Origin of the sequence: Streptomyces malaysiensis subsp. malaysiensis, from assembly GCF_040653035.1 — a bacterium.
GTDB classification, from domain to species: Bacteria; Actinomycetota; Actinomycetes; order Streptomycetales; family Streptomycetaceae; genus Streptomyces; species Streptomyces malaysiensis.
Map to the genome: position 1 here is coordinate 1 of NZ_JBEZNG010000024.1, position 115,343 is coordinate 115,343.

The window sequence follows — 115,343 nt, forward strand, 5'->3', positions numbered from 1 at the left end:
GAGCGCCCACCGTGGTGAGCGCCACATAGAAGACCGACTTCTCGACGCTGGAGCCGTGAAGATCCCCCCGACAGGACCCCGAGGTCCCTGCGAGCAGACACAGTAATGGCCCGGTCTCTCAGGCAGATCTACTGCCGTCGATCCGGGCCATGGCATCTTCCGCGCCGTATGCCTGGAGGTATGGCAGCCAGCGCGGGTCCCTATGGCCCGTGCCGATGATCCGCCACGCGAGCCCCGACGGCGGCGCGGGTTGATGCCGCAGTCGCCAGCCGATCTCGGCGACATGGCGGTCTGCCTTGACGTGATTGCAGCGACGGCACGCGGCGACCACGTTCTCCCAGGTGTGCTGCCCGCCACGGCTGCGCGGGATGACGTGATCGACGCTGGTTGCGACGCCACCGCAGTACGCGCATCTGCCGCCGTCACGGGCGAACAGCGCGCGGCGGGTGAGCGGAACGGGGCCGCGAAAGGGCACCCGCACAAAGCGCTTGAGCCGGACGACGCTGGGTGCGGGGATCACGCGGGTAGCGCTGTGCATCAGGGCGCCTGAGTCCTCGAGGCTGATGGCCTTGTCATTGAGGACGAGTACGAGCGCGCGGCGGAGCGGTACGACGCCGAGGGGCTCGTACGACGCGTTGAGGACCAGGACATGCGGCACGGGGGCCTCCTTGTACGCCGGCGGCGCGTGGCTCGCGCCGGGACGATCTCCCCCAGTTTCCCCTGAACCCTGGCCGGAACGCCACTATCACCGGGTTAACGGTTGAGAGGCATTTCCGGGTACCGCACGTATACCGCCCGTACGCGGTGGGGACACCGGCCGCTTGACCACTGCCCCCACGGCCTTCCGGCGCCCCCGCGCACGGCGGCGGGCAGCGACCGCGAAGTGGCAAGAATCACGGACCCTCCTCACCGGGGCCGCCGCACGGCCTCCGGCCGGGGCAGAAGGTGGAACTGACGCCTCCGGACCCGCTCGTACGCGCCCCCCGGGCGCGCTCGCGCGCTCTCGAACACAGGAACGGCGCACCCCATGCCCGGCTAATGTGTGAGAGGTTGCGCGCACGGGTGATCCGTGTGGGCATGTCGCATACGAAGGGTTTCTGCTGTGTTCTGGTCCGCTGCTCTGGCCGCTGACTCGACGCCTCGTCCCACGACTCTCGACGATGCGCAGAAGAGCGCCACGAACGCCGCGGGCTGGGTGGAGGAGAACTGGTCCACCTGGCTCGGCATCGGCCTGCGCATAGCCCTGATCCTGATCATCGCCTTCGTGCTCAGGTCCGTCGTCCGGCGAGCGATCACCAAGCTGATAGAGCGCATGAACCGCACGGCCCAGGCCGTCGACGGCACCGCGCTCGGAGGGCTGCTGGTCAATGTGGAGCGACGGCGGCAGCGTTCCGCGGCGATCGGCTCGGTGCTGCGCTCCGTCGCCTCGTTCCTGATCATGGGCACCGCGGCGCTGATGATCCTCTCCGCGCTGGAGATCAATCTGGCACCGCTGCTGGCCAGCGCCGGGGTCGCGGGTGTGGCGATCGGTTTCGGCGCCCGCAATCTGGTCACCGACTTCCTCTCCGGTGTCTTCATGATCCTGGAGGACCAGTACGGAGTCGGCGACACGGTCGACGCCGGGGTGGCCTCCGGCGAGGTGATCGAGGTCGGTCTGCGCGTCACCAAGCTGCGCGGGGACAGCGGCGAGATCTGGTACGTGCGCAACGGCGAGGTGAAGCGGATCGGCAACCTCAGCCAGGGTTGGGCGACGGCCGGGCTCAATGTCCAGGTACGGGCCGAGGAGGATCTTGACCAGGTCCGGTCCGTGATCACCCAGGTCGGTGTGGACATGGCCAAGGAGGAGCCGTGGAACGAGCGGCTCTGGGAGCCGATCGAGGTCCTGGGGCTCGACGCGGTCTATCTGGACTCGATGGTCGTCCGGGTCTCCGCGCGGACCATGCCCGGCAAGGCGCTCGGCGTCGAGCGGGAGCTGCGCTGGCGGATCAAGAAGGCGCTGAACGAGGCGGGCATCGAGCTCGTCGGCCGGCCCCTCGACCCGGAACTCCAGACCGACGCCGCGGATCCGGCGGCCACCACGGCCGCGCCGTCCGCGCTGGCCAACCCGGACTCGCCGCAGTCGATGGCGGCCAGCCCGATCGCTTCCGCCGGCGGTCCGCCCGCCGCCCCCTCCTCGACGGTGCCGCCGCCCATACAGAAGTGAGCGCAGCGGACATGCCGCGGCTCCCGCCCCGGAACGGAACGGGAGCCGCGTCGGACCCGGCAGCTCAGCGGCGGTGGTGCCCGCCGAACGAGGTGAGGTAGCCGGCCGCGGGGGTGCCCACGCCGGTCACATCGTCATAGCCCACGACCGCGTGGAGCGAGCTGTCCCGGCCGAGGCTGCGCAGCGAGGTCACCAGCCCGTCGGAGTCGTCCTGGCTGTTGACGTAGTCGACCCGGACCACGCCGAGCGAGACTCCGGCGCCCAGCGGGTGATCGGTCACATCGTGGTACGAGGCGGTGCCGTACCGGTCGTACAGCGACGGGTTGGCAAAGCCGATCGGCTGGCCGCCGCGCGCCTGCTGGGCGAGCGCCTGGACACCGGCGATCACGGGCGCGGCCAGCGAGGTGCCGCCGATGCGGTACTCGCCGTACTGGAGCGACCCATCCGGGAAGGTCTGCGTCTGGCCCACCAGGAAGCCGGTGTTGGGGTCGGCCACTGCCGCGATGTCCGGGGTCACCCGCTGCTTGGCCGTGCCGCCGTTGGCCAGGGCGAGCGCGTCCGGCACCACTCCGCGCTGGTAGAAGGGCTGGGCGACGGTCTTGCTGGTGCCGCCTCCGGCGCCCGAGGTGTACGCGCCGGGCAGCGCGTCCCAGCCGGTGCCGTCGGCCGAGAGGTTGGCCTTGGTGGTGCCCCAGCCGGTCTCCCACTGGTAGGTGTCGCCCTTGCCGACGGCCAGGGAGGTGCCGCCGACCGCCGTCACCCACGCCGAGTTGGCCGGGGTGTCGACCTGCTTGGTGCCGGTGGACGCCACGTTGTCGCCGCTGTCACCGGAGGAGAAGTAGAAGCCGATGCCCTCGACCGCGCCCTGCTGGAAGATCTGGTCGTAGGCGGCGGCCACGTCCGGCGTCTCATTGGCCTCCACATCGCCCCAGGAGTTGGAGACGATGTCGGCCAGCCGGTTGTCGACGACCTTGGCGAGCGAGTCGAGCAGATCGTCGTCGGTGCAGGAGGCCCCGCCGACGTAGACGATGTCGGCCGCGGGGGCCACGGCGTGCACCGCCTCGACGTCGAGGGTCTCCTCGCCGTACCAGCCGCTCGCGTCGCACTCCTCGGTGTACCGGTAGTCGTCCGGCAGCACCTGTGTCAGCTGGCCCTTGCGGTAGCCCGGGTCGCCGTTGCGCTTGGCGTACCGGGCGGCGTCCGCGGCGATGGTGGGCGAGGCGAAGGCGTCGGTGATGGCGACGGTGACGCCCTTACCGGTGTTACGGCTCTTGGCGCCGTAGGCGGCGCGCAGCTGCTTGCCGGTATACCCCTTGATCGCGTACGGCTGCTTGGCGCCGTAGGCCGAGGGGAGGCTCCGGTCGGTCCGGGAGCCGTAGTAGGCCGAGAACGGCCCGGCGTTCTTGAAGACCGGGCCGGGCGGCGGGAGGGTCTCGTCGTGCTTGGCCCGCTTGGGCGCGTTGTCCAGGCCGACGACGGTCAGCACGGCGCCGTGGAGCGAGGCGGGCACGGTGGCCGCGTTCGACGGCGCCCGGTAGACCTTGCCGCCCTTGGTGTAGTCGTGCAGCTGGGTGCCGAATGCCCGCTCGGCGGCGGCGACATCGCCGGTGACCGACAGATAGTGCTGGTTCACGCCGGTGACTTCGATCCCGGACCCCTTCAACCAGGCGGTGACGGCGTCCTTCTGTTGCCGTGTCGGTCCGAAACGTGCCTGGGTCTGCCGGGCGGACAGATATGCGCCGTAGTGCGGTGAGGAGGGGTCGGACACGGCCTTCGCGTAGTCGGCCAACCCCTTGGCGTCCCGTCCGGCGAGGTAGACGCGGGCGCTGACCTTGTTGCCGTCATCGGTCGCGCCGCGGTCCGAACCCGCCGTCGCCCAGGCGGGCTTGGTGCCGCTCAGGGTGTCACGGGCATGCGGTGCGGAGTCGGCCTGGGCCGTGGGTATGCCCAGCGCCAGCGCACCGGCCACCAGCGGCAGCGCCGTCGCCAACCCCAGGGCCGCGCGCTTGCGGGTGGCCGCGCGCTTGCGGACAAGGGTCGCGCGCGTTCTGAATGTCGTGCGCGCTCCGGAGGTTGTGCGCGCTTCCGAAGCTGTACGCGCTTCTGAAGTCGTACGCGCTCTGGAAGTTGTGCGCGCTCTGAAAGAGGAAGATCTCACCTGGCCCCCTGCGATACGAGTGGTCGCATTCCGGCGGGCGCCGACGATCACGGCCACCCCACCGCAGGCCACTCTTACGGTGACTTGTCCATGCCAGGTACATGCGAGATCAATCTCTTCGCCAAGAACCCGCCAAGGAAAGCCCGCCCATGACCCATTGACTCCGCCCCGGTCCGCCCCCTAGCTTGCTGTTCATCAATAGGAAACTTTCTTAACAGAGTGAGACGGGGGCACCACCATGGCCGCATCACCCGGCAGCAACACGCAGGGCGGCACACCCGGGACCCCCCGCGTCCTCCGCGCCATGAACGACCGCGCCGCACTGGAGCTGCTGGCCGCGCACGGGCCGCTCACCCGGACCCGGCTCGGGGAGCTCACCGGGCTGTCCAAGCCCACCGCCTCCCAGCTGCTGACCCGTCTGGAGTCCGTCGGCCTGGTCCGTACGACCGGGAACGTCACCGGCCGGCCGGGGCCCAACGCGCAGCTGTACGAGATCGATCCGGCCGCCGCCCATGTGGCCGCGCTCGCCGTGGACCAGGAGGGCATCACCGCCGCCATCGCCGACATCACCGGCCGGATCGCCGGTGAGTACCGGGTGACGGCCCCGGCGACCGACGAGAGCGTGACCAACCGGACCGGGGAGCTGGTCGCCGAGGCGGTGGACGGGGCGCTGGCCGCCGCCGGGCTCGGCCGGGACGATCTGCACTCCACCGTGATCGGCACCCCCGGCGCGCTCGACCCGCGCACCGGGACGCTGCGCTACGCCCCGCATCTGCCCGGCTGGCAGTCCCGCACCCTGCGCGACGAGCTGGCCGAGGTGCTGCACACACCGATCGTCATCGAGAACGACGTCAATCTCGCCGCCATCGCCGAACAGCACCACGGCACCGCCCAGGACTTCGACGACTTCGCGCTGGTCTGGGCCGACGAGGGGGTCGGCGCGGCCATCGTGCTCGGCGGCACCCTGCTGCGGGGGGCCACCGGCGGGGCCGGGGAGATCGGCTATATGCCGCTGCCGGGCGCCCCGCTGGCCCGGGGCGGACCCCACGCGGCCGCCCGGCCGGACGGGGGCGGGGGGTTCCAGAAGCTGGTCGGCTCACCGGCCGTCGTGGAGCTGGCCCGTGAGCACGGGATCGACGCGCCCACGGCCACCAAGGCGCTCACCGCCGCGCTGCGTACCCCCGGCGCGGGCGACGAGGTGCTGACCGAGCTGGCCCGCCGGCTGGCCACCGGGCTGGCCTCCGTCGTCGCCGTGGTCGACCCGGAGCTGGTCGTCCTCTCGGGCGAGGTCGCCCAGGCCGGTGGGGAGCGGCTGCGCCGGCTGGTCGAGACCGAGATGACCGGTCTCGCACTGCCCCGCCCGCAGCTGCGGATCAGTGAGATAGAGGGGGATCCGATTCTCATCGGCGCGCTGCGGACGGCGGTCGCCGATGCCCGTCAGACCGTTTTCGACACCGCCCGATTCGACGCCTGATCCGGCACCCGCCGCACCGGGCGCCACTCCACCGCCCCGTCCCCCTTTCACCTTCGTCCGTTGTCCGGCGCCCGCACCGCCGCTTCCCCTGCCGTCCCCCCGTACCGCAGCAAAGGAAGTCTCCCCATGGCACGAAAACTCGCCGCTCTCGCCTCGGTGCTGAGCGCCGGCGCGCTCATTCTGACGGGCTGCGCCAATCCCAGCACCGGCAGCGCCGAGGACGATCCGACCAAACCCGTCACGCTGAAGTTCTGGCACGGCTGGTCGGAGAAGAGCGAGGTCAAGGCGATCGATGCGAGCATCGCCCGGTTCGAGAAACTCCACCCCAATATCAAGGTGAAGGCGACCGGGAATGTCACCGACGCCACCGTGAACCAGGCGCTGCGGGCGGGCGGAGGCGACGCCCCCGATGTCGTCTCCTCCTTCACCACCAACAATGTGGGGCAGTACTGCTCGTCGGGGATGTGGGTGGATCTCGATCCGTTCATGAAGAAGACCGGGCTGGACAAGGCCAAGGTCTTCCCGAAAACGCTGCTGGACTATACGAGTTACCAGGGCGACCAGTGCGCCCTCCCGCTGCTCGCCGACGCGTACGGCATGTACTACAACAAGGACGCGTTCGAGGAGGCGGGCATCAAGCGGCCGCCGCGCACCATGTCGGAGCTTCAGCGCGACGCCGCCAAGCTGACCAAGCGCACCAGGAGCGGCGGCTATGAGCGGGTCGGCTTCATGCCCAATTTCCGGCTCTACCAGAACAGCCCGGACCGGCTCTTCGCCCAGTGGGGACCCACGTACTTCGGCAAGGACGGCAAGGCGCGGCTGGCGAAGGAGAAGGCGTCCAAGGAGTTCTACGCCACCACCCGGGAGCTGATGCGGCGCCAGGGCGGCTATGGCCCGCTGGAGACGTTCCGCACCTCTTTCGGCGATGAGATGTCGTCCCAGAACGCCTTTCTCACCGGAAAGCTCGCCATGCATATGGACGGCGAATGGCGCGGGCTCTTCATGAAGGGCGCGAAATTCGCATGGGACACCGCCCCGCTGCCGGTGCCCGACGACCGGCCCGAGACCTACGGCCGGGGCTATCTCACCGGCACGGTGGTCGGTATCGCACACAGCAGCACCCACCAGAACGCCGCCTGGGAACTGGTGAAGTTCCTGACCGCGAACACCGATCAGGTGGTCGCCTTCGCCAACGCCATTCACAATGTGCCGTCCACCAAGGCGGCGCTCACCTCTCCGAAACTGGACTCGGACCCCACCTTCCGGGCCTTCCTCGATATCGCGCAGAACCGCTACAGCACCGCCCTGCCGCCCTCGATCAACGGCGGTCAGTACGTCACCTCGCTCCAGGACTTCTCCTACGGCGTCGAGGCGGGCAAGGTGCACGACCTGGACGCGGGGCTACGAAAACTCGATGACGAAATAGACGCCGACAATCTCCAGGCACAGAACTGACGGAGTGCGATATGGCCACCCTGACGAACGCTCCCGCCCTGCGTCGCAAGGCACGCCGTGAGCGGCTGCGCACCCTCGGCTTTCTCTCCCCCTGGCTGGTCGGCTTCACCGTCTTCTTCGGCTATCCGCTGATCGCCACCGTCTACTTCTCCTTCATGCACTACAACCAGATCGAGGCCCCGACCTTCGTGGGGCTGCGCAACTGGCGTTATGTGCTGGAGCAGATGCCGCTGTTCGGACCGGCGCTGTGGAATACGCTCTGGCTGGTCGTGGTGATGGTGGCCCTGCGGGTGATCTTCGGCCTGGGCATCGGACTGCTGGTCACCCGGATCAAATCCGGGGTGGGATTCTTCCGCACCGCCTTCTATCTGCCGTATCTCGCCCCTCCGGTGGCGGCCACCGTCGCCTTCGTCTTTCTGCTCAACCCCGGTACCGGCCCGGTGAACGACATCCTGGGGAGCATCGGGATCCACGCCCCGAACTGGTTCAACGACCCGACCTGGGCCAAGCCGTCCCTGGTGCTGCTCTCGTTGTGGGGCATCGGCGATCTCATGGTCATCTTCATGGCCGCGCTGCTGGATGTGCCCAGGGAGCAGTACGAGGCGGCCGAGCTCGACGGCGCCGGGGCGTTCCACAAGTTCCGCTATGTCACCTGGCCGTCGATCACCCCGATCGTGATGTTCGCGGTCGTGACGGGCGTCGTCCAGACCATGCAGTACTACACCCAGGCGCTCGTCGCCGGAAAGCTCGCCTCCGGCGTCAGCATCGGGCCCGGATCGGTCATCCAGCCCGGCTACCCCGACCACTCCACGCTCACCGTGCCGCAGCTCGTCTACTCGCTCGGCTTCCAGAACTTCAACACCGGAGCCGCCTGCGTGCTCTCGCTCGTGCTGTTCGCGATCGCGATGGCCGTGACGACGCTGCTGATGCGCAAGCGTGCCGGACTGCTGTCGGCCGAGGACTGAGCCGAGGACTGAGAGGACCGATTCGCCATGACCGCCACCACCGCCCTCTCGGCGCCGTCCGCGCCCGCGCGCCGCGCCGCCGGACGTTCCCCCGCCCCCGCCGCCCGCCGCCGCGCCGCGCTGCACTGGATCGCCGTGCACACGGTCGCCATCGCCGCCGCGCTCTTCTTCGTCCTGCCCTTCGTCTTCGTCTTCCTGACCTCGGTGATGAGCGACGACCAGGCGCTCAGCGGCGATCTGTGGCCCACCGAATGGAACTGGTCGAACTACGCCGATGTCTTCAACACTCCGGGCTTTCTGGACTGGTGGCGCAATTCGCTGATCTACGCCGGGCTTGGCACCCTCTTCACCGTCTGTTCGTCCATTCCGGTGGCCTACGCCCTCGCCAAATTCCGCTTCCGCGGCCGCCGCACCGCCATGATCCTGGTCATCTCCACGATGATGCTGCCGCCGCAGGTGATCGTGATACCGATGTATCTGGTCTGGGCCCAGCAGCTTCATCTGTCGGGTTCGCTGTGGCCGCTGATCATTCCGATGGCGTTCGGCGACGCGTACTCCATCTTTCTGCTGCGCCAGTTCCTGCTGACGATTCCCCGGGAGTATCTGGAGTCGGCGAAGGTCGACGGCAGCGGAGAATTCGGCACACTGCTGCGTATCGTGGTCCCGATGGCCAAGCCGGGCATCGCGGCCGTCGCGCTCTTCCAGTTCTTCTACTGCTGGAACGACTATTTCGGCCCGCAGATCTACGCCGCGCAGAACCCGGGCGCCTGGACGCTCAGCTATGGCCTGGAGAGCTTCAAGAGCGCCCACAGCGTCAACTGGAATCTGACGATGGCCGCGACGCTGCTCGTCATGGCCCCCGTCATCATCGTCTTCTTCTTCGCTCAGAAAGCCTTCGTCGAAGGCGTCACACTGACAGGAGTCAAGGGTTGAAGCTCGCAGTCGTGGGGGGCGGGTCCACCTACACCCCCGAACTCATCGACGGATTCGCCCGGTTGCGGGACGCGCTCCCACTGGAGGAGCTCGTCCTGGTCGACCCGGCCGCCGACCGGCTGGAGCTGGTCGGCGGACTGGCGCGCAGGATCTTCGCCAAGCAGGGCCACCCGGGCACCATCTCCTGGACCGACGATCTGGACGCGGGCGTGGACGGCGCGGACGCTGTCCTGCTCCAGCTGCGCGTCGGCGGTCAGGCCGCCCGGAACCAGGACGAGACCTGGCCGCTGGAGTGCGGCTGTGTCGGCCAGGAGACCACCGGCGCGGGCGGGCTGGCCAAGGCGCTGCGCACCGTCCCGGTGGTGCTGGACATCGCCGAGCGGGTGCGCCGCCGCAACCCCGACGCCTGGATCGTGGACTTCACCAATCCGGTCGGGATCGTGACCCGAGCGCTGCTCACGGCCGGGCACCGGGCGGTCGGCCTGTGCAATGTCGCCATCGGCTTCCAGCGGAAGTTCGCCCGGCTGCTGGGGGTGGAACCCGGTGAGGTGACGCTTGAGCACATCGGCCTCAACCACCTCACCTGGGAACGCTCGGTGCGTATCGGCGGCACCGACGGCGAGGATGTGCTGCCCAAGCTGCTCGCGGAGCACGGCGGGGCGATCGCCGACGATCTGCGGATGCCGCGCACGCTGGTGGAGCGGCTCGGCGTCGTCCCCTCCTACTATCTGCGCTACTACTACCAGCACGACGCGGTGGTGCGGGAGCTGCGCAGCAAGCCGTCCCGGGCGGCGGAGGTCGCGGCGATCGAGCGGGAGCTGCTGGAGATGTACGGCGATCCGGCGCTGGACGAGAAGCCCGAGCTGCTCGGCAAGCGCGGCGGGGCGTTCTACTCGGAGGCGGCGGTCGATCTGACCTCGTCCCTGCTGCGCGACACCGGCGAGGTGCGGATCGTCAATACGCTCAACCGGGGCACTCTGCCCTTCCTGCCGGACGACGCGGTGATCGAGGTCCCGGCGTCCGTTGACGCACAGGGCGCGAAGCCACTGCCCGTACGCCCCCTTGAGCCCCTCTTCGCCGGATTGGTGGCGAATGTCACCGCGTACGAACATCTGGCGCTGGAGGCGGCGTTGAAGGGCGGCCGGGAGCGGGTCTTCCAGGCGCTGCTGTCCCATCCCCTCATCGGCCAGATCGAATACGCCGAGAAGCTGACCGACGACCTCATCGCGCACAACCGGGAGCATCTGGCGTGGGCCTGACCCAGTCCGTACCGACCCCCTCTTCTTCCCCTTCGTCCTCCTCTCCCGCGTCGGCCACCCCGCCGGACCGGTCGGTGCTGGCGATCGACGCGGGCAACAGCAAGACCGATATCGCGCTCGTCGGCGAGGACGGCTCCGTCCTCGGCCAGGCCCGCGGCGGCGGCTTCCGGCCGCCCGTCGTGGGCGCCGAGCGCGCCGTCGGCTCGCTCGCGCCCCTGGTGGAGGAGGTGGCGCGGCAGGCGGGCCGGTCCGGCCCACCGCCCGCGGGGCATATCTCGGCATGTCTGGCCAACGCCGATCTGCCCAGCGAGGAGGAGCAGCTGACGGGCGTGCTGGCCGCTCGCGGTTGGGGCGCCAGCGTCACGGTCGCCAACGACACCTTCGCCCTGCTGCGGGCCGGGGTGGCGGACGACGGCGAGCCGACCGGCGTCTCCGTCGTCTGTGGCGCGGGCATCAACTGCGCCGGGATCGGCCACGGCGGCCGGGTGGCCCGCTTCCCCGCCATCGGCCGGATCTCCGGCGACTGGGGCGGCGGGGGCTATCTGTCGGAGGAGGCGCTGTGGTGGGCGGCGCGTGCGGAGGACGGCCGCGGCGAGCCGACCGAACTGGCCCGCGCCCTGCCCGCGCACTTCGGCCTGACCACCATGTACGAGCTGATCGAGGCGCTGCATCTGGGGCGTCTGGAGGCGGGTCGGCGGCATGAGCTGACGCCGGTGCTCTTCGCGGTGGCCGACACCGGCGACGAGATCGCGCGGACGATCGTGGACCGCCAGGCGGAGGAGGTGGTGACCATGGCCACGGTCGCCCTCGGCCGCCTCGATCTGCTGGGCGAGGAGACACCGGTGGTACTGGGCGGCGGGGTGATCGCGGCCCGCCATCCGCTGCTGGACGACCGGATCCGCGAACTGCTCGCGGAGCGCGCCCCGAAGGCCGAACCGCGCGTGGTCACCGCGCCGCCGGTGCTCGGCGCCGCGCTGCTGGGCCTGGACCGCACCGGCGCGCCCGAATCGGCGTACGCCCGGCTGCGCGCGCACTACGCCCCGGCCGATGACACGGAAAGTGGAACCGAAAGTCCTTCCGAAGCGTAATGAAAAGGGGAGGGAAGATCGCGATCCGAACAAGATCCAGGCTCGACCGGTGACCTCTCCTGGCGCCGCGGTCCATACTGCTGCGACATCGACCGCGACACCAAACATGGAATCCAGGGGGAGGTCTTGTGTCCCACGCGCCGACCACGGGCAGAGCCGCGCCGCCGCCCGCGCCCGCGGCCCCGCCGCGGACCGCGTGGAGTGAGGGGCTCGACCGGGCGCGGGCGGCGGCGACGACCGAGCCCGGCCGCCTGCGCGTCATCGGGGCGGTGCTGGCCGCGCTGGTGGTCGCGTTCGGCGCGGTCACGGCCTGGCAGGTCTCCGACCGGCAGACCGCGGCGGATGCCGTGGCCGAGCGCAGCCAGCCGCTGAGCGCCGACGCCGCGCAGATCTACCGCTCGCTGGCCGACGCGGACACCACGGCGACCGGGGGCTTCCTGGCCGGCGGCCAGGAGCCCATCAAGGTCCGGCAGCGCTACGAGCGGGACATCGACACCGCGTCCAAGCTGCTGGTGCGGGCCGCGGCCAATACGGAGGGCTCGTCCTCCGCCCGCGACGAGATACAGAAGATCAATCAACTGCTGCCGGTCTACACCGGCCTGGTCGACTCCGCGCGCGCCAACAACCGTCAGGGGCTCCCGCTGGGCGGCGCCTATCTGCGCTATGCCAACGACACCATGCGCGACCGGCTGCTGCCAGCCGCCGGGAGGCTCTACAAGGCGGAGACCGCCCGCCTCGGGGAGGACTACGAGGACGCCGAGGCATGGCCATGGGTGGCGATCGCCACCGGGCTCGTCGCACTGGGCGCGCTGGGCTGGGCCCAGCGCCGTGAGTACCAGCGGACGAACCGGGTGCTCAACCACGGCCTGCTCGCCGCCACGGCCGCCGCCACGGTGGTGATGCTGTGGCTGGTGGTCGGCCATGCCGTCGCCAGCACCGACCTCAGCGACTCCAACGACCACGGTGCGAAGTCCCTCCAGGTGCTCAACGAGGCGCGGATCGACTCCCTGCGCGCCCGCGCCGACGAGAATCTGACCCTGGTGGCGCGCGGCGCGGTCGTCGTCGACGAGGACGGCGCCGACAAGGGCAAGGACGCCTACGACGTCAGCTACGGCTCGCGGATGTCCGCGCTCGTGGGGAAGGCGTCGGGCGACGAGCCCGCTGAGGACAGCCTGCTGGACAAGGCGCGCGCCCTCGCGGACGACGACGCGGGCCGCGAGCCGGTGAAGAAGGCCGGCGAGAGGATCCGGGAGTGGCAGGTGCGGCACAAGGCCGCCCGCGCCGCGGATGACGGGGGCGACTACAAGACCGCGCTGGCAAAGATCATCGGCGCCAAGGACAGCACCGGCGAGTCCTTCGACGCGGTGGACAGCCAACTGGCCAAGGCCCTCGACCATGAGCAGCGGGAGTTCCAGCAGGCCGCCGACGACGGACGCGGCGCGTTCACCGCCATGCCGCTGGGCGCTGGTGTGCTGGCCTTCCTGGGAGCCGCGGGCGCGGTGCTGGGCATAGGCCGCAGACTGTCGGAGTACCGATGAGGACGATGGGGAGCGGAAGCATGCGATCGCTGCGATCGGCCGCCGCGGTGACGGTATGCGCCCTGGGCGTGGCCACGGCCATCACGGTGCCGGCGATGATGGACGACGGCGACGGCGACGCCAAGGGCGGTGCGCCGCGCCCGCGTACGGTGCGGGCCGGAGCCGAGGCCGCCGCCGACAGCTGCCGCGATCCCGAGGCGAGCCTGCGCCCGTCGAGCGCCAGCGGCCCGGCCATCAAGCGGATCAAGAACCGTGAGGTCAACGGCCATAAGCTCAACAAGCTGATCGCGGGCGTCGACCAGAACAGCTACCGCTGGGGCTACCGCGACCCGGCCACCGGCGACCTCACCGGCTTCGACATCGACCTGGTGCACGCCATAGCCGAGGACATATTCGGCGATCCGGACGCGGTCATCTTCCGCACCATCCCCACCAGTCAGCGCATCAAGGCCCTTCAGGAGGGCAAGGTGGACGTGGTGGTGCGCACCATGACCATCAACTGCGAGCGGATCAAGGACGTCGCGTTCTCCACCGCGTACTTCCAGGCCGGGCAGCAGGTGCTGGTCCCCGACGACTCGTCCATCACCGGCTACAACAAGACCCTGCGCGGCAAGAAGGTCTGCACCGCACAGGGTTCCACCGCCGAGGCCGAGCTGGACAAGCCGGACACCGGGGCCGAGCAGCTGGGCGCGATCAAGGTGAAGCCCGTTCCCAACCAGCTGGACTGCCTGGTCAGGCTCCAACTCGGCGAGGTGGACGCGGTGATCACCGACAATGCGCTGGCGGCCGGCCAGGCGGCCCAGGACCCCTCCGTCAAGCTGGTCGGCTCGCGATTCACCGATGAGTTCTACGGCGTGGCGATGAACAAAGACGACGACGACCTGGTACGCCGGGTCAACAAGGTTCTGGAGAACTACCGTCAGGGCGGTGCCGGCAGCCCCTGGATGCAGGCTTACCAGAAGTGGCTCGCCAAGGACTTCAGCACGACACAGGAGAATCCGACACCACCCGTCCCCGAATACAAGGACTAGCGCGGACAAGGGCCGACAGGGACGAGGACCGCGCGCACGAGCAGGACGGACCCGGACACATCGGGCACGAGCAAGGATCACGGACCGGCAAGGATTAGCACCCGCCTCACACGCGTAGGGATGACGCAGCAGACGGATCACATAACGGTTACGGACATGGAGAGGTGATCGATGGGGGTCCCGGGACCCTTCCCCAGCTTCGCGGGGGCACCTGACGGCCCGGTCATGGGCCGCGAGGAGGTGGACCGCGCGCTGGCGAAGCTCGCCGCCGAACACGAGGCGATCGAGTCCTCGCTGCTCGCCCTCCAGGACCACGCGGGCAGAAGGCTGCTCGAGGGCGCCGAGCTCACGGGCGTCACCAAGGACCGGTGGTCCACCACCGAGCAGGCCATCTCTCTCCTGTGGAGCTACTTCGACGCGTACTCCGAGGCCCTCACCCGGGCCCGTGAGGTGCGCTCCCGTCACCGCTGGCCCGCGCAGAGCGAGTTGGCCGAGCTCACCGAGCTGCTGTGCGGTACGGCGATCACCCTCCCCAGCAGCGCCACGCTGGGCGGTTCGCCCCTGCTCAGCGAGGAGTTGAGCCTGGACCGGCTGGTCGACCGGATGAACCGCTGGTACGCCGAGGCCCTCAACGTGATCGTCAGCGCCGACGCCGTATGGTCCGCGCTGCCCGCCCGGATCGACATGCTCTCCGCCGAGCTGCACCGCACCCGTTCGCTCGCCCACTCCGTCGGGGTGCGCCCCGGTGAGCACCCCTCGGGGGACGATCTGGAGCAGATCACCGCCGAGTTGACCGCGCTGCGCACCGAAGTGGTCTCCGATCCGCTGGCCTTCTGGAAACCGGCCAGCGGCAGCTCCGCGCCCGGCGGCGGCAGCCCCGACACCGAGCGCTATGACCGCGCCGCCCGCGCCCTGGAGGATGTGCGGCGGGAGATCGAGGCGGTCCTGGATGTGCGGCAGGACGCGGAGCGGCGGCTGATGCGGCTGCGGGATGTGCTCTCCCGCGCGGACCGCACCCTGGCGGAGGCGCGCCAGGCGCGCGGTGAGGTGCTCGCGAAGATCGCGGCATCGGAGGTTCCGGCCGTCAGCGGCCCGCCGACCGCACTGCACGAGCAGCTGGTGGCCGCCGCCGACTATCGCAGGCGCTCCCAGTGGCACCGGCTCTCGCCGCTGCTGGAGAGCCTGGAGCAGCGCGCCGACGACGAGCTGCTGCGGGCCCGCGAGTCGCTGACCGCGGTCACCGCGCCGCTGGCGGTCCGCGCGGAGCTGCGCGGCCGCCTCGACGCGTACAAGGCGAAGCTCGCCCGCCATGGCATGGCGGAGGATCCGCTGCTGACAGAGCGGTATGACGTGGCCCGCCGGATGCTGTGGAGCGCCCCGTGCGATCTGCGGGCCGCCGAACAAGCCGTGCTGCGCTATCAGCAGGCGGCGGCCGAGACCCTGGTGCCACGCCAGTCGGGTCCGGCCGGCAAAGGGATCGAGGGAGGCACGGAATGAGTGCGGCGGTCGTCGTCTGCCAGCGGCGTGACTGCGGCGGGTCCTACGAGGACGTGGGCGGAGGTGAGCTGTACTGCGATGTCTGCGGTATGGCTCCGGTCGTCTCACCGCAGGGGATGGTGGCCTCACCACCCACCGGGATCACCGGGCAGGGCGGACCGGGCGGGAGTTCCTTCTCCCCCGGCGGGAGTTCCTCCTCCCACCTCGGGAGCCCCTCCTCCCACCTCGGGAGCTCCTCGTCCCACCTCGGGAGCTACTCGTCGCGCGGCGGAGACCACTCGTCGTCGTCCGGGCGGGACTCCTCGTCCGGGGCCTCGAGCCGGTCACGTTCGGCACGCTCCTCCTCGTCCCGACGCTCGGTATCCGGGCGGCTGTCCCGCGCCATGTCGGGGCGGGCCTCGTCGCGTTCGGTCTCGGTGCGCAGCTCCCGCTCGGCCACGGCGGCCTCCTCGGCGCGGAACGCACTGGGCGCCGGTCTGGTCAGCGTCCCGGATGTGCCGCGGCCCGATCCGCGGACGGCGGTGCTCGCGGACCCGGAGGTCCCCGAGCGGAAGCGGTTCTGTAGCCGTGGGGACTGCGGTGCCCCGGTGGGCCGCGCCCGTGGCGAACGGCCGGGCCGTACGGAGGGGTTCTGCACCAAGTGCGGCCATCCGTACTCGTTCGTACCGAAGCTGAACCCCGGTGACATCGTCCACGGCCAGTACGAGATCGCGGGCTGTCTGGCACACGGCGGGCTCGGCTGGATCTATCTGGCCATCGACCGTGCGGTGTCGGACCGCTGGGTGGTCCTCAAGGGCCTGCTGGACACGGGCGACGAGGAGGCCCTCGCGGCCGCCGTCTCCGAGCGCCGCTTCCTCGCCGAGATCGAGCACTCCAACATCGTCCGGATCTACAACTTCGTCGAACATCTCGACCAGCGCACCGGCAGCCTCGACGGCTATATCGTCATGGAGTACGTGGGCGGCAAGTCCCTGAAGGACATCGCCAACGCCCGCCGCACCGAGGAGGGCCGGCGCGATCCGCTGCCGGTGGAGCAGGCGTGTGCCTACGGCATCGAGGCGCTGGAGGCGCTCGGCCATCTGCACAGCCGCAATCTCCTCTACTGCGACTTCAAGGTCGACAACGCCATTCAGCAGCAGGACCAGCTCAAGCTGATCGACATGGGCGCGGTCCGGCGGATGGACGACCACGACAGCCCCATCTACGGCACGGTCGGCTACCAGGCCCCCGAGATCTCGGAGACCGGACCGTCGATCGCCTCCGATCTCTACACGGTGGCGCGCACCCTCGCCGTGCTCACCTTCGACTTCCAGGGCTATACGAACGTCTTCGTGGACTCCCTGCCGGACCCCGAGCACATCGAGGTCTTCCGGCGCTATGAATCCTTCTACCGGCTGCTGGTGCGGGCCACCGACCCGGACCCGGGCCGCCGTTTCGCCTCCGCGCGGGAGATGGCCGACCAGCTGACCGGGGTGCTGCGGGAGGTCGTGGCGCTCCAGACCGGGCGGCCCCGGCCGGCCCTGTCCACCCTCTTCGGGCCGGAACCACGCGTCGTGGATACCGAGTTGTTCGCCGACGACGGCAAGGATCCGTCCCTGCTGGGCTCCCGGCCCATCGGCGGGAGCGCCACCGCGCCGGTCCCCGCGCAGCGGCCGCCGGGCCCGCTGGCCCTGCCGCTGCCCGCCATCGCCACGCTGGACGGACCGGCCACCGCGCTGGCGCTCCCGGTGCCGCTGGTGGACTCCGACGACCCCAACGCCGGGTTCCTGGCCGGGCTGCTGGCCGCCGACCCCGCCGAGGTGACCGCCGCGCTGCGGACCGCGCCCGTGGACTCGGTCGAGCTGCGGCTGCGCCGGGTGCGCGCCCAGCTGGAGCTGGGCCAGCAGCATGACGCGGGCGTGGCGCTCACCGGCCTGGAGGCCGCGTACAGCGACGACTGGCGGATCGTCTGGTACCGGGGGCTGCACTCGCTGGCCACCGGCGACCGCGAGACGGCCGCGCTCTCCTTCGACGCCGTCTACGACGCGTTCCCCGGTGAGCCCGCGCCCAAGCTGGCGCTCGGCGTCTGCGCCGAGCTGCTGGGCCAGTTGGACAACGCCGCGGAGTACTACCGGCTGGTGTGGGCCACCGACCCCAGCTTTGTGAGCGCGCCCTTCGGCCTCGCCCGGGTCCTGCTGTGCTCCGGGGACCGGGCGGGCGCGGTGCACGCCCTGGAGTCGGTGCCGGAGTCCTCGATCCACTACACGGCGGCGCGGGTCGCCGCCGTACGGGCCAGGCTGCGCCAGCGCGCCCCGTACGACGCCCTGCTGGGCGATCTGGCGGCCTCGGCCGTCCAGGTCGAGCGGCTGGGCGAGTTCGGTCTTGACGCGGTGCGGCGCGAGCGGCTGCGTACGGAGGTCCTGGGCATCGCCCTGGATTGGGTACTGTCCGGCAGCAGCGGGGCACCCCCGGGGCACAACCGGCCGTCTCTGCTCGGCAGCAGCCTGGACGAGCGTGGGCTGCGCTTCGGATTGGAGCGCTCGTACCGTGTACTCGCCAGACTCGCGCAGCGTGGCGAGGAGAGGATCGAACTGGTGGAGCGGGCCAACCGCTTCCGCCCCAAGACGTGGGTGTGATCGATGTCGCAGATGCCGCAGCCGCCCCGGCTGTCAGCCTGCCCGACCTGTGCAGAACCGCCGCAGGCGGGGGACAGATACTGCGATCGGTGCGGTGCCGATCTGGAGGCGGCGGCCGCGCCGACGGCGCGGGTGCCCGCCGACCAGCCGGTGCCCCCGCAGATGAACGGGGCGGCGCGGTCCACCCACCAGGAGCCGGAGCCGGACGACTACGAGCTGGCCGCCCCGGCCCCCGACGGGTACGAGCGGATGGCCGATCCGCGGTCCGCGGCAGAGCCGGGCGCGGCCGAGGCGGCGTTCGGCACGGCCGAGGCGGCGCCACTCGCCGAGGCCGGCCTGCCTCTGGAGTCCAACGCGAGTACGCACACCAGCGCGGCGACCAGCACGGTCAGCGGAGCGGGCACCGGCACCGGGGCGGACCCGCGGCTGCCCGGCGGTGACCACCGCCCCCGGTGCGCCGCATGCCAGGAGGGCACCATCGACCAGGACGGATACTGCGAGCGCTGCGGACACGTCCAGGCACGCGAACGCGACCATATGGAAAGCGAGTTGGAGGGCATCGCTGCCGCCACCGACCGGGGGCTGCGCCACCACCGCAACGAGGACGCGTTCATGGTGTCCTCCGCCGAGCTGCCCGACGGCTCACCCGTCACGGTCGCGGTGGTGTGCGACGGGGTCTCCTCGGCCACCCGCCCCGACGACGCCTCGGCCGCCGCCGCCCATGCGGCGAGCACGGCGCTGCGGACCTCGCTGCCCCGCGGCGCCCACCCCCAGCAGGCCATGAACGAGGCGATCATCGCCGCCGCCGACGCGGTCAACTCCCTGGCGATGGAGACCGGCGCGGCCGCTCCGCACCACGAGGGGCAGCGCCATCAGAACGCACCGGCCTGCACCATCGTCGGCGCCGTCGTCACCAGCGACATCCTCACCATCGGCTGGGTCGGGGACAGCCGTGCCTACTGGGTCCCCGACGACCGTACGGCCCCGCCCGCCCGGCTCACCGAGGACGACTCCTGGGCGGCCCAGATGGTGGCCGCGGGGCTGATGACGGAGGCGGAGGCGTACGCGGACGAGCGCGCCCACGCCATCACCGGCTGGCTCGGGGCGGACGCCTATGAGCTGGAGCCCCACACGGCCTCCTACAAGCCGGACCGGCCGGGCGTCGTGGTGGTGTGCACCGACGGGCTGTGGAACTACGCCGAGTCGGCGGAGCAGATGGCCCGCGCGGTGCCGCCGGACGCCCGCGCCCGCCCGCTGAACAGCGCACAGGTCCTGGTCGGCTACGCCCTGGACGGCGGGGGCCACGACAACGTAACAGTGGCGGTCGTGCCGTTCCCCGCTGCCCCGGGCCGGGCAGGATCCGCCTGACGGTCGCCAAGGAGCGGAAGACATGGCCCACTTCTCCACCCCCGATGCGCCGCGGTTCTCGGTCGAGGTCTACCAGAACGAGTACCTCCCCACCGGAGGCCGCGAAGTGAACGCGATCATCACCGTCACCTCGGCGGGCGGCGGGGCCACGGCAAGGCGGCCCATCCCCGCCCCCGGCGTCCACGACAGCGCGTCCGGCCAGGGCGGCGCCCCCGCCCGCGCGGCCGTGGTGATCATGGTGGACTGCTCCGGCTCCATGAACTATCCGCCGACGAAGATGCACCACGCGCAGGAGGCGACCGCCGCCGCGATCGACACCGTGCGCGACGGGGTGGCCTTCTCCGTGGTGGCGGGCACCCACAAGGCGGTCGAGGTCTTCCCGGGCAACGGACGGCTGGCCATCGCCGATCCGCTCACCCGCGCCCAGGCCAAGGAGGCGCTGCGGGACCTGCGTCCGGGCGGTGGCACCGCGATCGGCACCTGGCTGCTGCTGGCCGACGAGTTGTTCGGCTCCGCCGACGCCACGATCCGGCACGGCATCGTGCTCACCGACGGCCGGAACGAACATGAGGAGCCGCACCGGCTGCGGGCCGTACTCAACGCCTGCGGGGGCCGCTTCACCTGCGATGCCCGCGGGGTCGGCACGGACTGGGAGGTGGAGGAGGTCACCGCGATCGCCGCCGCCCTGCTCGGAACGGCCGATATCGTAGCCGATCCCGCCGGACTCGCCGCGGACTTCACGCGGATGATGGAGACGGCGATGGGCAAGGAGATCGCCGACGTCAGCCTCCGGCTGTGGACCCCGAAGGGCGCCGAAGTGGCGTATGTGAAACAGGTCGCACCGACGGTCGAGGATCTGACCGCCCGGCGCACCGAGGCAGGTCCGCGCACGGGCGACTACCCCACCGGGTCATGGGGCGATGAGTCCCGCGACTATCACTTGTGTGTCAAGGTTCCGGCGGCGGAGGTCGGCCAGGAGATGCTCGCGGTCAGGATCTCCCTGGTTCAACAGCCGCCCGATGGAGTCGGCAGCCCGCCGAGCCCGCTGGCGCAGGGGCTGGTGCGAGCGGTGTGGACCGATGACCTGGTCGTCTCCACCGCGATGAATCCGCAGGTGGCGCACTATACGGGCCAAGCCGAACTGGCACACGCCATCCAACAGGGCATGAATGCCCGCAAGTCCGGCGATTCCGAACAAGCGACCGCGAAACTGGGGCGTGCCGTACAGCTGGCGACCGCGTCGGGGAACGAGGACACGGCGAAACTGCTTGCGAAGGTGGTGGACGTGCTCGATGCGGCGGCAGGTACTGTGCGACTGAAAGCGAAGGTCGCGGAGGCGGACGAGATGACACTCGAAACGCGCTCCACCAAGACAGTTCGCGTCAAGAAATAGCACATAGACAGCACTCACGTAGCACTCCTTGGCAGAAACGCCAAGAACGCCACAAGAGGGGGATCCGACATGCCGACCTGTCCCAACGGCCACCAATCGGCGGCCGACGACTGGTGCGAGGTGTGCGGCCACCGGATGTCGGGGACACCCATGCCCTCCGGTGCCGTCCCACCACCATCGCCCATGCCAAACGGCCCTGGCGTGCCCGTGCCACCGGGTGGCTACGGCAGTCCGGGGCCCGGCGGTCCGCCACCACCCGGCGGCGCGGGCGGCTACGGCTATCCGGCGCAGCAGCAGGAGCTGTGCCCGCAGTGCCGTACACCGCGTGAGGCGCAGGCTCCGTTCTGTGAGGAGTGCCGCTTCAACTTCCAGACGCATGTGCCCTCTCCGTACGGGCCGCCCCAGGGCGGTTACGCGCCGCCGCAGCAGCCCGGCCCCGGGGGGCCGCACGCCCCGCACCCGACACAGGGCGGCGCCCATCAGGCCACCGGCCCGGGGTTCGGCGGCGACAGCGACTGGACGCTTCCGCCGCCGCAGCACGGCACGCCCCCCAACGGCGCGCCGCAGCAGGGCGCCCACGGCCAGGGCCCGCCCCAGGCCCCGCAGCAGTACGGCTACGGCTACCCGCAGGCTCCGGCGCCCCCCGCCCAGCCGTACGGGAACGAGGGTTACGCCCCGCCGCAGCAGCAGGGGCCGGGGCACCAGCCGCAGCAGCACCATGGCGCCCCGCAGCAGCACGCGGCGCCCGGCGGCGCCCAGTTCGGGCAGGCCGGGCCCCCGCCTGCGGCGCCCGGAAACTGGATAGCGGTCGTCGCCCCGGACCGTGAGTACTTCATGGCGATGATGAACCGCAGCGGCCCGGAGGCCGCCGGGCTGAACCTCCCGGCCTACTCCCCCGAGCAGCAACTGCCGCTCAACGGCCACCAGATCACCATCGGCCGGCGCCGCCACAGCACCGGTGAGGCCCCCGACATCGACCTCGGGCGCCCGCCCGAGGACCCGGGCGTCTCACATCAGCACGCGCTCCTCGTCCAGCAGCCCGACGGCGTCTGGGCGGTCGTCGACCAGGACTCGACGAACGGGACGACGATCAACGGGGGCGACGAGCCGATCCAGCCGTTCGTGCCGGTCCCGCTCCGGGACGGCGACCGCGTCCACGTAGGCGCCTGGACGACCATCACGGTGCGCCGGGGCTGAGGGCGGGACGGGCGGAGCGGAACCGGGGGAACCGGGGGAGCCGGGGGAAGCTAGCGGTACGGGAAGGGCTGAAGTCGGCCGGGAGGGCCCAGCGGCCAGCCGTAGGCGCCCTCCGGGTCATCCAGCCAGGCCCATTGCCGATCGCCCCGCACCGTCACTCCGTAGCGCTCCCGCCCCGGCCTGCCCTCGTGCTCCCACAGCGCGAGGGCCTCGACCGGCTCCATATGGCCCGCGGCCACGTTCAGCAGGAAGCGGAAGGAGTCGTCCAGCAGCGGCCGGGACGGCAGACCGTGCGTGGGCACCTGAGGCGGCGGACCGCTGCCGCGCAGCGGAACGAAGTACGCGGGGATGGCCAGAAAGCGCCCCTCGGCATGGCGGGCGTCGGCGACCCTCAGGGCGATCAGCCCGGTCGCGAGCGGCGTCAGGATCAGCGCGTCCGGGCGGCACTGGCCGAGCCATGCGGACGGGATGGACGCCACGGCGCAGGTGGCGATGATCCGGTCGTAGGGCGCGTGCAGCGGACAGCCGCGTGCCCCGTCGCCCGTGACGACCGCGGGGCGGAACCCGGCCGCGGCCAGATGGTTACGGGCGGCCTCGGTGATCTCCGGGTCGAGGTCGAGCGTGGTGACGTGGGCATCGCCGAGCCGATGGGCCAGCAGCGCGGCGTTGTAGCCGGTGCCCGCGCCGATCTCGAGCACCCGGTCCCCGTCCCGCACCTGGAGCGCGTGCAGCATCCGCGCCATCAGCGACGGCTGGCTGCTGGAGGTGATCAGCTCACCGTCGCGCACTCGTGTGGCGAGCGGGGCGTCCGCGTAGGCGCCGGCCAGCCAGCGGGCCCGCCGCAGCGGGTGGGGGTCGTCGCGCCACAGCCGGGTGTAGCCGACCGTCCCACGCACCGCACCGGCCTCTCCCGCTTCCCCGGCCCCTGCTGCCCCACCGCCAGGCACACCGGCCCCCGTACTCGCCGCCGCCGTGCCGGGTGCACCCGCTGCCGTGCTCGCCGCACCGGCCGCCGTGCCTGCTGCGGCGACCGCCGTGCCCGCCTCCCCCGGCGCGCCCGTTTCGTAGTAGTAGGGCACGAAGAGATGGCGTGGCACCTCCTCGAAGGCGGTTCGCCAGGCGGGGTCCGTGAGCCCGCCGCCCGCCACGATCTCCCGGACCAGCCCGGTCCGTAGCGCCGCGGCCTCCTGGGCATAACCATCGGCCTCCCGGCGCGTACGCTCCGGCCGCGCCACACGCCCCGCGGCGTCCGGCGCACTGCGTGTGCTCCCGCCCGTGCTGCCCATGACTCCACTCTCCTGCGCCCGCCCCCGGGCCGCGACCCACACCCCCTTTTCCGGACGGGGGCGTCTGAGAGCATGGAGGCGTGAAAGAGATTCCGCGAGGCACACTTCAGGAGCAGACCTTCTACGAGCAGGTCGGCGGCGAGCAGACCTTCCGGCGTCTGGTCCACCGCTTCTACCAGGGGGTCGCGGAGGACCCGCTGCTCCGGCCGATGTACCCCGAGGAGGACCTGGGACCGGCCGAGGAGCGGCTCACACTCTTCCTGATGCAGTACTGGGGCGGCCCCCGCACCTACAGCGACAACCGCGGCCATCCGCGGCTGCGTATGCGCCACGCACCCTTCACCGTGAACCGCGCCGCCCATGACGCCTGGCTGCGCCATATGCGCGACGCGGTCGACGAGCTGGAGCTGGCCCCGGAACTCGATCGTCAGCTGTGGCACTACCTCACCTACGCCGCCGCCTCCATGATCAACACAGAGGGCTGACCCCCCGGCGGGGCCCGGGGCCCCGGGCGGGACCCGGCAGGCTCGGGCGGGCGTCAGGCTGGCTCGGGCAGACACCGGCGTGGGCTCGGGCGGGACTCAGCGGGTTCCGGCGGGTTTCGGCGGGCTCAGGCGGGCCCCCAGCAGGCTCAGCAGACACCGGCGTGGGCTCGGGGGCGGGACCCCGCGGGCTCATTGCCCCGTCAGACACCGGCAGGACCCGGCAGACACCCGGCAGGCTCGGGCAGACGCCCGGCGGGCTCAAGCGGGCCCCGGCAGGCTCAAGCAGACACCGGCAGGACCCGGCAGACGCCCGGCAGGCACCCGGCGGGCTCAGGCGGGGGTGACGGGCAGGCCGGACAGGCCCGACGTACGTACCGCGATCGAGCCGTACGGGGTGCGCAGCCGCAGCCAGCCGCCCGCGGCGAGCAGCGCCAGCGGCTCGGCCATGGCGTCGGGCGCGGCGGTGGCCACACCCCCACCGGCGCCCTGGGCGGTGGCGGCCGGCGCCGCCGCCCGGACCGGGCGCAGGAAGCCCAGCGACTGAGCGGCATGGACGGCGCGCAGCGGAAGCCCGGTGTCGCCGAGCGTGCGGGTCCAGATCTCACGGCCGATGCGGTCGCGCTCGGCGCGCGTACGGCGCTCCTCGGGGAGCGCCGTGTCGCGGGCCCGGAACTCGGCGACGGCGGCGGCCACCGCCCCGCGGACCTCGTCCACGCCCGGCAGCCCGCTCACCCGGCGCCAGCCGCCCCGCGGCGGCAGCACCCCGGCCCATGGAGGGCCGGTGACGGCCTGCGGCACGGTGACCACCAGGCCCCGGTCATGGCTCTGGGACGGCCCGTCGACGGTCCGCCCGGCCCGCGCCGTGTCCAGCGCGTCCGCGAACTCACCGGCCGAGACCGTGGTGTCCAGCGCACCCGGCCCGCCCGCCGCCCCGGCCGACGTACCCGATGTATCCGACGTGCCCGACACGGTCGACGTGCCCGACGCGGACGAGGTGCCCGACGTGGCCTCCGTGCCGACGATCGCGTCGAGCCGCGCCGTACGGATCGCGAGGACCTCGAAGGACGGCGGCCGGCCGAAGACGGCGAGCACACCGCCGCCCGCCTGGAGCCGCACCGCCGCCGCACGGTCGTAGTGGATCAGCCGGGCCAGGAAGGCGGCGAGATCGGCCGCCTCCCCGGCGTCGGCGAAGTGGAGCTCCTGGCTGGAGGCCGTCATACCGAGACGGCCCCTTCCGGCCGCTCAGCACCATCCGCGGACCCATCGGACCCATCGGACCCGCTGGATCCGGCGGGCTTCGTGGACGCCTTACGGGCGCTTTTCTTCACCGGGTCCGGCTCCAGGTACTCGGTCAGGAACTTCTCCTCTTCCGGGGTCACCCGGCGCGGGCGGCCCTGGTCGAGGTCGTAGGGCACGATACGGGTGGCGGCACGCACATACAGGGCGTCCTCGTCCTTGATCTCATAGCGCAGCGTGAGATACGCGGCCTTGATCTCCGTCACCCAGGTCTCGACCGTGACCGGCCGGTGCCGGTGGACGAGGGGCTTCAGATAGTCGATCTCATGCCGGGCCACGACCACGCCGCCGGTGAACGCGTCACTCCCGTTCCCCGGCGCCAGCCGCCACATGAAGTCGACCCGCGCCTCCTCCAGATAGCGGAGGAAGGTCACGTTGTTGACGTGGCCGAACGCGTCCATGTCGGACCAGCGCAGGGGACAGGGGTAGATATGGCGTGCCATCCACTCAGCCCCGGGTCAGCTTCTTGTAGGTGGCGCGGTGCGGACGGGCCGCGTCCGGGCCGAGCCGCTCGACCTTGTTCTTCTCGTACGCCTCGAAGTTGCCCTCGAACCAGAACCACTTGGAGTCGCCCTCGTACGCCAGGATGTGCGTGGCGACGCGATCGAGGAACCAGCGGTCGTGGGAGACGACCACGGCACAGCCGGGGAAGTCCAGCAGCGCGTTCTCCAACGAGGAGAGGGTCTCCACGTCGAGGTCGTTGGTGGGCTCGTCGAGGAGCAGCAGATTGCCGCCCTGCTTGAGGGTGAGCGCGAGGTTGAGGCGGTTGCGCTCACCGCCGGAGAGCACCCCGGCCGGCTTCTGCTGGTCCGGGCCCTTGAAGCCGAACGCGGAGACATAGGCCCGGGACGGCATCTCGACCTGGCCGACGTTGATGTAGTCGAGCTCGTCGGAGACGACCGCCCACAGCGTCTTCTTGGGGTCGATGTTGGCGCGGCTCTGGTCGACGTAGGAGATCTTGACGGTCTCGCCGACCTTGATGGAGCCCGCGTCGGCGCTCTCCAGGCCCTGGATCATCTTGAACAGCGTGGTCTTACCGGCGCCGTTGGGGCCGATGACGCCGACGATGCCGTTGCGCGGGAGGGTGAAGGACAGGTCGTCGATCAGGACCTTCTCACCGAACGCCTTGGAGAGGTGCTCCACCTCGACCACGACACTGCCCAGGCGCGGGCCCGGCGGGATCTGGATCTCCTCGAAGTCCAGCTTCCGGGTCTTCTCGGCCTCGGCCGCCATCTCCTCGTAACGGGTCAGACGGGCCCTGGACTTGGCCTGGCGGCCCTTGGCGTTGGAGCGGACCCACTCCAGCTCTTCCTTGAGGCGCTTGGCGCGCTTGGCGTCCTTCTGGCCCTCGACCTTCAGCCGGGCCTGCTTCTTCTCGAGGTAGGTGGAGTAGTTGCCCTCGTAGCCGATGGCGCGGCCGCGGTCGAGCTCCAGGATCCACTCGGCCACGTTGTCCAGGAAGTACCGGTCGTGGGTGATGGCCACGACGGTGCCGTCGTACTTGGCGAGGTGCTGCTCCAGCCAGTTGACGGACTCGGCGTCCAGGTGGTTGGTGGGCTCGTCCAGCAGCAGCAGGTCGGGCGCCTCCAGCAGCAGCTTGCAGAGCGCGACCCGGCGCTTCTCCCCACCGGAGAGATTGACGACCGGCCAGTCACCGGGCGGGCAGCCGAGGGCGTCCATGGCCTGGTCGAGCTGGGCGTCCAGGTCCCACGCGTTGGCGTGGTCCAGCTCCTCCTGGAGCTTGCCCATCTCCTCCAGCAGCTGATCGCTGTAGTCGGTCGCCATCTGTTCGGCGATCTCGTTGAAGCGGTCCAGCTTCCCCTTGGTCGTCGCCACGCCGTCCTGGACGTTCTCCAGCACGGTCTTGGACTCGTCCAGCGGAGGCTCCTGGAGCAGGATGCCGACGCTGTAGCCGGGCGAGAGGAAGGCGTCACCATTGGACGGCTGCTCCAGGCCGGCCATGATCTTCAGCACCGTCGACTTACCGGCGCCGTTGGGGCCCACGACACCGATTTTCGCGCCGGGCAGAAAGCTCAGCGTGACATCGTCGAGGATCACCTTGTCGCCGTGCGCCTTGCGCGTCTTGCGCATGGTGTAGATGAACTCAGCCAAGAGAAACCGTCCGGCAATCTGGTAGGTATCGAGGTGCGGCTCCGTCGCGGCGTCCATATCCGTGGCAGCTCCACCGCGTGAGAGCAGATACACCCCATCTTGCCGTACGGCCAGCCCGAGGCGGAAACCCGTTTGGTCCGGCGTGCGGCACGGGTCCGGCGTCCGCGGCCCCCACGACGCGACATACGGCCTTCGCGACGCGGCCTACGGCCCTCGCGGCACGGCATCCGCGCCCCTCAGAGCGCGAGCCTCCACGACTCCGGTGAAGCGACATCCCCGGCCCTCACGACGCGAACATCCGAGGCCCAAGCGAGGCGAACGCGATCCCGGCGACGCGCATATCCGAGGCCCGAGCGAGCCGAAGGGCCGGAGCCTCCGTGAGGCTCCGGCCCTCCATCGCCGCGCTTTCGATGATCACCACATCCGGTGACCGTCGCTTCACTCAGCGATCACTGCTGCCCTGGCGTCGCCGCCGTGGCATTCACTGGCCCGCGGGCGCCTTCTTCTTGCGGACGAAGAAGACCGCGCCGCCACCGACCACGACCAGCGCCACGGCGATGCCCGCGATCATCGGGGTGTTGCTGCTGCTACCGGTCTCGGCCAGGTCGCCACCGGAGGTGTCGCCGCCGGTGCCGCTGCCGCCCGCCGACGCGGGGCTCGGCTGCGAGGAGGGGGTGTCGCTGCCGCCGCTGCTGGCGGTCTTGCAGTCGAGAACGCCGGAGAAGGTCTTCTCGAAGCCGTTCGGACCGGTGATGGTGAACTTGTAGCTCTGGTCCTCCTTCACCGGGGCGGTGATGGTCTTCGACTGACCCGCCTCGACGGTGTACTTCTGGTCCAGCAGCTCGAAGGTGAACGCCTCGTCGCCCTTGTTGCTGGCCGTGATGTCCACGCCGCCCTTGGCGCAGTCCTTCTCGGCGGAGACCGCCGGGACGGCACCCTTCTTCGCCCAGTTCGCGGTGGCGGTGGCGGAGACGGTGCTCTCGCTGGAGCCGGCCAGGATCTGCGTCTGGCTCTTGGTGGCACTGGCGAACGCGCGGCCCACCGGAACCTTGGTGGCGGCCTGGGCGGTCAGCGTGGCGGAGCCGTCCGCCGCGCCCTCCGGCACGTCGAAGTACACCTCGCCGCCGTCGGCGGCGCTGGTGAGGGTCTTGCCGGTCTTGTCGACCAGCTTGACGCCCGCACCCGCGGCCTCGGTGCCCGGGGTCAGGGTGACGCTGTCGGCGTTGGTGTGGACCTTGACCGGGCCGAGCCGCTCACCGGCCTTGCCGGAGACGGCCGGCGGGTCGAGGCTCAGCGACGCCTTGGGCTCCTGGAGGTTCTGAGCGCTCTTCTCCAGGTAGTCGGCCAGCTTCTCGGCCTGCGGGTCGGCCGCGTCGACCTTCGCGTTGTCGGAGAAGCGCCAGATGGCGACCTGAGTACCCGCGGCGGCGGTCTTCTCGGTAAGAGCCCCGGCACCGGCCGTCTTCGCCAGTGCGTCGAGGTCGTTCACCTGCGGGTAGGAGTTCTGGAGAATCCAGTTGATCTTGCCCGCGTTGGGGTTGTTGGCCAGCGACGTCTCGGCCCAGGACTTCTCTTCGTACTTCGCCTTGTTCTGCGTCGGGTTATGCAGATCAATGCAGTACGTCTGGATGGAACCGCCGTTGTCCACCGACATCTCGAAGAGACCGGCGCCGACCTGCTGGTCCTTGCCGTTGTCGTGGATGATGGCCTTGTCGAACGTCTTGAGACCGCCCAGCGTGGCGGCCGCGCCGCCCTGGCTCGGGGGCGCGTCATCGGCGGCGGCGGTACCGGCGGTGACCATCGCGCCCGCCGCGACCAGACCGGACGCCAGAACGGCGGCGGCAAGACGAGCAGTGCCGCGCCTTCTTACAGAAATCATGGTTTCCCCTCCGGGCGAGCGCCAGTCAGTTGGTGCGCCTCGCCAGCGAACTCAAAACTCAAGGAACCCCCGTTGGGTACGCAGGGATCCTAGGGAGAAAGGAACTGCCCGTTCCCCAGGAATACCTGGACCCAACCGATCCGAATCGGAATCGTTATCAATCCTCAGATCGCATATGACCTGGGATTATCGACAAATCTCCCGCATCCATGGCCGCTCACGGGGAAGTTGCCCCGGTCAGTGCGTTTAGAAGCGGTTTGGCCTGTGAAATTCGGCGAAAAGCGGATGTACCGCGCGTAAGATCATGTCCAACCGCCAGCGCGTCGATCTCGGCGGTGACCCAGCGCCTGGGCTGATTCGCCCCGCCACCGGAATCCACACCCGGGGCGGCGGCAGCCGCGCCTCCCCCATCTCCTTGAAGCGGCCGATCCCTCTCCCGATCCCGGTCCCGCTCCCGGTCTCGGTCCCGCTCCCATTCGCGCTCCCGCACCCGCAACGTCCCATGGACGACGAGGGGTTCACCGAGCGATACGGACCCGGCGACATTCGCGGCGAGCGACCGCCATGTCCAGACCGTATAGAAACTCGTGTACGCGTCCGCCCACGCGTCCCGCCCCCGGTCCCAGCGGCGCACCGTCACCGCCAGCCGGAACCGGGCCACCGCGACACCCGCCGCCGTCTCCCAGAAGTCCGGCCGCGTCGCGGCATTGCCCACCACGGTCACCCAGCTCTCGTTCACCGGCTACGCCTCCCCCATCACTTCGCGGCTCTTCCGCGCCGTTCGTGGACCATGCTGCACGGCATCGCGAGACCTCGCCGGGGCCTGTGTACGACCCCGCGGTTGTGGACAACTCGGCCACCCATCCGGGTGAGCGGCCGTCACGCACCGCCTGTGAGGCGCCGCCTGTCACGGCTCGGCCGGTCACGACGCCTCGCCCGTCCGGCGGCCCCCGTCATACCTCCCCCATCACGCCCCGCCCGCCGCGATGACGTACTGCGCCCGTACCTCCCCGTACCGCGCCAGCTCCGCCGCCACCGGCTCGAGCACCCGCCCTCGCCCGCATTCGGCCGCCGCCTCCCTCAGCCGCCCCTCCACCGACCGGCCGTGCCGCCGGGCGGGCCCCCGCGCCGCCACCCGCGAGCCCCACGCCAGCGCCGGGCCGACCGCCGCACCGCCCATCACCAGTAGCACCGGCATCCACCACGCCGCCCCGCCGAACACCCCGGCCACCGCGCCCAACAGCCACAGCACCCCGACCACTTGCAGCAGCAGCAAGGTCACCTGAGCCGCCGCCACCATCGACCACCACACGGGTCGGATCGGCCGCCGGTGTGCCGTCACGGCCGCCACCGCCTCGTCGACCGCCTCCGCCAGCCCTCGGCCGCCCCACTGCGCCGCCTCCCGTACGGCTTGGGCCCATGGACCTGGCAGCCCGGCCGTCGCCTCGTCTCCAAGGGTCCGTACGGCCTCCTCCACCGCCGGGCGCGCCGTGACCTCCTCCACCGCCACCGTGCGCGCCCGCGCGCCCGGGATCCCCGTCCGCTCCGCGGCCGCGGGCGTTCGCGAGGCCAGAGTGCCCGCCGACCCGGCGCGGCCCTTCCTCTCCCGCAGCCGCCCCCACGGCGTGCCGCACGCCCACTCCGCGTCCCTCAGCCAGGCGCGCTCAGCCGCCTTCCCGGCCGCGCCCGCGCCCGCGGCCTCGGCCAGCCGGTCCTCGAACTCCGCCCGCGCCCGCTCGGTGAGCCCGGCCGGCCCGCTGTCGGCCACATACTGCGGCCGCAGCCGCGTCATCGTGCCGTCCACGTCCGCCGACAGCCGGCGCTCGGCCGCCCCGGACTCGGCCGTGAGCCGCCCGAGCATCTCCCGCAGCTCCCCGACGCCCTCTCCGGTCAGCGCGGACAGCGCCAGCACGGCCGCCCCCGGCTCCCCGTGCTCCCCGAGCGCGAGCCCGTCCTCGTCCAGCAGCCGCCGCAGATCGTCCAGCACCTGGTCCGCGGCCTCGCCGGGGAGCCGGTCCACCTGGTTGAGCACGACGAAGGTCACCTCGGCATAACCGGCGAGCGGCCGCAGATAGCGCTCATGGAGGACCGCGTCCGCGTACTTCTCGGGGTCCACCACCCACACCACCGCGTCGACGAGCCCCAGCAGCCGGTCCACCCGCTCCCGGTGGCCCGGGACGGCCGAGTCGTGGTCGGGCAGATCGAGGAGGACGAGGCCGCGCAGCGCGGGGTCGTACGGATAGCCCGGGTTGCGCCGGTCCACCGCCGGGATGCCGAGCCGGTCCAGCAGACCGTCGGCGTGGTCGGTCCACGCACAGGCGAGGGGTGTGGCGGTGGTCGGACGCCGGATCCCGGCCTCGGACAGGGGTGCTCCGGCGAGGGCGTTGAAAAGTGTCGACTTACCGCTTCCGGTGGCCCCGGCGACGGCGACCACGGTGTGCCCGTAAGGATGCCGTCCCCGCGCGTCCGCCTCGTCGAGCACCCGCGCGGCCCCGGCGAGCGTGCGCCCCTCGAGCCGGGACCGGGACAGCCCGACCAGCTGACGCAGGGCCTCGAGACGCGGCCGGAGGGTGCCCGTGGTGAAGCTGCGGACACCGGCCTGGTACACGGCGTAAGGCGGGCCGCCGAAGGACCGTCGGCCGGGCTCCTCCCCCGACAGGCCCGACAAGCCCGACAAGCCCGGGAAGAAACCCGCGGCGCCGTGAGGGATGTCCGATACGGCCTCCTCCGCCCGCCCTTCGTCCACCGCACGGGCCGGGCGGCTCGCGGCACGCCCTCCGGCCCGCCAGTGCGCACGCCGGGCGATCAGCCCGTCGTCCCATGTGTGGCGGTCCCCGGCCGCCCGGTCTCCCCCGCCGTTCTCATTGCCGCCGTTGCCCTCCGTGGCCGTCACCTGCGGTCACCTCTCCTTCTGCAATACGGACAGCGCGGCGATCAGCTCGACCTGGTGTTCCGGGGTCATGTCCAGGGCGTCCAGAGGGGCGAGGCTGCGGTCGCGCTCCGCCCGCATGGCACGGGTGACACAGCCGTCGAGCAGCCGTCCACCGCGGTCGCCCAGGCGCAGCGCCGCATGCGCGCCCAGAGTCTCGGCGAGCTTCTCGCCCGCCTTACGGGCGCGGCGGCCGCCCAGGAGCGCCGCGGCGAGCAGGGCGGCGATCTCCTCGGGGGCGCAACTGCCCCCGTATTCGGCGATCCGGGCCCGGGCCTCCTCCTCGGCCAGTTCCTCGGCGCAGCGCCGCCAGTGCCGTACGGCCACACCAATCCGCTCGGCGGCGCCGTGCGTGTCGCACGGGGCGAGCCCGGCCCGTGCGGCCGGGTCCCGCTTCCCGGCCTCCGCGATCTGTTCGTCGGCGGTGGCGGCGGCGCCGCGCAGCAGGGTGGCCAGGGAGTCGGTGAGAGCCGTAAGGAGCTCATCGGGGGTGCTGTCACGCGGCAGGCCGTGCCAGTGGGTGAGCGCGCCGCCCGCGAGCGCCGCGCCCTGCGCGATCTCCCGCCGCACCCGCTCCACCGCCTCCCCGTAGGCGCCCTCGACCTGCTGGACCAGCCGCACCGCGGCCGCGTGCTGTGCCGCCGCGGCCCCTGCCAGCGCGGGCATCCGGGCGCGCAGCGAGGCGAGCGTCCCGGCGGCCGTACGGGCGGCTGCGACGGTACGGGCGTACGGATCCTGCGCGTGCTGGGTGAGCCAGGACCGCAGTGCGGCGACGGCGGTGGCGGGCAGCAGCCCACTGCCGCCGCCCGCGGATTCGGGGAGCTCGGGGATGGTGAAGCGCGGGACATCGCCGAGCCCGGCCGCCGTAAGGAGCGCGGCGTACTGCCGGGAGACCTCCGCGGCCACCTGATGCGGCACCCGGTCGAGGACGGTGACGAGGGTGACGTCGTACTCCTTCGCGGTCCTCAGCAGATGCCAGGGGACGGCGTCGCCATAGCGGGTGGCCGTGGTGACGAGCACCCAGATGTCGGCGGCGCAGATCAGTTCCGCGGCCAGATCGCGGTTCCGCGCGACCAGCGAGTCGATATCGGGCGCGTCGAGCAGTGCGAGGCCCCGCGCGAGCCCCGGGTCGGTCTCCACCCGCAGCGCCGCCGGGCCCTCCTGTGCCCGCCCCTCCTCGTCGTACGCGCTCTCCGCCCGCTCCCCCTGCGCCGGCACCCACACCCTGGTGAGCCTCGGCAGCACCCGCTGCCCGGTGAACCAGTGGTGATCGTCGGGGTGACACACCAGCACCGGAGTACGCGTTGTGGGCCGCAACACACCGGCCTCGGTGACCCGTCTGCCGACCAGCGAATTGACCAGCGTGGACTTGCCCGCCCCCGTCGATCCCCCGATTACCGCCAGGAGGGGCGCTTCGGGGGCGCGCAACCGGGGCACGAGGTAGTCGTCCAGTTGAGCGAGTAGCTCGGCACGGCTGCGGCGAGCGCGGTCGGCGCCGGGAAGGGGGAGCGGAAACCGAGCGGCGTCGACACGGTCGCGCAGTGAGGTCAGCGCGTCGAGCAGCCGGGGCCGTACGTCCAAGATCGCCACGTGGTGAAGAATGCACGCTTTTGGTGTCTTTTTGAAGCGTATGCTCACTCGTGCGCGTCAAAGAGACCCACCCGGATCACCCTAAAAGGAGCACGAGGCGGACGTGACGACAGCGGCTCGGGCATAACGAGTACACAACACCCGCTCCCTGAGGCGTGAAAAACGATGCGAGATTCGGACCTGCCTGCGATTATCAGACCGCTTCACCGAACCTCCACAACGTGCCACGGAGGTGAAGCAACCGGGGCGAGGCGCAAGGAGCCCTATCCTTGTCCCGGCAAGGTCACGGTCCGTCGAGCCCGGCCACCCGCACCACGGCCGCCCCGTCGGCCCCGCAGGTCCCGGGGGCTCAGCAGCTCCATGACCACCGGCCCCCGTAGCTCAGTGGATAGAGCAGGCGCCTTCTAAGCGCTTGGCCGCAGGTTCGAGTCCTGCCGGGGGCGCACCGGACCCTCTTCTCTACGCACGTAGCGAAGGGGGTCTTTCTCGCTGTTCAGGGCCGATTCCACCGATCGCGACACGCCGGAGCCGGCCCTCGGTGGCGCCGACGTCGCGGGCGGCGCCGGAACCCGCCGGGTCCTCGGCGACCCGCTGATCCTCGGCGACCGTTATGGACCGTCTTCGGTGTCGAGGGAAATATGCCGGTAGTCGGTCGGCGTCATGTGGTAGCGGCCATGGAAGGCACGGGTGAAAGAGGCATGGTGGGTGAAGCCCCAGCGGGCCGCGATATAGCCGATGGAGGCGGCGCGTTGGGCGGGGTCGGCCAGATCGCCTCGGGCGCCTTCCAGGCGCAGGCCGGTTTCCAGCCGTGTCATGTCCTGGGCTCGATAGGAGGCTTCACATGCACTCAACTGGGTGAGAAATCCGACCAGGAGCCTGCCGATTCCCTGATGTTCTGTCAGCGAACAGGTGACCAAGTCCGCTACGGGCAGTGGGATCAGGGCTTTGGGGATCTCCAGGCCGATCCCGGTGAACCGCCCGCCCATCCGGCATGCGAAGGGCCGGGAGCAGTCGATGAAGTACATGCCTCCCGGGCCATGGACGTTCGCCAGGCCGGACTGCTCGATCGCCACACTGCCGGTATGCAACAAGGTGAGGTGATACAGCTCCGGATCCGACTGGCGGATCAGCCTCGGAGTGCGGATAAACCGCATCCCGTTCGACGAGGCGCCGCCGCCTCTTGCGCCGACCGGTCAGGCGCCGTCGGCCCCATGCTCGGATCCGATCAGTGAGCGGGCCACCGCGAGCGCCGCTTTGTGGCGTTCCGACTGTCGGCCGCCCAGTTCGCGTCCGCGTGCCGCGGCCATGATCACAGCGGCCAGGGCCAGCCGTCCGCGCATCGCGCCCTCGGGCCCTTCGCCGCAGGCCAGTGCGCGGGTCAGGTCGTTGAGCCGCTGCTGGAGGGTGCGCGCGGCGGTCAGGCCCCGCAGGGCGTACTCGTTGAGCTGGGCGCACACCAGTGAGGCGCCGTGCTCGCCTCGGACCAGGGCGTCGAACCGCTCGACTGCTCGCATGCGGGTCGCGGCGGAAGGCGGGTGGGCGCGTGCGGACTCGATGACGGCGTCGAGTGCCGGGAGCAGTTCCTCGTAGGAGCTGGTGAGCAGTTCCTCCTTGTTCGCGAAGTGGTGCAGGACGGCCTGTCTGGTGACGCCCGCCTGCTTGGCGACCTGGGCCAACGAGGTCAGCTCGTAGCCCTGCTCGGTGAAGAGTTCCAGCGCGATGGCCCGCACGCGTTGACGCGTGTCGGTACGCCTTCTGTCGGCTTGCTCCGGCATCTAAACTGCCTTACTGGTAAGTCAGGTATTCTGATCGCATGAACGGCACTGAGAGCAACGTACCCGCCGGTGGGAGCGGGATCGCCGGGTCCCCGCCGATTCCCGACGAAGGGCTCGCGGGGCGGCGCGCGCTGGTCACGGGCGGGAGCCGCGGACTCGGCGCGGCGATCGTGCGGCGACTCGCCGCGGCGGGCGCGACCGTGTTCGCGGCAGCCAGATCGGCGCCGCCCGAGGGCTCGCTGCCGGCGCGGTTCTTCACCGCGGACCTCGCGGACCCCGACGGAGCACGACAGCTGGCGGAGCGGGTGCGCGACGCCGCCGGCGGGGTGGACATCCTCATCGACAACGCCGGGGCCGGCAGCGCCCCGGCGGACACGCTGACCCGGCCGCTGGAGACCTGGCGCTCGGACCTCGAGAGCAATGTGCTGTCCGCGATCCGGCTGGACCAGGAGCTGGTCCCGGGCATGGTGGAGCGCGGCTCGGGGGTCGTGGTGCATGTCTCGTCCATCGCGAGCCATCTGCCACAGCCGGGCCAGGCCGCCTACGCGGCGGCCAAGGCCGCGCTGAACAGCTATAGCCGCTCGCTCGCGGCCGAGGTCGGCCCGGCCGGGGTACGGGTGGTGTGCGTCCTGCCGGGCTTCATCGCCACTCCGGGGGCGATCGCGCACCATCAGAAGATCGCCGACAGCCAGGGAGTTTCGCTGGAGGAGGCGCAGCGCGACCTCGCGGCGCGGCTGAACGTGCCGATGAACCGCCCCGGAACCCCTGAGGACGCCGCCGAGTTGGTCGCGTTCCTGGTGTCGGAGCGGGCGCGCTGGCTCACCGGATCCCAGTTCCGCGTCGACGGAGGCATCCTCGCCCAGGTGTAGCCCGCTTCGGCGACCGAGTTCGTCTCGCATGTCCGTGAGATGCGCCAACTGGTCATCGGCGGCGGGTCGGGTCGGCTCGGTTCGGGTCGGGTCGGGTCGGGTCGGATCAGCTCGGCTCGGCGCTTTCGGCGGCGATGTCGTCGCGCTTGCGCCGAAGGGCTCGGCCTGAGGACACGCCCCCGGCTCCGCGCCCTCTGTGACGGGCCCGCGCGGCCCGCGTCGGGATCAGTCCTCGCGGTCCCGGCTGCCCTCGCCCGCCCCGGGGCCGAGGGCCGGCCGGCCTGCGGCGGCGGGCACCTCCTGGGGGACGATCTCAGGGTGGTGGAGGTCGAAGGCGGGGGATTCGGAGCGGATCTTCGGCAGGGTGAGGAAGTTATGCCGGGGCGGAGGGCAGGCGGTGGCCCACTCCAGGGAGCGGCCCCATCCCCACGGGTCGTCGACCCCGACCTGCTTCCCGTACTTCCCGGTTCTCCACACGTTGTAGAGGAACGGCAGGGTGGACAGGCCCAGAAGGAAGGAGCCGATGGTGGAGACCGTGTTCAGCGTGGTGAAGCCGTCGGCGGCCAGATAGTCGGCATAGCGGCGCGGCATACCGATGACGCCCAGCCAGTGGTGCACCAGAAAGGTCGTATGGAAGCCGACAAACAGGGTCCAGAAATGGATCTTGCCGAGGCGTTCATCGAGCATCCTGCCGGTGAACTTGGGCCACCAGTAATAGAACCCGGCGAACATCGCGAAGACCACCGTACCGAAGACCACATAGTGGAAGTGGGCGACGATGAAATAGCTGTCGTGGACCTCGAAATCCAGCGGGGGCGAGGCGAGGATCACCCCGGTCAGCCCGCCGAAGAGGAAGGTGACGAGAAAACCGATGGACCACAGCATCGGCGTCTCGAAGGAGAGCGAGCCACGCCACATGGTGCCAATCCAGTTGAAGAACTTCACCCCGGTCGGCACCGCGATGAGGAACGACATAAAGGAGAAGAATGGCAGGAGCACCGCTCCGGTGGCGAACATATGGTGGGCCCACACCGTGATGGAGAGGCCGGTGATACCGATGGTGGCTCCCACCAGTCCCACATAGCCGAAGACTACCTTGCGGGAGAACACCGGAATGATTTCGGTGATGATGCCGAAGAACGGCAGGGCGATGATGTAGACCTCGGGGTGGCCGAAGAACCAGAAGAGGTGCTGCCACAGCACCGCCCCGCCGTTGGCCGCTTCGAAGACGACCGCACCGAATTTGCGGTCTGCCTCCAGCACCAGCAGGGCGGCCGCCAGCACGGGGAAGGCCAGCAGCACGAGGATCGAGGTGAAGAGGATGTTCCAGGTGAAGATGGGAAGCCGGAACATCGTCATCCCCGGGGCGCGCATGCAGACGATGGTGGTGACGAAGTTGACCGCGCCCAGGATCGTCCCGAAGCCGGAAAAGGCGAGGCCCATCGCCCACATGTCGCCGCCCACGCCCGGTGTGCGCACTTTACTGCTGAGCGGCGTATAGGCGGTCCAGCCGAAGTCGGCCGCGCCGTCGGGGGTGAGCAGACTGCCGATCACGATCAGCCCCCCGAAGGCGAAGAGCCAGTACGCGAACATGTTCAGCCGGGGGAAGGCGACATCCGGGGCGCCGATTTGCAGCGGCATGATCTCGTTGGCGAATCCGGCGAAGACCGGTGTGGCGAAGAGCAGCAGCATCAGCGTGCCATGCAGGGTGAAAGCCTGGTTGTACTGCTCCGGGCTGACGATTTGCAGTCCGGGCCGGGCGAGTTCGGCCCGCATCACCATGGCCAGCAGGCCGGCGATCAGAAAGAAACCGAACGCGGTCACCAGGTACAGGTGTCCGATTTTCTTATGGTCGGTGGTGGTGAGCCAGTCGACGAGGATGCTGCCGAGTTTGGTGGTTTCGGCGGGAGCTTGATATTCGGGCTTGGTTGTCATCGCCATGTCCGTGTCCGCTCCTCGGCCGTATGCATGGGTGGGCGGCCGGCGGCACCGGCCGACGAATCCTTTGTGTCGATTTGCCCACCATTACCCGAAGCGGGACGGCGATTCGGGCCCGACTCGCCGTAGAGGTCCCGGGCCGGTCAACGGGCCCGGAGCGAGCGGACCCGGCCGACCGTCGGCCATGAGCCGGTCATGAGCCTTCGGCCGTGAGCCGCCAACCGCGAGCCGTCGGTCATGAGCCGCCGTGGCGACCCCGGGGCCGGACCTCGGTCCCCCGAGCCATCCGCGACGGTCTGCGCCGCCATCGCCGGATCCCCGCACTCACGACGACCGCCACGGCACCGAGCAGCGCCGATCTCATCCGTCGCACACGAGTCATCATGCTCCCTTCACATCGCCATAGCGGGCCTAGGGATTCACCCCGAGTTGCCCAGGGCCGGAGGCCCATGCAGCCGGCTCTCCGCGCGCGGGCGAGCCTCTGAGCTGGGCCATCGGGGGCGCCGACGGCGGAGGTCGCGTCACCCCGGCCGTCTTTGCCATTCCAGAAGGCGTACATGGGAATCCCTTTACCACTCCATTCGTTCCACGCATGCCCCCCACGGAACAGAGAACGAACACAGTGACAGCGAAGGAGTGAACGCCGCGATGGTGTTCAAACGAGTGCTCGGCTCGCTCGGGGTCGGTGGGCCCGTCGTGGACACGGTCCTCGACCGGGGGCCGGTGCGCCCCGGTGGCGTGGTGCGGGGGCAGGTGCGGCTGCGGGGCGGAGGCAGCGGCTGCGATATCGAGCACCTCGCACTGGAGCTGGTCGCCAGGGTCGAGACCGGGCCCGGCGGCGAGGAGCACGAGGGCGGTGTGATCGAGGAGCACGAGGGCGGTGTGGTCTTCGACCGCCTCCGGCTCAGCGGGGGGTTCCGGCTCGACGCGAGAGAGCACAGAGATGTCCCGTTCACCATTCACATACCGTGGGAAACCCCGCTCACCGAGCTGTCCGGCCAGCCGCTGGGCGCCGACCTGGGCGTCCGGGCCGAGCTCGCGGCGCGGGGCGCGAAGGACCACGGCGATCCGGAGCAGCTGATCGTGCGCCCGCTGCCGGTCCAGGAAGCCGTGCTGGGGGCGCTGGGGCGGCTCGGCTTCGGACTCATCGCCGCCGATCTGCGGCTCGGCCGTATCGCGGGCAGCGGGCAGAAGCTCCCCTTCCACCAGGAGTTCGAGCTCACCCCCGCCCCGCGGTACATCCACGATGTGAACGAGATCGCGCTGACCCTGCTGACCGGCCCCGACGGCATGGAGGTCGTTCTGGAGGCCGACAAGCGCGGCAGACTCTCCCCCGGGCCCTCCACCCCTCACAAGCACCTTCCCGGTGGGCCCGGCGCCCCGGGCCGCCACACGGTGAGCCATGAGGGCCTTGAACACCGCGACTGGACCGGTGAGGTCGACTCCTGGATCCGGGCGCTCATCCAGGCCCGCGGCGCCCGCACCGCCCCCACCGCCCGCACCGGGGCGGTGGCCGCGGGCGTCGCGGGCGCTACGGCGGCCGGGGCCGTGGGCGGCGTGGTCGCGGCTGGACTCGGCGACGCGTTAGGAAACTCAGGGAAGTTGGGGAAGTTAGGAAACTTAGGGAAGTTAGGGAACTTACAGCGCTTACAGCACTTAGAGGGCTTACGGGACGCGGAGGGCGCGGGCCCCGAGGAGGAGCACCAGGGGTGAGGCGCTGAGGGCCACGGGCCCTCCCCTCCCCGCGGCGAGACCCTCCCGCGGCCCCCGGCACGCGCCCCAGGGCGGCCCCCGGTGCGCACGCCAGGACGGCCCCCGGTGCGCACACCGGCGAAGCCTTCCCGGTGCGCACACCGGTGAGCGACGGCTAGGAGCGACGCCCCACCGCGTCGGAGTCGTCCACCGTCTCCCGCGCCACGCCATCGCCCTCGACCGCCCCCGTCGGCGCGGGCCGGCGGCGCGCCGCGAGCCGGTCCGTGACCTGCCGGGCGATGGGCTCGGTCCAGCGGGCGGTGAGCGGCCCGAGGACGACCAGGATCAGGACGTACGCCGTGGCCAGCGGGCCGAGCGACGGTTCGATACCGGCGGTGACGGCGAGTCCCGCGATGACGATCGAGAACTCGCCCCGGGCCACCAGCGTGCCACCGGCCCGCCAACGGCCCCGGGTGGAGATCCCGGCCCGCCGCGCCGCCCAGTACCCGGTGGTGATCTTCGTACCCGCGGTGATGACGGCCAGCACCATGGCGGGCAGCAGCACCGGGGGAATGCTGGCCGGATCCGTGTGCAGACCGAAGAAGACGAAGAAGACCGCGGCGAACAGATCCCGCAGTGGGCTGAGCAGAATGTGGGTGCCCTCGGCGACCTCCCCGGAGAGGGCGATGCCCACCAGGAACGCGCCGACGGCCGCCGACACCTGGAGCTGCTGGGCGATCCCCGCCACCAGCAGCGTCAGCCCCAACACCACCAGCAGCAGCTTCTCGGGGTCGTCGCTGGAGACGAAGCGGGAGATGAGCCGGCCGTAGCGGACGGCCAGGAACAGCACCAGACCGGCCACGCCGAGGGCGATGGCCAGGGTGACGGAGCCCGCCGCCAGGCCCGCACCGGCCAGCAGCGCGGTGACGATCGGCAGATAGACGGCCATCGCCAGGTCCTCGAGGACGAGGATGCTCAGGATCACCGGGGTTTCGCGGTTGCCGAGCCGGCCCAGATCGCCGAGGACCTTGGCGATGACACCGGATGAGGAGATCCAGGTCACACCGGCCAGCACCACGGCGGCCACCGGCCCCCACCCCAGCAACAGAGCCATGATGGCGCCGGGCAGTGCGTTGAGCACCGCGTCGACGAGCCCGGCCGGGTACTGGGTCTTGAGATTGCTGACCAGATCGCTGGCGCTGTACTCCAGGCCGAGCATGAGCAGCAGCAGGATGACGCCGATCTCGGCGCCGGTCGCGACGAACTCCTCGCTCGCCCCCAGCGGCAGCAGCCCGCCCTCGCCGAAGGCCAGTCCGGCCAGCAGATACAGCGGGATCGGAGAGAACTGGAACCGTCCGGCCAGCCGCCCCAGCAGCCCCAGGCCCAGGATGACGGCACCGAACTCGATCAGAAAGACGGCAGATGAATGCATGGGCTCACGCCCGTCCGAGTATCGCCGCGGCCGTCTCCACGCCCTCGCGGGTGCCGATCACGATCAGCTCGTCCCCACCGGCCAGCCGGAAGTCGGGGGTCGGGGAGGGGATCGCCTCCGCTCTGCGCAGCACGGCCACGATCGAGGCGCCGGTATCCGTCCGCATCCGCGTCTCGCCCAGCACCCGCCCGTTCCAGTACGACGTGGACGACAGCTCGATCCGCTCGGCCACCAGCCCGAGCTCGGTGGTGGACAGCAGGTTCGGGCTGTGATGGCTCGGCATCAGAACCCCGACGAGCGCCTCCGCTTCCCCTGCCGTCAGCGTGGTGGACAGGGCGCACTCATCGGGGTCCTCCTTCCGGTACGCGCTGAGCGTGCGGTCGCCGTCGCGATGCGCGATGACCGAGAGCCGCCTGTTCTCTCGTGTTGTCAGGTCGTACCGAACCCCGATGCCGGGCAATGGCGTACTGCTCATCCGCGGAGCGCCCACAATCATCCCTCTCGTCGCTTGATTCTCATGACACCCTAACGAATGGCAAAGAATTGGTAATGACGGCAGGTGTGCGAAGGTGCGGTGGGACGATGCCGACCGCATCGGGGTGGTCGACGAGGAGCATGTCATCGGTCGACGTGGAGGATGGTGCCCGGAGGAGGGTGGTGCCCATGATCGAGTGGAGGCGGCTCAGCACCGGTATCAGGCCGGTTCCCGATCCAGTCGCCACTCCCGTCATCTGGGGCGGGGCCGGCTTCGGTGCGCTGGTCCTGGTGGCGACCCTGAACTTCCTCGGCGGCCACGGCCGCCCCGTGTTCGCCCTGGTCGGGCTCTCGCTGCTGGCCGCCCTGCTGGGGCTGTGCGCGCGTTTCGTCGCCGCGCCCGGTACGGCGGGGCTGTGCTGGCTGTTCCTCAACGGCTTCGCCATTCCACCCGCGGGCCGGCTCTCCTGGGCGGTCGACCGCGACGCCTTCTGGCTCGCCTGCCTCCTGGCGGCGGCCGTCGCGGGCACCGCGCTCGCCCGCATCGTCAACGCCCGCGCGGGATACCGCCGCATCACCCCGTTCGGCCCACGGCCGGGCCCACCGGAGTCGTAGCGGCCAAGGCCGCCGGAGTCCTGGCGGTCAGGGCCGCCGGAGTCGTAGGTCCCAGGGCCGTGGGAAGGCCCTGCGAACGGCCGATGCCCCGGCCGCGGGCCCGTCTCTAGGCTTCGGGCGCGGCCCGGCGATCACGGCGCCGTCGCCGCGTTCCCCACGACGAAGGAGGCGCCCCCATGCCCGCCGACGGTCAGAGCCACATCCGTATCGCCCGCCCCTCGCGCGATCTCGCGGCGGCCGAGCGCTTCTGGTGTGCGGGGCTGGGGCTGAGCGTGGTGTACCGGGCCGAGGGCGGTGACCGGCCCGGGGAGCACGATCTGCTGATGGTGGGCTGGCCCGACGCCTCCTGGCACCTGGAGCTCGTCCACGAGGCGGCCCACCCCGTGGAGCCCCGGCCGACCGAGGAGGACCTCCTGGTGATCTACCTCGATGAGGCCGTCCCCGAGGAACTGGTGACCCGCCTCACCCAGCACGGCGGCACCCGCGTCGCCTCCCCCAATCCGTACTGGAACGAATGGGGCGTCACCATCGAGGACCCCGACGGCTACCGCCTGGTGCTGTGCCGCCGCGGCTGGTCGAATTCCTGAGGCGACGAGGCCACTTCTTCCTGCGGCGAAGGGCCCGCTTCGCCAGGTGATGCGCCCACTTCGCCCGGCGCCGGGCCCGCGTCGGCCGGATACCGGGCCCGCGTCGGCCGGATACCGGGGCCGTCGCGCTCAGCGGATCGGCGGAAGTGGGCCGCGGTTCGGAAGACGCTCGCCGCCGCGGACGACCGACGGCAGGTCAGGGCACTTCCCGCGGAGCGCTCAGCGCGGCAGCGTCAGGACCGCCACCCCGTTGACGCGGTCGGCGGCGAGGTCGTCCAGCGCGGCGTCCGCCCGGTCGAACGGGTACGGGGTGACCGTGACGCCGATGCGGTGCTCGGCGGCCGCGGTGAGGAATTCGCGCCCGTCCTCGCGGGTGTTGGCGGTGACGCTGCGGACGGTGCGTTCGCGGAAGAGGTGGCGCTCGTAGTCGAGGGACGGGATGGCGGAGAGGTAGATACCGGCGATGCTCAGCGTGCCGCCCGCGTCCAGCGCCTCCAGGGCGACCGGCACCAGATCGCCCACCGGGGCGAAGAGGATGGCGGCGTCGAGGGGCTCGGGCGGGCGGTCGTAGGCGTCGTTCGCGGAGGCGGCGCCCAGTTCCAGGGCGAGGGCCTGGGCGGCGGGCGAGCGGGTCAGGACATGGACGACGGCGCCCTGGGCGATGGCGACCTGCGCGGTGAGGTGCGCGGAGCCGCCGAAGCCGTAGATGCCGAGCCGGCCGCCCGGCGGAAGGTCGGCCCGGCGCAGGGCGCGGTAGCCGATGATTCCGGCGCACAGCAGCGGGGCGAGCTCCTCGTCGGAGTATCCGGTGGGCAGCTCATAGGCGTAGTCCGCCGGTACGGTGACGTACTCGGCGTAGCCGCCGTCCGCGTCCCAGCCGGTGTACTCCGAGAACGGGCACAGGTTCTCATGGCCCCGGACGCAGTAGCGGCAGCGGCCGCAGGTGTGCCGTAGCCAGGGGACGCCGATCCGGACTCCGGCGCCGGGGCGGCGCGCCCGCGAGCCCGCCGCGACGACCTCGCCGACCACCTCGTGACCGGGGACGACCGGGCTGCGGTGCGGAGGCAGATCGCCGTCCCGGACATGCAGATCGGTGCGGCACACCCCGCAGGCCCGGACCCTGACCAGCAGCTCGTCATCGGCCGGTCGCGGCACCGGCAGCTCCACCTGTTCGACCCGGCCCGGGGTGGGGACCACCCATGCCCGCATGGTCGCCGGAAGGCCGGCGTTCGCGTCCGTCACACCGCCAACGTAACGCCGTGGGGCCCGCGGCGACCGTAAGGCACGCGTTCGGGCCGGGACGCCGTCGCGCGGTCGGGCGGGGGCGCGTATCGCGGTCGGGCCAGGGGGCGTATAGGTCAGGCCGAGGGGGCGTATCGCGGTCAGGCCGGGGTGCCGTCCATCGCGGTGATCAGGCTCTTGGGCCGCATATCGGTCCAGTGCTCGTTGATGTGGTCCAGGCACGCCTGGCGGTCGTCCTCGCCGTGGGCGACCGTCCAGCCCGCGGGGACCTCGGCGAAGGCCGGCCACAGCGAGTGCTGCCCCTCCTCGTTGACGAGCACGAGATAACGGCCGTCGGGGTTCTCGAAGGGGTTGCTCATCGCTGTTCTCCTCGCTCACGGTCGGCGTCGACAGGCTTGACGGTACCGGCCGGGGGCGGGCGTTCACCGAGAGGCCGCAAGGGCCTGGGGAAGCCTGGATACGGAAAATGGCACCTTCCTGACAGAATCCGGGGTTCCGGTGGCTCTGTCCCCTACGGTCCGCGGCATGGTCGCGTCCGCCAGAACCGAGCCCAGGGGCTCCATGGCCATGGAGCTCACCATCGGCGATCCCACGCTCATGGCCCGGCTGGAGCGCGGCATGGACGCCTCGGAGGAGCGGCTGCGCGCGCTCGCCGCCGAGGCCCGGGACCCTTATGTCGCGGAGGTCGCCGGACATCTCTTCGGCCGGGGCGGGAAGCGGCTGCGCCCGCTCCTGGCGCTGGTCGGCGCGGAATTCGGCGAGCGCCGTCCAGCGGCCGCCGATCCATCGGCCGCCGGTGCCTCCGCCACGGGCACGGCCGCCACCGACCCGTCCGCCACCGGTCTGTCCGCCACCGACGCGCCCGCCGCCGTGGATGCCACCGTGGATGCCGCCGCCCTGGCCGAGCTGGTCCATGTGGCCTCGCTTTTCCACGACGACGTCATGGACCAGGGCCTCACCCGGCGCGGAGTGCCCAGTGTCAACGCCCGCTGGGGCAACACCACCGCCGTACTCGCGGGCAACTGGCTGCTCTCGAAGGCGGCCCAGCTCGCCGCGGAACTCGGCCCGGAGACCATCCGATTGCAGTCCAAGGTCACCAATCGGCTGATCATGGGCCAGATACGGGAGCTCGTCGGCCCCTCGGACGACGACGATCCGCTCTCCCACTACTTCACCGTGGTGGCCGGGAAGACGGCCGCGCTCATCGCCATGGCGCTTCAGCTGGGAGCGGTCCGTACGGGCGCCCCGGACCGCGTCGTCCAGGCGCTCGCCGAATACGGGGAGCACCTCGGAATCGCGTTCCAGATATCCGATGACATCCTCGATGTCACCTCCACCTCCGAGGTCTCCGGCAAGGAGCAGGGCAAGGATCTCGCGATCGGCGTCGCCAGCCTCCCGGTGCTGCTGGCGCTGGCCGACGAGCGGCCGGAGGCGGGTGAGTTGCGCACCCTGCTGACCGCTGCCACCGCCACCGCCGCCGAGGGCACCGGGCTGCCGAAGGCCGTCGCGCTGCTGCACCGCTGCGGGGCGCTGGCGGAGGCGCGGACGGTGCTGCACGCGCGGCTGCTGCGCGCCCGGACCGCGCTGAACGGACTGCCGGACGGCCCGGCCACCCAGGTGCTGCACGCGCTCTGCGACTTCGTGGCGCGCCGGGACCACTGACCGGCTCCCGTAGCTCTCCGATCTTCCCGGCCCGCCTCGCCCGGTCGGCCGGTGTCGGCGTCGCGTCGTAATCTGAGCCCATGGGCAGCTCACGGTCAGAAGTGGTGGAGGAGCCCATCGACCCCGATACCGACCCCGTCCCGCCCGCCCCGCACCACCCGTGGCGCGGGCAGGGGCCCGTGGTGGGCGTGGTGGCGGTGGGCGGCGCGCTCGGAGCGATGGCCCGCTATGGGGCGATGCTGCTCTGGTCGACCCCGTCCAGCGCCTTCCCCTGGACGATCCTGCTGGTGAACGCCGTCGGCTGCGCGATCATCGGCGTCTTCCTGGTGCTGATCACCGAGATGTGGACGGCCCACCGGCTGGTGCGGCCCTTCTTCGGCACCGGTGTGCTCGGCGGCTTCACCACCTTCTCGACCTATGCCGTGGACTTCGCCCGGCTGGTCCAGGAGGGCCGTATCGCGATCGCCTTCGCCTATCTGATGGGGACGCTCGTGGTGGCGATGGCGGCCGTATGGGCGGCCGTGGCGGCCACTCGGCGCGTCATCGGCGCATACGGCGACGGCCCCGGCGGGAGGGTGGCCAGATGAACCTCGAGCCCGCGCTGCGCCTGACCGTCTTCATCGGCGAGAACGACACCTGGCACCGCAAACCGCTGTCCGCCGAGATCGTGCACCGTGCCCATCGCGCGGGGCTCGCGGGCGCGAGCGTGTTCCGCGGCGTCGAGGGGTACGGCTCCACGTCCCTGATCCACACCTCGCGGCTGCTGTCGCTCGGCGAGGATCTGCCCATGGCCATCGTGATCATTGATACGGAGGAACGGGTGCGGTCCTTCCTGCCCCAGCTGGAGGAGATCGTGGGTGACGGCCTCGTGGTGGTCGACCCGGTCGAGATCGCGCACCCCGGGGGCCGGACCCGGTGAACTGGCTGCTGGTGATCGCGGGCGGAGTGGTCGGCGCCCCGCTGCGCTATGTGACCGACCGCGCGGTCCAGACCCGGCACGACTCGGTGTTCCCCTGGGGCACGTTCATGGTCAATGTGGTGGGCTGTGCGGTGCTGGGCCTGCTCACCGGCGCGGCGCAGGCGGGGGCGGCGTCCGAGCGGCTCCAACTGCTGCTGGGCACGGGGTTGTGCGGGGCGCTGACCACGTACTCGACGTTCTCGTACGAGACCCTGCGGCTGGCCGAGGAGGGCGCCCGGCTCTTCGCCGTGGCGAATGTGGTGCTGAGTCTGGTGGTCGGAGTGGGCGCCGCCTTCGCGGGTGTGGGGCTGGCCCACGCGATCTGGGGCTGACGGCTCCCCCTTCGCGGCAGTCCCGGCCTTACCGCGTCCGCCCCCTCACGGCGGCCTTACCAGCGTCCGTCCGCCTCGCGACGGCCTTACCAGCGTCCGTCCGCCTCGCGACGGCCTTACCGCGTCCGCCAGCTTCGCGGCAGCCTTACCGCGTCCGCGCCCCTCCAGGCGGCCTTACCAGCGTCCGTCCGCCTCGCGACGGCCTTACGCGTCCGCCGCCTCGCGGCAGCCTTACGGCTCGCACCGGCTTCGCCGCCCGCACCGCCCCACACCGCCCCGCACCGCTACGGCAGCAGTCGCGTCGTGGTCGGCGGCAGGCCGAACTCCCCCGCGGCCGCCGTCCGCAGATGCTCCAGCATCACCCGGCGCAGCTCACGCGCGGCCCGGGGCGGCGCGGCGTCCTTACGGTGGGCGACGGCGATGGTGCGCTGCATGTCGTGGCCCGCGAACGGCGTGATCCGCAGCCCGGACCTGGCCGCCACCATGCCCGGCAGTACGGCGATGCCGAGCCCGGCCCGTACGAAGCCGAGCACCGCGTCCATCTCGCCGCCCTCGACTGTGAAGGACGGCTCGAAACCGGCCGCCCGGCAGGCCGCGGTGGTGAATTCCCGCAGGTCGTAGCCGCGCCGGAACATCACCATGGGGCGGTCCCGGAGATCCTCGACCCGGATCTGCCGACGCCTGCTGGGCGGCGGGGACGCGGGCGATGAGGCCACCACCAGCTCCTCCCGCAGCAGCTCGGTGGCGGCGAGGGCGGGGGCCTGGCCGGGCAGCGGGGTGATGATCAGCGCGAGGTCCAGTTCGCCCGCGGAGAGCGTGCGGACCAGGTCCTGGGACCCGCCCTCGTCCACGATCAGCTCGATGCCCGGGAACTCGTCGTGGAAGCGGCGCAGAACGTCGGGGACGAAGCTGGCGCACAGGCTCGGCGTGGCCCCCAGCCGCACCCGGCCGCGCCGCAGCTGGGCGACCTCCTGGACCTCGCGGTGCGCGGTCTCGGTGTCGGCGATGATCTGGCGGGCCAGCGGCAGCAGTGCCTCTCCGGCGTCGGTGAGGGCGATATTGCCGCGCACCCGGTGGAAGAGATCGGCTCCCAGCTCCCGTTCGAGGGCGCGGATCTGCTGGGACAGCGAGGGCTGGGCGACATGCAGGAGCTCCGCGGCGCGGGTGAAGTGCCGGGTCTCCGCGACGGTGGCGAAATATCGCAGCTGTTGCAACTGCACACCACGATGATAGGCACCGGCTATGGACGTCCGGCCAGGGCGTGCCCTGGGCGTATCGGTCTCTCTCGGAGAACTCGCAGAACCCAGAAGCCCCGGAGAACCCGGAAGACCCGGAAGCCCCGGAGAACCCGGAGAACCCGGAGAACCCGGAGAACCCGGAGAACCCGGAGAACCCGGAGAACCCGGAGAACCCGGAAAGCCTGGCGAACCCCCAAAAGCAGGGCGCCACCCGGCGACCGGCCTCGGCCTGCGGCAGGCGGCCGTCGCCGGGTGATGATGTGCGCCCTACTGGATGACGTGCGCCCCTACTGGTGGACGGCCAGCGCCCGGGTGCCGGGGCTACAGGACTCCAGCAGCGAGGTGAGCTCCTCCGTGGGCAGCTTGCGCGCGGCGCCGGGCCGGCCACCGTCGAGATGGGCGACGGACGCGTCCAGCCAGCTGCGCCACGGTTCCACCCCGATGAACTCGGCGAGCCGGATCAGCTCCTTCTCCGGCTCCTCCAGCAGGTTCTCGTAGGACAGCGCGGTGCGCTGCTCCGCCGGGACCGCGTCCAGCTTCTCCAGGCCGTCGACGATCGTGTCGGACCACAGGGCGCCGAACGCGCTGATCGGGATGGGTCGGTCCCATACCAGCGCCGGGTCGTAACGGTCGCTCAGCAGCACGGCGAGGTCGGCCGGCAGCTGCGCCACATGCTCCGCGGTGAGGTGCTCCGGGGTCTCCAGACCGCAGTGGTCGGCCATCTCCCACAGCAACGGGATCATCCGGAAGCTGAAGTGGCGGCTCATGGAGACGGCGCAGTCGGGGCCCTCGCGGTAGAGGTGCACAAAGCGCGCCTCGGGGAAGGCGCGGTGCATCTCCGGCACGCGGCCGATGGACATACCGGTCCGCTCGACGACGGCGTCGGGGTTGCCGAACCGCGCGCCGAGGCTGGTGAACAGGGCCGTCCAGTGCTCTGCCGGACGGCGGGTGGGCCAGGAGGTGACCTCGGACTCCAGCTCGTCGAAGAGCGTGTCGGGGTCGTCGGTCAGATGGGGCAGCACCATGACGCTGATGGCCGGGATACCGGTGGTCTCCGCGTCGAACCGCCGCCCTGGCACCCGGTGGTAAAGGAACTCGGGTGCACTGGCACCATTTTTGATCATGCTATTGGTGATCGGATTGGGCCGGGACAGATATCCCCAGAACTCCGGACCGCTCAGCGCAGTCTCGTCCAGCATCTCCCGTTCGGGAACACTGGCGAACAATTCATTGATGCTGAGAACATCCGGATGAATATTGATGACCTGAGACAGAGCCGTCGAACCGCACCGACCGGTGCCGACGACAAATGTCAACTTCTGGTTGACCACGCGCACTTCCTCCCGTTTGCTCGGACAACTAGTTGTTTCCCTAGTGGCCGTTCCCATAGTGGCCCATGACACACCTCGGTCGATTCGGTGGCCGCGGCGATGCTAATGGATGCCCTGGGCGGCGATGGGTACTGACCATCGAACAGCGGAAACACACTCAACGGGACGCGAAGCAGCGAACTCACCGTGCAGTTGCTTCCGACACTTTTGCGCAACTTTCACATCCGACAGGGGTGTTACCCCTGGTAACCCACCAGCCACCAGCGAGAAGGCCCGATCTGAGAGTCGGTGAGCGGCTTCACAACTCGGCTACGGGGGCGAAACCGTAATCGAACAGTTTCTCCTGTGACGAGACGGTCATCTTTTCGTACCAACCGCACTGCTAGAGTGCCCATCCGTCCCGATACCCCCGATCCTGGGTTGGCATGCCCAACCTGGCCGGGAGGGGCGGGAGAAGACCGACATGACGCAGAGCAGCCATGCCGCCGCAGTGGGTTGACCAAGGGAAGGGAACGGGGACCCGGCAGCGGCACGGTATTTACGACATCGGGGGACGATGATGCATTACCAGGTGCGCCGTGCACGGTGATTCGCTTTCAAGACCCCTGCGCACAGGTGAAATCGGGGAAGGTGTTTCGTACGTGTTGGTGGAGCGCGATCAGGAGATAGCCCGGCTCAATCGGCTCCTCTTCGAGGGCGCCCGCGAGGGAAGCCGGCTCGCCGTCATCAGCGGCGCCGTGACATCGGGAAAGACCGCACTTCTGCACAACGTCACGGATACGGCCGGTGGACGCGGCGTCCGGGTGCTGCCCGCGGTCGCTTCCATATCGGAGCAGAAATTCCCCTACGCCGTACTCGAGCAGCTTTATCAGGGCATGCCGGCCCATCTTCAGCTCTCCCGGCCGCGGCCCGGCCTGGACGCCCTGCGAAACCCGCACGGCCCCGACGAGGCCGATCTCCCGCTGCTCCAGGACTTCCACCGCACCCTCGACGAACTGACCGGCGACTCCCCCCTGTTGATCGCCATCGACGACGTGCAGTTCGCCGATCTGCCGTCGCTGCGCTGCCTGGCCTACGGCATCCGCCGCTGCCGTTCGGAGGCGCTGTCCGTCGTGGTCAGCCGCGGATCGCTGACCGGACCCGCCGCCACCGCCCTGGACGAGCTGCTGCACGAGCCCAAGGTGTGCCACGTCCGGCTCGCCCCGCTCACCGTCGCGGGCGTCTCCACGCTGCTGACCCAGGAGTTGGGCACCGAGGAGGCCGGCCGCCACGCCGCCGCGTACCACGAGATGACCGGCGGCAATCTGCTGCTGCTGCGCGGTCTGCTGGACGACCGGTTCTCCCGCCTCACCCGCGGCCCCCTCGACCCCGCGCCGGGCACGGACGCGCCGATGGCCGGGGAGCTGTTCCGGCAGGCCGCGCTGTCCTGCGTCTACCGCGGCGGCCCGGCCCACCGCCGGGTCGCCCACGGGGTCGCGCTGCTGGGTGACGCCACGTCCGTTCCCCTGCTGAGCAAGCTGATCGAGGTCGAGGAGCGGCTGGTGCGGCAGTCCGTCGCGCTGCTCACCGAGGTGGGGATCCTGCACGGCGGGCGCTTCCGCAGCGACGCGGTGCGCACGGTGCTCCTGGACGACCTCGAACTGGACGAGCTCGGCCCGCTGCACCACCGGGCCGCCCGGCTGCTGTACGAGGAGGGCGCCGACCCCATCGACGTGGCCCGCCATCTGCTCAGCCATGAGGCGTCCGAGCCGGTCGAGGAGTGGATCACGCAGGCGCTGTGCGACGCGGCCGTGCACGCCATCGCCGCGGACCGCCGCGAGCTGGCGATGAACTGCCTCCAGATGGCCGACCGTTACAGCACCGACGAGCGGGAGGCGCTTCAGCTCCAGGCCACGATGGTGCAGGCCATGTGGCCGTTCAACCCGCTGTCCCAGATGCGGCGGCTCCAGTCGCTGGCCGCTCCGGCGGGCAGCGGGCTGCTGCCGGCGCCGCAGACCATCCCGGTCGTCATCGGACTGCTGGGGCTGGGCCGGATGGGCGAGGCGGCCGCCGCGCTCGAGCAGGTCAGCCGGGCCGCCGCCGAGGACCCGGGCACCGATCTGGAGACCGGGCTGCGGGCCATCCGGCTCGCGCTGTCCTCCACCTACCCCGACCATCCCGAACTGCGCCCCTTCCTGGACCAGGAGGAGCCCGACGCCCCGTGGGAGGGCGGGCCGCTCTCACCGGGCCAGAGCCCGGAGTCGCCTCAGCTGACCGCGTTCCGCGCACTGCGGACCGTACTGAGCCGCGGTGTCGACGAGCGCGCCGTACGGGCCGCGGAGCGGGTGCTGGAGACCGTCCCGCTCTCGGACCGCACGATGCTGACGGTGCACGCGGCGCTCCAGACGCTGGTGTACGCCGACCGCCACGCCACCGCCACCTCCTGGTGCGACCGGCTGATCGAGGAGACCTCGGAGCGCGGCGCCAAGGCGCTGCTGGCCTACTTCTGTGTACTGCGGGCCCAGATCGCCCTGCGCGTCGGACGGCTGCGGGACACGCTCCGGTACGCCGAGCGGGCGCTGGAGGAGCTTCCGGCCCGCGGCTGGGGGGTCACCGTCGGCATGCCGCTGGGGATGCTGATCAACGCGCACACCGCGATGGGCAACCATGACGCGGCGGCCGAACTGCTCGCCCGCCCGGTGCCGGAGGAGATGTACCGCAACCGCTTCGGGCTGCACTACCTCTACGCGCGTGCCCGGCACCAGCTGGCCACCGGCCGGCAGCACGCGGCCCTCACCGACTTCCGGGCCTGCGGCGAGAAGATGGCCGCCTGGGGTCTGGACTCGCCCGCCACCCTGACCTGGCGGCTCGGCGCCGCCGAGACCTGGCTGACCCTGGGCGGCCAGGAGCGGGCGGCGCGGCTGGCGGAGGAGCAGTTGGAGCTGGCCGGGGAGTCCTCCTCCCGCACCCGGGGCGCCGCGCTGCGGGTCCTGGCCGCCACCCGGCCGCTGAACGAGCGGACCGCGCTGCTCCAGCAGGCGGTGGGGGTGCTCCAGGCGAGCGGCGGCTGGTACGAGATGGCGCGGGCGCTGGCGGACCTCGCGGAGGCGCACAAGCAGCTCGGCGATCTGGACACCAGCCGGCTGATGACCCGTCGGGCCCTGCGGCTCGCGGACAGCTGCGGCGCCGAGGAGCTGTCCCGCTCCCTCCAGCGCACTCCGGCCCGTTCGGCCCTGTCGGAAGCGGCGCGTACCGGAGAGGATACCGCTGCCTTTTCCGAACTCTCCGATGCAGAAAGTCGAGTGGCAGCACTAGCAGCTTCCGGCTACACCAACCGGGAGATCGCGGCTAAGCTCTACATTACGATCTCGACGGTGGAACAACACTTGACGCGTGTCTACCGGAAGATCAACATCAGCCAGCGCCGAGAACTGCCCGCGAGCCTGGATTTCGATGTCGCTTACACCGCCTGATTTCCCCCGGCGATGCCACTCGGCCCCAAGAGGTTGATGCCATGACGTGCGCTACCGCGTCCGCCACGACGATGCTCGTGCCGGATTTCCCCTTTTCCTATGACAGATGGCTGTCCCACCCCGCCGGTCTGGGCAGCCTGCCACCGGCGATGCACGGCACCGAAGTCGCCGTCATCGGCGGTGGAATGTCCGGACTCACCGCGGCATACGAGCTGCTGCGCCTAGGGATTTCCCCAGTTCTTTATGAAGCGGAGCAACTGGGCGGCCGTATGCGCTCATTGCCCTTCCCCGGGAATCCGGAATACAAGGCGGAGATGGGCGCCATGCGCTTTCCCATCGCCGCCCGCTCGCTGTTCCATTACATCGATCTACTGGGCCTGCCCACTCGCCCTTTCCCCAATCCGCTGGCGCCGGGCACCCCGAGCACGCTGATCGACCTGAACGGCGACCGGGACCGGGCGCGGACCACCGAGGAGCTTCCGGGGGTCTACCAGGAGGTCGCCGACGCCTGGGACAAGGCGCTCCAGGAGCGCGCCGACCTGGCCACGCTGCGGGACGCCATCCAGCGGCGGGACGTCACCACGCTCAAGACCGTATGGAACTCGCTGGTCAAGGAGTTCGACGACCAGTCCTTCTACGGCTTCCTGGCCACCTCCCCCACCTTCCAGTCCTTCCGCCACCGGGAGATCTTCGGCCAGGTGGGCTTCGGCACCGGCGGCTGGGACACCGACTTCCCCAACTCGGTGCTGGAGATCCTGCGTGTCGTGGTCACCGAGGCCGACGACCACCAGGTGGGCATAGTCGGCGGCTCCTCGCAGGTGCCGAACGGGCTGTGGGAGCACCGGCCCGAGACGCTCGCGCACTGGCCGCGGGGCACCTCGCTGTCCTCGCTGCACGGCGGCCGCCCCCGGCCCGCGGTCACCCGGCTGCGTCGGACCGCCGACGGCGTACGGGTGACCGACGAGAGCGGCGAGGAGCGCGAGTTCCCCGCCGTGATCTTCACCCCGCATGTGTGGACGCTGCTGAACCGGATCGACTGCGATCCCGCGCTGCTGTCCACCCCGCTGTGGACGGCGGTGGAGCGCACCCACTACATGGGCGCGTCCAAGCTGTTCGTCCTGGCCGACCGGCCGTTCTGGCGGGACGCCGACCCGGCCACCGGCCAGGACATGATGAGCATGACGCTCACCGACCGGATGCCGCGCGGGGTCTATCTGTTCGACGACGGGCCCGACCGGCCCGGGGTGATGTGCCTGTCGTACACCTGGAACGACGACTCGCTGAAGTTCGCCACGCTCTCGGCCGAGGAGCGGCTGGAGACGCTGCTGACCAAGCTGGGCGCGATCTATCCGGATGTGGACATCCGTTCACATATCATCGGCGGCCCGCTGACCGTCACCTGGGAGACCGAGCCCCGTTTCATGGGGGCCTTCAAGAACAACCTGCCCGGCCACTACCGCTATCAGCGCAGGCTGTTCACCCAGTTCATGCAGGACGGGATGGATCCGGAGCAGCGCGGCTTCTTCCTGTGCGGGGACGACGTCTCCTGGACGGCCGGATTCGCCGAGGGCGCGGTGACCACGGCGCTGAACGCGGTGTGGGGGGTGCTCCGCCACCTCGGCGGCACCACACATCCGGACAATCCGGGCCCCGGCGATCTCTTCGACATCCATGCGCCGCTGGAGCTTCCGTACGACTGACGGCCACGGCCGCACGCACAGGGGGAGCCGCCGCGCGCCGTCGGCTCCCCCTGCCTCGTCTCAGCCCCGCGCGATCTGCTCGAGCCGGCGCTTGTCCGGCTTGCCGTTGCGGTTGAGCGGGAAGTTCTCCAGCACCTCGACCCGGTTGGGCTGCTCGTAGACCGGGAGCACCTGGCACAGCCGCTCCCGCCAGTGCTTGCCGTCCCGCAGCTCCTCGTCCTCCACGAAGAAGACCAGCTGTGTGTCACCGGCGCGGCGCTCGTCGGGGAGCGGCACGATCCGGGTGGAGATCTCGGCGAGTGCGGCCTTCCGCTCGATCAGCTCGGGGTGGAGCGTGTAGCCGGAGCGGTGCACCGCGAACTTCCGCCCCAGGACGAAGAGGTTGTCGTTCCCGTCGAGGTAGCCGAGGTCGCCGGTGGACTGCCAGCCGGTGGGCACGGCGTCGATGGTGCCGTCCGCGGCGAGATGCCCCTCGAGCGCGTCCGGGGTGTCGACCTCGATCTCGCCGGCCTCGCCGGGGGCGGCCGGATGGCCGTCCTCGTCGATGATCCGCAGCTTGATGCCGTCCATGGCCCGGCCGCAGGAGACCGGGTTCTCCAGGGTGGCGAAGGCGATGTTGCCCAGTTCGGTGCTGCCGTAGCTGTCCAGCAGCGGCAGTCCGAACTCGGCCACATAGCGCTCGGAGAGCGCGCCGTCGAGCGGCGCGGCACCCGAGCAGAACATCCGGACGCCCTCCAGCTGCGTACGCAGCGAAGGCTTCCGGCCGACCAGGTTGAGCATGGTGCGGTAGCTCGACGGGGTGGCGTCGATCACCGTGGCGCCGGTCCGCCCGGCCATCTGGACCGCCCGGTCCAGGCGCTTGTACGGGGCGATCACCAGCGAGCAGCGGGTGAGCCAGGCGATGAGCACCATGGACAGCCCGTACTGGTGGGCGAAGGGCAGCAGCGGCAGCAGCACATCGTCCGGCCGGTGCCCGACCTGGGCGGCGTTGCGCTCCAGGTTGGTGAGGAACTTGCGGCCGGACTTCACGGCGCCCTTGGGCTCGCCGGTGGAGCCGGAGGTCCACATGATCAGGCCGTCGCGGCGGTCGGCCCAGGCGTCGAAGGAGAGCTCCCGGGTGGTGAGCGGGCGGCCCGCGGCCGGGGCGATCAGCTCGTAGAGGTTCACCGCGCGGATATCGGTGTGGATCGGGGCGTCGTCGTCCACGAAGGCGATCGCGGCGCCGGTGCGCTCGGCGATCCGCCGGGTCTCGTCCGGGTGCTCCTGCTGGTCGATCAGCACGATGGAGGCGCCCACGTGCATGAGCGCGAACAACACGCTCACATAGGCGGCGGAGTTGCCCGCCTTGAAGATGACACGGTCGCCATGGGTCACCCCGTGCTCGCGGATCACATCGGCGACGCGCAGCGCGTCCAGCTCGAAGTCGGCCAAGGTCTGCACCGAGTCGAGCGCGTAGATCTTCGCGGTCATCGAACGTACTCTTTCCTTTTCGCTCAGGAGTACGGGCGCCCTGGGCGGGTCCCCCCTAGGCTCCCTGGTCTTCGACGCCGGCTTCCCACTCGGCATCGATGGGGACTTGGGAGAGCAGCTGGTCGTGCACCAGGTTGACGACCTCTCTCCGGCTCGAGTCGAGGTAGTAGCGGGCGCCGGGAAACACCTCGAGGTCGAATCGTCCGCTCGTCCGCCGCCGCCAGGCCCGTACGCCGCGCAGCGGGGTCTTCGGGTCGCCCTCACCGGCGAGGGCGACGATCCGGCAGCCGAGCACCGGGGGCCCCAGGGTCATGCCCCAGTGCGCGGTGCGGCCGGATACGAACAGGGTCAGCAGCGCCGCCCCGGTCTCCCGTTCCAGCCGCTCGGCCACGCGGTAGGCGAGGTCGGCGCCGGCCCGGTGGCCGAAGAAGGCGAGCGGACGATCCATCCACTCCCCCAGCGCACCGAAGATCCGGTCCGCGAGGTCGGCGGAGTCGGTCAGCCGGTCCTCGTCCTCGACACCGATGTAGAGGGGGTACTGGATCGCCAGCACCTCCACCGTGGGCAGCAGAAGTTCGGACAAAGAGAGGTAATACGCGGTGGAGTGGGCGGATTCCGGGAAACAGATCAGCCGGAAACTGCTCGGAGTTTCCGTTTGCGATATCCGAATAAGGCCCACATCATCGGGCTTGATCTGCTTCAAGGAGTACATCCCCGCGATTGCACTGAGGGGCCGGGCACGAGTGCGATGGTGGGGCGCGTCGACCACGCTCGTCCGAGATGCTGACTCCGTGAGGCTATGAGCCCTTCTCCTGGGCCACAACCCCTAGTAACCGCTATTCGAGGTACGCGCTATATGCGGGTACCGCGCCCATCCTGACGTGGCGCGGGACACAGCGGACGCCCCCTAAGGCCCCCTCACCCGTGTCACCACCCCCTAATCTGGGGGCAGTTAGGGGTCAGGAGTCAAGGTGCCGTGTTAAACAAGAGGAAAGTAATGTTCTCCTCAAGCCAATTAAATCGGTGCGACGACAGCGATGAACACAACACGCCCTATTGACTTCGCCGTCGTTGTCGACGGCTTGATCAAGAAGTATCCCGGCCGGCCCGTTCCGGCTGTCGACAATCTCAGCTTCACCGTCCGGCACGGTGAGGTCTTCGGCTTCCTCGGACCCAACGGAGCCGGCAAGACCACCACCATCGGCATCCTGACCACCCGTGTCGCCCCCTCCGGCGGGCGTGCCTTCGTACAGGGCGTCGACGTGGTGCGCAGGCCGGCGGTGGCCCGGCAGTCCTTCGCCATCGTGCCGCAGCGCAACAACCTGGACCGGTCACTGACGATCCGTCAGAACCTGACCTTCCACGCCGGCTACCACGGTCTCCCCCGCTCGGAGCGCAACCGCCTGGCGGACGAGAGCCTGGAGTGGGTCGGCCTCGGCGACCACGCCAAGGCTCGGGCGGACCAGGTCTCCGGTGGTCAGGCGCAGCGCGTGATGATCGCGCGGGCGCTGATGCACCGCCCCCGGGTGCTGTTCCTGGACGAGCCGGCCACCGGCCTCGACCCGCAGTCACAGATCTTCGTACGCGACCGGGTCGCCGAACTGAAGACCCGTGGCGTCACGGTGGTGATCACCACCCACGACATGGAGGAAGCCTCCAAGCTGTGTGACCGGATCGGCATCGTCGACCACGGCAAGCTGCTCGCCCTGGACACCCCCGAGGCACTGACCAGCCGGATGAGCAACACCGCGCTGACCGTCACGGTGCGCCCGCCGCACAGCGGGATGAACGGCGTGGTCCACATGGTGCAGGGCCTCGGGGTCGCCGAGCGGGTCGAGGTGCTCAGCGCCGAGGACGAGATGGCCGCAGCCATGGGCGGGGCCGGGGCGATCGACGACGGCACCTTCCGGATGAAGGTCTACAGCAACGCGTCGTCCTCCGTACTTCTGCCCACGGTCATCAAGGCCCTGACCGACACCGGCTGCGAAATCAAGGACCTGAATGTGAGCAAGGCGAGCCTGGAAGACGTCTTTGTCGACCTGACGGGGAAGGAGATGCGATGAGCTCCTCCTCTCGACCCACGTCATCGACGGACGGGACCACGGGTGGCAAGGCCGCGGAGGAGAAGCCCGCGACCGGCGCCGGGGCACCCGCGCACCAAGGCGGCGCCGCCAGGCCCGCCGACCCCAGGACCCCCGCCGCCAGGCCGGACGGGAACGGCTCCACCGACCCGCGGGCCACGGAGTCGAAGTCCCCCGAGGACGACGGCTTCGAGGACACCCGGACGGTGCTCGTCCGGTCCTCCAAGCCGTCCGCCGCGCGTCCGGGCTCCGAGGTCCAGAAGTCCGGCCCGAACCAGCCGGCCAAGCATGAGACCAGGCCGCACGACCCCCGGCACCATGAGGGCCGGCCGCACGAGAGCCGGCCGCATGAGCACCGGCACCACGACGCCAGGCCCATGGCCACCACCCCGCACGGCGGCGGTGACATCGGCGACACCCTGACCCTGGTCATCAAGCCCGTGCCGGCCCCGTCGGCGACCCAGGCCGCGCAGGACGCCAAGGCCGCGCTGAACGCCATCATCGCGGCGGCGGACGCCCGTTCGCCGCTGGTGGAGCCCGAGCCCGAACCGCAGCCCGAGTTCGAACTCGAAGTGCCCGACGCCAAGCGCCGCCCCGGACGCCACCGGCGCCGCGCCAACCGGTGGCGGACGTTCTTCTTCATCCTGTGGCGCGACATCTTCGTCACCGGCCGCGAGATGGGGCCCTTCCTGGGCCAGGTCATCGTGGAACCGTTCTTCATGCTGTTCGTCTTCGGCAAGGTGCTCGGTGAGATCGGCTTCACCCAGCCCGGCTTCCAGCAGGTGCTGCTGCCCGGTGTGGTGGCGCTCAACAGCTTCCTGGTCGCCCTCCAGAACACCGCGCTACCGCTGGCCATCGACTTCTCCTGGACCAAGGAGATCGAGGACCGATTGCTCGCGCCCATCCCGGTCGCCCTGGTCGCGGTGGAGAAGGCGGTCTTCGGCGCGATGCGCGGTCTGATCGGCTCCCTGGTCATGATCCCGATCGGTCTGGCGCTGCTGGACGACGTCTCCTGGCCGCTGGACAAGATGCCCGTGACCTTGGGCATCCTCAGTCTCGGCGGACTGGTCGGCGGCTGCGTCGGCCTCACCCTGGGCACCCTGGCGCCCGCGCGTCACATCTCCATCGTCTTCGCCATGACGCTGACCCCGATCATGTTCACCGGGGCCACGCAGTTCCCGTGGCGGAGCCTGGAGACCGTCCGCTGGTTCCAGGTGCTGTGCACCTTCAACCCGCTGACCTACGTCACCGAGGCGATGCGCGGACTGCTGCTGGAACCCGGGCCGAAGACACCGGAGTCGATCCCGCTGTGGATCTGCTTCTCCGCCATCGCGGCGGCCATCCTGGTCTTCGGGACGATCGGCATCCGGGGCTTCAACCGCCGGGCGCAGGACTGAGCCACGGCAGGACCGAGAGTAAGGCACCACACCATGACGGCATCCGAGCAGACGAAGTCAGCCATCGTTTTCCCGGGCATGGGACCCTCCGGCTTCTCCGAGGTCGGCAGGTTCCTGACGCTCGACCCGTTCGCCCGGAAGCGGCTCGCCGAGGCCGACGAGGCGCTGGGGTACTCGGTCTTCGACCGGCTCCGCGACTCCGAGGACGACTACTCCGAGGCCACCCAGATCGCCTTCCTGGTCAACTCGATGGCCTCGGCGGACCGGGCGGAGCAGGAGCACGGACTGGCCCCGGACCTGTGCGTGGGCCCCAGCTTCGGGCAGAAGGCGGCGGCCGCCTACGTCAGCTCGTTGCCGTTCCCCGACGTGGTGCGGCTCACCGCGGAACTGGCCCGCTGTGAGCACACGTACTTCACCGAGGAGTACCAGGACGCGGTGACCCACACCTTCGTCCGCACTCCGCAGGAGAAGCTTACGGAGATCCTCACCGAGCTCGGCGAGCGCGATGAGTGGTACGACTACTCCGGCTACCTCGACGACGGCTTCTTCATGGTCTCGCTGCGCGAGAAGGAGCTGGAGTGGTTCAAGAAGGCGATCAGCCAGGCCGGCGGCTACTCCATGTACACCATGGTCCCGGCGGTGCACGCACCCGCGTTCGCGGAGCTGCGGCGCCGGGCCGCCGAGGAGATCCTGCCGAAGTACGACATCCTCGACCCGAAGCTGCCCGTGGTCACCGACCAGGACGGCACCATCGTGACCACGGCCGACGCGCTGCGCACGATGCTGCTGGACACCTTCGACCTGCCGATCCACTGGCCGAAGGTGGTGGACACGCTGAAGGGCGCCGGGGTGTCGAAGATGTACATCACCGGACCGGACAACCTCTTCCACCGACTGGACCGCACCAAGTCCAACTTCGAGGTGGTGACGGTGGGCCCGGGCAAGCGCTCGCGCCCCGCGCGCAAGCGCTGATGACGGCATAACACGCAGCACGGAGGAGACTCCGCCCAACGCCCCGCGACTCAACCGAGTTGACGGGGCGTTGGCGTGAGCGGGATGCGAAGCGGGTGCCGGATACGCCGTGGTCACATGCCCGGCAGCGCCCGCCAGGGCCTGGAGCACGGCCGGCGGGCGCCGCCTGCTCCACAGGGCACCTTTTAAAAGCGGCCTCGTTGCGCGCGCAACGCCTGCGAGAGCGCGTCAACGGTCACGTCCACTATGGCCAGGAGCTGTGCCGGGCTCGCCCGGGCTCTGCTCATGACAGCGAGGGACTGGTTCACGGCCGCCGCGTATACGGCGAAGGTCTCGGCGTCCTGATCGGTCATTCGGCCGGCCTTCAGCGCGGCGCGCAGGCGCAGGCGCTGGAAGCCGAGCGCCTGCCTGGCGTGCGCCGCGACGGCCGGGCTCAGCACTGGAATCGCCATGGCCGACTGCGCGATCAGACATCCATCGGGCAGTTCGGGATCGGCGATGCGCTCGAGAGTGACGTCGAAGAACGCACGGACAGCCGCAAGGGGCCCGGAGGCCGCACACGACAGGGCGGCGTCGTACTTGTCGCCGTAGCGCGCGGCGTAGCGATCCAGGCAGCGCAGGAACAGCGTGTCCTTGTCGCCGAGCGAGGAGTAGATCGAGCTGCGGTTCAGGCCGGTTGCCCGGGACAAGTCGTCGACCGAGGTGTCGGCGTAGCCGGCGCGCCAGAACTGGATCATCGCGGCGTCGAGCGCCGTGTCCATGTCGAACTGCTTCTTGCCTGCCACGTGGCACTTCCTTGCCGGTGTGTCGGTGTTCCCTGCTGCCCATCACTCTATCTTGAACTGATCGGTCCAAGATGTGCTAGCGTTTATTCCGGGCCCGCCGCCCCGTCCTGCTGCTGGGCCTTATCGATCACGCCGCCGGGACCCGGATTCCGAGCACCACACCGGCCGCCCTCGTCATCCGCGTCCCCCTCGCGGGCCCGGCCCTCGCGCGAACCGCCGGACCGGCACACCCCAACACCGATGGAGGGTCCATGACCGTCTCCGAAAGCAACCCCGTCCGCGACCTGCCCCTGCACGACCTCGCCGGATTCACCCACCGCTGGGTCGACGCGGACGGCATCCGCCTTCATGCCGTCGAAGGCGGCCGGCCGGCCGGCCCGGCTGTCGTCCTGCTCGCCGGGTTCCCGCAAACCTGGTGGGCCTGGCGAAAGGTCATGCCCAGCCTCGCCGGCCGGTTCCGCGTCATCGCGATCGACCTGCCGGGCCAGGGCCACTCCGAGCGCCCGGAGCGCAGCTACGACACCCACACGGTCGCCGCCCACGTCCACGCCACCGTAAAGGCACTCGGAGTGCCGGCCTACTGGCTGGCCGCCCATGACATCGGCGCCTGGGTGGCCTTCTCCCTCGCCCTCAACCACGAAAGCCAACTGCGCGGGGTCGCCCTGCTCGACGCCGGAATCCCCGGCATCACCCTCCCGCAGACGATTCCCACCGACCCGGACCGGGCGTGGAAGACCTGGCATTTCGCGTTCCACCTCGTGCCCGACCTGCCCGAGACCCTGCTCGCCGGCCGCGAACGGGAGTACGTCGGCTGGTTCCTGAAGGTGAAGGCCCTCGCTCCCGGCACATTCGACGACGCCGACCTCGACCACTACGCGGCGGCCCTCGCCGCCGACGGCGGCCTCCGCGCCGCCCTCGCCTACTACCGAGACGCCGCCGAGTCGGCGCGCAAGAACCACCAGGCGCTCAACCGGCGGCACCTGACCGTGCCCATCCTCGGAATATCCAGCAGCCACGGCTCCATCCCGGACATGGCGGCCTCCACCAGTCCATGGGCCGACAACACCACCGGAGTCATCGTGCCGGGTGCCGGGCACTTCATCCCCGATGAGCAGCCCGAAGCCGTCGCCGCCGCGATAGCCGACTTCATCGCCGGTGGCGAGTGAGGCCGCTCAGGCATGCCCGGCGGGCAGCCGGTCCGGGCGCGGCCGTCGGCTCAGTCGCCGGAGTGGTCCGGCAGGAGCTGAGCCGCGAGCGATCGTGCGGTGGCGGTGAGTGTGGCCGCGTCCAGCCCGGTCCGGCTCATGAACACGAGCCCTTGTTGCGCGGCCAGGAGGGCCCGCGCCAGGGCGATCGGATCCGCTCCGGCCGGTAGGTCGCCCTCGCGCTGGGCGCGGGCGACGCAGTCACCGATCAGCGCGGTGGACGTCTCGTAGGTGCGGTGAGCGTGGTCGAGGACTTCCGGATCGGCGTTACCGAGTTCGCAGGTGCTGTTGGCCATCAGGCAGCCACGCCGCGCGTCGGCACCGGTCGAGTCGTCGATCGGTGCCTCGAGGAGCATGCGCAGTGCGTCCAGGGCCCGTGGAGCCTCGGCGAGGGCTTCCCGAAGATGGCCATGACTGTCGTCGGTGTAGCTGCGCAGCGCCCGGAGGAAGAGCTGACGCTTGTCGCCGAACGCCGCATACAGGCTGCCTTTGCCCAGCCCGCTGACCCGCATCAGGTCTTCCAGCGAGGTCGCGGCGTAACCGGCGTCCCAGAACTGATCACGGACGGCGTTCAGCACCTGCTTCTCGTCAAACGATCGCGGACGTGCCATACGAACAGGATACGGATTCTTGACCGCGCGGTCCACCATGTGGTTATGGTGGACCGCGCGGTCAAGAACTCCGCGCCACGTTGGCCTAGGGAAGTGGGAAGCACATGGGAAAGCTGGACAACAAGGTGGCGATCGTCACCGGCGGGTCGCGGGGGATCGGGGCGGCGTCGGCGCTGGCGCTGGCCGACGAAGGAGCCGACGTCGCGATCAGCTACTCGTCCTCGGCGGATCGAGCCGAGGCCGTGGTCGCGGAGCTGGAGGCGAAGGGAGTGCGTGCGGCGGCTTTCCAGGCCGACCAGGCGGACGCGACACAGGCGGCGGGGCTGATCCGGCGCGTGGTCGAGCAGCTCGGGAAGCTGGACATTCTGGTCAACAACGCGGCCGCGGGTGGTGGCGGCCTCGTCGACAGCGAGCTTGTCGACCAGGCCGCCATCGAGCGGCAGCTCGCCGTCAACTACACCAGCGTGGTGGCCGGGATCCAGGCGGCGGTGCCGTTGCTGCCCGATGGCGGGCGGATCGTCAGCATCAGCTCGGGTGTGGCTACTCGGGCGGGTTTCCAGGGGATGGCGTACTACACGGGCACGAAGTCGGCCCTCGAGGGCTTCAGCCGGGGCGCGGCCCGCGATCTGGCGCACCGGGGCATCACGGTCAACGTCATCCAGCCCGGGTTCATCGACACCGAAGGAAACCCCGCCGACAGCCCGGCCGCGTCCATGTTCCTTCCGACCACGGCGATGGGGCGGTACGGCAGGCCGGAGGAGATCGCCGCAGGCGTCGTCTTCCTCGCCAGCCCGCAGGCCTCCTACGTCACCGGCGCAGTGCTGAGGATCGACGGCGGATACGCCGCATAGCCCGACCGCGCGGCTGACAGCGGGCGGCCGCGGACGGCGGTGGCGGCCGCCACCGCCGAATGGCCGCGACCCCTCACCCGCACGTCTTCACCGCGGCCTAGATCCGCGAGTTACGCAGCGACTGCCACACGGCCCCGGCCAGCGCCCGCGTCGACCGGGGAACCGACAGCCGCTCGTGTTCCCGGTACAGCGCCCAGTTGTACTGGACGAGCGACAGCTTGTTCGAGGACAGCGATCCCGCGCGGTGAGCCCTGTACACCGCCAGCGGCTCGGGAAGACCGCGGGCGTCATGACCGTCACGCATGATCGACAGCCACAAGGCGTAGTCCTGTCGCTTACGCATCTCCGGCATCAGCCTCGTGCCGAGGACGGTGCGGTCGTACATGGCGGTCAGGGCCCCGATGTGGTCCTGGACCAGCATCGCGCGGTAGTCCACGTGTTCCCGCGCCCGAATCACCCGCCCGTTCGGGACGAAATCGGTGCTCTCGCCGTCGTGGTCGGCGTCCATCTTGTAGTAGGAGGTGAACGTCAAAGGCGCATCAGCCGTCGCCGCGAAGTCGGTTTGCCGCTCAAGTTTCTTCGGGAGCCACATATCGTCGCTGTCAAGAAAGGCGACGTAATCCCCCCTGGCCCGTTCGATCGCGAGGTTCCGCGCCCGGCCCGCACCACCCTGTTCGGGCGCCGATTCCGGCCGGACGCGCTCGTCCTGCCGGGCGAATTCCATGAGCAGGTCCATAGAGCCATCGGACGATTTGTCGTCGGTGACCAGAAGCTCCAGATCGCTGTGGGTCTGCGTGAGCACCGATCGAATCGCTGCGCCGAGAGTGGCTGCCGAGTTGTACACGGGCATCACCACGGAAACCAGGGGCACGGCGCTTCTCCTTGTAAGAGCCTCTACGACACGTGGCCAGGCCGACAGATGCACCCGGTGCCCCTGAACCACGCCAACATCCGCGCCATGGTGGGCTGGCCGTCCCCGGTCAGACTAGTTCCTGAGCAAGGATGCTGAGCCTTGGGGTATCGAAACGCGATCCGACCGGCAGGACCTGCGGAACATCATGCACGACCAGAAATCGGGAGCCGCGCCAACTGGCTCGTACGCGAAACGGATCCGCTAGCCCGCCCAATTGCAACGCTTCGCCAAGCTCGGGCTCACCATCCCGGCGACGCTGGTCACCAACGACGCCGAGCAGGCGCGGAAGTTCGCCGCTGAGCACGACCACAACTTGGCGGGCTGACCAGCGGTTCTCACCGATCTTGAGCAAGTTTGTACAGCTCAGCGAACAATCCGGACGCGTCGAGCAGAGACTCGAAGGTCCCCGACTCCACGATCCGGCCGCCGTCGAGAACGATGATGCGGTCCGCGATACGGGCGTTGTCCAGGTTGTGGGTCACGAAGAGTGCGGCCTTGCCCTCGGCGAGTTGCTTGAACCTGCCGATGACCAGGTGCTCGGCCCGCGGATCCATCGCGGACGTGGGCTCATCCAGCATCAGCACGGCGGTATCCCTGTAGAAAGCCCTGGCTACGGCGATGCGCTGCCATTGTCCGCCGGAGAGGTCGGTGCCGCCCCAGTTGGAGCTCGCGACGAGCGTGTCGAGTCCGTAGGGGGCCTTGTCGATGACGCTGTCCGCGCCGGCCGCGCGGGCGGCCTCAAACAGCGGGGCGTCGTCGGCGGCACGGGGCTGGCCGAGGTGGATGTTGGCACGCAGGTCCATGGGCCAGCGGGTGTAGTCCTGTGGCACCAGCCCGACCCGGTTCCACACGCCGGACGGGTCGGCCTCGGCCAGGCTGGTCCCGTCCCAGATGACCGATCCCGAGTTGGGCAGGTACAGGCCGGTGAGGAGGCGGGAGAGGGTGGTCTTGCCCGAGCCGTTCTCGCCCACCAGCGCGATCAGTTCGCCCTGGCGCAAGGTGAGGCTCACGCCGTCGACCGCGGGGACGTCGGCGCCCGGGTAGGCGTACGTGACGTCCTTCGTCTCGATCACGGTCGGGGCCCCGGCCGGGAGCGTCTTGGTGCCGCGCTCGGCGCGCAGGGCCTTCGCGTGGCGCAGGAAGCTCTGCCAGTCCTCCAGGTACAGCGAGGTGCGGAACATGCGGGCGGCGGCCATCACCAGCGAGGTCAGCGCCCCGGTCGAGGTGCGTACGGCCACCACGGCGGTCGCGGCGACGGCGAGGTCCATCCGCCCGGTCGCGGCGAGCCACCCGAGTGCGGCCCAGGTGAGGCCGAGCATCAGCCCGCTGACGGCGGAGCCGGCCAGGGTCACCCGCAGCACCTTCGGGGCTGCCGCACGGTGGGTGGCCTTGATCCGGTCGGTGATCTGCCGGTACCAGGTGTGCAGGAAGCCGGACATGGTGGCGACGCGGACCTCGGCGGCGGTGCGGCGGTCGGTCGAGTAGTACCGCAGCAGGTAACGCAGGTGGTTGTCCGAGACGTTCTGGAAGTCGGCGCGGTGCTGGATGCGGGCGGTGGTCACCGCGGCGGCGCCCTTGGGCACGACGGCCAGCAGGAGCAGGGGCAGCAGCAGGGGGTGCAGCACGGTGAGCACCGAGGCCGCGGCGGCGAGCTGGGCGAGGGCGGAGACCATGGCCTGCGCGTCGCCGACCAGGTCCTCGGTCGCCTCCGCTCCTTTGCCGGCGGCCTGGAGGCGGTCGGCGAAGCCGGGCCGGTCGTACGCCTCCAGCTCGACCTGGGGGGCGGCGGTGAGGATCTGCATGTCGGCTTCGGTGGCTACCTCGGGCGCGAGGCGGGTGGCGGCGTAGACGGCGAGTGCGTCCGCCCCGGCACGCACGGCGGTTGCCACGGCGGCGACGATGAGCGCGGGGGCCGCGGCCGTGATGCGCTCGGCGACGTCCCCGCCGTTGAAGAGGTGGTTCATCGCCCCGGGCAGGGCCGCGAGGGCGACGGCCGAACAGGCGGCCACGACGAGCTGGCACAAGCCCAGCCACAGCATCGCGGCCCGGTCAGCGGCCCAGCCCAGTTGTACGGCGGCGGCGAGGGTGCGCGGGAAGCGGGCGGCCATGCGCCACCAGGTGGCATTCGCGATGTCCTCGGCGTGCGGGTCGGGGCGGTAGCCGACCTGCTGCGGCGAGGCGGTGGGGGTTTCCGGGGCGGGTGAGGAGTCGGTCACCCGCCCCATCCTTGCGGGATCACCGGGGCGGGCGGGGCCGAATGCGCCGAAGGTAGCCTGCCAGGTGGAGGAGCCGTCTACAGCGCCCGCAGGGCCAGCTCGACCGCGCTGATCAGGAACAGTCCCGTACGGTACGGCGCTGCGTCCTGCGGCGAGATGGCGGCCCGGTCGACAGTCTCGGCGAGCTGGACGGGGGCGATGAATCCCTGCTCGATGAGGTGGAGTTCCTTGCCCCAGCCGCGCAGCAGCCCGGTGGCATTGGCGTGCACAGCGGTGTTCATCACGTGGCCGAAGTTTTCCCGCAACGACGGGTTGACCACCTGCTCGGGCAGGCTGCGGGCGGCGAGTCGGAGGCGCAGGAGGCGCTTGTCGGCCTTCCACTCCACCGGCAGGCGCTGGCCGAAGCGCACCAGCTCCGGATCGGTGAACGGGGCCAGAGCCCACAGGCCGCGCCGCGCGAGGAGCGGAGTGGCGACCTCCAGGGCAATCAGCGCGGTTTCCGGTGCCACGGTGGCCGGAGCGATCCCGGTGTTCACCTCGCCCAGCAGGTCGCGGACCCGCTCGCCGCACCAGGTCGGTGCGACCGGTCCTTCGGCGGGGCGGCGGATCCATGTACACCATGGTCCCGGCGGTGCACGCACCCGCGTTCGCGGAGCTGCGGCGCCGGGCCGCCGAGGAGATCCTGCCGAAGTACGACATCCTCGACCCGAAGCTGCCCGTGGTCACCGACCAGGACGGCACCATCGTGACCACGGCCGACGCGCTGCGCACGATGCTGCTGGACACCTTCGACCTGCCGATCCACTGGCCGAAGGTGGTGGACACGCTGAAGGGCGCCGGGGTGTCGAAGATGTACATCACCGGACCGGACAACCTCTTCCACCGACTGGACCGCACCAAGTCCAACTTCGAGGTGGTGACAGTGGGCCCGGGCAAGCGCTCGCGCCCCCCGCGCAAGCGCTGATGACGGCATAACACGCAGCGCGGCCCGGCCCTGATGGGGCCGGGCCGCGCTGCGTGCGTGGGGCCGGGGGTGCCGGACCGCTTGCCGTAGCACCAGGACGGTGCGGCCGGGCTCGTGGGTATCCATGACTGACGCGAAGCGGTGCGGCCTCGGCCAGGAACCTCCGTGGGCTTTCGGCTGTCAGGCGATGAGTTGATCGGCCTTGTGCCGCAGTTCCTCGGCTGCGGCCATGCCGTGGAATCGGTTCAGCCGAAGCCGCATGTCTTCGACGGCGTCGTGGACCTTCACGGAGCGGATGCCGTCGGCGCAGTCGATGAACTCGTTCCATGTGGACAGGGCACCATCCATGTCACCTTGCCGGAGTCGCACGCCGCCGAGGTCAGCGAGGACGATGGCGCGGGTGCGTCGCCGGTCCAGGCCGTGGATGTCAAGGGCGAGGTGCAGGTGTTCTTCAGCCGCGTCGAGGTCACCGAGGCGGGAGAGGATCATGCCCGATTCGTGGGCCCATCGGCCGGGCGAGTAGTGAGCGGCCCAGGATTCGCCGGATTCGGCGGGAGAGCGGCTGATGGCGGTCTCGGAGAACGCGAGGTGTCGGGTGGCGGTGCGTCCGTCGTTGTCCTGGGCTGCGGCGTTGGCAAGGGTGGCCTCGTAGTAGGCGACGGCCCGCGGGTTTTCCAGGTGCTGGCCGTAGTGGACGCATGCTTCACCGAGTTGTACGGCCTCGGCCCGGTACCCGAGGTCGATGGCCTGGACAGCGAGGCCGCGCAGGGCGGTAGCGGACAGTTCGGGATCCCCTGCTTCGGCCGCGAGCCGGTAGGCGTGCGCGTAGTACTGCTGGGCCCGTCCCTGGTGCTCTGCGCCTCTGCCCTCGTCCTGGGCCATCCATCCGGCCAAGTGGACAAGTTGAGATGTGGCCGCGAACAGTTCGCGGCCGGTGGACTCGGTGAACTTGCCGTTCAGCCAGGGGGCCACGTCCTGCGTCAGGTAGCGGACCGCGAGGTGGCGGGCATGGCCGCCACCGAGTTCGGCGGCGGAGTCACCGAGAGCTTTGACCATCTGCCGGACGGCGGCGACTTCACCCTTACCAACGCGGATGGCCCCGGCCGGAGCCATCCGGGTGCGGCGCACGATGCTTTCCAGATCGGGCAGAGCAAGAGCGCTGAGGGCGTAACCGCTGGATGCGGCCAGGAAGTTCCGGCGATCCACGTCATTCCTTCCAAGGACAAGGACTGACTCCACGGTATCTGCGGGCCTCGGGTCCTGTTCAGCGGTGTCCGGCACGGGCACAGCCCGCATGTCCAGGTCGAGGACCTGGACGATGTACGGCAGCCAGTATTCGGGCTTCCGCTTCCCGGTCTCCCACCGGTAGACCGCTTGTCGTTCCAACTGAGTCGGGCCTCGGCCTTCGGCGATGCCCAGCTCGCGGGCTAGCTTGGCCGGCCCCCAGCCCTTCGCTTCGCGCGCTTGCCGGATCACGTCCCCGATGCTCGTGTTCCCCGGCACCTGTGCCTCCCTGGACTACACGGGCCTACGCCTGGCCCACAGCCTGGCCCCTACTCCGATTCCTTGCCCGGCAGTTGACTGAACATCACCCCCCGTGTCCGACCAGAGAAAGGCGAACCAACCGATGATCATCCACGCGACACCGATCAAGCGCGATGTGGCCTATGACGACCGTGCCCAGCAGACATCCCTGCCGATCGCCCTGCACCGGCCCGATGGCGGAACCGAGGAGACGATCCTGATCCTCACCCCCGGCGAGGTGGAGCTCTATGCGATTCAGCTGGAGCAGGCCATCGCCCGGCGAGAGTCCGCCCGCGAGCGGAGACTCCGGTGCCCCGGCCCGTCATTGCCGACTCGCTGAGGGCTGCCCTGAGCTGAATGTGGGCTTGGGTACTCTCGCCGGGTTCGGCGACCTGACCGCCATCATCAGCCCAGGACCTCGACGAGGGCCCCACGCATCGAGCCGGCCCGATCCGCCCCGGACACCGAGCTTCCGCGGTCTGAGATCCCGCTCCTGTGGCATCACCAGGAAATTTTGTCGCGGGAGTGGGGCGGCCCCGCCGCCCCTTGGCCTGAAGCTGGGGGCGGCGAGCGGGTGTCGCACCCAAGGGACCGTGACGGCGTTACGGCGCCGGACACCCTGTGCCGACGGACCGTTTGCCGGGGGGAACTCAAGCACTACGAAAGCCAGGAGGATCGCCGTGTACGAGATGCGTCCGACTACCGCCGAGGATCAGGAAGCGATTGCCGCGATGGTGCGCGCACGCGTGGCTTGGATGCGGGAGCGCGGTGTCCCCGACTGGCCTCGGACCGATGACGACGTGAACATCATCTCCTCCCAGGCAGCCGACCCGAACTTCCCCGTCTGGGCTCTCCTCGACGGCGGCCAGGTCATCGGCTGCACCACCGTGTTCACCACGACGCCGAAATGGGGCTGGACCGCCGAGGAACTGGCCCAGAGCGCGTACTTCCTGGCGACGTCGTTCACCCACCCCGCCCACCGGCAGGACCAGCCCGGCCGCCTGATGGCGTGGTGGGCCCTGGACCGGGCTGCCCGCGAAGGCGTCGACTGGGTGCGCCGCGGGACCTTCGTGGAGCGGCTCATGACCTACTACCGCAACGCGCAGGGCTGGGAGTTGGTCCACACCCCCCGGCGCAAGAACCGTACCGCCTACCTCATGGCTCGCCGGGCAGAGGCCCTGCCCGAGCTGACGGCGGTGATCAAAGACTCCGGCACTCCGACGGGGTGACGGACACACCACACATCCTGTCCCGATGAGAAAGGTGATTGCCATGCAGCAGAGGACTCCGTTCGAGGGGTTGTTCGCCGACCGGGAGATCCGCGAGGTTCCGAGCCTGGACCTGCTCTACACCAAGAAGCAGGGCAGCTCGGACACGCAGACCGACGACATCTGATCAGTCCTTGGCGGCGGGCCTGGCACAAAGCGCCCGGCCCGCCGCCGGGCCAGGAGGCGCGCGATGATCAAGATGCAATTGACGGGAGCGACCGACACAGGCGGCTGGCATTGGGACGGGTGCCGGTGGATCTCCGGCCGGTCCTGGATCGAGCCCTTTACGCACCCCGCGATCGAACACGTCATGGTCACCACGCCCGAATCCGGCCAGTCGTGCCTGATCGTGCGCGAGGCCGCCAGCGGCCGACAGCCGGTGACGAAGATCAGGCGTGTGATGAGCGATCCGGGTTACCGGCGGGAGGTCGAAGAGGCCGACGCCTGGCCCCTGCAAGCGGTACGGGTGGAGATGGCCGCCGGGCATGGGGTACGGATCACATGCGGGGAACGGGGCGTCGCCCCCCTCTACCTCCACCCCACCGGCGGCCAGTTGAATGTTTCGTGGGATCTGCTCGATCTGGACCCCGAGACCGATGATCTGGACGCCCGCGAGGTCGCCGCGATGCTCGCCTACCGCAGCCGCTACAGCACAGCGACGGTCTTTCGCACCATCCGCCAGCTCACTGAACGCGCGACCGCCGCATGGGACCACACGACCGGCCTGAACATCGGCTACCCGCCCCCGGCCCTGCACTCCCGGCCTCGCATCCTGCACCCCGACGCCGATCCCGTGGCCGCATTCAGCGACTTGTTGCGACGTGAGGTCACAGCCCGTCCGCTGTCCACCGACGGCTGCGCGGTGGAGCTGTCCGGCGGCATGGACAGCTCCATGACCGCGCTCGCCCTCGCCGAGACCGTCGGACCAGTCCGCACAGCGGCCCTCATGCTCGGCGGGGACGTCGGTGATCAGCAGCACCGGCGGCGCTGCGAGATCTCCGCGCGCGCCCGCCTTGGCCCCGACCTGACGGTGCCCGTCGCAGAGTTCGGCCCCTTCCACCCCACCGGGCCCCGCGCAAACGGCCGCCCCACAAGCCCCACGGACGGCACCTACGCCGAAGCCGTGAACGAGTTATACAGCCGACTGAGCGCTGCCGGTGCTCGGTGGGTGTTCACGGGGGTCGGCGGCGACGAGCTGTGCTTCCAACGGCCGGAGGAACGAGTCCTCACCGGCGACCCGTGGAACCTGCACCCCGTGCCCGACCACCTCGGCCCCCGCGCCCGGGATGCCCTGCTTCACATCGAGGACGACCTGGCGCCCGCATCCGTACTCCACGCCTCCACCCTCCTGGCCCTCGCTGTCCACAGCGCGACCGCCATGCGTCATGGTCTGTGGCCCATCAGCCCTCTGGCCGCCCCGCTCGTGTTGCGATTCAGTGAATCCCTGCCGCTGGAATGGCGGCGGGGAAAGAGGCTGATGCGTCTCCGCCTGGAACAGGCCGGGTACTCCCGCGAGGTCGTCCACCCGCCGCTGCGGGAAAACTTCGCAGTCACCTGCGAAGCGGCCATGCTCCAGGACGGCCTGCCACTCCTGTGCCAGTGGCTGCCCGGATCGATCCTCACCCTTCAGGGCCTGCTGGATCCCGTCGAGCTGAGCACGGAATGCGCGACCGTAGCCACCACTGGGCAAGGGGCCGGCGAGCTGTACCGGCCTCTGGCATTGGAGGCCGCCCTACGCTCTCTGGCCATACTGGCAGCGACGCCGTGAAGATCGAGTGGGGCGTGCTACGTTCCGAGAGCCCGGTCGCACACCGCAGGACGAGGACCGTCATGACGTACACGCCGCCGCTTTGGCCCGTTTCCGTGAAGGGCGTCGCACTGGACGCTCAGGACCGCGTGGTGCTGCTGAAGAACGAGCGCGATGAGTGGGAGTTGCCCGGCGGTCGTCTGGAGATCGGCAGCCCTGATGGAGCGGTGCCACCGGATGCCAGCCCGGAAGCCGCGCTGGAACGGGAGATCCAGGAGGAGACCGGCTGGGAGGTCAAGGCCGGCCCCCTCATTGACGGCGGTGTATGGATCTACCAGCCCGTCCCCGGCCGGAGGGTGCTGATCGTCACTCACGGGTGCACCGTACTGACCCCCGACCGGCCTCCGGTCGTCAGCCATGAGCACAAGCAGCTCGGCATGTTCACCGCCGACGAGGTGCCCGAGCTGAACATGCCCGACGGCTACAGGCAGGCCATCGCTGCTTGGTACGGCCGCGGGGACGTGGGCTTGGAGGACTACGAGCGGATGTAGCGACCGTGGGCGGGGGCGAGATCACGCAGCAAGCGGAGAGGAACCGGTTCCCCAGTCCACGGCCCTCGGCTCGGCACACCCAGTGGCACTGGGCCACCCCCGGGTGGCCGGGGCCACGAGAAGAGCATCAGGTGGCGGGAATACGTCCGCCTGCTGCGGCAGTTTGTGCGCCTTGCGCACCGGCCACAACGGCCGGCGAGCCCCGCAAAGGTCCTTCGGTCGAACCGGCGCCAGGTAGGCGCAGGGCAGAGCGTCGTCGGACGCGGGCGGCGTGGCGGTGTGCCGGTACGACGACGGCCCCCGGTCCGGGGGCCGATCGCTTCGGTTGCTGGTTACTGTGATGGGTCAGGTGGTGGGGAACTCCCCGCGCCTGATGGCGGAGACGAACGACGACCAGGCGGTCGGCTCGAACATGAGCGCCGGGCCGTGCGGGTCCTTGCTGTCACGGACGGGGACCACGCCGCGCGAGGCGACGAGGTTGGCGGCGACCTCTATGCAGGCGCCACCGTTGTTGCTGTACGAGGACTTGAACCAACGCGGGGATTCGGTCGTCACGGGGTGCCCTTTCGCAACTGGCGGATCATGGCTACAGACTGAGCCTGAGAAGGCGCTTCGGCCTGTAGCTGATGGTAGGCCGTCAGTAGGGGCACCACTGAGGTGCTGTCCCGCTCGAAATGGCCCCGCTGGGCGGACTCCGCGTAGGACATGAGCGAGCGGTCCGACATCGTCAGGATGTAGAGCGGCAGGTCGAACGGGCGGCGCGTACCCATTTCGAACGGGGCGACCTGAAGCACGGTGTTCGGCCGCCCGGCGAACTCGATCAGTTGCTCCAACTGGGCGTTCATGATGGCGGGTTCACCGACGGGCCGACGGAGACAGCTTTCGTCCAGCACCACGAAGACCAGCGGCGGGGACGTCCGGACGAGCGCGGCTTGCCGCTCCGCGACGAACGCCACCCGCTCCTGCGCCTGCTCGGCGGTGATCGCCCCTCGCTTGACCGCGCCCTCCGCCAGGGCCGTCGCGTACTCCGGCGTCTGGAGCAGACCGGGGATGACGCCCACTTCGTACAGCCGGATCTCCGCTGCCCGGCCCTCGTGCCCCACGTACTCGGGGAAGCCCACCAGCAGGCTGCCGTGGCGGATCTCGCGCCACTCGCGCTCGAACGAGTCTGCCGTTCCCTCGGTCCCGAAGGCGCGGTCGATGCTACGCACCAACCGAAGAGTTGGAGGCTTCCGAGCAGTTTCGATAGCCGAAACGTGCACGCTGGAATATCCCGTCCGCTCCGCCAGGTCCTCCTGCGTCCAGCCACGGCCTTCACGCAAGCTGCGCAGGCGGGCCCCGAAGGCGGCCAGCGGACTGCTGTCCGGGTGTAACTCCTTGCGGTTCAAGGGGCGTTCACCATCCATCCGTTCCTATCTGATCAGTTGAATGATTCCCCGCTGAAGGTCACGCTGAACCTCCTTGGTAATCACATCACTACGGAGAGGAGTGGTCGGTGGCCGACGTTGCAAAACCCCCGCGACCGTCCGATCGGTCCGGGGGCGTGACCCTCAACTGCTTGCAGATGGTGATCCGGTGACCGCCGACGGACGGGCCGATCCTGTCCTCTCCCCCGGGTGCCCTCTGTGCGCCGCCCCCGGCGACTTCGGGCCCCACAACCCCACCGCGCCGCGTTCGGGCCTGTGCCCCGCGTGCGTCGCGGCCGGAAAGCCCACCCGTGGCGGTCTCGAACAGGCCGTCGTGATCGTCGCCGGACAGACCCTCACAGGAGCCGAAACCCTCGACCTGGCCGGCGCCACACCCGAAGAACTGACCTACCACCTCGGCATGGTGAAACGGAGCCTGCGCAGCCTGCTCCAACTCCTCGCCCCCGTAGCGGGAGAGGAGGACCGCTGATGGCCGCCAACCGGCGTGGCCGGGACGAACAGCCGAAGATGACGATGCGCGTCTACACCATGGCGCACAACGGGATCGTCACCGCCCGGCGGGCGATCGTGGCCGTCCTCGACGGGGAGAGGAGCGACGCCTACTCGCTGGGGCAAGCGTGGCCGCCATGCCAGTGCCCCCGCCATCGCGACCACAACAACCCCGACCGGTTCAAGCGGTCCTGAGAACAGCTGCGCAGGCGGGCCCGGCCCTTTGAGGGCTCGGGCCCGCGTCCGTCAGTCCGTCCATCCGTCCGTCAGGACAGCCAGTCCTCCACGGCCCGTGCCGTCGTCCCGGCGTGCTCCTCCATCATCGTGAAGTGGTTCCCCGCCACATCGAGCGCGGTGTGCGGCAGCTGCCAGTACGACCGCCAGTCGCCGTCGTCGCGGGACCAGTCGAAGAGCCGCTCCCCGGCCCGGACCAGCAGGGTCGGCGTCTTGATCTCGCTGGGCCGCCACTCCCCGAACAGCCGGAAGTACGCGCCCATGGCCAGCAGCCGGGTGTCGTCCACCGGCACCTGGCCCGCGCTCCGCTCGTCCATTCCGGCGCTCAGTCCGGGCTGGAGGCCCACGGCCGCGTCCCGGTCGTGCGAGTAGATGTCGAGCAGGACGACCGCGTCCGGGAAGACCCCGGTGCTCTCCAGCCGCGCCGCCACCTCATGGGCGAGCAGCCCGCCCGAGGAGTGGCCGAGCAGGACGAACGGCGCTCCGTCGGTCTCCCGCAGCACCGCCTCGGCCTGCGCCTCGACCACCGCCTCCGGGGTGGCCGGCAGCCGCTCCCCGGCGACGAAACCGGGGTTGCCCATTGCCCACACATCCCGGCGGCCGCGGAATCCGGCGGCGAACCGGGCGTACTGGTGCGGGCCGCCGATCGACAGGATCGAGGAGAAGCACACCAGCGCGGGCCCGGTCTCACCACGCGACAGCCGTACCAGCGCGGGCGCCTTGTCCAGTTCGGCGGCGCTTGCGAACGAGGGCCGGAACCGCGAGAGGTCCATCAGCAGCCGGGTGAACTCCTCCTGCCGGCCGAGCTGTCCGGCCTCCCGCAGCATCGCGCCGAGCGCGGCCGACGGCTCCGCGCCCGCCGCCTCCTCGCGCGCCGCGTCCGACACCGCGCCGCCCTCGGCGGCCACCGCACCGGCCAGCCGCGCGAGCAGCTGCCGGGCGGCCAGCTCGGGCGTCGGATGGTCGAACAGCAGCGTCGGGGGCAGCCGCAGCCCGCTCGCGGCGCCGAGCCGGTTGCGCAGCTCGACGGCGGTCAGCGAGTCGAAGCCCTGCTCCAGGAAGCCCCGTGCGGCCCCCACCGCCTCCGCGTCCGCGAAGCCGAGGACCGCGGCGGCCTGGCCGCGGACCAGGTCCAGCACGGCCTTCTCGCGCTCCGCCTCGGCCAGCCCGGCCAGCCGCCGCGCCAGCGAGGGGCCACCGGTGTCGGCCGCCCCGGCGGAGACGGCGCGCCGCCGGGCCGGGGCCCGGACCAGTCCGCGGAACACCGCGGGCAGCGCACCCTCGGCGGCCTGCTCGCGCAGCGGCGCGGTGTCCAGGTGCAGCGGTACGAGGACCGCCTCACCGCCCACCCCGCACGCCGTGTCGAACAGCTCCAGACCGTCCCGCGAGGACAGCGGTGCCATCCCGGAGCGCTCCATGCGGGCCACGTCCGCGTCCGCCATGCCGCCGGTCATCGCGCTGCGCTGCTCCCACAGGCCCCAGGCCAGCGAGAGCGCCGGGAGTCCGGCGGAGCGGCGGTGCGCGGCGAAGGCGTCCAGGAAGGTGTTGGCCGCCGCGTAGTTGGCCTGGCCCGGCGCGCCGAAGATTCCGGCGGCGGACGAGAACAGCACAAACGCCTTCAGGTCCAGGCCGAGGGTCAGCTCGTGCAGATTGACCGCCGCGTCCACCTTCGGCCGGACGACCGTGTCGATCCGCTCCGGGGTGAGCGCGGGCAGCAGCCCGTCGTCCAGCACTCCTGCGGTGTGCACGACGGCGGTGAGCGGATGCGCCGGGTCCACCTCGGCCAGCAGCATCGACAGCGCCTCGCGGTCGGCCACGTCGCACGCCGCGACGCTCACCTCGGCGCCCAGCGCGGTCAGTTCGCCGACCAGCTCGGGCATCCCCTGGGCGCGCTGACCACGGCGGCTGTTGAGCAGCAGATGCCGTACGCCGCGCTCGGCCACCAGATGGCGGGCGAGCTGTCCGCCGAGCACACCGGTGGCGCCGGTGATCAGGACCGTGCCGTCCGGGTCGAACTCCGGCAGCCCCTCCGGCGTCCGGTCCTCCTCCTGAGTGGCGACCCGGGCCAGCCGGGGCGCGTGGAGGGCGCCCGCGCGGACGGCGAGCTGCGGCTCACCACCGGCCACGGCCCCCACGAGCGCGTCGGCCGCGGTCTCCTCGTGGTCCAGGTCGAGCAGCAGGAAGCGGTCCGGGTTCTCGGTCTGGGCGGTGCGGATCAGCCCCCATACGGAGCTGTGCGTCAGGTCGGACACCTCGGCGTCCGGGGAGGTGGCGACCGCGCTCCGGGTGACGAACGCCAGCCGCGCCCCGGCGAAAGCCTCCTCCGCGAGCCACGACTGAGCGGTGTCCAGCGCGGCATGGGTGGCCAGCCGTACGCCCTCCGCCAGATGGCCGCCACCGCCACCGGCGGGGCCGGTGAGCGGGAGGAGGACGACGTCCGGCCGGGGCCCGCCCGAGGCCACCACGGCCGCGAGCTCGGTCAGATCGGAGAAGACCTCGCACTCCGCGCCGGTGGACTCCAGCGCGCCAACGAGCCCGAAGGCGTCCGTGCCGTCCGCGGCGGCCTGCTCGCCGACCAGGGCCCAGCGGACGGCTCCGGGGGCCGCCGAGGGCACCGGCACCGGAGTCCACTCCAGCCGGAACAGCGAGTCGTGGTAGGTCACCTGGGCCGCGCGCAGCTGCTCCGGGGCGATGCGCCGCAGCACCAGGGAGTCCACCGACGCGACCGCGCCGCCGTTCTCGTCCGCGACGGTCAGGGCCACCGTGTCGGGACCTGCCGGGGCGATCCGTACGCGCAGCGCCGTGGCGCCCGCCGCGTGGAGGGTGACCCCGGTCCAGGAGAACGGCAGCCGGATCCCGTCGGCCCCGGCACCCAGGAACTCGCCGAGCGCGACCCCGTGCAACGCGGCGTCCAGCAGCGCCGGATGCAGCCCGAACAGCGCGGCGTCGGCGTGCTGCCGCCGGTCCAGACGCAGCTCGGCGAAGACCTCCTCGCCGCGCCGCCAGGCGGCCGCAAGCCCCTGGAACGCCGGGCCGTAGCCGAAGCCGCCCGCCGCGAACCGCTCGTAGAGATCGTCCACATCGAGGGCGACGGCCTCCGCGGGCGGCCATACGGACAGGTCCTCACCGCTGTCGGCGGCGTCACCCGGGGCCAGGACACCGCCGGCGTGGCGGCTCCAGGGCACCTCCGAGGCATCGCCGCCCCGGTGCGCGTCCGGCTCCGGGCGGGAGTAGACCTCCAGTGTCCGGCGGCCGCTCGCGTCGGGCGCGCCGACGGTCAGCCGCAGCTGGATCCCGCCCCGGGCGGGCAGGATCAGCGGCGCCTCGAGGGTCAGCTCCTCCAGCAGAGCGCAGCCAACCTGGTCACCGGCGCGGATCGCCAGCTCCACGAAGGCCGTCCCGGGCAGCAGCACGGTGCCGGACACCGCGTGGTCGGCGAGCCAGGGGTGGGTCTGGAGGGAGAGCCGCCCGGTGAGCAGGAAGCCGTCGGAGTCGGGGAGTTCGACGGCGGCGCCCAGCAGCGGATGCCCGGCGGCGCCAAGCCCCGCGGAGGCGACATCGCCCACCGAGAGCGGGACCTCGATCCAGTAGCGCTCGTGCTGGAAGGCGTACGTGGGCAGCTCGACGCGGACCGCGCCGGTCCCCTCGTACACCGCCTCCCAATCCACGGTGACGCCACGCGTCCACGCCTCGCCCAGCGAGGTCCAGAAGCGGTCGAGACCGCCCTCATCGCGGCGCAGCGACCCGATCGCGGCAGCGTCGCGGCCCGCATCCTCGGCCGTCTCCTGCACACCCATGGTCAGCACGGGGTGGGCGCTGGACTCGATGAAGGCGCCGAAGCCCTCGTCCAGCAGCCGGCGAACCGCACCCTCCAACTCGACGGTGCGACGGAGGTTGGTGAACCAGTACTCGGCATCCAGCTCCGGACCCTCGACCCACTCCCCCGTGACGGTGGACAGGAACGGCACCTGGGCGTTCTTCGGCTGTACGGGGGCCAGAAGCTCCAGGAGTTCCTCGCGGAGCAGCTCGACCTGCGCGGAGTGCGAGGCGTAGTCCACCGGCACCCGCCGGGCCCGCACCTCATCCGCCTCACACGAGGCGACCAGCTCATCCAGCGCCTCGGGCTCACCCGAAACCACCACCGACGACGGCCCGTTGACCGCCGCCACCGAAATCCGCTCCTCACCCCACGACGCGATCCGCTCCCGCACCTCCACCACCGGAAGCGCCACCGACACCATGCCGCCCTTGCCCGCAAGCACCCGGCCGATCGCCTGGCTGCGCAACGTGACCACGCGGGCGGCGTCCTGGAGCGTCAGGATTCCGGCCACGCACGCGGCGGCGATCTCACCCTGGGAGTGGCCGACCACGGCGGACGGCCGGACGCCCAGCGAACGCCACAGCTCGGCGAGGGACACCATCACCGCGAACAGCACCGGCTGGACGACGTCCACGCGCTCCAGCGACGGCGCGTCGTCGGCCCCGCGCAACACATCCACCAGCGACCAGTCGGTGAACTCCGCCAGCGCGGCGGCGCATTCGTGGATACGGGACGCGAAGACGGGCGAGGCGTCCATCAGCCCCACCGCCATCCCGGCCCACTGCGAGCCCTGTCCCGGGAACACGAACGCCGTCTTTCCGGCCGTCCCGGTGCCCTGCACCAGCTGGGCCGCCGCCTCGCCGCGAGCGAGCGCCGTCAGGGCGCGGGTGAAGTCCTCGCGGTCCGTGCCGACCAGCACCGCGCGCCGGTCGTGGACGGCGCGGGTGGTGGCCAGGGAGTAGCCGACATCGGCTGGGCGCAGCCCGGGGTCGGCATCGAGGTGTTCCAGCAGCCGCTCGGCCTGGGCGCGCAGCGCCGCCTCGCTCCCGCCGGACAGGAGCCACGGCAGCGCACCGGGCTCGGGCGCGGCGGCGTCGGCGGCCGTGGGCCGCTCCGCCGGGGCCTGCTCGATGATGGTGTGCGCGTTGGTGCCGCTGATGCCGAACGAGGACACCGCGGCCCGGCGCGGACGGCCGGTCTCCGGCCACTCGGTCTGCTCGGTGAGCAGCGACACCGCGCCCGCCGACCAGTCCACGTGCGGGGACGGCTCGTCCACGTGCAGGGTCCTGGGCAGCACCCCGTGCTCGATGGCCTTGACCATCTTGATGATCCCGGCGACACCGGCCGCGGCCTGGGTGTGGCCGAAGTTGGACTTCACCGAGCCGAGCCAGAGCGGCTCGTCCTCGGGCCGCTCCTGGCCGTAGGTGGCGAGCAGCGCCTGCGCCTCGATCGGGTCACCCAGCGTCGTACCCGTGCCGTGTGCTTCCACGACATCCACATCGGCCGCGGACAGCCGGGCGTTGGCGAGCGCCTGCCGGATGACGCGCTGCTGGGACGGGCCGTTGGGCGCCGTCAGACCGTTGGAAGCACCGTCCTGGTTGATCGCGCTGCCACGCACGATTGCCAGCACCGGATGGCCGTTCTTGCGGGCGTCCGACAGCCGCTCGACCAGCAGCATGCCCACGCCCTCGCCCCAGGCCGTGCCATCGGCCGCGGCGGCGAAGGGCTTGCAGCGGCCGTCGGTCGCGAGGCCGCGCTGCTTGCTGAAGGCCACGAAGGTGCCGGGGGTCGCCATCACGGTGACACCGCCCGCGAGCGCCAGCGAGCACTCGCCGCCGCGCAGCGCCTGCACCGCCATGTGCAGGGTGACCAGCGACGACGAGCACGCCGTGTCGACGGTCACCGCCGGGCCCTCGAGCCCGAAGGTGTACGACACCCGGCCCGAGGCGACGCTGCCCGAGCTGGCGGTGCCCATGTAGCCCTCGAGGCCGTCGGGGGCACGGTGCAGCAGAGTGCCGTAGTCGTTGTACATCACGCCGGTGTAGACACCGGTCCGGCTGCCGCGAACCGCCGCCGGGTCGATCCCGGCCCGCTCGAACGCCTCCCACGTGGTCTCCAGCAGCAGCCGCTGCTGCGGGTCCATCGCGAGGGCCTCACGGGGTGAGATCCCGAAGAAGACGGGGTCGAAGTGGTGGGCGTCGTGCAGGAATCCGCCGTTGCGGGCGTAGCTGGTGCCCTGCTGGTCGGGGTCGTCGTCGTAGAGCGACTCGATGTCCCAGCCGCGGTCGGTGGGCATGTCGGTGATGGCGTCGGCGCCCTCGGCCACCAGCTTCCACAGGTCCTCGGGCGAGGTCACCCCGCCGGGGAAGCGGCAGCTCATCGCCACGATGGCGATGGGCTCATCGTCGCCGGTGGTGGCGGCGGCCACGGGTGCCGCCGCGTCCTCCTGACTGCCCTGGGCCTCGGCCCGCAGATACTCGGCGAGGGCGGCGGGGGTCGGGTAGTCGAAGATCAGCGTGGCGGGCAGCCGGACACCGCTGACCGCGGTCAGGCGGTTGCGCAGTTCGACGGCGGTGAGCGAGTCGAAGCCGACCTCGCTGAAGGCGCGCCGCGGGTCGACCGCTTCGGGTCCGGCGTAGCCGAGCACGGCCGCCACCTGCGCACGGACCAGGCCGAGCACGATGGCCTCCGCCTCGTCGGCGGACGCCCCGGCCAGCTGCTGGGCGAGCGCGCCGGAGCGCGCCGCGGCCGCGGCCTGGGCCGCGCGGCGCGGCGGGACGCGGACCAGACCGCGGAAGAGCGGCGGCAGCATTCCGGCGGCCGCCTGGGTGCGGAGGGCGGCCAGGTCGAGCGGCATCGGCACGAGCAGCGCGCTGTCCGTGGCGTTCGCCAGGTCGAAGAGTTCACGGCCCTGGTCGGCGGTGATGGCGGCGACGCCGCCGCGCCGGAGGCGGGCGAGTTCCGCCTCGTCCAGGTCTCCGGCCATGCCGCCGGACTCGGCCCACAGGCCCCAGGCGAGGGAGGTGGCGGGGAGGCCGTTCGCCCGGCGGTGCTGGGCCAGGGCGTCCAGGAAGGCGTTGGCCGCGGCGTAGTTGCCCTGTCCGGCGCCGCCGAAGACTCCGGCGGCCGAGCTGAACAGGATGAATGCGGACAGGTCCGCGTCCTGGGTCAGCTCGTGCAGGTTCCAGGCCGCGTCCGCCTTGGGGCGGAGGACGGTGGCCAGCCGGTCGGGGGTCAGGGACGCGATCACGCCATCGTCCAGCACGCCTGCCGTGTGGATCACGGCGGTGAGGGGGTGTTCTGCCGGGATGGCGGCGAGGGTTGCCGCGAGGGCGTCCCGGTCCGCCACGTCGCAGGCGGCCCAGTGGGCTTCGGCGCCCAACGCTTCCAGTTCGACGATGAGTTCGGCGGCGCCGGGGGCGGTTTCGCCTCGGCGGCTCACCAGCAGGAGGTGGCGTACGCCGCGGGCGGTTACGAGGTGGCGGGCGAAGAGGGTGCCCAGGGTGCCGGTCGCGCCGGTGAGCAGGACGGTGCCGTCGGGGTTCCACTCGGGGGTTTCGGTCTCCGGCTGCGTGGTGGCGCGGGCCAGGCGCGGGGCCTTGACTGTGCCTTCGCGTACCGCGAGTTCCTGCTCGCCGGACGCGAGGGCGGTGGGCAGGGCTTCGAGGGAGTCCGAGTGGGTGTCGAGGTCCACCAGGGTGATGCGGCCGGGGTTCTCCGACTGGGCGGAGCGGATGAGGCCGTGGGCGGCGGCGTGGGGGAGGTTGGTGGCGTTGGTGAGGATGACCAGGTGGGTGTCGGTGAAGTGGGCTTCGGCCAGCCAGGTTTGGAGCAGGGTCAGGGTCTGGGCCGTGGTCTGGTGCGCCGTGGTGGCGGGGTTTTCCCCAATCCCGCCCCTTCCCGAAACAAGGGGCTCCGCCCCTTGAACCCCACCGGGGCTCCGCCCCGGACCCCGGTCCTCAAGCGCCGGACGGGCTGGGGACGCCGCACCGTACGAGTACGGGTCCGGGCGCCCTCCGGGCGTGTCCTCAAGCGCCGGACGGGCTTGAATTGCCGCACCTGGGCCTTCAGGTGCGGCGCTGTCCCCTGTCAGGGAAACCACGACGCGCTCCGGCAGCGCCGTTCCGGCAGCGACCGCTTCGGCGAGCGCACCCAGATCCGCGTACGCCGCGATCTCACCGCCGAGCGTTCCGAGACCGGGAACCTCGGAGCCCACCACCGCCCAGCGGTCGGGGGACACCTGCTCGGACGTTGCCGGGATCGGGGTCCAGTCCACCGTGAACAGGGCGTCCGACGCGCCGCCCGGAGCCGTCAGCTGATCCGGGGAGACCGTGCGCAGGGCCAGGCGGTCGACCGAGGCCACCGGGGCGCCGGTGACGTCGGCGAGTTGGAGGGACACCGTGCCGTTTCCGGCCGGTGACAGGCGGACGCGTACCGTGTCGGCGCCCACCGAGTGGACGCGGACGCCGGTCCAGGAGAAGGGGAGTCCGCCCTGGCCCGGGTTCTCGGTGAGGTCGCTGAGGCCGATGGTGTGCAGGACCGCGTCCAACAGGGCCGGGTGGAGGCCGAAGAGGGCGGCGCCGGGGTCGGTGTCCTCGGGGAGCGCGACCTCGGCGTAGACCTCGCCGTCGCCGCGCCAGGCGGCGCGCAGGCCCTGGAAGACCGGGCCGTAGCCGAAGCCCGCGTCGGCCAGGCCCTCGTACAGTCCGTCGGTGTCGATGCGCTCCGCCCCGGCGGGCGGCCAGGCGGACAGGTCGAACGAACTCTCCGCCGCGCCCGCCGCCAAGGCGCCCGTGGCGTGGCGTACCCATGGCTCGTCGTCTCCGGCCTCGTCGGGGCGGGAGTGGAGGGCGAGGGTGCGGCGGCCGGTGTCGTCGGGGGCGCCCACGGCGATCTGGAGCCGGACCCCGCCCCGTTCGGGCAGGATCAGCGGGGCCTCCAGGGTGAGCTCCTCGACCAGATCGCATCCGGCTTGCTCACCCGCGCGCACCGCCAGTTCCACGAACGCGGTGCCGGGCAGCAGCACCGCGCCCATGACGGCGTGGTCGGCCAGCCAGGGGTGGGTGTCCAGCGCGAGCCGCCCGGTGAAGAGGAAACCCTCCGCGTCGGCCAGGGAGACGGCCGCGCCGAGCAGCGGATGGTCGGCGGAGCCGAGGCCGACCGAGGAGACGTCGCCGTAGGCGGTGCCCGCGTCCAGCCAGTAGTGCTCGCGCTGGAAGGCGTAGGTGGGCAGTTCGACGCGTTCGGCGCCGGTGCCCGCGTAGTACGCCGCCCAGTCGGGGGCGGTGCCCCGGGTGTGCAGGGTGGCCAAGGCGGTGGTCAGGGTCTCGGCCTCGGGGCGGCCGGACCGCAGGACGGGGACGAGCGCCACATGTTCGGACTCGCCCGCCAGGCACTCCTGGCCGAGCGCGGACAGCACACCGTCCGGGCCGAGTTCGAGATAGGTGGTGACGCCCTGCGCCTCCATCGCGCGCATACCGTCCAGGAAGCGCACGGCCTCGCGGACATGGCGGACCCAGAATCCGGCGGTGGCGATCTCGGCGGCGGGCGCGATGGTGCCGGTGAGGTTGGAGACCACCGGGATCTTCGGGGCCTCGTACGTCAGGCTCTCCACGACCTTGCGGAACGCCTCCAGCATCGGGTCCATCAGCGGCGAGTGGAAGGCGTGGCTGACGGTGAGCCGCTTGGTCTTACGGCCCTGGGCCTCGAACGACGCGGCGATCGAGACGGCCGCGTCCTCGTCGCCCGCGATGACCACCGACGTCGGCCCGTTGAGCGCGGCGATCGAGACGCCCTCGGTGAGCAGCGGCGTCACCTCGTCCTCGGACGCCTGGACGGCGATCATCGCGCCGCCGCCGGGCAGCCGCTGCATCAGCCGGCCACGGGCCGCCACCAGCAGGGCGGCGTGGTCGAGCGAGAGCACCCCGGCGACATGCGCGGCGGCGATCTCGCCGATGGAGTGTCCGGAGACCACGTCCGGCTTCAGGCCCCATGACTCGACGAGCCGGAAGAGGGCCACCTCGATGGCGAACAGCGCGGGCTGGGTGAACCCGGTCCGGTCCAGCGCGGCGGTGTCGTCGCCGAACAGCACATCCTTCAGGGGCCGTTCGAGACGCGGGTCGAGCGCGGCGCACACCGCGTCCAGGGCCTGCGCGAACGCCGGGTACGCGTCGTACAGCTCACGCCCCATGCCGAGGCGCTGGCTGCCCTGGCCGGTGAAGAGGAACGCCAGCTTGCCGCGGGTCTCCACGCCCTGGACCACCCCGGCGGCGGGCGCACCGGAGGCGAGCGCGGCGAGGCGGTCGAGGAAGGTCGCGCGGTCGGCGGCGATGACGGCCGCCCGGTTCTCCAGGGCGGCGCGGGTGGTGGCCAGGGAGTAGCCGAGGGACACCGGGTCCAGCTCGGGGCGTTCGGCCACATACGTGTGCAGCCGGGCGGCCTGGGCGCGCAGCGCGTCCTCGCCCTTGCCGGACACCAGCCACGGGAGCAGCGGAAGGGTGCGGGGCGCGGCCGTCTCTTCGGCCGGCGCCACCGCCTCCTCGGCGGGTGCCTCCGTCGCCGTCGTCCCTTCGGCGGGGGCCTCCGCGGCCTCCTCCTCGCCCTCGGGGTCCTCGGCCGGGGGCTGCTCGATGATCAGGTGGGCGTTGGTGCCGCTGATGCCGAACGAGGACACGGCGGCGCGGCGCGGACGGCCGGTCTCCGGCCACGGGCGGCCCTCGGTCAGCAGCGAGACCGCCCCGGCCGACCAGTCGATATGCGGCGACGGCTCGTCGATGTGCAGGGACTTCGGCACATAGCCGTGCTCGATGGCCTTGACCATCTTGATGATCCCGGCGACACCGGCCGCGGCCTGGGTGTGGCCGACATTGGACTTGATGGAGCCCAGCAGCAGCGGCCGCTCGGCGGGCTTCTCCTTGCCGTAGGTGGCCAGCAGCGCCTGCGCCTCGATCGGGTCGCCCAGCGTCGTACCCGTGCCATGGGCCTCGACCACGTCGATGTGGTCGGCCGTCAGCCGGGCGCTGGCGAGCGCCTGGCGGATGACGCGCTGCTGGGACGGGCCGTTGGGCGCCGTCAGGCCATTGCTCGCGCCGTCCTGGTTGATGGCCGAGCCACGGACGACGGCCAGCACCTTGTGGCTGTTGCGGCGGGCGTCCGACAGCCGCTCCACCAGCAGCATGCCCGCGCCCTCTGACCAGCCGGTGCCGTCCGCCGACGCCGCGAAGGACTTGCAGCGGCCGTCGAAGGACAGCCCGCGCTGGCGGCTGAACTCGGTGAAGGTGCCGGGTGTCGACATCACGGTGACACCGCCCGCCAGCGCCAGCGAGCACTCGCCGTTGCGCAGCGCCTGCATGGCCAGGTGCAGGGTCACCAGCGACGAGGAGCACGCGGTGTCGACGGTGAGCGCGGGGCCCTCCAGGCCGAAGGTGTACGCCACCCGGCCGGAGGCGATGCTGCTGGAGCCGCCGGTGCCGAGGTAGCCCTCGACACCGGGCGGCACGGCGCGCAGCCGTGAGGCGTAGTCGTGGTACATCACGCCCGCGAACACACCGGTACGGGTGCCGCGTACGGACGTGGCGTCGATGCCCGCCCGCTCGAACACCTCCCACGTGGTCTCCAGCAGCAGCCGCTGCTGGGGGTCCATCGCGAGGGCCTCGCGCGGATTGATACCGAAGAAGGCCGGGTCGAAGTAGTTGGCGTCGTGGAGGAAACCACCCTCCCGGACATAGCTCGTGCCCGCGCCGTCCGGATTGTCGTCGAAGAGCCGCCCGATGTCCCAGCCGCGGTCGGTGGGGAACTCGGAAATGCCGTCCCCGCCCTCGGACACCAGCCGCCACAGATCCTCGGGCGAGCTGACGCCACCCGGGTAGCGGCAGCTCATCCCGACGATCGCGATGGGCTCCTGGTCCTCCGACTCCACCTCCTGAAGGCGGCGTCGGGTCTCATGCAGGTCGGCGGTCACCCGCTTGAGAAAGTAGCGGAGCTTTTCCTCATTCATACGTGCGTTTCCCTCTCGAGGAATCCGGAAGGTCGGGTCACTTCACGCCGGCCGCGGTCACTTCAGGAGATCCCGAATTCCTTGCCGATGAAGTCGAAGAGGTCGTCGTCCGTGGCGGACTCCAGCTCCTCGGCGACTCCGGCGCCGTCTTCCGGTCCTCGGTTGTCATTCCATTGCGCGAGCAACGCCTGAAGCCGCGCGGTGATCCTGCTCCGGTCCTCGTCGTCCGGGGTGGCTCCGGCCAGGGACTTCTCCAGCCCGTCGAGCTCCGCGAGCAGCGAGGTGACCGCCGAGGCGTCGTCCGGCAGGATCTCGCCACGCAGGTACTCGACCAGTGCGTTGGGCGTCGGATAGTCGAAGACCAGCGTCGCCGGGAGCCGGACTCCGGTGGTCGCGTTCAGACGGTTGCGCAGCTCGACCGCGGTCAGCGAGTCGAAGCCGACCTCGCTGAACGAGCGGGCCGGGTCGACCGTCTCCGGGCCCGGGTAGCCGAGGACCGCCGCCACCTGGGTGCACACCAGCTCCAGCAGCACCTCCGCGCGCTCGGGGTCCGAGAGCCCGGCGAGCCGCTCCCGCAGCGCCTCCGCACCGGCCGCCGCGGCCGCCGCGGACTCGGCCGCGCGGCGGGCCGGGGCCCGCACCAGACCGCGGAAGAGCGCCGGGAGCATGCCGCTGCCCGCCTGTGCCCTGAGCGCGGCCATGTCCAGCGGCAGCGGTACGAGCAGGGGCTCGTCCGAGCCCTGCGCGGCGTCGAACAGCTCCAGGCCGCTCTCGGCCGTGAGCACACCGACCCCGCCGCGCCGGATACGGGCGATCTCGGCCTCGTCCAGCTCACCGCCCATGCCGCCGGCCACCGACCACAGCCCCCATGCGAGGGAGGTGGCGGGCAGGCCGTTGGCCCGGCGGTGCTGGGCGAGGGCGTCCAGGAAGGCGTTGGCCGCCGCGTAGTTGCCCTGGCCCGGACCGCCGAAGACGCCGGAGGCGGAGGAGAACAGGATGAACGCGGACAGGTCCGCGTCCTGGGTCAGCTCGTGGAGGTTCCACGCCGCGTGTGCCTTCGGGCGGGCCACGGTGGCCATGCGCTCGGGGGTGAGGGAGGCGATCACACCGTCGTCCAGGACGCCTGCCGTGTGGACCACGGCGGTGAGGGGGTGGTCGGTGGGGATGGTCGCCAGGGTCTCGGCGAGCGTCTTCCTGTCGGCCGCGTCGCAGGCCGCCCAGCGGGGGTCCGCGCCCAGCTCGCGTAGCTCGGTGGTGAGTTCGGCGGCGCCCGGGGCGGTTTCGCCTCGGCGGCTGAGCAGGAGGAGATGGCGTACGCCGCGCTCGGCCACCAGGTGGCGCGCGAAGAGCGCGCCCAGCGTGCCACTGGCACCGGTGACCAGGACGGTGCCCTCGGGGTCGAGCGCGGGGGTCTCCTGGTCCGTCGCCACGGTGGCCCGTGCCAGCCTTGGCGCCTTGACGGCGCCGTCGCGGACGGCCAGCTGGGGTTCGCCTGTGGCCAGGGCGGTGGCCAGGGTCTGCTGCGGGTCGTCCTTGCGGTCGGTGTCGACCAGGACGATGCGGTCCGGGTTCTCCGCCTGGGCGGAGCGGGCCAGGCCCCAGATGGCGGCTTGGGCCGGGTCGGTGGCGGGGGCGTCCGTGCCGGTGCTTACGGCTCCGGAGGTCAGCAGGACCAGGCGAGAGTCCGTGAAGCGGTCGTCGGTCAACCACTTCTGGAGGAGGTCCAGCACGTGGGTGGTGGCCTGATGCGCCGTCTCGGCGGGCGAGGAGCTTTCCCCAATCCCGCCCCTTCCCGAAACCTGGGGCAAGCCCCAGGACCCCTGGCGCCCTTCGGGCGTGTCCTCAAACGCCGGACGGGCTTGATTCGCCGCACCGGCCATGGGCTCCGCCCCTGGACCCCGGTCCTCAAGCGCCGGACGGGCTGGATTGCCCGCGACCGGGCGGGCTTCGGATGCCGCGCCGTCCACGGAAGCCTGGCGCCCTTCGGGCGTGTCCTCAATCGCCGGACGGGCTTGAATTGCGCCGTCCTCAAGCACCGGACGGGCTTGGTTTGCCAGGTCGGCCACGACGTATTCCGGGTGCCGCGTGCCGGAGGCGATCGCCTCCGCCAGCGCGTCCAGATCGGCGTAGGCCGGGAGGTCCAGGGTGTCGGGGCCCACTGCCGCCCAGCGGTTCGGGGTCACCTCGGTGGACTGGGCCGGGACCGGGGTCCAGTCCAGGCGGAAGAGGGAGTCGGACGGGGTGCCGGGGCGGGGGGTGGCCAGTTGGTCCGGGGAGATCGTGCGGAGGGCCAGGCCCTCGACCGATGCCACCGGGGCGCCCGTCGTGTCGGCCAGCTCCAGGCTCACCGTGCCCGTGGCCGTGCCACCCAGCCGCACGCGTAGGGCCGAAGCGCCCACCGCGTGCAGGGAGACTCCGGTCCAGGAGAAGGGCAGGCGGCCCTGGCCGTTGCCCTCTTCGGCCGCGCTCAGGCCCAGTGCGTGGAGCGCCGCGTCCAGCAGCGCCGGGTGGAGCCCGAACGCGCCCGCGTCGGACTTGCGGTCCTCCGGCAGGCTCACCTCGGCGAACACCTCGTCATCGCGCCGCCAGGCGGCGGTCAGGCCTTGGAAGACCGGGCCGTAGGCGAAGCCCGCCTCCGCCAGGCCCTCGTACAGGCCGTCGGTGTCGATGCGCTCCACCTCGGCGGGCGGCCAGGCGCTCAGGTCGAACGAACTCTCCACCATGCCCGCCGCCAAGGCGCCCGTGGCGTGGCGCAGCCACGGTTCATCGGCGGGGGCGCCCTCGGCGCGGGAGTGCAGGGTCAGCGCGCGGCGGCCGGTGTCGTCGGGCGCGGCGAGCGAGAGCCGCAGCTGGACGGCGCCCTGGTCGGGCACGATCAGCGGGGCTTCCAGGGTCAGTTCGTCCAGGCGGTCGCAGCCCGCGTGGTCCCCGGCGCGGAGCGCCAGTTCCACGAAGGCGGTGCCGGGCAGCAGCACCGTGCCCATCACCGCGTGGTCGGCCAGCCAGGGCTGGGTCTGGAGGGAGAGCCGTCCGGTGAAGGCGATGCCGTCCGAGTCGGGCAGTTCCACGGCGGCGCCGAGCAGCGGGTGGCCCGCCGCGTGCAGGCCGATGGCGGTGGCGTCACCGCCGACCGGCCCGGCGTCCAGCCAGAACGAGCGGCGCTGGAAGGCGTACGTCGGCAGGTCGACAAGACCGGGTCCGTACGGGGCGAACAGCGCCGTGAAGTCCACGGCCGCGCCCCGGACATGGGCGGTGCCGACCGCCGTGAGCAGCGTCTCGGCCTCCGGACGGCCGCCGCGCAGGGCGGCGGCGAAGGAGCCGCCGTCCTCGGTGACGCAGTCCTGCGCCATCGCGGTCAGCACCCCGTCCGGGCCCAGTTCGACGTAGGCGGTGACGCCCTGGGCCTCCAGGGTGCGCACACCGTCGAGGAAGCGCACGGCCTCGCGGACATGGCGCACCCAGAAGTCGGCGGTCGCGATCTCCTCTGCGGAGACCACGGCGCCGGTCAGGTTGGAGACGATCGGAATCCGTGGGGCGTCGTACATCAGCCCCTGCGCGACCTCGCGGAAGGCGTCCAGCATGCCGTCCATATGGGGCGAGTGGAACGCGTGGCTCACGGTGAGCCGCTTGGTCTTACGGCCCTCCGTCTCGAAGGCCGCCGCGACCTCCAGCGCCGCGTCCTCGTCGCCCGCGACCACGACCGAGGTCGGGCCGTTGACGGCCGCGATGCTCACGCGCTTGCCCAGCCGCGGGGTCACCTCGTCCTCGGACGCCTGGACGGCGATCATCGCGCCACCGGCGGGCAGCCGCTGCATCAACCGCCCGCGCGCGGCCACCAGCTTCGCCGCGTCGGCGAGCGAGAGCACACCGGCCACATGGGCGGCGGCCAGTTCGCCGATGGAGTGGCCGGACAGGAAGTCCGGCTTCACGCCCCAGGTCTCCACCAGCCGGAACAGCGCCACCTCGATGGCGAACAGCGCGGGCTGGGTGAATCCGGTCCGGTCCAGCTCCTCGGCGTCGTCCCCGAACACCACGGTCTTCAGCGGCCGTTCGAGGTGCGGGTCCAGCGCGTCGCAGACCGCGTCGAGCGCCTCGGCGAACGCCGGGTAGGCGTCGTAGAGCTCACGGCCCATGCCGAGCCGCTGGCTGCCCTGGCCGGTGAACAGGACGGCCAGCTTGCCGCCCTCGGCCACCGCGCCCTCGACAAGACCGGTGGCGGTGCGGCCCTCGGCGAGGGCGTCGAGACCGGCCAGGAAGCCGTCCCGGTCGGCGGCGACGAGCGTCGCCCGGTGCTCGAAGGGCACCCGGGAGGCGGCCAGGGAGTGGCCGATCCCGGCGAGGGGCAGCTCGGGGTGGTCGGCCACATGGGCGCGGAGCCGGGCCCCCTGGGCGCGCAGCGCCTCGGGGGTCTTGGCGGACAGCACCCATGGGAGAACGGGCGGCCGGGCGGCCGGGAGCGCGGGGGCCTCGGCCGGTTCGGGCTCCGGCGCCTGCTCGATGATGGTGTGCGCGTTGGTGCCGCTCATGCCGAAGGAGGAGATACCGGCCCGGCGCGGACGCCCGGTCCGAGGCCACTCCCGCGCCTCGCTCAGCAGCGACACCGCACCCGACTCCCAGTCCACATGCGGCGACGGCTCATCGATGTGCAGCGACTTCGGCAGCACACCGTGGTGCATCGCCAGCACCATCTTGATGATGCCCGCGACACCGGCGGCGGCCTGGGTGTGGCCGAAGTTCGACTTGATCGACCCCAGCCACAGCGGCTGATCCTCGGACTTCTCCCTGCCATACGTGGCCAGCAGCGCCTGCGCCTCGATCGGGTCACCCAGCGTCGTACCGGTGCCGTGCGCCTCCACCGCGTCCACCTCGGACGCCGACAGACCCGCATTCGCCAACGCCTGACGAATCACCCGCTGCTGCGACGGGCCGTTCGGCGCCGTCAGACCATTCGACGCACCATCCTGATTGACCGCCGTACCCCGCACGACCGCCAGCACCTTATGACCGTTCTTCCTCGCGTCCGACAGCCGCTCCACCAGCAGCATGCCCACGCCTTCGCCCCAGGCCGTGCCGTCGGCGCCGGCTGCGAACGGCTTGCAGCGGCCGTTCCTGGCCAGGCCGCGCTGGCGGCTGAACTCGGTGAACACATCGGGGGTGGTGATGATGGTGACGCCGCCCGCGAGCGCCATGGTGCACTCGCCACCTCGCAGCGCCTGCGCCGCCAGGTGCAGCGCCACCAGCGACGACGAACACGCCGTGTCGACCGTGACGGCCGGGCCCTCGAAGCCGAAGGTGTACGACACCCGGCCGGAGGCGATGCTGCTGGAGCCGCCGGTGCCGAGGTAGCCCTCGACGCCCTCCGGGACGGTGTGCAGCCGCGACACATAGTCGTTGTGCATCTGGCCGACGAACACGCCGACCTGCTTGCCGCGCAGCGCCCCCGGGTCCAGGCCCGCCCGCTCGAAGGACTCCCATGACGTCTCCAGCAGCAGCCGCTGCTGGGGGTCCATGGCGAGCGCCTCGCGCGGGTTGATGCCGAAGAAGGCCGGGTCGAAGTGGTGGGCGTCGTAGTAGAAGCCGCCCTCGCGGGCGTAGGAGGTGCCGGGCCGGTCCGGGTCCGGGTCGTAGAACGCCTCGAGGTCCCAGCCCCGGTCCTCCGGCAGCCGGGCGATACCGTCCCGGCCCTCGGCCAGCAGCTCCCACAGATCCTCGGGGGTGCGCACATCCCCGGGGAAGCGGCAGCTCATCGCGATGATCGCGATCGGGTCGTCCTCGTCCGTCACACTGCCCGACGGGCCTTCCGCCCGCGCGGGGACGGCCGCGGCCGCCTCGGAGCCGAGCAGCTCCTCCAGCAGATATCCGGCGAGCGCGGTCGGGCTCGGGTAGTCGAAGACCAGCGTGGCGGGCAGCCGCAGCCCGGCCGCGGCGCCGAGGCGGTTGCGGAACTCCACCGCGGTCAGCGAGTCGAAGCCGAGGTCCTTGAAGGCCCGGCTCGCCTCCACCGCGTCGGGCGAGTCATGGCCGAGCACCACGGCCACCTGGGCGCGCACCAGGTCGAGCAGGGTCCGCTCGCGTTCGGCGGCGTCCAGCCGGACCAGCCGCTCCACCAGCGAGGACCCGTCCCCGGCAGCGCCCGACTCGGCGGTGCGGCGGGTCGTACCGCCGCGCACCAGACCGCGCAGCAGCGGCGGCACCATCTCGATGGGCGCGCCCGTGAGCGGCGCCAGGTCGAGCTGCATGGGCACCAGGAACGCGTCGCCCACCTCCTGGGCGGCGTCGAACAGCGCCAGGCCCTCGGCGGAGGACAGCCCCAACACACCGGAGCGGTTCATCCGGGACTTGTCGGTGGCCTCCAGCGCACCGGTCATCCCGCTGGCCTCGGCCCACAGGCCCCAGGCCAGCGAGGTGGCGGCCAGGCCCTGGGCCTGGCGGTGGCGGGCCAGGGCGTCCAGGAAGGAGTTGGCCGCCGCGTAGTTGGCCTGCCCGGGGCCGCCGAAGGTACCGGCCGCGGAGGAGAACAGGACGAACGCGGCCAGGTCCTGGTCGCGGGTCAGCTCGTGCAGGTTCACGGCCGCGTCCACCTTGGGGCGCAGCACCTTCTCCAGCCGCTCCGGCGTCAGCGAGTCGATCACACCGTCGTCCAGCACACCGGCGGTGTGCACCACGGCGGTCAGCGGATGCCCGGCGGGGATACCGGCCAGGACGGCGGCGAGCGCGTCCCGGTCGGCCGCGTCGCAGGCGGCGATGGTGACCTCGGCGCCCAGTTCGCGCAGCTCGGCGGCGAGTTCGGCCGCGCCCGCGGCCTGCTCACCGCGCCGGCTGGTGAGCACCAGACGGCGGGCGCCGCGCTCGGTCACCGCGTGCCGGGCGACCAGGCCGCCCAGGGTGCCGGTGCCGCCGGTGATCAGCACCGTGCCGTCCGGGTTCCAGGGGGCGGGCACGGTGAGCACGACCTTGCCGATGTGGCGGGCCTGGCTGAGGTAGCGGAACGCGTCCGGGGCCTGCCGCAGATCCCACGCGGTGATCGGCAGCGCCCGCAGCGCGCCCTGCCGGAACAGCTCCAGCAGTTCGCACAGCATCTCCTGGATGCGGTCCAGGCCCGCCTCGGTCAGGTCGAACGCCTGGTAGGAGACGCCGGGGTAGGCGGCCGCGACCTCCTCGGGCGCCCGGACGTCGGTCTTGCCCATCTCGACGAACCGGCCGCCGCGCGGCAGCAGCCGCAGCGACGCGTCCACGAACTCCCGGGCCAGCGAGTCCAGCACCACATCGACGCCACGGCCACCGCTGGCCTCGCGGAACTTCTCCTCGAAGGCCAGATCGCGGGAGGAGGCGATACGGTCGTCCGCCAGCCCCAGCGAACGCAGTGTGCCCCATTTGCCCTGGCTGGCGGTGGCGTAGACGTCCACGCCCCAGTGGCGGGCCAGCTGCACGGCGGCCATGCCGACACCACCGGCGGCGGCGTGCACCAGCAGCGACTCCCCGCCCCGGAGGCCGGCCAGGTCGCGCAGCGCGTAGTAGGCCGTCATGAAGACGATCGGCACGGACGCGGCCTGGGCGAACGACCAGCCCTCGGGCATCGGCGCGATCATGCGGCGGTCCACGACCACCAGCGGGCCGAAGCCGCCCGGCAGCATGCCCATCACCCGGTCGCCGGGCGCCAGATCGGTGACCCCCGGGCCGGTTTCGAGGACGACTCCCGCGCCCTCGCTGCCCATCAGGCCCGCGTCTCCGGGGTACATGCCGAGCGCGTTGAGCACATCGCGGAAGTTCACACCGGCGGCCCGGACCGCGACCCGCACCTGCCCGGTCTCCAGCGGCGCGGCGGCCTCCGGGCTGGGCAGCAGGGTGAGGTTCTCCAGGGTGCCCTTGTCCTGGATGTCCAGCCGCCAGGCCGGTTCGCCGGGCGGCGGCACCATGGGCCCGCTTGCGGCGGTGCGGGCCAGCCGGGGGGCGTGCACGGCGCCCCGGCGCAGCACGAACTGCGGCTCACCGGAGGCGAGCGCGGCGCCCAGCACCTCGTAGGAGGAGTCGGTGCCGTCGAGGTCCACCAGCACCAGCCGGTCCGGGTTCTCCGACTGCGCCGAACGCACCAGGCCCCACACCGGAGCGTGCGGCAGGTCGTGCGTACCGGCGTCGCCCGCGGTGGCCACCGCGCCCCGGGTGACCATCACCAGCTGGGACGCCGCGAACCGGTCGTCGGCCAGCCATGCCCGGACGAGCGCCAGCGCCCGCTGGGTGGCGGTGTGGACGGCGGCGGTCACCTCGTCACCGGTGGCGCCGCGCGGGTCGAGGTAGGCCAGGACGTACGCGGGCGCGTCCCCGGCCGCGGCCAGCGCGTCCAGGTCGGCGTGGATCGTCGCGCCGGAGGTCAGCGGGTCGGGCGCGCCCTCGCCGAGCACGGTCCAGGACACGGCCGGGCTCTCGGTGGACAGCGGCACGGTGGCCCAGTCCAGCCGGTACAGCGACTCGTGGTACGCGGCGGACCGCCCCTCCGCGAGCTGTCCGGCCGAGACCGGGCGCAGCGCGAGCTGCTCGACCGAGGCCACCGGGGCACCGGTGCCGTCGGCCAGCTCCAGGGACACGCCGTCGGCACCGGCCGGGGTCAGCCGGACCCGGAGCGCGTCGGCGCCGACCGCGTGCAGCGACACTCCGCTCCAGGAGAACGGCAGCCGGCCCTGCTCATCGCCGCCCGCGCGGGCGAACGTGCTGTGCAGCGCGGCGTCCAGCAGCGCCGGGTGCAGCCCGAACGTGGCGGCGTCGGCCTTCCGGTCCTCCGGCAGCCGCACCTCGGCGAACACCTCGTCACCGCGCAGCCAGGCCGCGGTCAGCCCCTGGAACATCGGGCCGTACGCGAACCCGCCCTGCGCCAGGTGCTCGTAGAGCCCCTCGACCTCGGCGGGCTCGGCGCCCTGCGGCGGCCATGCCGTCAGATCGAACGAGGGCCGCGGGGCACCGGCCACCAGCACACCGCTGGCATGCCGGATCCACGGCATCTCGGCGGGCGCGTCCTGCGCCCGCGAGTACAGCTCCAGCGTGCGGTGTCCGGCCTGCTGCGGGGCGCCGACCACGATCTGGAGCTGGACCGCGCCACGTTCGGGCAGCACCAGCGGCGCCTCGATCGTCAGCTCGTCCAGCCGGTCGCAGCCCACCTGGTCACCGGCTCGGATGGCCAGCTCCACGAAGGCGGTGCCGGGCAGCAGCACGGTGCCCATGACGGCGTGGTCGGCCAGCCACGGGTGGCTCTCCAGGGAGAGCCTGCCGGTGAACAGGAAGCCGTCGGAGTCCGCCAGCGGCACGGCCGCGCCCAGCAGCGGATGGTCGGCCCGGTCCAGGCCCGCCGACTCCACGTCGCCCACGAAGCCCGCGGGGGACGTCAGCCAGAAGCGCCGGTGCTGGAAGGCATAGGTCGGCAGGTCCACGCGGTGGGCGCCGGTCCCGGCGAAGTACGCGGACCAGTCCGGCGTCACACCGCGGACATGCAGGGCGGCGAGGGCGGTGGCCACGGTCTCGGCCTCGGCGCGGTCCTTGCGCAGCGTGGCGGCGAAACCGGCCGCGTCGGCGTCGGACTCGGCGAGGCAGTCCTGGCCCATGGCGGACAGCACACCGTCGGGGCCGAGTTCGAGGTAGGTGGTGACGCCCTGGGCCGCCAGGGTGCGGATACCGTCCAGGAAGCGGACGGCCTCGCGGACGTGGCGCACCCAGAAGTCGGGGCTGGTGATCTCCTCGGCGGAGACGACGTTCCCGGTCAGGTTGGAGACGATCGGGATGCGCGGGGCCTCGTAGGTCAGGCCCTGCGCGACCTCGCGGAACGCCTCCAGCATTTCGTCCATGCGGGGCGAGTGGAACGCGTGGCTCACGGTGAGCCGCTTGGTCTTACGGCCCCGCGCCTCGAAGGCCGCCGCGATCTCCAGCGCCGCGTCCTCGTCACCCGCGATGACCACCGACGTCGGCCCGTTGAGCGCGGCGATCGACACCCGGTCGGTCAGCAGCGGCAGTACCTCGTCCTCCGCCGCCTGCACCGCGATCATCGCGCCACCGGCCGGAAGTGCCTGCATCAGACGGCCACGCGCGGCCACCAGCTTCGCCGCGTCCGCGAGCGAGAGCACACCCGCCACATGCGCGGCGGCCAACTCACCGATCGAATGGCCGGAGAGGAAGTCGGGCCGCAGCCCCCACGCCTCCACCAGCCGGAACAACGCCACCTCGACCGCGAACAGCGCGGGCTGGGTGAACCCGGTCTGGTCCAGCTCCTGGGCGTCGTCCCCGAACATCACGGTCTTCAGCGGCCGTTCGAGATACGCGTCCAGCTCATCGCAGACCGCGTCGAGCGCCTCGGCGAACACGGGGTAGGCGTCGTAGAGCTCACGGCCCATGCCGGGCCGCTGGCTGCCCTGCCCGGTGAACAGGAACGCCACCTTGCCGTCCGCCACAGAGCCCTGGACCAGCCCCGCGGCCGACTCGCCGCGCGCCAGCGCCTCCAGGCCCACCACCAGCGCCGCACGGTCCCCGCCGACCACGACGGCGCGGTGGTCCAGCGCGGCACGCGTGGTCGCGAGCGAGTACGCCAGGTCGGTCGGGGACAGCTCCGGCCGCCGCTCCAGATCGGCGAGCAGCCGCTCGGCCTGGGCGCGCAGCGCGTCGGCGTTCTTCCCGGACAGCGCCCACGGCAGAACGGACGGCCGGGCGGCCGGAAGCGCGGAGACCTCGGCCGGTTCCGACTCCGGCGCCTGCTCGATGATGGCGTGGGCGTTGGTGCCGCTGACGCCGAACGAGGAGATACCGGCCCGGCGCGGGCGCCCGGTCTCCGGCCACTCCCGCGCCTCGCTCAGCAGCGACACCGCGCCCGCCGCCCAGTCCACATGCGGGGACGGCTCGTCGAGGTGCAGCGACCGGGGCAGTACGCCGTGGTGCATGGCCTGCACCATCTTGATGATGCCCGCGACACCGGCGGCGGCCTGGGTGTGGCCGAAGTTCGACTTGATCGACCCCAGCCACAGCGGCTGATCCTCGGACTTCTCCCTGCCGTACGTGGCCAGCAGCGCCTGCGCCTCGATCGGGTCACCCAGCGTCGTACCGGTGCCGTGGGCCTCCACCGCGTCCACCTCGGACGCCGACAGACGCGCGTTCGCCAGCGCCTGACGAATCACCCGCTGCTGCGACGGACCGTTCGGCGCCGTCAGACCATTGGACGCACCATCCTGGTTGACCGCCGTGCCCCGCACGACCGCCAGCACCTTATGACCGTTCTTCTTCGCGTCCGACAGCCGCTCCACCAGCAGCATGCCGACACCCTCGGCCCAGCCGGTGCCGTCGGCGTCCGCCGAGAAGGACTTGCAGCGGCCGCTGGCCGACAGACCGCCCTGGCGGCTGAAGTCGATGAAGGTGTCCGGGGTGGACATGACGGTGACACCGCCCGCGAGCGCCATGGTGCACTCGCCGTTGCGCAGCGCCTGCGCCGCCAGATGCAGCGCCACCAGCGACGACGAACACGCCGTGTCGATGGTGACCGCGGGGCCCTCGAGCCCGAAGGTGTACGACACCCGGCCGGAGGCGACGCTGCCCGCCGTGCCGGTGCCGAGGTAGCCCTCCAGGCCGTCCGGCAGGGCGGTCAGCCGGGAGAGGTAGTCGTGGTACATGACGCCCGCGAAGACGCCGGTCTTGCTGCCACGCACGGTCGCCGGGTCGATCCCGGCCCGTTCGAACGCCTCCCAGGAGGTCTCCAGCAGCAGCCGCTGGTGCGGGTCCATGGCGAGGGCTTCGCGCGGGTTGATACCGAAGAAGTCGGGGTCGAACTCGCCCGCGTCGTAGAGGAATCCGCCCTCGATGGTGGCGCTGGTGCCGGTCTGCTCGGGGTCGTCGCCCAGCAGCCCCTCCAGCTGCCAGCCGCGGTCGGTCGGGAAGCCGGAGATGGCGTCCACCGAGCCGGTGACCAGCTGCCACAGCTCCTCGGGGCTGGTGACCCCGCCCGGGTAGCGGCAGCTCATGCCGACGATGGCGATGGGCTCGTCGTCGGCGACGGCCACGGTGGCGGCGGGGGCCGCGGCGGCCTCGTCCGCCTGGTCGCCGAGGATCTCGGTGCGCAGGAAGCCGGCGAGCGAGGTGGGCGTGGGGTAGTCGAAGACGAGGGTGGCCGGGAGCCGTACGCCCGTGACGGCGCCGAGGCGGTTGCGCAGCTCGACGGCGGTGAGCGAGTCGAAGCCCAGCTCCTTGAAGGCGCGCCCGGCGCCGACGGCCTCCGGGCCCGCGTAGCCGAGGACGGCGGCCACCTGACCGCAGACGATCTCCAGCAGCAGCCGGTCGCGCTCGGGGACGGACAGTCCGAGCAGCCGGTCGGCGAGCCCGCCGGGGGCCGCGCCGCCGCTCGTCTCCACCACGCGGCGGCCGGGGGCCCGCACCAGGCCGCGCAGCAGCGCGGGGACCATGGTGGCATCGGCGTGGCGCAGCGGCGCCAGGTCCAGGTGCATCGGGACGAGCGTGGGGTCGCCCACGGCGAGGGCGGTGTCCAGGAGGGCGAGGCCCTCCTCGGAGGAGAGGGCGGCCACTCCGGCGCGGCTGATGCGCTGGATGTCGGTGTCGTCCAGGTCGCCGGTCATGCCGCTGCGCTCGGCCCACAGGCCCCAGGCGAGGGCGGTGGCGGGCAGCCCCTGGGCGTGGCGCCGGTGGGCGAGGGCGTCCAGGAAGGCGTTGGCGGCCGCGTAGTTGGCCTGGCCGGGGCCGCCGAGGGTACCGGCGGCGGCGGAGAACAGCACGAACGCCGATAGATCCGGGTTGTCGCGGGTGAGCTCGTGCAGGTTCCACGCGGCGTCGACCTTGGGCGGCAGGACGCGGTCGACGCGCTCGGCGGTCAGCGAGCCGATGACACCGTCGTCCAGCACACCGGCGGTGTGCACCACGGCGGTCAGCGGATGCTCGGCCGGGATGGCGGCGAGCACCCCGGCGAGCGCGTCCCGGTCGGCCACATCGCATGCGGTGAGGGTGACCTCGGCGCCCGACTCGCGCAGTTCGGCGACGAGTTCGGCGGCGCCGTGGGCGTCGGCCCCGCGCCTGCTGAGCAGCAGCAGACGGCGTACGCCGTGTTCGGCCACCAGATGGCGGGCGACCAGCCCGCCGAGGGTGCCGGTGGCGCCGGTGACCAGGGCGGTGCCCTCGGGGTCGAGGGCGGGGGCGGTCCGGTCGGCGGAAGCGACCTTGGCCAGACGCGGTACGACCACGGTGCCGGTGCGGACCGCGAGCTGCGATTCGCCGGTGGCCAGGGCGGGGGCGAGGGCGCGGTACGAGGCGTCGTCGCCGTCGATGTCGACGAGGACGAAGCGGTCCGGGTTCTCCGACTGCGCCGAGCGCAGCAGACCCCACAGCGGGGCGTGGGCCAGGTCCTCGGTGTCGGCGTCCGCCGAGGTGGCGACGGCGCCACGGGTGGCGATGACCAGCCGGGAGCCCTCGAAGCGGGCGTCGGCGAGCCAGCTCTGGATCAGTTCAAGCGCGCGGTGCAGGGCCTCGCGCACGGCGGCCCGGACGGGAAGCCCGGTGTCATCCGCGAAGAACGGGGCGACGACGGCCTGCGGCAGCGGGGCGCCCGCGTCCAAGGCCGCGCCGAGCGCGGCCGGATCGGCGTAGCCCACGGCGGTGGGCAGGGCGGCGGCGAGCTCGGGGTGTTCGGCGCCCAGCACCGCCCACTGCCCGGCCACGACGGTGGTGGCGGCCGGGACCGGCGCGGGGGTCCACTCGACGCGGAACAGCGCCTCGTGGAAGGCGCCGCGCGCGGCGTGCACCTGGTCGGGCGAGACGGGGCGCAGCAGCAGGGAGTCGACGGAGGCGACGGGCGCGCCGCTCTCGTCGGTCACCAGTACGGCCACCGCGTCCTGACCGGCGGGCGAGAGCCGGACGCGCAGGGTGGCGGCGCCCACGGCGTGGAGCCGGACGCCGCTCCAGGAGAAGGGGAGGCGGCCGTGTTCGGTGTCCTCCAGGAGGGAGCCGATGCCCACGGCGTGCAGGGCCGCGTCCAGCAGCGCCGGGTGCAGCCCGAACAGCTCGGCCTCGGCGCGGGCGCTCTCGGGCAGCCGCACCTCGGCGTACACCTGGTCTCCGTGCTGCCAGGCGCCCTGGAGGCCCTGGAAGACCGGGCCGTAGGCGAATCCGGTCTCGGCGAGCCAGTCGTAGAGGCCGTCCACGGGGACCTCGGTGGCACCGGCCGGGGGCCATGCGGTGAGGTTCTCGTCCGGGGTGGTGGCGCCGCCCGCGAGCACACCGGTGGCGTGGCGGGTCCATTCGCCCTCGCCCCAGCTGCCGTCGGCGGCGTCCTCCAGGCGCGAGTGCAGGGTCAGCGAGCGGCGGCCGGTCTCATCCGGGGCGCCCACGGACACCTGGAGCTGCACGCCGCCCTGCGGGGGCAGCACCAGCGGGGCTTCGAGGGTGAGCTCCTCCAGGACGTCCGCGCCGACGTGGTCACCGGCGCGGATGGCCAGTTCGACGAAGGCGGTGCCGGGCAGCAGCACGGTGTCCATGACGGCGTGGTCGGCCAGCCACGGGTGGGTCTGGAGGGACAGCCGGCCGGTGAAGAGGAATCCGGCGCCGTCGGCGAGCGACACGGCGGCGCCGAGCAGCGGATGGTCGGCGGAGCCGAGCCCGGCGGCGGTGACATCGCCGGTCCACGGGCCGGGCGGCTCGGGCCAGAACAGCTCGCGCTGGAAGGCGTAGGTGGGCAGTTCGACGCGGTGGGCGCCGGAGCCCTCGAAGACGGCGGCCCAGTCGACGGCCACCCCGTGGACATGGGCGCGGGCGAGCGCACCGGCCAGCGCGGTGGCCTCGGGGCGGTCGCCGCGCAGTACGGGCACGAACACGGCGCCGTCGGAGGTGACGCAGTCCTGCGCCATGGCGGAGAGCACCCCGTCGGGGCCCAGCTCCACATACGTGGCGACGTCGTACTCCTCGAGCCGGCGGATGCCGTCGGTGAAGCGGACCGCCTCGCGCACATGGCGCACCCAGTAGTCGGGCGAGCAGATCTCGTCGGCGGAGACGGATCCGCCGGTGAGGTTGGAGATGATGGGGATGACCGGCGGGGCGTAGGTGACCTGCCGCGCGACCTCGCGGAAGGCGTCCAGCATGCCGTCCATGCGCGGGGAGTGGAACGCATGGCTCACGGTGAGCCGCTTGGTCTTGCGGTCCCGCGCCCGGAACGACTCCGCGATCGCGACAGCGGCGTCCTCGTCACCGGCGATGACCACCGACGTCGGGCCGTTGAGGGCGGCGATCGACACCCGCTCGGTGAGCAGCGGCGCCACCTCGTCCTCGGACGCCTGGATGGCGATCATCGCGCCACCGGTGGGCAGTTCCTCCATCAGCCGGCCGCGCGCGGCCACCAGCTTCGCCGCGTCGGCGAGCGAGAGGACGCCCGCCACATGCGCGGCGGCCAGTTCCCCGATGGAGTGGCCGACGAGGAAGTCGGGCTTGACACCCCACGTCTCCAGCAGCCGGAACAGCGCCACTTCGAGGGCGAACAGCGCGGGCTGGGTGTGGCCGGTGCGGTCCAGCTGTGCGCTGTCGTCGCCGAACATCACCTCGCGCAGCGGCCGCTGGAGGTGCTGGTCGAGCTCGGCGCACACCTCGTCCAGGGCGCGGGCGAAGGCCGGGACGGCCGCGTACAGTTCACGCCCCATCCCGGCCCGCTGGCTGCCCTGGCCGGTGAAGAGGAACGCGAGCTTGCCCTCGGCCACCTCGCCCCGGACGACACTCCCGGCGGGGGCGTCCTCGGCGAGTTCGGCCAGGCCGCGCAGCAGTTCCTCGCGGCCGCCCTCGCCCGCGAGCACCACGGCACGGTGGTCCAGCGCGGCGCGGGTGGTGGCCAGCGAGTGGGCCAGGTCGGTCAGGCCGAGGTCCGGGTCGCCCTGGACCCGGGCGGTGAGCCGCTCGGCCTGGGCGCGCAGCGCCGGTGCGCTCTGCGCGGACACCAGCACCGGCACCAGACCGCCGATGCCGGACCACCGCGAGGGCGTGGCGTCGCCGCCCGCGGCCCGCGGTTCGCGGTCCTCGGCGGGGGCCTGCTCGATGACGGTGTGCGCGTTCGTGCCGCTCACGCCGAAGGAGGAGATGCCCGCGCGGCGCGGCTGACCGGTCTCCGGCCACGGGGTGTTCTCGGTGAGCAGGGAGACGGCGCCCGCGTCCCAGTCCACGTCCCGGGAGGGAGCGTCGACATGCAGGGTCCTGGGCAGCACCCCGTGCTCGATGGCCTTGACCATCTTGATGATTCCGGCGACACCGGCGGCGGCCTGGGTGTGCCCGAAGTTGGACTTGATCGAGCCGAGCCACAGCGGGCGGCCGTCGGGCCGGTTCTGCCCGTACGTGGCGAGCAGGGCCTGCGCCTCGATCGGGTCACCGAGGCTGGTGCCGGTGCCGTGCGCCTCGACGGCGTCCACCTGGGCCGGGGTGAGCCGGGCGTCGGTGAGCGCCTGGCGGATGACGCGCTGCTGGGACGGGCCGTTGGGCGCGGTCAGACCGTTGGAGGCGCCGTCCTGGTTGATCGCGCTGCCACGCACGATGGCCAGCACGTTGTGGCCGTGTCGACGGGCGTCCGACAGCCGCTCGACGAGCAGCATGCCGACGCCCTCGCCCCAGCCGGTGCCGTCCGCGCCGTCCGCGAACGCCTTGCAGCGGCCGTCGGGCGCCAGACCGCGCTGGCGGCTGAAGTTGATGAACGCGCGCGGGCTGTTCATCACCGTGACACCGCCGGTGAGCGCCAGCGAGCACTCGCCGTTGCGCAGCGACTGGATGGCCAGGTGCAGTGCCACCAGCGACGCCGAGCACGCGGTGTCGACGGTGAGCGCCGGGCCCTCCAGGCCGAAGGTGTAGGAGATCCGGCCGGAGATGACGCTGGCGGCGTTGCCGGTGAGCAGGTACTGCTCGACGCCCTGCGGCAGCGTGTGCATCAGCTCCGGGTAGTCCTGGCCGTTGGTGCCGACGAAGACACCGGCCTTGCTGCCGCGGAGCGTGGCCGGGTCGATCCCGGCCCGCTCGAACGCCTCCCAGGAGGTCTCCAGCAGCAGCCGCTGCTGCGGGTCCATGCCGAGGGTCTCGCGCGGGCTGATCCCGAAGAACGCCGCGTCGAACTCGCCCGCGCCGTCGAGGAACCCGCCCTTGTCGGTGTAGCTGGTGCCCTGCTCGTCGGGGTCGTCCGCGAAGAGCGACTCGACGTCCCAGCCACGGTCCGTGGGGAAGTCCGCGATGGCGTCGCCGCCCGCGGCCACGAGCTCCCACAGCTCCTCCGGAGACGTGACGCCTCCGGGGAACCGGCAGCTCATGCCGACGATCGCGATCGGCTCAGGCTCCTGCGACTCGACCTCGCGAAGACGCTGCCGCGTCTGGTGCAGATCGGCAGTTACCCGCTTGAGGTAGTCGAGGATCTTGTCCTGATCCGACATTGGAGTCTCACCCATGCTTCTCGTCACAAACCTTGCGCCCGCGGACCCATCGATCCTTAGATTCCGAGTTCCTTGTCGATGAAGGCGAAGACCTCGTCGGGTGTCGCCTCCTGCAACTTCTCCGTCACGGTCCCGCCGTCGCCCTCGGCCGCCTCGGCGTCGGCCGTACGGGGCTCCGCCCACTTCGCCGCGAGGTCCCGCAGCCGGTCCGCGATGGTCTCCCGTGCCTCGCTGTCGGGGTCGAGGACGGACAGCGCGGACTCCAGCGCGTCGAGCTCGGCGACCCCGGGCGCGGCGGCCGTACCGCCGTCGCCCACGATCCGGGCGCACAGGAACTCGGCGAGCGCCGTCGGGGTCGGGTAGTCGAAGACCAGCGTGGCGGGCAGCTTCTGCCCGGTGGCGGCGGTCAGCCGGTTGCGCAGCTCCAGGGCGATGAGCGAGTCGAAGCCCAGCTCCTTGAACGCCCGCCCGGCGCCCACCTCGTCGGTCGAGGAGTGGCCGAGCGCGGCGGCCGCGCCCGAGCGCACGACCTCCAGGACGACCAGGGACTGCTCGGCCCGGGAGATCCCGGCCAGCCGCTTGCGCAGCGCCTCCGCCGGGGACCCGTCCGGGCCCGCGCCGGGCTCGCCGGCCGCCGGGCCGCCGGTCTCCCGCAGCCGCTTGACCTCGGGCAGTTCGCCGATGAGCGGGCTGGGGCGGACCGCCGTGTAGCCGTAGGCGAAGCGGTCCCACTGGATGTCGGCCACGGCCACGACCGTGTCGGCATGGTCCAGGGCCCGCTGGAGCGCCGTGATCGCCGCGTGCGGCGCCATCGCCGGGACACCGCCCCGGTCCAGCCGCTCGCCGATGGCCCCGTCGGCGGCCAGCCCGGTCTCGCCCCAGCGGCCCCAGGCCACCGAGGTGGCGGGCAGGCCGTCGGCGCGGCGCCGCTCGGCCAGCGCGTCGAGATAGGCGTTGGCCGCCGCGTAGTTGCCCTGTCCGGCGTCGCCGAGCGTGCCCGCGATACCGGAGAACAGCACGAACGCGGACAGGTCCAGCTCGCGGGTCAGCTCGTGCAGATGGCGCGCCGCGTCGGCCTTGGGGCCGAGGACGGTGGCGAACCGCTCCGGGGTGAGCGCGTCCAGGACGCCGTCGTCCAGAACGCCCGCGGCGTGCATGACCGCCGTGAGCGGCTGGTCGGCCGGGATGGTGGCGAGCAGCGTCTCGACGGCCTTGCGGTCGGCCACGTCGCACGCGGCGACGGTGACCTCGCTGCCGAGCCCGGTCAGCTCGTCCCGCAACTCGGCCGCGCCCGGGGCCTCCAGGCCACGGCGGCTGGTGAGCACCAGATGCTCGGCGCCGTTGGCCGCGAGCCAGCGCGCCACATGGGCGCCCAGCGCGCCCGTACCGCCGGTGACCAGCGTGGTACCGGCCGGCTTCCACGACCCTGCGGCGGGCGCACCGGCCAGCGGGGCGTGTACGAGCCGGCGGGCGAACACCCCGGCCGTGCGCACCGCGAGCTGGTCCTCGCCGTCGCTTCCGGCGAGCACCCCGGCGAGCCGGGCCAGCGCCCGCTCGTCGGGCGCGCCGGGCAGGTCCACCAGACCGCCCCAGCGCTCCGGGTACTCCAGCGCGGCGGTCCGGCCGAGCCCCCACACGAGCGCCTGCTCGGGGGAGTCCACGGTGTCCGTACGGCCGACGGAGACCGCGCCCCGGGTGGCGCACCACAGCGGCGCGTCCACCCCGGCGTCGCCGAGGGCCTGGATCAGCACGGCGGTGCCGGTCAGCCCGGCGTTGACACCGTCGGTGCCGGGCGCGGTCCCCTCGTCGAAGGCGAGCAGCGAGAGCACACCGGAGACGGTTCCGGCGTCGGCCAGCTCCTCGCGCACCAGGCGGGTCAGCGACGCGCGGTCCGACTCCACGGCGGTCGGGGTGATCTGCCGTACCTCGGCGCCGCGTTCGGTGAGCATCCGGATCGCGCCGAGCGTCCAGTCGTCGGTGGCGGCGGACTCGGGCACGGCCAGCAGCCAGGTCCCGGACAGCCGGGGGGCCTGGCGCTCGGTCAGCGAGGTCCAGGTCACGCGGTAGCGCCAGCCGTCCACCGTGGACTGCTCACGGGCCTGCTTGCGCCACGACGCCAGCGCGGGCAGGACGGCGCCGAGCGAGGACCGCTCGCCGTCGTCCCCGAACGCGAGGGTGTCGGCCAGCGACTCCAGGTCCTCGCGCTCGACGGCTTCCCAGAAGCGGGCGTCGACGGCGTCGGACGGCGTGCCGGACTCATCGGCCGGGACGTCGGCGGCCCGCGGCCAGTAGGTCTGGTGCTGGAAGGCGTACGTGGGCAGCTCGACGCGGACCGCGCCGGTCCCCTCGTACACCGCCTCCCAGTCCACGCTCACCCCGCGCGTCCACGCCTCGCCCAGCGAGACCCAGAAGCGGTCAAGACCGCCCTCATCACGGCGCAGCGAACCGATCGCGGCCGCCTCGCGGCCCGCGTCCTCCGCCGTCTCCTGCACACCCATCGTCAGCACCGGGTGCGCGCTGGACTCGATGAACACACCGAAGCCCTCGTCCAGCAGCCGCCGGATGGCACCCTCAAGCTCAACCGTGCGGCGCAGATTGGTGAACCAGTACTCGGCGTCCAGCTCGGTGCCGTCCACCCACTCCCCCGTCACGGTGGACAGGAACGGCACCTCGGCGGCCTTGGGCTGTACGGGCGCGAGCAGTTCCATCAGCTCATCACGGAGCAACTCGACCTGCGCGGAGTGCGAGGCGTAGTCCACCGGCACCCGCCGGGCCCGCACCTCATCCGCCTCACACGAGGCGACCAGCTCATCCAGCGCGGTCGGCTCACCCGAAACCACCACCGACGACGGCCCGTTGACCGCCGCCACCGAGATCCGCTCCTCGCCCCAGGACGCGATCCGCTCCCGCACCTCGGTCACCGGAAGCGCCACCGACACCATGCCGCCCTTGCCCGCAAGCACCCGGCCGATCGCCTGACTGCGCAACGTCACCACACGCGCCGCGTCCTGAAGCGAGAGAATCCCCGCCACACACGCCGCCGCGATCTCACCCTGCGAATGGCCGACCACGGCCGACGGCCGCACACCCAGCGAACGCCACAGCTCCGCGAGCGAAACCATCACGGAGAACAACACCGGCTGAACAACGTCCACCCGCTCCAGTGACGGTGCGCCCTCCGCCTCGCGCAGCACATCCACCAACGACCAGTCGGTGAACTCTGCGAGCGCGGCGGCACACTCATCAATACGGGCAGCGAACACCGGTGAAGCATCCAACAGCTCCACGGCCATGCCTACCCATTGTGACCCCTGTCCTGGGAACACGAATGCGGCCTTGCCCCCGATTGAGTCCCCCTGCACCAGGTTGGGGACGACCTGCCCCCTAGCGAGGGCGTCCAAACCACGGACGAAATCGTCCCGATCCGTGCCCACCAGGACCGCGCGCCGGTCGAAGGCGGCGCGGGTGGTGGCCAGCGCGTGGCCGATGTCCAGCGGGCGCGGGGCAGGGTCGGCGTCGAGGCGGGCCAGCAGCTTGCCGGCCTGGGCGCGCAGCGCCGCCTCGCTCTTGCCGGACACCGTCCACGGCAGCGCCCCGGGCCGCCGGGTCACCGGCGCGGTCTCGTCCGGCTCCTCGGCGGGCGCCTGCTCGATGATGGCGTGCGCGTTGGTGCCGCTGAAGCCGAACGAGGACACCGCGGCCCGGCGCGGACGGCCGGTCTCCGGCCACTCCCGCGCCTCGGTCAGCAGCTCGACCTCGCCCGCCGACCAGTCCACATGCGGGGTGGGCTCCACGATGTGCAGCGACTCCGGCAGAACGCCGTGGCGCAGCGCGAGCACGAGCTTCATCACACCCGCGACACCGGCGGCCGCCTGGGCGTGGCCGATGTTGGACTTGATGGAGCCGAGCAGCAGGGGCTGCCCCTCGGGCCGCTCCTGGCCGTAGGTGGCGAGCAGCGCCTGCGCCTCGATCGGGTCGCCCAGCGTCGTACCCGTGCCGTGTGCTTCGACGACATCCACCTCGGCGGCGGACAGCCGGGCGTTGGCGAGCGCCTGCCGGATGACGCGCTGCTGGGACGGGCCGTTCGGCGCCGTCAGACCGTTCGACGCACCATCCTGGTTGATCGCGCTGCCACGCACGATCGCCAGCACCGGATGGCCGTTCTTACGCGCGTCCGACAGCCGCTCGACCAGCAGCATGCCCACGCCCTCGGCCGGGCTGAAGCCGTCCGCGTCCGCGGAGAACGCCTTGCTGCGGCCGTCGGAGGACAGTCCGCGCTGGCGGCTGAACTCGATGAACGTGCCCGGGGTGGCCATCACGGTCACCCCGCCCGCGAGCGCGATCGAGCACTCGCCCTGGCGCAGCGACTGGACGGCCAGGTGCAGCGCCACCAGCGACGCCGAGCACGCGGTGTCGACGGTGACCGCCGGGCCCTCCAGACCGAAGGTGTACGAGAGCCGGCCGGAGACGACGCTCGCGGCGCTGCCGGTGGCCAGGTGGCCCTCGTAGCCCTCGGTGTTGCTGCGCATGAGGATGGAGTAGTCGGAGCCGTTGGTGCCGACGAAGACACCGGACGGGCTGCCGTGCAGCGTGGCCGGGTCGATGCCCGCCCGCTCGAACGCCTCCCAGGACGCCTCCAGCAGCAGCCGCTGCTGCGGGTCCATCGCCATGGCCTCACGCGGCGAGATGCCGAAGAAGGTGGGGTCGAACTCACCGGCCCCGGTGAGGAATCCGCCCTCGCGGGTGTAGCTGGTGCCCTGCGCGTCCGGGTCCGGGTTGTAGAGGGCCTCGGTGTCCCAGCCGCGGTCGCCCGGGAACTCCGACAGCGCGTCGCCACCGGAGACGAGCAGCTGCCACAGCTCCTCGGGGGTCCGCACCCCACCGGGGAAGCGGCAGCTCATGGAGACGATGGCGATCGGCTCGTCGTCGGCGAGCGCCGCGGCGGTGGGCAGCGCGGCCACCGCGGCGCTCCGCTCACCGGCGATCTCGCCGCGCAGATGGCGCGCGAGCACCGTGGGGGTGGGGTAGTCGAAGATCAGGGTCGGCGGCAGCTTCAGCCCGCTGGCGGCGCTGAGCCGGTTGCGCAGTTCGACGGCGGTCAGCGAGTCGAAGCCCAGCTCCTTGAACGCCCGGCCGGCCTCCACGTCGTCGGCGCCCGCATAGCCCAGGACGGCCGCCACGGCGGTGCGGACGAGCTCCAGCACCAGTCGCTCCTGCTCGGCCTCCGGCACCCCGGCCAGCTGCTGGGCCAGTGCGACCGCGCCCGCGCCGTCCGCGTCGGCGTCCCCGGCCATGTCCTGGATGACGTCCCGCGCCTCGGGCAGGTCGTGCAGCAGCGGACGGGAGCGGCCGGAGGTGAAGGCGAGAACGAAGCGCTTCCACTCCATGTCGACCACGGTGAGCACAGACTCGTCGCGGTCCAGCGCGTGCTGGAGCGCGGTGACGGCCGACCGCGGCGCCATCTCGATGACGCCATGGCGGCGCATCCGGTCGCCGACACCGCCCTCGGCCATACCGCCCTCGCCCCACGGGCCCCAGGCCAGCGAGGTGGCGGGCAGGCCCTGGGCACGCCGGTACTCGGCGAAGGCGTCCAGGAAGGCGTTGCCCGGGGCGTAGTTGCCCTGGCCGGGCGCGCCGAAGGTGGCCGCGAAGGACGAGAACAGCACGAACGCCGACAGGTCCAGATCCCGGGTGAGCTCGTGCAGATGGCGGGTGGCGTCGACCTTGACCTTCAGCACCCGGTCCACCTGGTCCGGGGTCAGGCCCTCGATCACCCCGTCGTCCAGCACGGCGGCCGTGTGGACGACGGCGGTCAGCGGGTGTTCGGCGGGGATGTCCGCGAGCAGCGCCTCGACCTGGGCGCGGTCGGCCACATCACACGCGGCGATGGTGACCTTGGCGCCGAGCTCGGTCAGTTCTGACCGCAGGTCCGCCGCGCCCGGGGCGTCCAGGCCACGGCGGCTGGTGAGCACCAGATGCTCGGCCCCGTTGCCGGCCAGCCAGCGCGCCACATGGGCGCCCAGCGCGCCCGTGCCGCCGGTGACCAGAGTGGTGCCGGTCGGCTCCCAGGTCCGTACAGGGGGCGTGGCAGCCAGCGGGGCGCGCACCAGACGGCGTACGAGCAGCCCGGTGGCGCGGATCGCGACCTGGTCCTCCTCCTCGGCCCCGGCGAGCGCGGTCACCAGCCGGGCCAGCGCCCGCTCGTCGGGCGCCCCGGGCAGATCGACCAGACCGCCCCAGCGCTCGCCGTGCTCCAGCGCGACCACCCGGCCCAGACCCCAGACCAGCGCCTGCTCGGGCGACTCCAGCGGCTCCGCACGGCCGACGGAGACCGCGCCCCGGGTGGCGGACCACAGGGGCGCGCCGATCTCCGCGTCGCCGAGGGCCTGCACCAGCGCGAGCTGGGCGGCCACTCCGGCCGGGACGGAGGGGTGGCGGGGGTGCGGGTGGCCGTCGAGGGCCAGCAGCGAGAGCACTCCGGTGAACGGGATGCCGTCGGTTTCCGCGAGCGCCGCCCGCAGCCGCTCGGTCAGCTCCTCGCGGCCGTCGGCGTCGGTGTCCACGGCGATCCGCCGTACGTCGGCGCCGCGTTCGGCGAGCACCCCGGCCACGGCGTCGGTCCAGGTGTCGGTGTTCTCGGTGGCCGGGGCGACGACGAGCCAGACGCCGGTCAGCCGCGCGGACTGTCCATCGGCGAGCGGCTTCCAGGTGACGCGGTAGCGCCAGCCGTCCACCGTGGACTGCTCACGGGCCTGCTTGCGCCACGACGCCAGCGCGGGCAGCAGCGCGCTGACCCGCTCGTCGCCGTCCACGTCCAGCTCGGCGGCGAGCGACTGCCAGTCCTCGCGCTCGACGGCCTCCCAGAAGCGGGCCTCCACGGGGTCGGCGGCGGGGGTGGCGTCGGCGGTGGGGGTGCCCGACTCCAGCCAGTAGTGCTGGTGCTGGAAGGCGTACGTGGGCAGCTCCACGCGGACCGCGCCCGTACCGTCGAACACGCCGTCCCAGTCCACGGTGACGCCACGTGTCCACGCCTCACCGACGGAGGCCCAGAAGCGGTCAAGACCGCCCTCGTCACGGCGCAGCGACCCGATCGCGGCCGCCTCACGGCCCGCGTCCTCGGCCGTCTCCTGCACGCCCATCGTCAGGACGGGGTGCGCGCTGGACTCGATAAAGGCTCCGAAGCCCTCGTCCAGCAGCCGGCGAACCGCACCCTCCAACTCGACGGTGCGGCGCAGGTTGGTGAACCAGTACTCGGCATCCAGCTCCGGACCCTCGACCCACTCCCCCGTCACCGTCGACAGGAACGGCACCTCGGCCGTCTTGGGCTCCACGGGGGCGAGCAGCTCCAGGAGTTCCTCGCGGAGCAACTCCACCTGCGCGGAGTGCGAGGCGTAGTCCACCGGCACCCGGCGCGCCCGCACCTCATCCGCCTCACACGAGGCGATCAGCCCATCCAGCGCCTTGGGCTCACCCGAGACCACCACCGACGACGGCCCATTGACCGCCGCCACCGAAATCCGCTCCTCGCCCCACGGCTCGATCCGCTCCCGCACCTCCACCACCGGAAGCGCCACCGACACCATGCCACCCTTGCCCGCCAACACCCGTCCAATCGCCTGACTCCGCAACGCCACCACACGCGCCGCGTCCTTCAACGACAAAGCCCCCGCCACACACGCCGCCGCGATCTCACCCTGCGAATGCCCGATCACCGCCGCCGGAACAACACCCAACGAACGCCACAACTCCGCAAGCGACACCATCACCGCGAACAACACCGGCTGAACCACATCGACGCGCTCCAACGACGGCGCACCCTCCGCACCCCGCAACACATCCACCAACGACCAGTCGGTGAACTCCGCCAACGCCCCCGCACACTCCTCGATCCGCGCCGCGAACACAGGCGAGGCATCCATCAGCCCCACCGCCATCCCGGCCCACTGCGAACCCTGCCCCGGGAACACGAACGCCGTACGGCCGCCGACGGTGGAGCCCTGTGCGACACCCGCCGCCATACCGCCCTCGGCCAGGGCGGTCAGCCCGGTCAGCAGTGTGTCGCGGTCCTGGCCGCGCACCACGGCGCGGTGGTCGAGCTGGGCCCGGGTGGTGGTCAGCGAGAGGGCCACGTCGAGCGGGCTGAGGGACGGGTCGGCCTCGAGGTGGGCCAGCAGTCGCTCGGCCTGGGCGCGCAGCGCGGCCGCGCTCTTGCCCGACAGCGCCCACGTCACCACGTCCAGCGGCTTGGCCGGGGCCGGTTCCTCGGTGGCATCCTCGGCAGGCTCCTCGGCGGGGGCCTGCTCCAGGATGGTGTGCGCGTTGGTGCCGCTGAAGCCGAAGGAGGACACGGCGGCCCGGCGCGGACGGCCGGTCTCCGGCCAGGGGGTGGTCTCGGCGAGCAGCGACACCGCGCCCGCCGACCAGTCGACATGCGGGGTCGGCTCGTCGATGTGCAGCGTCCTGGGCAGCACACCGTGCTCGATGGCCTTGACCATCTTGATGATCCCGGCGACACCGGCGGCCGCCTGGGTGTGCCCGATGTTGGACTTGATGGAGCCGAGGAGCAGCGGCTGGTCCTCGGTGTGCTCCTGGCCGTAGGTGGCGAGCAGCGCCTGGGCCTCGATCGGGTCGCCCAGCGTCGTACCCGTGCCGTGTGCTTCTACGGCGTCCACATCGGCGGCGGAGAGGCGGCCGTTGGTGAGCGCCTGGTGGATGACGCGCTGCTGGGACGGGCCGTTGGGCGCCGTCAGACCGTTGGAGGCGCCATCCTGGTTGATCGCCGAGCCACGCACGACGGCGAGCACCGGATGGCCGTTCTTACGGGCGTCCGACAGCCGCTCGACCAGCAGCATGCCCACGCCCTCGCCCCATCCGGTGCCGTCCGCGGCGGCGGCGAAGGGCTTGCAGCGGCCGTCGGCGGCGAGGCCGCGCTGCCGGCTGAACTCGGTGAACGTCGAGGGCGTGGCCATCACGGTGACACCGCCCGCGAGCGCGAGCGAGCATTCGCCGTTGCGCAGCGCCTGCACCGCCATATGCAGGGTGACCAGCGACGACGAGCACGCGGTGTCGACGGTGACGGCCGGGCCCTCCAGGCCGAAGGTGTACGACACCCGGCCGGAGGCGATGGAGCCGGAGCTGCCGGTGCCGAGGAAGCCCTCGACGCCCTCGGGCACGGAGTCGAGCCGCGAGGTGTAGTCGTGGTACATCACACCCGCGAAGACACCGGTCCGGTGGCCGCGCAGCCCGGTCGGGTCGATCCCGGCCCGCTCGAACGCCTCCCAGGACGCCTCCAGCAGCAGCCGCTGCTGCGGGTCCATCGCCATGGCCTCGCGCGGCGAGATGCCGAAGACCGCCGGGTCGAAGCCGCCCGCGTCGTAGAGGAATCCGCCCTCGTCGACGTAGCTGGCGCCCGCCTGGTCGGGGTCGGCGTCATAGAGCGACTCGACGTCCCAGCCGCGGTCCGTGGGGAACCCGGAGATCGCGTCCTGGCCGTCCAGCACGAGCCGCCACAGCTCCTCGGGGGTGGTGACCCCGCCGGGGTAGCGGCAGCTCATCGCGACGATGGCGATGGGCTCCTGGTGCCGCTCCTCGACCTCGCGGAGCTGCCGGCGGGCCTGACGCAGGTCGGCGGTGGCCCGCTTGAGGTAGTCCCGGAGCTTGTCCTCGTTATTCACCATTGCGTCGGCTCCTTGCGAAGAGGGAGGTGGTGCTCATGGGTTCCATGGATTCAGAACGCTCCCGTTCAGGAGGAGCCGAGTTCGTCGTCGAGCAGGTCGAAGAGCTCATCGTCGGTCGCGGATTCGAGGTCGTGGTCATCGGTTTCGCCGTCGCCGGTCGCGTCCTGGGCGTCGTTCCACTTCGCCAGGAGCGCCTGGAGGCGCATGGTGATCCTGGAGCGGGTGACGCTGTCGTCCGCGGCCACCGCCAGGGCGGCTTCCAGCCGGTCGAGTTCGCCGAACACCGAAGGACCGGCGCCGTCCCCGTGCGGGAGTTCCGCGCGCAGATGGTCGGTCAGGGCTTCGGGGGTCGGGTAGTCGAAGATCAGCGTGGCGGGCAGCCGGAGCCCGGTGGCCGCGCCGAGCCGGTTGCGGAGTTCCACGGCGGTGAGCGAGTCGAAGCCCAGCTCCTTGAAGGCCGCGCCGGGTTCGATCGCCGCCGCGCTGCCGTAGCCGAGCACGGTGGCCACCTGGCCACAGACCAGGTTGAGCAGGAAGCGGTCCCGTTCGGCCGCGGACATGCCCGCGAGCCGCTCGGCGAGGCTCGCCGCCTCGTCCGCCCCGCCGCCACCGGCCGCGGCCCGCCGTACGGGGGTGCGGATCAGCCCGCGCAGCAGCGGGGCGACCCCGGCCGTGGACTGGGCGCG

Annotated in this window: 71 protein-coding genes and 1 tRNA gene (1 of these 72 running past the window's edge); 39 read left to right on the forward strand and 33 right to left on the reverse strand. The window is 71.6% G+C overall.

The window, feature by feature from the left end; translation table 11 throughout:
• Positions 1 to 118: 118 nt before the first annotated feature.
• Positions 119 to 658, reverse strand: coding sequence for an HNH endonuclease (locus AB0E24_RS35385; protein WP_069865773.1), 540 nt, complete (start codon positions 656 to 658; stop codon positions 119 to 121).
• A 444-nt stretch (positions 659 to 1,102) separates the two neighbouring features.
• Between AB0E24_RS35385 and AB0E24_RS35390 the strand changes: the two genes are divergently transcribed.
• Complete coding sequence (locus AB0E24_RS35390) at positions 1,103 to 2,203, forward strand: mechanosensitive ion channel family protein (RefSeq protein ID WP_093699956.1); 1,101 nt, start codon at positions 1,103 to 1,105, stop codon at positions 2,201 to 2,203.
• A gap of 64 nt (positions 2,204 to 2,267) precedes the next feature.
• Here the strand turns inward: AB0E24_RS35390 and AB0E24_RS35395 are convergent, their stop codons facing one another.
• Positions 2,268 to 4,193, reverse strand: coding sequence for a S53 family peptidase (locus AB0E24_RS35395; RefSeq protein WP_283888814.1), 1,926 nt, complete (start codon positions 4,191 to 4,193; stop codon positions 2,268 to 2,270).
• A gap of 406 nt (positions 4,194 to 4,599) precedes the next feature.
• Here AB0E24_RS35395 and AB0E24_RS35400 point away from each other — a divergent pair, with 406 nt between their 5' ends.
• From AB0E24_RS35400 to AB0E24_RS35460, 13 genes are all read left to right on the forward strand, one after another.
• Positions 4,600 to 5,835 carry an ROK family transcriptional regulator gene (locus AB0E24_RS35400; protein ID WP_069865769.1) on the forward strand — a complete coding sequence of 412 codons (1,236 nt, stop codon included), beginning with the start codon at positions 4,600 to 4,602 and terminating at the stop codon, positions 5,833 to 5,835.
• A gap of 126 nt (positions 5,836 to 5,961) precedes the next feature.
• Positions 5,962 to 7,290: an extracellular solute-binding protein gene (locus AB0E24_RS35405; RefSeq protein ID WP_251772304.1), complete on the forward strand. Its 1,329-nt coding sequence runs from the start codon at positions 5,962 to 5,964 to the stop codon at positions 7,288 to 7,290.
• An 11-nt stretch (positions 7,291 to 7,301) separates the two neighbouring features.
• Entirely contained in the window at positions 7,302 to 8,255 is a 954-nt protein-coding gene (locus tag AB0E24_RS35410; RefSeq protein WP_069865765.1) for a carbohydrate ABC transporter permease, read from the forward strand.
• Between the two features lie 27 nt (positions 8,256 to 8,282).
• A complete protein-coding gene (locus AB0E24_RS35415) occupies positions 8,283 to 9,188 on the forward strand; it encodes a carbohydrate ABC transporter permease (RefSeq protein ID WP_079257654.1) in 906 nt (301 codons plus the stop codon).
• Entirely contained in the window at positions 9,185 to 10,447 is a 1,263-nt protein-coding gene (locus AB0E24_RS35420) for a 6-phospho-beta-glucosidase (RefSeq protein ID WP_093707312.1), read from the forward strand. Before AB0E24_RS35415 ends, AB0E24_RS35420 begins: the two co-directional genes overlap by 4 nt.
• Before the next feature lie 74 nt (positions 10,448 to 10,521).
• Complete coding sequence (locus AB0E24_RS35425; protein ID WP_359383460.1) at positions 10,522 to 11,535, forward strand: N-acetylglucosamine kinase; 1,014 nt, start codon at positions 10,522 to 10,524, stop codon at positions 11,533 to 11,535.
• A 128-nt stretch (positions 11,536 to 11,663) separates the two neighbouring features.
• Positions 11,664 to 13,073 carry a GlnX family signal transduction membrane protein gene (locus tag AB0E24_RS35430; RefSeq protein WP_069865757.1) on the forward strand — a complete coding sequence of 470 codons (1,410 nt, stop codon included), beginning with the start codon at positions 11,664 to 11,666 and terminating at the stop codon, positions 13,071 to 13,073.
• Entirely contained in the window at positions 13,070 to 14,104 is a 1,035-nt protein-coding gene (locus AB0E24_RS35435; RefSeq protein ID WP_069865755.1) for a glutamate ABC transporter substrate-binding protein, read from the forward strand. The genes AB0E24_RS35430 and AB0E24_RS35435 overlap by 4 nt, the downstream gene beginning before the upstream one ends.
• A gap of 171 nt (positions 14,105 to 14,275) precedes the next feature.
• Positions 14,276 to 15,601 (forward strand): coiled-coil domain-containing protein, encoded by a 1,326-nt coding sequence (locus tag AB0E24_RS35440; RefSeq protein WP_069865753.1) that lies wholly within the window; start codon positions 14,276 to 14,278, stop codon positions 15,599 to 15,601.
• Positions 15,598 to 18,216 carry a serine/threonine-protein kinase gene (locus AB0E24_RS35445; RefSeq protein WP_359383368.1) on the forward strand — a complete coding sequence of 873 codons (2,619 nt, stop codon included), beginning with the start codon at positions 15,598 to 15,600 and terminating at the stop codon, positions 18,214 to 18,216. Before AB0E24_RS35440 ends, AB0E24_RS35445 begins: the two co-directional genes overlap by 4 nt.
• Positions 18,217 to 18,219: 3 nt before the next feature.
• Positions 18,220 to 19,584, forward strand: a complete 1,365-nt coding sequence (locus tag AB0E24_RS35450; protein WP_359383370.1) for a PP2C family protein-serine/threonine phosphatase — start codon at positions 18,220 to 18,222, stop codon at positions 19,582 to 19,584.
• A 22-nt stretch (positions 19,585 to 19,606) separates the two neighbouring features.
• Complete coding sequence (locus tag AB0E24_RS35455; RefSeq protein ID WP_359383373.1) at positions 19,607 to 20,977, forward strand: vWA domain-containing protein; 1,371 nt, start codon at positions 19,607 to 19,609, stop codon at positions 20,975 to 20,977.
• Between the two features lie 69 nt (positions 20,978 to 21,046).
• Complete coding sequence (locus AB0E24_RS35460; protein ID WP_167501557.1) at positions 21,047 to 22,174, forward strand: FHA domain-containing protein; 1,128 nt, start codon at positions 21,047 to 21,049, stop codon at positions 22,172 to 22,174.
• A gap of 50 nt (positions 22,175 to 22,224) precedes the next feature.
• On the opposite strand, the gene AB0E24_RS35465 is transcribed toward AB0E24_RS35460, so the two are convergent.
• Entirely contained in the window at positions 22,225 to 23,460 is a 1,236-nt protein-coding gene (locus AB0E24_RS35465) for a methyltransferase domain-containing protein (protein ID WP_359383376.1), read from the reverse strand.
• Between the two features lie 80 nt (positions 23,461 to 23,540).
• Between AB0E24_RS35465 and AB0E24_RS35470 the strand changes: the two genes are divergently transcribed.
• The gene (locus tag AB0E24_RS35470) at positions 23,541 to 23,945 is read left to right on the forward strand and encodes a globin (RefSeq protein ID WP_069865742.1); all 405 of its coding nucleotides are present in this window, start codon (positions 23,541 to 23,543) and stop codon (positions 23,943 to 23,945) included.
• 330 nt (positions 23,946 to 24,275) lie between these two features.
• On the opposite strand, the gene AB0E24_RS35475 is transcribed toward AB0E24_RS35470, so the two are convergent.
• The 7 genes from AB0E24_RS35475 to AB0E24_RS35505 all read right to left on the reverse strand — a co-directional run bounded on the left by AB0E24_RS35475 (position 24,276) and on the right by AB0E24_RS35505 (position 33,742).
• Positions 24,276 to 25,163: a DUF8185 domain-containing protein gene (locus AB0E24_RS35475; RefSeq protein WP_359383378.1), complete on the reverse strand. Its 888-nt coding sequence runs from the start codon at positions 25,161 to 25,163 to the stop codon at positions 24,276 to 24,278.
• Positions 25,160 to 25,684: an acyl-CoA thioesterase gene (locus tag AB0E24_RS35480; protein ID WP_359383381.1), complete on the reverse strand. Its 525-nt coding sequence runs from the start codon at positions 25,682 to 25,684 to the stop codon at positions 25,160 to 25,162. The genes AB0E24_RS35475 and AB0E24_RS35480 overlap by 4 nt, the downstream gene beginning before the upstream one ends.
• Positions 25,685 to 25,688: 4 nt before the next feature.
• Entirely contained in the window at positions 25,689 to 27,353 is a 1,665-nt protein-coding gene (ettA, locus tag AB0E24_RS35485; RefSeq protein WP_069866271.1) for an energy-dependent translational throttle protein EttA, read from the reverse strand.
• A 481-nt stretch (positions 27,354 to 27,834) separates the two neighbouring features.
• Positions 27,835 to 29,232 (reverse strand): Cys-Gln thioester bond-forming surface protein, encoded by a 1,398-nt coding sequence (locus AB0E24_RS35490; RefSeq protein WP_069865737.1) that lies wholly within the window; start codon positions 29,230 to 29,232, stop codon positions 27,835 to 27,837.
• Between the two features lie 217 nt (positions 29,233 to 29,449).
• Positions 29,450 to 29,971 carry a single-stranded DNA-binding protein gene (locus AB0E24_RS35495; RefSeq protein ID WP_359383385.1) on the reverse strand — a complete coding sequence of 174 codons (522 nt, stop codon included), beginning with the start codon at positions 29,969 to 29,971 and terminating at the stop codon, positions 29,450 to 29,452.
• 228 nt (positions 29,972 to 30,199) lie between these two features.
• Positions 30,200 to 32,125, reverse strand: a complete 1,926-nt coding sequence (locus tag AB0E24_RS35500; protein ID WP_359383388.1) for a GTPase — start codon at positions 32,123 to 32,125, stop codon at positions 30,200 to 30,202.
• Between the two features lie 6 nt (positions 32,126 to 32,131).
• Positions 32,132 to 33,742 carry a dynamin family protein gene (locus tag AB0E24_RS35505; protein ID WP_069866269.1) on the reverse strand — a complete coding sequence of 537 codons (1,611 nt, stop codon included), beginning with the start codon at positions 33,740 to 33,742 and terminating at the stop codon, positions 32,132 to 32,134.
• Positions 33,743 to 34,121: 379 nt separating this feature from the next.
• Between AB0E24_RS35505 and AB0E24_RS35510 the strand changes: the two genes are divergently transcribed.
• Positions 34,122 to 34,194, forward strand: a tRNA-Arg gene (locus tag AB0E24_RS35510).
• Positions 34,195 to 34,359: 165 nt separating this feature from the next.
• Here the strand turns inward: AB0E24_RS35510 and AB0E24_RS35515 are convergent.
• Positions 34,360 to 34,905 carry an AraC-like ligand-binding domain-containing protein gene (locus AB0E24_RS35515; protein ID WP_359383391.1) on the reverse strand — a complete coding sequence of 182 codons (546 nt, stop codon included), beginning with the start codon at positions 34,903 to 34,905 and terminating at the stop codon, positions 34,360 to 34,362.
• 39 nt (positions 34,906 to 34,944) lie between these two features.
• Positions 34,945 to 35,526: a TetR/AcrR family transcriptional regulator gene (locus tag AB0E24_RS35520; protein WP_359383394.1), complete on the reverse strand. Its 582-nt coding sequence runs from the start codon at positions 35,524 to 35,526 to the stop codon at positions 34,945 to 34,947.
• Positions 35,527 to 35,564: 38 nt separating this feature from the next.
• Here AB0E24_RS35520 and AB0E24_RS35525 point away from each other — a divergent pair, with 38 nt between their 5' ends.
• Positions 35,565 to 36,395 carry an oxidoreductase gene (locus AB0E24_RS35525; RefSeq protein ID WP_174882095.1) on the forward strand — a complete coding sequence of 277 codons (831 nt, stop codon included), beginning with the start codon at positions 35,565 to 35,567 and terminating at the stop codon, positions 36,393 to 36,395.
• A 225-nt stretch (positions 36,396 to 36,620) separates the two neighbouring features.
• Here the strand turns inward: AB0E24_RS35525 and ctaD are convergent, their stop codons facing one another.
• On the reverse strand, positions 36,621 to 38,336 hold the full coding sequence (gene ctaD / locus AB0E24_RS35530) for an aa3-type cytochrome oxidase subunit I (protein ID WP_069865729.1): 1,716 nt from the start codon (positions 38,334 to 38,336) through the stop codon (positions 36,621 to 36,623).
• Positions 38,337 to 38,981: 645 nt separating this feature from the next.
• Between ctaD and AB0E24_RS35535 the strand changes: the two genes are divergently transcribed.
• Positions 38,982 to 40,046 (forward strand): sporulation protein, encoded by a 1,065-nt coding sequence (locus AB0E24_RS35535; protein WP_359383399.1) that lies wholly within the window; start codon positions 38,982 to 38,984, stop codon positions 40,044 to 40,046.
• A gap of 154 nt (positions 40,047 to 40,200) precedes the next feature.
• Here the strand turns inward: AB0E24_RS35535 and AB0E24_RS35540 are convergent, their stop codons facing one another.
• Complete coding sequence (locus AB0E24_RS35540) at positions 40,201 to 41,457, reverse strand: cation:proton antiporter (protein ID WP_102934681.1); 1,257 nt, start codon at positions 41,455 to 41,457, stop codon at positions 40,201 to 40,203.
• 4 nt (positions 41,458 to 41,461) lie between these two features.
• On the reverse strand, positions 41,462 to 41,932 hold the full coding sequence (locus AB0E24_RS35545) for a cation:proton antiporter regulatory subunit (RefSeq protein WP_351379610.1): 471 nt from the start codon (positions 41,930 to 41,932) through the stop codon (positions 41,462 to 41,464).
• 188 nt (positions 41,933 to 42,120) lie between these two features.
• Here AB0E24_RS35545 and AB0E24_RS35550 point away from each other — a divergent pair, with 188 nt between their 5' ends.
• Positions 42,121 to 42,546 (forward strand): hypothetical protein, encoded by a 426-nt coding sequence (locus tag AB0E24_RS35550; protein WP_069865721.1) that lies wholly within the window; start codon positions 42,121 to 42,123, stop codon positions 42,544 to 42,546.
• 176 nt (positions 42,547 to 42,722) lie between these two features.
• Complete coding sequence (locus tag AB0E24_RS35555; protein ID WP_102934682.1) at positions 42,723 to 43,133, forward strand: VOC family protein; 411 nt, start codon at positions 42,723 to 42,725, stop codon at positions 43,131 to 43,133.
• Between the two features lie 219 nt (positions 43,134 to 43,352).
• Here the strand turns inward: AB0E24_RS35555 and AB0E24_RS35560 are convergent, their stop codons facing one another.
• A complete protein-coding gene (locus AB0E24_RS35560) occupies positions 43,353 to 44,342 on the reverse strand; it encodes a zinc-binding alcohol dehydrogenase family protein (protein ID WP_079260472.1) in 990 nt (329 codons plus the stop codon).
• A 173-nt stretch (positions 44,343 to 44,515) separates the two neighbouring features.
• Positions 44,516 to 44,734: an MbtH family protein gene (locus AB0E24_RS35565; protein WP_079257672.1), complete on the reverse strand. Its 219-nt coding sequence runs from the start codon at positions 44,732 to 44,734 to the stop codon at positions 44,516 to 44,518.
• 166 nt (positions 44,735 to 44,900) lie between these two features.
• Here AB0E24_RS35565 and AB0E24_RS35570 point away from each other — a divergent pair, with 166 nt between their 5' ends.
• The 4 genes from AB0E24_RS35570 (at position 44,901) to crcB (AB0E24_RS35585) (ending at position 47,327) form a co-directional block, all read left to right on the forward strand.
• Positions 44,901 to 46,037: a polyprenyl synthetase family protein gene (locus tag AB0E24_RS35570; protein WP_359383405.1), complete on the forward strand. Its 1,137-nt coding sequence runs from the start codon at positions 44,901 to 44,903 to the stop codon at positions 46,035 to 46,037.
• 80 nt (positions 46,038 to 46,117) lie between these two features.
• Positions 46,118 to 46,624 carry a fluoride efflux transporter CrcB gene (gene crcB, locus AB0E24_RS35575; protein ID WP_359383408.1) on the forward strand — a complete coding sequence of 169 codons (507 nt, stop codon included), beginning with the start codon at positions 46,118 to 46,120 and terminating at the stop codon, positions 46,622 to 46,624.
• The gene (locus AB0E24_RS35580; RefSeq protein WP_069865710.1) at positions 46,621 to 46,956 is read left to right on the forward strand and encodes a putative PII-like signaling protein; all 336 of its coding nucleotides are present in this window, start codon (positions 46,621 to 46,623) and stop codon (positions 46,954 to 46,956) included. Before crcB (AB0E24_RS35575) ends, AB0E24_RS35580 begins: the two co-directional genes overlap by 4 nt.
• Positions 46,953 to 47,327: a fluoride efflux transporter CrcB gene (gene crcB / locus AB0E24_RS35585; RefSeq protein WP_167501702.1), complete on the forward strand. Its 375-nt coding sequence runs from the start codon at positions 46,953 to 46,955 to the stop codon at positions 47,325 to 47,327. Before AB0E24_RS35580 ends, crcB (AB0E24_RS35585) begins: the two co-directional genes overlap by 4 nt.
• Before the next feature lie 284 nt (positions 47,328 to 47,611).
• Here crcB (AB0E24_RS35585) and AB0E24_RS35590 read toward each other — a convergent pair whose 3' ends face one another.
• Both AB0E24_RS35590 and AB0E24_RS35595 read right to left on the reverse strand, forming a co-directional pair.
• Positions 47,612 to 48,547, reverse strand: coding sequence for a LysR family transcriptional regulator (locus AB0E24_RS35590; RefSeq protein WP_069865706.1), 936 nt, complete (start codon positions 48,545 to 48,547; stop codon positions 47,612 to 47,614).
• 305 nt (positions 48,548 to 48,852) lie between these two features.
• Complete coding sequence (locus AB0E24_RS35595) at positions 48,853 to 49,953, reverse strand: sulfotransferase (protein WP_167459913.1); 1,101 nt, start codon at positions 49,951 to 49,953, stop codon at positions 48,853 to 48,855.
• Positions 49,954 to 50,537: 584 nt separating this feature from the next.
• Between AB0E24_RS35595 and AB0E24_RS35600 the strand changes: the two genes are divergently transcribed.
• Entirely contained in the window at positions 50,538 to 53,348 is a 2,811-nt protein-coding gene (locus AB0E24_RS35600; RefSeq protein WP_359383411.1) for a helix-turn-helix transcriptional regulator, read from the forward strand.
• Positions 53,349 to 53,389: 41 nt separating this feature from the next.
• Entirely contained in the window at positions 53,390 to 55,048 is a 1,659-nt protein-coding gene (locus AB0E24_RS35605) for a flavin monoamine oxidase family protein (protein ID WP_069865702.1), read from the forward strand.
• A 60-nt stretch (positions 55,049 to 55,108) separates the two neighbouring features.
• On the opposite strand, the gene AB0E24_RS35610 is transcribed toward AB0E24_RS35605, so the two are convergent.
• Complete coding sequence (locus AB0E24_RS35610) at positions 55,109 to 56,518, reverse strand: class I adenylate-forming enzyme family protein (protein ID WP_093700109.1); 1,410 nt, start codon at positions 56,516 to 56,518, stop codon at positions 55,109 to 55,111.
• A 55-nt stretch (positions 56,519 to 56,573) separates the two neighbouring features.
• Complete coding sequence (locus tag AB0E24_RS35615; RefSeq protein WP_069865698.1) at positions 56,574 to 57,230, reverse strand: thioesterase II family protein; 657 nt, start codon at positions 57,228 to 57,230, stop codon at positions 56,574 to 56,576.
• 325 nt (positions 57,231 to 57,555) lie between these two features.
• On the opposite strand from AB0E24_RS35615, the gene AB0E24_RS35620 reads away from it, so the two are divergent.
• The 3 genes from AB0E24_RS35620 to AB0E24_RS35630 are packed head-to-tail and all read left to right on the forward strand — an operon-like array spanning position 57,556 to position 60,968.
• Positions 57,556 to 58,581, forward strand: coding sequence for an ABC transporter ATP-binding protein (locus AB0E24_RS35620; protein WP_079153071.1), 1,026 nt, complete (start codon positions 57,556 to 57,558; stop codon positions 58,579 to 58,581).
• Positions 58,578 to 59,996, forward strand: a complete 1,419-nt coding sequence (locus tag AB0E24_RS35625; protein WP_250849276.1) for an ABC transporter permease — start codon at positions 58,578 to 58,580, stop codon at positions 59,994 to 59,996. Before AB0E24_RS35620 ends, AB0E24_RS35625 begins: the two co-directional genes overlap by 4 nt.
• A gap of 33 nt (positions 59,997 to 60,029) precedes the next feature.
• On the forward strand, positions 60,030 to 60,968 hold the full coding sequence (locus AB0E24_RS35630) for an ACP S-malonyltransferase (protein WP_079257682.1): 939 nt from the start codon (positions 60,030 to 60,032) through the stop codon (positions 60,966 to 60,968).
• A 185-nt stretch (positions 60,969 to 61,153) separates the two neighbouring features.
• Here AB0E24_RS35630 and AB0E24_RS35635 read toward each other — a convergent pair whose 3' ends face one another.
• Complete coding sequence (locus AB0E24_RS35635) at positions 61,154 to 61,753, reverse strand: TetR/AcrR family transcriptional regulator (RefSeq protein WP_359383415.1); 600 nt, start codon at positions 61,751 to 61,753, stop codon at positions 61,154 to 61,156.
• A 251-nt stretch (positions 61,754 to 62,004) separates the two neighbouring features.
• Here AB0E24_RS35635 and AB0E24_RS35640 point away from each other — a divergent pair, with 251 nt between their 5' ends.
• Complete coding sequence (locus AB0E24_RS35640; protein ID WP_359383417.1) at positions 62,005 to 62,919, forward strand: alpha/beta fold hydrolase; 915 nt, start codon at positions 62,005 to 62,007, stop codon at positions 62,917 to 62,919.
• Positions 62,920 to 62,969: 50 nt separating this feature from the next.
• Here the strand turns inward: AB0E24_RS35640 and AB0E24_RS35645 are convergent, their stop codons facing one another.
• Positions 62,970 to 63,569 (reverse strand): TetR/AcrR family transcriptional regulator, encoded by a 600-nt coding sequence (locus AB0E24_RS35645; protein ID WP_069866257.1) that lies wholly within the window; start codon positions 63,567 to 63,569, stop codon positions 62,970 to 62,972.
• A gap of 104 nt (positions 63,570 to 63,673) precedes the next feature.
• Between AB0E24_RS35645 and AB0E24_RS35650 the strand changes: the two genes are divergently transcribed.
• Positions 63,674 to 64,420 carry an SDR family NAD(P)-dependent oxidoreductase gene (locus AB0E24_RS35650; protein WP_359383419.1) on the forward strand — a complete coding sequence of 249 codons (747 nt, stop codon included), beginning with the start codon at positions 63,674 to 63,676 and terminating at the stop codon, positions 64,418 to 64,420.
• A 97-nt stretch (positions 64,421 to 64,517) separates the two neighbouring features.
• Here AB0E24_RS35650 and AB0E24_RS35655 read toward each other — a convergent pair whose 3' ends face one another.
• From AB0E24_RS35655 to AB0E24_RS35665, 3 genes are all read right to left on the reverse strand, one after another.
• Entirely contained in the window at positions 64,518 to 65,291 is a 774-nt protein-coding gene (locus tag AB0E24_RS35655) for a glycosyltransferase family 2 protein (RefSeq protein ID WP_069865688.1), read from the reverse strand.
• A 377-nt stretch (positions 65,292 to 65,668) separates the two neighbouring features.
• Positions 65,669 to 67,549 (reverse strand): ABC transporter ATP-binding protein, encoded by a 1,881-nt coding sequence (locus tag AB0E24_RS35660; RefSeq protein ID WP_359383422.1) that lies wholly within the window; start codon positions 67,547 to 67,549, stop codon positions 65,669 to 65,671.
• A 77-nt stretch (positions 67,550 to 67,626) separates the two neighbouring features.
• Positions 67,627 to 68,085 (reverse strand): asparagine synthase-related protein, encoded by a 459-nt coding sequence (locus AB0E24_RS35665; RefSeq protein ID WP_359383425.1) that lies wholly within the window; start codon positions 68,083 to 68,085, stop codon positions 67,627 to 67,629.
• A gap of 74 nt (positions 68,086 to 68,159) precedes the next feature.
• Between AB0E24_RS35665 and AB0E24_RS35670 the strand changes: the two genes are divergently transcribed.
• Complete coding sequence (locus tag AB0E24_RS35670) at positions 68,160 to 68,513, forward strand: hypothetical protein (protein ID WP_237287666.1); 354 nt, start codon at positions 68,160 to 68,162, stop codon at positions 68,511 to 68,513.
• A 180-nt stretch (positions 68,514 to 68,693) separates the two neighbouring features.
• Here AB0E24_RS35670 and AB0E24_RS35675 read toward each other — a convergent pair whose 3' ends face one another.
• Entirely contained in the window at positions 68,694 to 70,016 is a 1,323-nt protein-coding gene (locus AB0E24_RS35675) for a helix-turn-helix transcriptional regulator (RefSeq protein ID WP_193524971.1), read from the reverse strand.
• Positions 70,017 to 70,140: 124 nt separating this feature from the next.
• Here AB0E24_RS35675 and AB0E24_RS35680 point away from each other — a divergent pair, with 124 nt between their 5' ends.
• The 5 genes from AB0E24_RS35680 to AB0E24_RS35700 all read left to right on the forward strand — a co-directional run bounded on the left by AB0E24_RS35680 (position 70,141) and on the right by AB0E24_RS35700 (position 73,603).
• Positions 70,141 to 70,377: a hypothetical protein gene (locus AB0E24_RS35680; RefSeq protein ID WP_079260475.1), complete on the forward strand. Its 237-nt coding sequence runs from the start codon at positions 70,141 to 70,143 to the stop codon at positions 70,375 to 70,377.
• A gap of 349 nt (positions 70,378 to 70,726) precedes the next feature.
• A complete protein-coding gene (locus tag AB0E24_RS35685; RefSeq protein WP_232638239.1) occupies positions 70,727 to 71,266 on the forward strand; it encodes a GNAT family N-acetyltransferase in 540 nt (179 codons plus the stop codon).
• A 43-nt stretch (positions 71,267 to 71,309) separates the two neighbouring features.
• Positions 71,310 to 71,432 carry a hypothetical protein gene (locus tag AB0E24_RS35690; RefSeq protein ID WP_359383430.1) on the forward strand — a complete coding sequence of 41 codons (123 nt, stop codon included), beginning with the start codon at positions 71,310 to 71,312 and terminating at the stop codon, positions 71,430 to 71,432.
• A 63-nt stretch (positions 71,433 to 71,495) separates the two neighbouring features.
• Complete coding sequence (locus AB0E24_RS35695; RefSeq protein WP_359383433.1) at positions 71,496 to 73,073, forward strand: asparagine synthetase B family protein; 1,578 nt, start codon at positions 71,496 to 71,498, stop codon at positions 73,071 to 73,073.
• Positions 73,074 to 73,135: 62 nt separating this feature from the next.
• On the forward strand, positions 73,136 to 73,603 hold the full coding sequence (locus tag AB0E24_RS35700; RefSeq protein WP_079257690.1) for an NUDIX hydrolase: 468 nt from the start codon (positions 73,136 to 73,138) through the stop codon (positions 73,601 to 73,603).
• Between the two features lie 345 nt (positions 73,604 to 73,948).
• Here AB0E24_RS35700 and AB0E24_RS35705 read toward each other — a convergent pair whose 3' ends face one another.
• Positions 73,949 to 74,158, reverse strand: coding sequence for a DUF397 domain-containing protein (locus AB0E24_RS35705; RefSeq protein ID WP_359383437.1), 210 nt, complete (start codon positions 74,156 to 74,158; stop codon positions 73,949 to 73,951).
• Positions 74,155 to 74,991 carry a helix-turn-helix domain-containing protein gene (locus AB0E24_RS35710; protein WP_359383440.1) on the reverse strand — a complete coding sequence of 279 codons (837 nt, stop codon included), beginning with the start codon at positions 74,989 to 74,991 and terminating at the stop codon, positions 74,155 to 74,157. The genes AB0E24_RS35705 and AB0E24_RS35710 overlap by 4 nt, the downstream gene beginning before the upstream one ends.
• Before the next feature lie 187 nt (positions 74,992 to 75,178).
• On the opposite strand from AB0E24_RS35710, the gene AB0E24_RS35715 reads away from it, so the two are divergent.
• Positions 75,179 to 75,499: a hypothetical protein gene (locus tag AB0E24_RS35715; protein ID WP_359383443.1), complete on the forward strand. Its 321-nt coding sequence runs from the start codon at positions 75,179 to 75,181 to the stop codon at positions 75,497 to 75,499.
• Complete coding sequence (locus tag AB0E24_RS35720) at positions 75,499 to 75,714, forward strand: hypothetical protein (protein ID WP_359383446.1); 216 nt, start codon at positions 75,499 to 75,501, stop codon at positions 75,712 to 75,714. Before AB0E24_RS35715 ends, AB0E24_RS35720 begins: the two co-directional genes overlap by 1 nt.
• 71 nt (positions 75,715 to 75,785) lie before the next feature.
• On the opposite strand, the gene AB0E24_RS35725 is transcribed toward AB0E24_RS35720, so the two are convergent.
• The 4 genes from AB0E24_RS35725 to AB0E24_RS35740 all read right to left on the reverse strand — a co-directional run.
• Entirely contained in the window at positions 75,786 to 87,569 is an 11,784-nt protein-coding gene (locus AB0E24_RS35725) for a type I polyketide synthase (protein ID WP_359383449.1), read from the reverse strand.
• Between the two features lie 62 nt (positions 87,570 to 87,631).
• Positions 87,632 to 104,980, reverse strand: a complete 17,349-nt coding sequence (locus tag AB0E24_RS35730) for an SDR family NAD(P)-dependent oxidoreductase (protein ID WP_359383452.1) — start codon at positions 104,978 to 104,980, stop codon at positions 87,632 to 87,634.
• 56 nt (positions 104,981 to 105,036) lie between these two features.
• Positions 105,037 to 114,657, reverse strand: coding sequence for a type I polyketide synthase (locus AB0E24_RS35735; RefSeq protein ID WP_359383455.1), 9,621 nt, complete (start codon positions 114,655 to 114,657; stop codon positions 105,037 to 105,039).
• Positions 114,658 to 114,722: 65 nt separating this feature from the next.
• Positions 114,723 to 115,343 carry the 3' portion of a type I polyketide synthase gene (locus AB0E24_RS35740; RefSeq protein WP_359383458.1) on the reverse strand. 21,351 nt of this gene lie beyond the right edge of the window, so 621 of the gene's 21,972 nt are visible here — the last part of the coding sequence; its start codon lies beyond the right edge, outside the window — the gene reads right to left on this strand; the stop codon is at positions 114,723 to 114,725.

Coding starts and splice junctions, on each gene's coding strand:
- AB0E24_RS35525 (WP_174882095.1), top strand. CDS start 35,565: ATGAACGGCACTGAGAGCAACGTACCCGCCGGTGGGAGCGGGATCGCC.
- AB0E24_RS35455 (WP_359383373.1), top strand. CDS start 19,607: ATGGCCCACTTCTCCACCCCCGATGCGCCGCGGTTCTCGGTCGAGGTC.
- AB0E24_RS35580 (WP_069865710.1), top strand. CDS start 46,621: ATGAACCTCGAGCCCGCGCTGCGCCTGACCGTCTTCATCGGCGAGAAC.
- AB0E24_RS35440 (WP_069865753.1), top strand. CDS start 14,276: ATGGGGGTCCCGGGACCCTTCCCCAGCTTCGCGGGGGCACCTGACGGC.
- AB0E24_RS35690 (WP_359383430.1), top strand. CDS start 71,310: ATGCAGCAGAGGACTCCGTTCGAGGGGTTGTTCGCCGACCGGGAGATC.
- AB0E24_RS35670 (WP_237287666.1), top strand. CDS start 68,160: ATGTACACCATGGTCCCGGCGGTGCACGCACCCGCGTTCGCGGAGCTG.
- AB0E24_RS35445 (WP_359383368.1), top strand. CDS start 15,598: ATGAGTGCGGCGGTCGTCGTCTGCCAGCGGCGTGACTGCGGCGGGTCC.
- AB0E24_RS35695 (WP_359383433.1), top strand. CDS start 71,496: ATGATCAAGATGCAATTGACGGGAGCGACCGACACAGGCGGCTGGCAT.
- AB0E24_RS35735 (WP_359383455.1), bottom strand. CDS start 114,657: ATGGTGAATAACGAGGACAAGCTCCGGGACTACCTCAAGCGGGCCACC.
- AB0E24_RS35630 (WP_079257682.1), top strand. CDS start 60,030: ATGACGGCATCCGAGCAGACGAAGTCAGCCATCGTTTTCCCGGGCATG.
- AB0E24_RS35645 (WP_069866257.1), bottom strand. CDS start 63,569: ATGGCACGTCCGCGATCGTTTGACGAGAAGCAGGTGCTGAACGCCGTC.
- AB0E24_RS35700 (WP_079257690.1), top strand. CDS start 73,136: ATGACGTACACGCCGCCGCTTTGGCCCGTTTCCGTGAAGGGCGTCGCA.
- AB0E24_RS35610 (WP_093700109.1), bottom strand. CDS start 56,518: ATGACCGCGAAGATCTACGCGCTCGACTCGGTGCAGACCTTGGCCGAC.
- ctaD (WP_069865729.1), bottom strand. CDS start 38,336: ATGGCGATGACAACCAAGCCCGAATATCAAGCTCCCGCCGAAACCACC.
- AB0E24_RS35550 (WP_069865721.1), top strand. CDS start 42,121: ATGATCGAGTGGAGGCGGCTCAGCACCGGTATCAGGCCGGTTCCCGAT.
- crcB (WP_359383408.1), top strand. CDS start 46,118: ATGGGCAGCTCACGGTCAGAAGTGGTGGAGGAGCCCATCGACCCCGAT.
- AB0E24_RS35595 (WP_167459913.1), bottom strand. CDS start 49,953: ATGGGAACGGCCACTAGGGAAACAACTAGTTGTCCGAGCAAACGGGAG.
- AB0E24_RS35475 (WP_359383378.1), bottom strand. CDS start 25,163: ATGACGGCCTCCAGCCAGGAGCTCCACTTCGCCGACGCCGGGGAGGCG.
- AB0E24_RS35450 (WP_359383370.1), top strand. CDS start 18,220: ATGTCGCAGATGCCGCAGCCGCCCCGGCTGTCAGCCTGCCCGACCTGT.
- AB0E24_RS35570 (WP_359383405.1), top strand. CDS start 44,901: ATGGTCGCGTCCGCCAGAACCGAGCCCAGGGGCTCCATGGCCATGGAG.
- AB0E24_RS35460 (WP_167501557.1), top strand. CDS start 21,047: ATGCCGACCTGTCCCAACGGCCACCAATCGGCGGCCGACGACTGGTGC.
- AB0E24_RS35720 (WP_359383446.1), top strand. CDS start 75,499: ATGGCCGCCAACCGGCGTGGCCGGGACGAACAGCCGAAGATGACGATG.
- AB0E24_RS35415 (WP_079257654.1), top strand. CDS start 8,283: ATGACCGCCACCACCGCCCTCTCGGCGCCGTCCGCGCCCGCGCGCCGC.
- AB0E24_RS35490 (WP_069865737.1), bottom strand. CDS start 29,232: ATGATTTCTGTAAGAAGGCGCGGCACTGCTCGTCTTGCCGCCGCCGTT.
- AB0E24_RS35565 (WP_079257672.1), bottom strand. CDS start 44,734: ATGAGCAACCCCTTCGAGAACCCCGACGGCCGTTATCTCGTGCTCGTC.
- AB0E24_RS35680 (WP_079260475.1), top strand. CDS start 70,141: ATGATCATCCACGCGACACCGATCAAGCGCGATGTGGCCTATGACGAC.
- AB0E24_RS35650 (WP_359383419.1), top strand. CDS start 63,674: ATGGGAAAGCTGGACAACAAGGTGGCGATCGTCACCGGCGGGTCGCGG.
- AB0E24_RS35640 (WP_359383417.1), top strand. CDS start 62,005: ATGACCGTCTCCGAAAGCAACCCCGTCCGCGACCTGCCCCTGCACGAC.
- AB0E24_RS35625 (WP_250849276.1), top strand. CDS start 58,578: ATGAGCTCCTCCTCTCGACCCACGTCATCGACGGACGGGACCACGGGT.
- AB0E24_RS35540 (WP_102934681.1), bottom strand. CDS start 41,457: ATGCATTCATCTGCCGTCTTTCTGATCGAGTTCGGTGCCGTCATCCTG.
- AB0E24_RS35410 (WP_069865765.1), top strand. CDS start 7,302: ATGGCCACCCTGACGAACGCTCCCGCCCTGCGTCGCAAGGCACGCCGT.
- AB0E24_RS35730 (WP_359383452.1), bottom strand. CDS start 104,980: ATGTCGGATCAGGACAAGATCCTCGACTACCTCAAGCGGGTAACTGCC.
- AB0E24_RS35620 (WP_079153071.1), top strand. CDS start 57,556: ATGAACACAACACGCCCTATTGACTTCGCCGTCGTTGTCGACGGCTTG.
- AB0E24_RS35405 (WP_251772304.1), top strand. CDS start 5,962: ATGGCACGAAAACTCGCCGCTCTCGCCTCGGTGCTGAGCGCCGGCGCG.
- AB0E24_RS35520 (WP_359383394.1), bottom strand. CDS start 35,526: ATGCCGGAGCAAGCCGACAGAAGGCGTACCGACACGCGTCAACGCGTG.
- AB0E24_RS35605 (WP_069865702.1), top strand. CDS start 53,390: ATGACGTGCGCTACCGCGTCCGCCACGACGATGCTCGTGCCGGATTTC.
- AB0E24_RS35480 (WP_359383381.1), bottom strand. CDS start 25,684: ATGGCACGCCATATCTACCCCTGTCCCCTGCGCTGGTCCGACATGGAC.
- AB0E24_RS35555 (WP_102934682.1), top strand. CDS start 42,723: ATGCCCGCCGACGGTCAGAGCCACATCCGTATCGCCCGCCCCTCGCGC.
- AB0E24_RS35400 (WP_069865769.1), top strand. CDS start 4,600: ATGGCCGCATCACCCGGCAGCAACACGCAGGGCGGCACACCCGGGACC.
- AB0E24_RS35535 (WP_359383399.1), top strand. CDS start 38,982: ATGGTGTTCAAACGAGTGCTCGGCTCGCTCGGGGTCGGTGGGCCCGTC.
- AB0E24_RS35615 (WP_069865698.1), bottom strand. CDS start 57,230: ATGTACTCCTTGAAGCAGATCAAGCCCGATGATGTGGGCCTTATTCGG.
- AB0E24_RS35435 (WP_069865755.1), top strand. CDS start 13,070: ATGAGGACGATGGGGAGCGGAAGCATGCGATCGCTGCGATCGGCCGCC.
- AB0E24_RS35725 (WP_359383449.1), bottom strand. CDS start 87,569: ATGAATGAGGAAAAGCTCCGCTACTTTCTCAAGCGGGTGACCGCCGAC.
- AB0E24_RS35515 (WP_359383391.1), bottom strand. CDS start 34,905: ATGCGGTTTATCCGCACTCCGAGGCTGATCCGCCAGTCGGATCCGGAG.
- AB0E24_RS35465 (WP_359383376.1), bottom strand. CDS start 23,460: ATGGGCAGCACGGGCGGGAGCACACGCAGTGCGCCGGACGCCGCGGGG.
- AB0E24_RS35560 (WP_079260472.1), bottom strand. CDS start 44,342: ATGCGGGCATGGGTGGTCCCCACCCCGGGCCGGGTCGAACAGGTGGAG.
- AB0E24_RS35685 (WP_232638239.1), top strand. CDS start 70,727: ATGCGTCCGACTACCGCCGAGGATCAGGAAGCGATTGCCGCGATGGTG.
- AB0E24_RS35545 (WP_351379610.1), bottom strand. CDS start 41,932: ATGAGCAGTACGCCATTGCCCGGCATCGGGGTTCGGTACGACCTGACA.